This window comes from Janthinobacterium silvisoli (assembly GCF_014200725.1).
Lineage (GTDB): Bacteria > Pseudomonadota > Gammaproteobacteria > Burkholderiales > Burkholderiaceae_D > Janthinobacterium.
Map to the genome: position 1 here is coordinate 628,613 of NZ_JACHCL010000002.1, position 115,343 is coordinate 743,955.

The following is a 115,343-nucleotide window of genomic DNA, read 5'->3' on the forward strand; positions in this document are numbered from 1 at the left end:
GGCTGAAAAAAGTCCTGGCCACGAGAAAAAAATCACGCTGGTCGATCGCGACTTCAATCCGCTGATACACGAAAAGGCCAGCCTGTCGACTGAACTGACATGCAGCAACCGGGATTTACCGCTGGCGCTCAAATACGGCCAGCCACAAGGAGATCTGCAGCCTTGCAGCGGCGGCAACCCATTGCGCCTGTTACGCCGCCCCAGCCCACCGCGCCGTTTCGCACAAGGTTTTGGGCTGCACTGGCGTCTGATTTCCCATTTGACACTCAACCACCATGCGCTGACGCAAGAAGGATTACCCGCCTTGCGCGAGATGCTGACGCTGTATGACCTGGCGCAGTCGGCAACATCACAAAGGCTGATCAACGGTATCGCCGCGCTGACACATGTGCCGACCACAACCTGGCTACGCCACCGGCGCGGCACCTCACTAGTACATGGCGTCGAATTGCGCATGACGCTAGACGAAGAAGCCTTTGTTGGCAGCAGCATGCATTTGTTTGTCCAGGTGATCGATCACTTTCTTGGACTGTATGTGCAAATCAACAGTTTTATCGAGTTAATCGTGCTGTCACTGCAAAGCGGAGAGGAGTTGATCCGATGCAAGCCAAGAAGCGGACTGCAGAATCTGGTGTGATCCAGCACCTGCTCGCCGAACCATACCGCTATCAGTTTGTACAAGCGGTGCATATTGTGCTGCGCTGGCTACGCCAGCACGATGTGGCCCATGAACAAGCTTTTAGCCAGGTACTGCGTTTTGAAAACAGCTTGTCGCTGAATTTTCCAGCCAGTGAAATCGCATGTCTTTCCTATGAGGAAAATGGGCAGATCACCGTGACGCCAGCGTTCATCGGGCTTCTAGGCGTCAGCGGCAGCTTGCCCCTGCACCATTCAGCACGCATTGCAGCCTATCGGTATTTAACAAAGGATAGTGGCGTATCAGCCTTCCTCGGTATCTTTTCGCATCGCATGGTGGCGCTGTTCTGCCAGGCCTGGGGCAAATACCGTCTGGAAGATGCGCTCGATACGCACGCCAGGGATGATCAGCTGCCATTGCTGATGGCGCTGGCCGGTGTCCAACGCCATTCCCTGCCGGTGAGCAGTGTACATGGCGCCGTAAGCCAGGACGTGGCGGCCTGGTATGCAGGACTGCTGCGCAGCCGCCCCGTCTCCGCGCAGGCAGTTGCGCGCGTGCTGGCCGAATACTACGGGGTAGCAGTCGAACTGGAACAATTTGTTGGAGGCTGGGACACTCTGCCAGCAAACCGGCGCAGCCTGCTGGGCAGCAAAAATTTCACCCTGGCGCGTGGCGCCACCTTGGGCGTGCGCCTGTGGCGCCATGACATGCGGGTACGGCTCAACATCGGCCCCTTAAGCCCTGACGAGTTGCAACGTTTCCTGCCGCGCGGCGCTGGTGCTACCGCACTGGCAAAAAAGCTGGCCCTGTTTGGCCTGCCTGATTTGCAATATGAAGTGCGGCTGGAGCTGAGTTCCCCCTGCATCACCGCCATGGTCTTGCATCCCCGCCCGTCGGAGCGATGCCGGCTGGGATGGACTACTTTCTTGCCGGACGCGCAAGGCCAGGTACGCAACGCCTGCGTGCGCTATCTGCTGCAGCGCACTTGCACATCACCTAGCTGAAAACGAGGAAACCATGAAACATCAGGGACGCGGCGTGATCCGGCTCGGCGACCAGACCGATCACGGCGGCAAAGTCACCAGCGCATCGTCTGGCACGACCGTGATGGGACTGACGGCGGCACTGTCAGATGACATGACCTTTTGCCCCAAATGCAAAGGCAGCTTTGCCATCAAGCCTGACGGTGCCGGCGCAAAACATATGGGCAAGCCATACGCCTACGATGGCGACGCCACCGCTTGCGGTGCTCGTCTGAAAACATCGCTGTAAGGGAGGCTGGCAATGACTGTCACCACGCTCGAAGCGCTATCCGTACTCAATTTCGCTACACAAGAGCAGCGTTTGCTGCGGCTGGACTTTCCGCACGATGATGGCCCCGACGGCACCATCCTGCTGGTCAATTCACTCACGGCCATGGAGGAAGTATCGCGCGATTTTCGCTTCGAGGCCGAGCTGCTGTCCGACGATGCGCATGTCGCGCTCAAGGCCATGATGGGACGCATGGTCACCATCTCCCTGGTGCGTGATGATGGAACGCTGCGCTACTTTAACGGTTATGTGGGCGAATTCAGTCTGCTGCGCGCCGACGGCGGTTTTGCCTGGTACCGTATGGTGCTGCAACCCTGGCTCGCCTTTGCAAGGCTACGCCAGGACAATGTTTCGTTCCATGGCCAGAGCGTGATGCAACTGACCGAAACGACTTTTGCACACTACCAACAGCGCGACTGGAAAACCGCCATCTATGACGATGACCCGCAAATCAGCTGCGCCAACCAGCACAACGAAACCGACTACAACCATCTGCACCGGCGCTGGGAGGCGCTGGGCCTGTATTACTGGTACGAACACCGTGCCGACGGCCACACCCTTTGGCTGGCAGACAACAGCACCCTGGCAGACGTGATTGAGACAGCGTCAGGCGACGGCGCCATCCACTTTCACTCCGAATCGGGTTCCATGGAAGACGATGGACTGAAACAATGGCAGGCAGTGCGGCGGCTGGGGTCCGGGCAGTTGACACTGGCCAGTTTCGACTACAAAAATCCGCAGCCACGCCTTGCCACCGGCCATAGCCTGAACCGCCAGGGCGACGTGTTTGGCCACGAATGGTATGAAAACACGGGCGCCTATGGCTACAGCAACAGGGATGAAGGCGAGTCGCTGGCGCAGCGCCGCATGGAAGAAAGCGACCACCTGCGCCAATACTTCGAGGCGGACGGAAATCACCGCGGTATCCAGGCCGGACGCTGCTTCCGGCTCGACGGGCATTTCAGTGCCGAGGAAAAACGCTATCAAGCGGGACAGGAACGCCCGGACAATATTGCCGAACGCGAGTATCTGATACTGTCAGCCGAACATATCGCCAGCAACAATTACCAGGCTGGCCACAAAGCGGCATCGCATTACGCCAACACCTTGCGCTGCGTACGCAAGGATATACGCTGGCGCCCTGGCCGCCATTACAACAGTGCGCCGTGCATCGTCGCTGGCGTACAGACGGCGCTGGTAGTCGGGCCGGCAGGCGAGGAAATCCACACTGACGCACTGGGACGTATCCGCTTGCAATTTCACTGGGACCGGCTCGGTGAATTCGACGAGCGCAGCTCACCGTGGATACGGGTCATGATGCCGATGGCCGGCCCGCAAATGGGCCATGTCGCCCTGCCCCGCGTCGGCCAGGAAGTGGTCGTGCAATTCCAGGACGGCAATATCGACCACCCCATCGTCATCGGCGTAGTCTATAACAGCAGCAATATGCCGCCATGGCAATTGCCGCAGCAACGCGCCTTGTCCGGCGTACGCAGCCGCGAACTCGGCGCCCGCAGCGCCAATCACCTGGTACTCGACGATACCAGGGCGTCCATCCAGGCACAGCTGCGCAGCGAGCACCAGGATAGCCGTCTCTCATTGGGCAACATCACGCGCATCGACGACAACGCCGGCCGCAAGGAGGCGCGTGGTGCAGGTTTTGAATTGGCCAGCAATGCCTGGGGTGTGCTGCGCGCCGCCAAGGGCATGCTGATCACGACGGAAACACAGGCCGACACCATCAAACAACTAGCGGAAACCCTGGCGCGGCTGGCGCAGGCGCGTCAGTTACAAGAAGGGCTGGCCGCCATGGCCGTGAGCGCGGGCGCCCAGGATAGCGCCGAACAGCAAGGCAGCGTCGCTGAAGCGATCAAGCATCAGAACGCCGCCATCAAAGGCAGCGGCAAGGAGTTTCCGGAATTGTCCGAGCCTCACCTGGTACTGGCCAGCCCGGCCGGGATCGAACTGAGCACGGCGCAATCAGTGCACCTGGCCGCCAGCGAACATATAGCGCTCAGCAGCGGCAAGAGCATCTCGCTTGCCAGCGGCGACAGCGTCTTTGCCAGCATTGCCAGGACCTTCAGCCTGTTCGTGCACAAGGCTGGCATGAAACTGATCGCCGCCAGCGGCAAAGTCAGTATCGAAGCACACAGCGACGAAGTGGAAGTGATTGCCAAAAAAGTCTTATCGCTCATCAGTGAAGCGGACTGGGTCAACATCAAAGGCAAGAAAGGCGTACGCCTGCACGGCGCCAGCCACATGCTGGAAATCAGCGACAAAGTGCAATTCTTCACCTCATCGCCCGTGCTCTTCAACGGCAACCTGGAAACCCTGGCGCCGAAAAGCGTGTCGCAGGAATTTAATGAGCGGCCACATAGCAGTTTTGACCAAGCCGTTCGCCTGCTACAAGTAGACGGCACTCCTGCAGCGGATATTGCTTTTGAACTGATACGTGAGGATGGCAACACGATCAGCGAAAAAAGTACGACTGCCGGTCTGACACCGATACAAAAAGGGGACGGAATGGACAGCTACACGATTCGTTATAAAGGAGAGTTGCCATGAAAGATGACGATAAAGACTTGAATGAGCACGACAACCATGAAGGGGAATTCCGGCAAACTGTTGGGGGCTGGGCCGAATATACCGTCAATTTAACGGAAATCTCCGATACGGCCCGACACGACGTCACCATTCCACCAGGAAAATTAATTCCGATCATCTTCCTACCGGGCGTGATGGGTAGCAATTTGCGCATGAGCAAGATAAGTCAAGACGAATTAAAAAGGCCAGATAACAGATCATGGAGACCTGACGATATGGTCGACAAATCCGGGAAGTTCAATGTCGCGACAGGAAATGGCTTAGGTGGCTGGTTTAGCAACGCCTCACCAAAAGAGCGTCAATTAATATTTAATCCAAATGAAACAGAAGTTGAATACTATCAATATACGAGCAACAATAATAAATTTTTCCCTGGTGGTGATGTCAGCAAATATTCAAATACGCGACATGACAATATTCCCCATAATTTTCCGGGAGTGGAACCGCTAATATGTATTAGCAAAAAGAAAAATGCAATCGTTGATGCAAAAAAAAGATCCAACTCGACAGAACGGTTTGTTCCTCCAGAAATCCGTGAAACACCGGCGCATATTGCTCGATGGCGTGGGTGGAGTGAAGTTTTATTCGCGGGAGCATATGGAGATATGCTCATAAAAACAGAGTTCTTCATGAATAACATAGTAAAAAAAGGAAAAGTTCTTCCCCACTGGACATATGATAAATCTGACGATGACTATTACAGAAATTCATACAATGAACAGCCTTACCCCGATGTCGCCAGGCTAATCATTAAGAATCCTAAAGATTTTGGTGCCTCGTCAGGAGAGCCAATAAATGATGATGAAATGAAAAAAATTTCCCGGTGCTGGTATCCGGTTCACGCAATGGGCTACAACTTCGTACAGAGCAATGCCGTTTCAGCAAAAATCATCGCGGAACGCATACGCGGACTAGTAAAAGGATATCAAAAGTGTGGATTCAAATGTGATGAGGTGATTATCGTCACGCACAGCATGGGAGGACTTGTCGCTCGCGCACTCATCCATCCTGACTATGGAAATATGCTGGACGACAAAGACGTAAAAATATTGGGCATCTACCACAACGTCATGCCAACCATCGGCGCCGCCAGTGCCTATAAACGTATGCGTTTCGGTTTTCAAGAAAAAAGCGGTCCCATAAACACGCTAGCGGCAGAAGTGCTTGGTATTGATGGCAAACATGCCACCGCGATTCTGGCCAATGCTCCGGCTCCGCTGGAGATGATGCCGGGGGTGGCATATGGACAAGAATGGTTGAAGGTTGTCGATGCAAAGGATCAAGTACTGTGGAGTTGGCCACGCGGTAAAGAAACAGCACTGGACAGTATCTATTTACAACCAGCCCATGCCTGGTGGCGTTTGATTAACCCAGAATGGGTGAATCCAGGAAACGTATCAAAGGAAAAAGGTGGGGGCTTTGAAAATGTTAAAAAAAGATTACAAAAAGCAACGTTCTTCCTCAGATCAATAGAAAAAACTTTTCACCCAAACACATACGCAAGTTATTGTGGTTCAAAAGAACATCTTAGCTATGGTGAAATTACATTTAAAGTCACTGAAGGTCTTTTCAGTACTTTCTCAAATTTGTTAAAAAAAACAGATATACCCTCACCTGAAAAATGGAAATTACTTAGCGATGATGCCAAAGGAATTATTTCAGTTCAGGCTGGAACAAAAATATTGAAATTAGAACTACAAGCTGCCAGTGCTCCTGGAGATGAGACCGTTCCTTCAACCCGTTCTGCTCAGCATATTATTGGGAAACTTTTTTTTCATGGCGATAAAAAAGGAAGCGGATATGAACATCAAAACAGTTACGCTGACCCGAAAGTTCTATCATCAATGCTATATTCGATTGTGCAAATTGCAAAAACAGCAAAATGGATATAGAAACACAAAACCATATAAATCAATATTTCACATTTTAATATTTATTATTTTTGCAATTATATTGCAATCATGCAATAAACATTACGAGTATACGGAGAATGCCGTGCCAAAACCAGTAAAAATGAGTAACAAATTGGAAATTTTATTTTCAAAAACGAAATTATTATGCTTTGGCCGTTATTCCTTAAATGTACCAGAAGAAACCCAACTAATTATTGGGAGCTCCACAATTGATACCATAAAAGGCAACAATGAAACAATAAAAAGGCAAATTCAAAGAGATATTGAAAAAATAAAATTCGAGGACAATACGGCTGACATAATATATAATGGAAAAGGACCCATTGAAGATAGTTGGCAATTTCGCTACTACGATAGTGATGCCGCCAAAGAGTATAAACTTCTCTTCTTCCGAACTTTTATCAACAAGGGAGATTTTATATTTATAGTAGGTGATGCCCTTCGCGATGGAGAGAACGAGGCCATGACTGCCGCCAGACAGCTCTTTATAGCCAACAATCTCCGCTTGCGCGACCCGCAAGAGGTTCCCATCGAGCCAGGTTTATGCTTCGAACATGGCTTCATGAAAGAAAACTTATACCGCGATCAGGAAATAGACAACGCAGGTCTTTATTTGCCCAGCATGCCCGACGTGACTTTTTCCATCAGTTCAAACAAAGATGCCTATGGCGATTATCCACCGGCCCGGTTTGAGACAGAAATGCGCGAAGAGTTATCTTTGCTCAAGCGCATACAGGGTGCAAAAGACATACAAGGCAGTAGCTATCCCAAACGCACCCTGCTGCGCGAAGGCAAGCGCGATGTGCAGCATTGGCATGGCGAAGAATCGCTGATACGCCGCACCGACGGCGTGCATGATTTTGAGTGGGTACTGGTGGGCACGCCACGCGATATCGCCAATCCCTCCGCTTTGGAAGTCAAGATGTACACCAAGGTTGAACACAATACAGTCGGCGCCGCCCAGGCTGCATCGCTCAGCGATGACGAGGCGGTAGCCTTGTGGGACAAGCTGCTATCCGGCCTGAAATTCCGCGTCAAGGTGCCGGGCGCGCCACCGGGTTCCTACTACATCGATCCGGACAAACCAGCACCGGCCCTGTGAGAGCGTTTCTCCCGTTATCTCTTGGCCAACATCAGCCAGCTGCGTTAGCATGGCCTTTTACTTGAAATAAAACGATGACCATCAGTTTGCGTCCCGCCCTTGTTTCTGACATCGATACCTTGTGGGCCTTGCGCACGGAGGCTGTGCGCCTAGGTTGCGCCACGCACTATGCGCCGGAACAGATAACTGTATGGACGGCATCGCCCGTGCCGGCTGCGTATGAAACCATGCTGGCCGAGGGTGGCGGCATCGTGGCGATGCTTGATGATGCGCTTGTGGGCTATGCGATGCTGGACCTGGCCAAACACGAGGTCGATGCGGTGTTTGTCGATCCGGCCCGCGCGGGATTGGGCATCGGCAAGCGCTTGCTGGCGGCGTTGGAGTTGTTGGCACGAGCGCGCGGCATTGCTCGCCTGCACTTGTCTGCGTCGCTCAATGCCCTGCCGTTTTACGCGGCGGCCGGCTTTACGGCCTTGCGCGAGGAAGCGTATGCGCACCCCAGCGGCATCAGCCTGGCCAGCGTAGCGATGGAAAAGGTGCTGGCAGCGGCCTGAGTCGTCAATCTTCCGTAGCAGCAGCTTCGGACTCGGCCAGGCATTGCTGCAGCTTCCCGATCAGGGCACGCACTTCGTCGTCGCCCAAGTCCAGCGGGTCGCCCTGCGCACCCACGGCGATCAGGCAGATGGCCGAGCCGTCGTACCAGGCGTCGAGGCGCTCTTGATTATTCATAAAGTCTGACTTCATCTCTCAGGTCGGCAAGCAGGTCGGCTGGCGCCGCGATGCTGGCGCTACCATGCGGCACGGGAAACACGGAAGCCAGCTGGTCATTGCTCGCCATGCCAGGCAACCACTTGTTCAAGAAATCGTCGAGCGCGATGGCGCACGGCTGGAAATGCTCCCAATCGCCGGTGGCGCACGCTTGCGCAAACGCGGCTTCCGGCCAGAACGGGATGGAGACCTTGCCGCCCGCTTCCGCCGTGGCCCAGCCCGCATCGTACAAGCCCCACACTTCTTGCGTATCGGCTACCTTGCGCACGCAATAGGCGTAGCGTTGCTGCACCGGCAACTGCGTGACTTGCCGGATTTTTTCAGGATGCATGGTCGCCCCCTGCCTTCATTTGCAGCGTACGCCAGCCTTCCAGCGCAACGGGACGCAGGTCGTGCAGCAAGATGGCGCGCAAGGTGAGAAAATCTGCCCTGGCATCGAACGCAGCGGATGATTCCCGGTCGATGTCGGCGATGATGGTGTGCGTGGTTTGCATGGTTTGCGACATATAGATCAATCCGCCTCCCACACAACGACGGCCGGCCGCGCGCCGCCTGTCTTGAAGAAAGCGATGCAGGCTTGCTGGCCTTGTTCCACATCAACGCACCAGGCTTCCGGATACTCGTCCACCTGGCCATTGGACAGCAGGTAGCTGCAAGCGCCGTCCGCCTCCTCATCGCCCAGTGTATGAAAACTCAGCTCGTCCTGTCCCGACAGATACATCAGCCAGGCATTGGCGCCATTGCGCAGCAGGCACAGGGCCGGACCTTGTTCTGGATCGATCGCCCTGGTCAGCCACAGTTCACATTGCGCCAGGGAGCGCGCCTGTTTCAGCGCCAGCTGCAAATCGGCAAGAGTGGCCACGGCATGCGGCGTGCCGTGCAGATTGAGTTCCATCGTCATGCCTTGCCACCACTCAAGTCAGCCGTCGCCAGCGCCGTACTCAGATACAGCTTGCCGCTGAGGTCCTTCAGTAGGCTGCTCTGGCGCAAGCGGTCCATCACGGGGCCTTTGACTTCGGCCAGGTTCAGGCTGATGCCGCGCTGGGCCAGGGTTTTATTGAGTTCGCCCAGTCCCAGCAAGGCCGTGCTGTCGATCTGGTTCACGGCGGACAGCACCAGCACCAGGTGGCGCGCCGTCGGGTGGCTGGACAATTCCTCTTCGATGCGCTCCGTCACGGCTTCGATATTGCCGAAAAACAGGCCGGCGTCTATGCGCAGCAGTAACAGATCGGGCAAGGTGTGCGCTTCGTAGCGTTCCACATTGCGGAAATGTTCGCTGTTCGGAATGCGGCCCAGCACGGCGATATGCGGGCGGCTGGCGCGCCAGATCAGGGTGCCCATCGACAGCAATACGCCGATCACCACGCCTGCCTCCACGCCCAGCACCAGCACGCCAGCCGTGGTGGCCAGCAGCGCCAGCGCATCACTGCGGTCATAGCGCCAGGCCAGTTTCAAGGTGCCCCAGTCCAGCAAACCGGCCACGGCAAAGATAATGGTGGCAGCCAGCACAGGTAACGGCATCAGGGCCAGCCAGCCGGTGGGCGCCACCAGCGCCAGCGCCAGCAAGCTGGCCGTGATGATGCTGGCCAGCGGCGTATTCGCGCCGGCCTGGAAATTGACGGCCGAACGCGAAATGGAACCCGTGACAGGGAAACCACCCGATAGCGCACTGGCCACATTGGCTGCGCCCAGACCCAGCAGTTCGCGGTTGGTCTGCAGCTTTTCGCCGCGTTTTTGCGCCAGCGTCTGCGCGGCGGACATGCTCATCAGGAAGACGATGAAGGCGATCAGCAAGGCTGGCGACAACAAGGTGCGCCAATGGGCGCCAGACGTGGCCAGGTTGAGCGACGGCAAGCCGTTCGGCACATGGCCCGTGGTTTGCACACCCATGTGGTCCAGACCGCAATAGCGCACCAGCACGATGCCGGCGATGACCAGCAGCATCGGCGCCAGGCGCGCGCCCACGTCGGACGCCGCCGCGCCCAGGCCGCAGCGGCGCAATACTGCCGACATATAGCGTTTTGCCAGCCACAGGAAAACCAGGCTGCACAGGCCCAGCACCATGCTGGGCAGATGCCAGTGGGGTACGGTAGCACCCAGCAAGGGCGTGAGCTGACCCCAGATAATCAGGATGGCGGCCCCATTGCTGAAACCGCTGATCACGGGGCGCGACAAGAAGCTGGCCATGAAGCCCAGCCGCAGCACGCCGCACAGCAGCAGCACCAAGCCACTGATGAAGGCCAGTTGCGCGGCCAGCACCACATGCAGGGAAGAACCGGGATCGGCCAGCGGCGCCAGTGCGGCGGCCGTCATCAGGGAAACGATGGCCATCGGGCCCACCGATTGCGTCATGCTGCTGCCAAACACGGCATACAGCACGGGCGGCAAGATACTGGCATAAATGCCAACTACGGGCGGCAAGCCTGCCACCAGCGCGTAAGCCATGCCTTGCGGCACCATCATCATGGCCACCACGATACCGGCGGTGATATCCCCCGCCAACAGAGGACGCCGGTATTGCCTGAGCCAGAGCAGCATGATGTGATCCCAAAATCTGAAAACCGAAGCCTATCATGCGCCGCGTCCGGCTGACAGGGTAATCAGCTTGCCAGCAACTGCGTTCGTACAGCTTCCATGATTTCTTCCGAAAAGGCGGCGTCATCAGTCGAGCGGGCCAGCACCATGGCGCCCACCAGCGCTGAAAAGGTGGTGATCGCTAACCGGCGTTTTTCTTCAGCCGTACCTTCCGGCATCAGCCCTGCCAGCAAGTCAAACTGCTGGCGCGTGGTGGCCGTAAAGGCTGGCCGCGCGCTGGGCGAGCTGCGCGCCACATCGACGCCCATGGTGGGCGCCGGGCAAGCCACGCCGGGAGTGTCGCGCGATTGCGTGCTCAGGTAATGGTTGACCAGCTTGGGCAAGGCTTGTTGCGGGTCTTGCTCGATTCTAACTTTCCAGCTTTCCAGGGATTTCTTCAAGGCAAGCTCGCACGCCTCGACCATCAAGTCTTCCTTGGAGGCGAAATGGCCATAGAAGCCGCCATGCGTGAGACCCGCATTTTTCATCAGATCGGCCACGCCGATGCCGTCATAACCCTTTTCGCGGAATAACTTCGCCGCCACCTCAACGATGCGCTCGCGGTTCAGCGCCGCCTGTTCCCTGCTCACTTTCATGACTGCCTCCTGCAATAATGTCACTCATCATATATCTTTTTGGCCGATCTTTCCACTCTGTTAGCAGGCGCACCGTAGGCAGCCTGCCCCGCCGCGATACTGGCTCTACGCATGAAAGGAGGCCAGCATGAGTGAAAATAAATCCATCGGCAATCTGCAGCGCGGCAACCCGCAAGAGGATGGGCACACGGATAAGCGAGCTGTGCAGACCAACGCGCGCAGGCAACCCGGCACACCGCTCCCGGCACAACAGCTGGACAAGCCAGGGATAGAGGCGCAGATGTCCTTGAAACCGCGCTTCCTGGCTCCCGATTACAGTGGCAGCGGCAAGCTGGCCGGCATGGTGGCCATCGTCACGGGCGGCGATTCAGGCATAGGCCGCGCCGTGGCCGTGCTGTATGCGCGCGAAGGCGCCGACGTGGCCATCGTTTACCTCAATGAGCACGAGGACGCCAATGAAACCAAGCGCTATGTGGAAGCGGAAGGCCAAAGCTGCCTGCTGATCCCCGGCGACGTGCGCGAGCAGCGTTTTTGCGAGGAGGCAGTCAGCCAGGTGATGTCCCAGTTCAACCATATCGACGTGCTGGTGAATAACGCCGCCTTCCAGGAGCACGCGACGTCCTTGCTGGACTTGAGCGAGGAACGCTTCGACCTGACCATGAAAACCAATGTGTATGGCTACTTTCATATGGCCAAGGCTGTGCTGCCCCATTTGCAGCGGGGCGCATCCATCATCAACACGGGTTCCGTGACGGGCTTGAAAGGCTCGAAAAACTTGCTCGACTATTCCACCACCAAGGGCGCCATCCACGCGTTTACCATGGCCCTGTCCGCCAACCTGCTGGAAAAGGGCATACGCGTGAACGCCATCGCGCCCGGCCCTGTCTGGACGCCACTCAACCCGGCCGACAAACCGCCCGAGGAAATCCGTACCTTCGGCCAGGACACCAACATGCACCGCCCGGCCCAGCCCGAAGAATTGTCGCCCGCCTATGTTTTCCTGGCCTCGCCCGCCTGTTCCAGCTATATCACGGGCATCGTGCTGCCTGTCACCGGCAGCGTAGGGGAATAGGTCATGGCGCGTGCATTGTGGAAAGGCGCGATCAGCTTTGGCCTGGTGCACATCCCGGTCGAACTGATTTCTGCCAGTCTCGACCATGAACTGGAACTGTCCATGCTGGACAAGCGCGACTTTGCGCCCGTCGGCTACAAGCGCTACAACAAGCAGACGGGCAAGGAAGTGGCGTGGGATAACATCATCAAGGGTTATGAATACAAGACCGATGAATACGTGGTGCTGTCCGATGAAGACTTGAAACGGGCCAATGTAAAAGCCACGCAGACCATCGATATCCTCACTTTTGTCGATGCCAGCGAAGTGCCGCTGACCTTTTACGAGCACCCGTATTATCTGCTGCCCGCCAAGGGCGGTGAAAAAGTCTATGCGCTGCTGCGCGAAACCCTGCGCAAGGCGGGCAAGGTAGGCGTGGCGTCCATGGTCATGCGTACCAAGCAGCACCTGTGTGCGCTGGTCTGTATAGGCGACGCCATCGTACTCAATACCTTGCGCTATGCCGATGAAATTCGCGCCACCGATGATCTGGATTTGCCCGGCAGCACATTAAAAGCGGCGGGCATTTCCGACAAGGAATTGAAAATGGCCCTGTCGCTGGTGGAAGGCATGAGCGAAACCTGGCAGCCCGGGCAATACCACGACAGCTACCGTGAAGATGTGCTGGCGCTGGTGAAAAAGAAAATCAAGGCCAAACAGACCAAGACCATCACGGCGCCGGAAGCGGACAACGAGGAGCCAGCGCCAGCGAGCAATGTGGTCGACCTGGTGGCCCTGCTGCAGCAAAGCCTGGGCAAGAATGCGGCGGCCCCGGCAAGCAAGGCCAAGGCTGCGCCCAAACCTGCTGCGCGCAAGACAGCCACGTCCCGGCGCAAGTCCGCCTGATGAATCAGGCTGCGCTCTCTTCCGCGATCAAGGCATGATGGACGCCTACGGCCGCCATCACGCCATCGCCCATGGCAAAGGTGATATTGGCCATGGCGCGCGCCGCGTCGCCGGCCGCGTACACACCGGGCACGGAACTCATTTTCATGGCATCGGTCTGCAGCACCGGCCCCATCATGCCTTCCTCGAAAACGCAGCCCAGCTGCGCCGCCAGCGCACTGGCCTGTTCTATCGGTGCGGCCAGGAATAGCGCACGCAAGGGCAGCAGACGGCCATCGGCCAGGCGCACACCGTCGATGGCAGGTGTTGTGCCTTCAATCGCCGTCACGGCCACGGTTTCTATTTTCACCTTGCGCCGTGCCAGCAATTGCCGGGCTTCATCGTCGAGTGGCGGCATGCCTGCCGTAAACAGGGTCACGTCGCCCCAGTCGGCGATCAGGCTGGCCTGGTGCACGGAGGCAGGTAACCTGCCCAGTACGCCGATGGCCTGGCCACCTGCCCCGCCGCCGATTTCATAACCATGGCAATACGGGCAATGCAAGACCGTCTGGCCCCAGCGCTCGGCCACGCCCGGCAATTCGGGCAACACATCGCGCACACCGGTGGCCAGCAGCAAGCGCCGGCCCTGCGCCTGGCGGCCATCGTCCAGGGTGACCGCGAAAGCAATCTTCGCCGACGGCAAGGGTTGCGCCTGGCTCACCTTGCCCTGCCATAAAGTGACATTCGGGTAGCTGGCCAGTTGCGCCCGCGCGTCGCTCAGGATGGCGCTGCCAGGGCGGCCATCCTGCGCCAGCACACCGTGCGCGTGTGCCGCAAAGCGGTTGCGTGGCGCACCAAAGTCGATCAGCAGCACAGCACGCCGCGTGCGCGCCAGTTGCAAGGCAGCAGACAGTCCGGCAAAGCTGCCGCCGATAACGATCAAGTCAAACATGGTGGATTCCTTCGACAGGTTTTCATGTAACTATTGTAGTTACATATTTGAGTTAACGCAAATTCTTTGCATTAAGCCACCTCCACCAGCACCCATCACGCCAGATAATCAAGCCAGGTAGCCGCCATCGATGGTCAAGGCTGCGCCATTGATGAAGGCCGCTTGCGGGCCAGCCAAAAAGGCCACCAGACTGGCGATTTCGCTGTCCTGGCCCATGCGGCCTACGGGTATCATGGTGCGTAAAAACGCTTTGGTGGCTTCATCGCTGACAATTTCCGTCTCGGTCGGGCCCGGTTGCACCGTATTGGCCGTGATGCCACGCGGCCCCAGGTCGCGCGCCATGCCGCGCATCAAACCGGCCACGGCCGACTTCGTCATGCTGTACAGGGCGGCGCCTTCGAAACCGGCCCGGTCCCCATTTACGCTGCCAATCGTGATCACGCGCCCGCCCTGCCCCATATGCTGGGCAGCCGCCTGCGAAGCGACGAACACGCCGCGCACATTGACGCCGACGATGCGGTCAAAGTCGGCCACGCTGGCGTCCGCGCCGCGTATCAGAATGCCTGCATTGTTGACGAGGATATCGATGCGGCCATGCTCAGCGGCGCAGGTGGCGATGGCGGCGCTCAAGGCTAGCGCATCGGCGTTATCAGCTTGCACGGCTTGTGCAATGCCGCCAGCAGCGGCCACTTCCGCCACCAGCGCCAGCGCCCGTGCTTGCGAGGCGGCATACGTAAACACCACGACGGCGCCATCGGCCGCCAGGCGGCGCACGATGGCGGCGCCGATACCGCGCGAACCACCGGTAACAAAAGCAATTCTTCTATCCAAAGACATGATGCAAAACCTTTCCAGACCAATCAGTCCAAAATACTTCAAAAAAAAGCACCGGATTGCCGGTGCATCGTAAAACACTAGCGCAGCGCGCGCAGGGCCAGGCTGGCGATACCGCGCAAGGTGGCTTCGGGTGCGCCGCTGCGGGCCGCCAATTTAATCCCCGACAAGGTGGCACGCAGGTATTGCGACGCCATTACGATATCGGTGTCAAGACCAATGATCCCAGCCTCTTTTGCCTGGTCCAGGCTGCGCTCAAGCGCCGCCCCCAAAGTCGTACCGGCCCGCTCCGTCAGCGCCGTGACCTCCGGGTCGGTACGACCAAATTCGCAAATGGCGCTGATGCCCAGGCAACGGGGATTCGGATCGGCCAGCGCCTGGACCACCGCTGCGTCGAGCAAGCTCTCCAGCGCCACGGCCGGCGACGCAGCACCGGATAGCGCGCGCAGCAAGCCGCCCACGTTATCGCTCGTATAACGCTGCAGCGCTTCCAGATACAGCTGGCGCTTGTCGCCGAAAGTGTCATACAGACTTTGGCGGCTGATGCCCATGCCTTCAAGCAAGACGCCCGTCGACGAGCCTTCATAGCCATGTTCTGAAAAAATGCCGATGGCTTGCTGCAAAGCCTGCTCGCGTTCAAATTGTTTTGGTCGTCCCATGCCCGCAGTGTAGCATTCTGGACCAATCTATCAAATACTTTATTGAGCAAACCCCAGCTTTTTCATGGCCTGGGCAAGACCCCTGGCGCTGCGCGCATAGCCATCCCAGGGTGTATTGCCCACGTCGAGGCGGCTGTGTACATTGCTGACATTCCAGGCGTCGCCCGCCTTCAATTTGTCCAGCTCTTCCCACGCCAGCGGCACGGAAATGCCCAGCCCCGAACGCGTGCGTGCCGACCAGGCGCACACGGTGGTGGCGCCCCGTCCATTGCGCAGATAATCGATATAAATCTTGCCGACCCGGTTCGCCGGTCCGCTCTTGAGCACGAAACGTTGCGGTATCAACTCTGCCATATGGGCCACGATGGCTTGCGAAAACGCCTTCACCGTATCCCAGTCATACTGGGGGCGGATAGGCACCACCACATGCAAACCCTTGCCGCCGCTGGTTTTCAGCCAGGCGGGCAGTCCCAGTTCCGCCAGGAAGGCGCGCAGCAGCACGGCCGCTTCCTGGATGGCGGGCCAGGCTACGCCCTTACCAGGGTCCAGGTCGAATACCAGCCGGTTGGGCGTATGGTAGGCACTGGCCAAGGCGTTTTGCGTATGGAATTCCACTACATTCCATTGCGCCGCCGACAACAACCCTTGCGCCGTCGCCACTTCCAGCATGGGCGGGTGCTCCGGGTCCAAGGCCTTCGATAATTGTTTGACACCCGGCATTTTCGATGTATCCACATGCTTCTGGAAAAACAGTTCGCCACCCACGCCGGACGGGGCGCGCACCAGCGACACGGGCCGCCCCCGCAAATGCACCAGCATCAGCTTGCTGACCAGCGCGTAATAACGCACCAGGTCGATCTTGGTGATCCCGCTTTCCTGGTCGATCACGCGCTCCGCATGGCTGACCTTGAAGCTGGCTGGCAAGATGCTTTTCATAAGCGATGGCACGGTCTTCTCCTGTTCGATTTTTCCTGCCCGCTCGCGCACGACAGCCTTGGCCTGCTTGTCGCTGCGCAAACCATGGAAAACGGCATGGCGCACGGCGCCACCGCTGGTCCACTGCGCAAAAGCCACTTCCGCCACCAGCTTGGGCTGGACCCACAGGGGCTGGCGCACGCCGCCCGCCTTGCTGGCAAACGGACTGGTCTCAATACGCAAGTCGTCCAGCTGGCGTCGCAGCGCCAGCAGACTCTGCTGGTCAAAACCGCTACCCACATTGCCCGCATAGTGCAAGCTGCCTGCCTCATCGTAGACACCCAGCAACAGCGAACCGATACCCTCGCGCGCACCCTGCGGCTCGGTATAACCGCCAATCACGAATTCCTGGCGCTGACCACACTTGAGCTTGATCCAGTCGCTGGAACGCCGCATGACATACGGTGAGCCGCGCCGTTTCCCGATCACGCCTTCCAGCCCCAGCTTGCAGGCGGCCGCGACTATCTTCTGCGGCGCCGCGTCCAGCTCGGCGCTGAAACGCACCAGCGGCGATGCGGGCAAGCTGGCCAGCAACTGTTCCAGCAGCGCGCGCCGCGCCTCGACTGGCTGGCCACGCAGATCGTGGCCATCGAAATACGGCACATCGAACAGGTAATACACGATCTGGCTGGTGGCTTCCTGGTCGAAGGCCAGTTGCAAGGCGCCAAAATCTGGGTGACCCTGCTTATCGTTGACGACGATCTCGCCGTCATACCAGCCAGGCGGCAAGCCTATCTCCTGCAGCGCTTGCTGCAACCTGGGCAGTTTATGCGTCCAATCCTTGCCATTGCGGGTGATCAATGCGACGTGTTTTCCATCGCAGCGGGCCAGGATGCGGTAACCGTCGAATTTCAGCTCGAATATCCATTGCTGAGCGTCCACAGGCGGAGCATCGGCCAGGGTCGCCAGCTGGGGCGACAGCTGTTCCGGCAAAGCTGCCCTGGGCGGCGCTGGCGGAGCGGCGTGATCCGCCTGCATGGGCATGGGCATGGGCTTGCCCTTGACGCTGTCGGGCAGCTCATCGACCACGGAAAACTCGCTGGCCGGCCGCGCAAAGCCATCTTTTTCCTTGATCAGCAGCCAGGCCGGCTGCTTTTCGCCTTTGCTCTTCATGCGCACCAGCACCCAGTTGCCCTGCAGTTTGTGGCCAAACAAGGTGAATTTCAGGTTGCCATCGGCCAGCGCCTTGGCGGGGTCGGGCGTGGCTGGCTGCGGCTGCCAGCTTCCCTGGTCCCAGATAATGACCTTGCCCGCGCCATACTGTTTGGCCGGGATCGTGCCTTCAAAGCTTGAGTACGCAATCGGGTGATCTTCCACCTGCACCGCCATGCGCTTGTCTTTCGTGTCGTAGCTGGGGCCTTTGGGCACGGCCCAGCTTTTCATCGTGCCATCGACTTCCAGCCGAAAATCGTAGTGCAGGCGGCTGGCCCAGTGTTTCTGGACCACGAAGGTGAGCACCTCGCCCGCCACCTCGTCACCCCCAGCCGGCTCGGGCGTGACGGCAAAGTTGCGCTTGGCCTGGTAGGTTTTCAGGGCAGCCTTCATGGCAGGCTCATGTAGTGAGAATGAGGCCCAGTGTAGGCTGCACCGGCAGCATGCGCGGTACGCCAGCTAACAGAGCGGGAGCACGGACAGAGGGGCAAGCACTGCCCGGCAAAAAATAATCAAAACTAAATGTAAATATTTGTGATTTGCTGTCAACCCAACGGCATCGGGCCACGTTTTGGACTCAGTGACAGGGGAAAAATCTCCTGAACTACAACCCACTTCTTGAGGAACTGCATCATGAAAAAAAGCATTTTCAACGTTACTGCTACTCTGATCGCCGGCTTGTTCGCTACCGCAGCCTTTGCTCAAACTCCAGCTACGGTCGATGCGGCCAAGGCAGATGCAAAACACACGAAAGAAGTGGCAAAAGCAAATGCAAAAGAAACCAAGACTGTCGCCAAAGCCGACGCTAAAGAAGCAGCCGCTACCGCCGACGCCAAGGCCGACTTAGCGAGCGCCAAGGCTGACGCTGCCGCCACCAAGGCCAAAGCCCATCACAAGGCTAAAAAAGCCAAAGCCAAAGCTGAAGCAACGCCAGCCGCTCCAGCCAAATAATCGGCTTGTAGAGCATTGAGCACCATCAAAAAGACAGCTTCGGTTGTCTTTTTGTTTTTCCGCGTCTATTCGGCGCTGGAAAAATGCACGTTGACCTTGTCGTGCCTGAGAAAAATACACCAGTGTGTAAGCGAATGTAATCGCCGTCAACGCCATGCTGTCGGGCCGCGTTTTCTGCTCAGTGACACGGCAAACATGCCGACACAAACAGAAACACCAGACAAACCACCACTGAGGACTGCACCATGAAAAAAGTATTAGCTACCCTGATCGCCGGCCTGTTCGCTACCGCTGCTTTTGCTCAAACGCCTGCAGCTCCTGCTACACCTGCATCGGCTCCTGCCGCAGCTTCAGCGCCAGCAGCATCGGCTGCCGCAAAATCGGAAGCAGCTGCCCCGAAAGCCAAAAAACATCACAAGGCCAAGAAAACCAAAGCCGCTGAAAAAGCAGCATCGGCCAGCGTTGAAGCAGCACCAGCGAAATAAGCAGTCAAGCAATTACGTAAAACAACACACTGTATATCTCATTACCGAGGACTGAAAAATGAAGAAACTTATCGCTACCCTGATCGCCAGCCTGTTCGCTACCGCTGCCTTTGCTCAAACGCCTGCCGCGCCAGCCTCTCCGGCAGCAGCATCGGCCACCGCCTCGGCGCCAGCCAAAGCAGATGCCAAAGTCGTTAAAAAGCATCACAAGGCACACAAGGCCAACAAGCTGAAAGCCGATGAAACGAAAGCGGCCGATGCGACCCCGGCAACGCCAGCACCAGCGAAGTAAGCAGTAAGTAGTGCGTAGCACATAGTAGTAGCAAGCAATACCCTGCAACGTCAGCAATACTAGCAAGACTAAAAGACAGCTTCGGCTGTCTTTTTGCATTTTCAGTCACAAAAAAACAGCGCAACGCCGGTGCAGGCTGCATGTAAATCGAGGTAAAAATCGCGGCAATAACGCTTCCTGGTCACAGAAATGTTTGCCTGAATACCCGGCCATCAAATACAATTGAGAACTATTCGCATTAGCGTTTTCATTTGCTTACCCTTCAGGAGTGTTTTAATGCCCGGCCGTCCCCCTTTCGCCTCCCCTTCCCTCGCTGCCTCCCTGACAACACCCGTACTGCGCCCACTGGCCCTGGCCATCTCGCTGGCGCTCGGCGCGGGTTTGGCCCATGCCGCCGATGCACTGCCTGATGCACCGGCCGGCAATGGCGATGACGCCGTCATGCAAACCATCACGGTCACGGGCAAGAATGACGACGAAGCGTACACGGCGCGCAAGAGCGCTTCGGCCAGCAAACTCGATCTGTCCTTGCGCGAAACACCGCAATCGGTGTCGGTCGTCACGCGCGCGCAGATGGATGACTTCAAGCTCGATAACGCCAGCAAGGTGCTGGCGCAAACCACGGGCGTGACGGTGGAAGCGGTGGAAACGGACCGCAGCTATTACACGGCGCGCGGCTACGACATCACCAATTTCCAGTATGACGGCGTGGGCATCCCCTTCGTCTTCGGCAATGTGATGGGCGACCTCGATACGGCCGTGTTTGAGCGCGTCGATGTGGTGCGTGGCGCGAATGGCTTGATTTCCTCGACCGGCAATCCATCGGCCACCATCAACTTCGTGCGCAAGCGCCCCGTCGCCGGCCTGGCCGCCTCAGCCGCTGTCACCGTGGGTTCCTGGGATACGCGCCGCTTCGACGCCGATGTTTCGACGCCGCTCAGCGCGGACGGCAAGGTGGCGGCGCGCTTCGTCGTCGTCCACCAGGAAGGCAATTCCTACCTGGACCGCTACTCGCCGCAAAAGGATGTCGTGTATGGCATCGTGGAAGCGAAGCTGACGCCGGACACCACGCTTACCGTCGGCAACACCTACCAAAAGAACCAGGAACGGGGCGGCATGTGGGGCGCCCTGCCCCTGTCCTACACGGATGGCACGCCAACCAATTACCCGATTTCCACCTCCACCTCGGCCAACTGGTCGCGCTGGAATATCAAGACCAATAATACCTTCGCCGAACTGGTTCACCAGTTTAACGACGACTGGAGCCTGAAGTCGACGCTGACGTACACGCGCGCCACCTCGGATTCCAAGCTGCTGTATGTGTATGGCACGCCAGACCGGGCCACCGGCGACGGCTTGTTCAGCTATCCATCGGCCTATAACTCGAACAATGGCCAGGCACTGGTCGATATTTCCGCGAATGGCAAATTCATGCTGGGCGGGCGCAAGCACGACATCACGCTGGGACTGGGCTGGTCGAAATCGACCTTGAGCGATACCTCGTATTATGGCCGCGGCATCGGCACCCCGCTGCCGAACGGGACGGCCTTTGACGGTTCCTATCCCGAACCGGTTTTCGACGCCTCGACCGACGGCAGTTCCTACACCGACAAGCGCAAGAACGCCTTCGTGGCGGCCCGCTTCAACCTGGCCGACAATACCAAGCTGCTGGCCGGCTTCAATACCGTCAAGGCAGACAGCACCGGCACCGCCTACGGCGTCAGCCAGGCCAAGTCGCAAAGCGATACCACGCCGTACGCGGGCCTGGTCTACGACATCAACCGCAATGTATCGGCCTACGGCAGCTATACGGGCATCTTCAACCCGCAAAGCAGCATCGATGCGCGCGGCCAGACTTTGGCCGCCGCTACCGGCAAGAGCCTGGAAGCGGGCCTGAAAAGCGAGTGGTTCGATGGCAAGCTGAACCTGTCGGGGGCAGTGTTCAAGACGCGCCAGGACAATGCAGCCGAAGCGGCAGGCACCACGGCCGACTTCAAGACTTTCTACAAGGGCGTCAACTCCGAATCGAAAGGTCTGGAGTTCGATGTGGCCGGCGAACTGGCCAGGGGCTGGCAGGCGAACGCCGGCTACTCGCAGCTGCGCATCACGGGCGACGACGGCCAGGATGCCCGCACCTTTATCCCGCGCAAGCAGTTCCACCTGGCCACCACCTACCGCGTGGCTGGCTTGCCAGCACTGAAAGTGGGCGCCAGCCTGACCTGGCAAGACGCTATCTACAACAAGGTCAGCGACACCATCACCCTGCGCCAGGGTTCCTATGCGCAACTGGGCCTGCTGGCCAGCTATGACATCAGCCGCAATGTCAGCCTGTCGCTGAACCTGAACAACGTGACGGACAACAAGCACTTGACCAGTTTGTACTGGACCCAGGCGCTGTATGCGCCCGGCCGCAATGGCAGCGCGACCCTGAGCTGGAAATACTAAGGAAGCCTGATGCGTTTGCGCCCTGCCCTGGTTCTGCTGCACCGCTGGTTCGGACTGGCGGCGGCCGTGTTCCTGTTTGTCTCCGGCCTGACGGGCGCCGTCATTTCGTGGGACCACGAACTCGACGCCTGGCTCAACCCGCAGCTGTTCCATGCACAAAGTGAAACGGGAGCAGCGCAATCGGGCCTGGCGCTGGCGCAGCAGCTGGAAACCCACAACCCGCGCCTGCGCGTCAACTACCTGCTGACGACACTGGAACCGGGGCACACGGCGTTGATGTCGGTCGAAGGCAGGGTCAATCCTGCCACCGGCAAGCCCTATGAACTCGCTTACAACCAGGTGGCGCTGGACCCCGTCAGCGGCAAAATACAAGGCACGCGCGAGTGGGGCGCCGTGTCGCTGACGCGTGAAAACCTGCTGCCCTTCCTGTACAAGCTGCACTACACCATGCATATCCCCGATGGCTGGGGCATAGAACTGGGCCTGTGGTTCATGGGTATCATCGGCATGGTGTGGTTTGTCGACTGCTTTATTGCCATCTACCTGTCCTTCCCACACTGGCGCAGCTGGCGTAAATCACTGGCTTTCCGCTGGCGCCAGGGCAGCCATAAGCTGAACTTTGACCTGCACCGCTCGGGCGGCGTGTGGGTCTGGCTGCTATTGCTGATACTGGCGCTGACATCGGTATCGATGAATCTGCAAACCCAGGTGATGCGCCCGCTGGTGGCGAAGTTTTCCACCCTCAGCCCGAACGCCTTCGACAGCCGTACACCGCGCCTGCCCGCGCAGCAAGGCGAACCTCGGATCACGCGCGAGCAGGCGGTGGCGCTTGCAAAAGCCGAGGCGGCAAAACGGGGCTGGCTGCTACCGGCCGGCGGCGTGTTTTATTCCTCCGCCTACGGCTTGTACGGCGTGGGCTTTTTCGAGGCCGACAATGACCATGGCGACGGTGGCCTGGGCAATGCGTGGCTGTATTTCGACAGCAGCGACGGCAGCCCTGCCGGTGGCGTGATCCCCGGCACGGGCAGCGCCGGCGACATCTTCCTGCAGGCGCAATTCCCGCTGCATTCAGGCCGTATCATGGGGCTGGCGGGACGCATTTTGATTTCCGCCATGGGCCTGGTGGTGGCGATGCTGAGCGCCACGGGCTTGATCATCTGGGTACGCAAGCGGCGCGCGCGCTTCATGCAAACTTCAGGCAAGCGGCGATTTATATAAAGACAAGACGGGGAAATTGGGCGACACTCTCCATCCGATTATCATGATGGATAGCCGCCCATGCCACGCCTTGCCTCTACCTTGCTATTGATGTTACCGCTGTTTGGCCCCTGCGCCGTCCTGGCGCAGTCAGCCTCCCCCCTCTCCACCGTTTTGCAAACCTACGAAAACGACCTGCACGGCGACTTGTCCGCCGTGGTCGTGCTGCGTGACGGCGCGCTGGTCGCCGAACACTATTACAACGGCGAGACAGCCGACACCTTGCACGATATACGTTCGGCGGGCAAAAGCATCACCGCCCTGCTGGTGGGCGCCGCCGTGGCGCGTGGCCAGTTGCAAACAAGCGGCACAGTAGGCCAGTACTGGCCTGAAGTCGCCGGCAGCCCGGCCGGCAAGGTGGCGCTGGACGATGTGCTGACCATGCGTTCCGGCCTGGCAGCGTTTGACGAAGACGCCAATTCCCCAGGCAATGAAGACAAACTCGATGAAGCAGCCGACCCTACCAAATTCGTGCGCGGCGTGCCATCGAACGTCACGCCCGGCAGCGTCTACCGCTATAACTCGCTGACCGCCTATATCGCGGGACGCGTGGTGGAAAGCGCCAGTGGCGCCGACCTGGAAACCTTTGCGGCCAAAAACCTGTTCACGCCGCTAGGCATCGCGCGCTGGAGCTGGGGCCGCGATAGTGCGGGCCATCCCAAAGGCCAGGGCAACCTGTCCCTGCGTGCGCGTGACACGGCGAAGATAGGCCAGATGGTGCTCGATGAGGGTCGTTTTGAGGGCCGCAGGGTGATCGAGGCCAGCTGGATCAAGGCGGCACTCGCTCCGCGCGTGGCGACCGGCGAGGCAGACCGCTACGCCGATCACTATGGCTATTTCTGGTATGCGAAGACACAGGAAATCGCCGGTGAAAAGATCCCCGTCTTTTTCGCTTCCGGTAATGGCGGCAACAAGATCTATGTGATTCCCACGCGCCGCATGGTGGTCAGCATCGCGTCCAGCGCTTATGGCAAGGGCTATGGCCAGCGCCGCTCGGAAGATATTCTGAAGGCGCTGCTGCAGGCAGAAAAAGCCCGCTAGGCCAGGAAAAAAACACGTAGATGTAAGCGTTTGTAATTGCCGTCAACGCAGTGCTGGCGGGGCGCGTTTTCTGCTCAGTGACACGGCAAACATGCCGACACAAACAGAAACACCAGACAAACCACCACTGAGGACTGCACCATGAAAAAAGTAATAGCTACCCTGATCGCCGGCCTGTTCGCTACCGCTGCTTTTGCTCAAACGCCTGCAGCTCCTGCAGCAGCAACGCCAGCAGCCTCGGCACCGGCAAAAACCGAAGCTGCCAAGCCTGAAGCTAAGACCAAAGTGCACCACACAGCGAAAAAAGCCAAAGCCAAGGCAGCTGAAAAGAAAGCTGAAGGCACGACTCCGGCAAGCGCCGCTGCTGCGCCAGCGCCAGCAGCAGCCAAGTAATCGAAACACGCATCACCTGATTGTTCACCATTAGCTTAGACATAGAGGCCTCACCATGAAAAAAATCATCGCCAGCTTGATCGCTACCCTGTTCGCTACCGCCGCTTTCGCTCAAACGCCAGCCGCACCGGCAGCGCCAGCAGCACCTGCCGCCTCGGCAGCAGCAACGGCGCCAGCCGCTAAAGCTGAAACGCCAGCACCAGCAGCCAAGGCTGCGCACAAAAAGCACCACAAGGCGAAGAAAGCCAAGCCAGCCGATACGGCCGCTCCAGCAGCACCGGCAGAACCAGCAACGCCAGCCAAGTAATCAGGCTGCAGCACTCAAAAAGACAGGGTTAGCCCTGTCTTTTTTTTCGTCCGCAGTTTCGCCAACTTACTTTGGCATCAGCACCGTGTCGATCACATTGATCACGCCATTCGACTGGTACACATCGTAGGTGCTGATGTTGGCGCTATTGCCGCTCTCATCCATCACCACGATGTTGTGCATGCCGTTCATGGCGAACATCAGCTTGCCGCCGCTGGCCGTGGCCAGGGTCGCTTTACCGTCATGCATCTTGATTTCATGGGCCAGGGCCTTGAAGTCGTATTTGCCGGGGACCACGTGGTACGTGAGGATTTTCGTTAGCGTGGCCTTGTTTTCCGGCTTGACCAGGGTCTCGACGGTGCCGGCCGGCAATTTGCCAAACGCCGCATTGGTAGGCGCAAACACCGTAAACGGTCCCTTGCCTTTCAGCGTATCGACCAGACCTGCCGCCTTGACGGCAGCGACCAGGGTGGTGTGGTCGGCCGAATTGACAGCGTTATCGACGATGTCCTTGCTTGGGTACATGCTTTGACCACCGACCATGGTGGTCATTTCGGCTGCGAAGCTGGCGCCGGTAACCAGCATGGAAGTGGCGAACAAGACTGCGGGAATAAAGGTGCGCATGATGATCTCCTGGTGACTGTATAAGAAGCCTGTGCGTGATTGCACAGTCATTTACGCGTCGGTGCAGGGATCGGATTCAGTTATTTTTGCTGCCTTAAAAGCAAACCCGCAAAAAAAATACGGCGCAGCGCAAATGCGCATACGCCGTACTCAATTGCCATTCAATCAATTCCCAAGGCGCGGGCCGGGGTGATCCAGCCCGCGCTGCCGGGATCAGTTGGCCGCGACTTGCTGCTCAGGCTCGCCCCAGCCACCGCCCAGGGCGCGGATCAGCGCCACGGTGGTGACGGCGCGGTTGCCGCGCAATTGCACGGCGTTGCGCTCGATGGTCGCCAGGTTGCGCTGCGCGTCCAGCAAGTCCAGGTAGCTGGAACGGCCGGCTGCATACAGTTTTTGCGCCAGGTCGGCGGAGCGGCGGGCCGATACCACGGCTTCATCGATCTGCTGCGTCTGGCCCGACAAGATGCGCAAGCCGGCCAGATTGTCTTCCACCTCGGCGAACGCTACCAGCACGCTCTGGCGATAAGTCGCTACCGACTCTTCCAGCTGCGCTTCGCTGCGCGTCACGGCAGCCTTGTTGCGGCCACCATCGATGATCGGCATCGACATCAGGGCGCCCAGCAGCCAGGAGCGGCTGCTCCACTTGAAGATATCCGCGACGGTGTCGCCTGTACCACCAGCAGCGGCATTCAGGGTCAGGGCCGGGAACATGGCGGACTTCGCTACACCGATACGCGCATTCGATGCTTCCATGGTGCGCTGTGCCGACGCGATGTCGGGACGGCGCTCCAGCAGCGACGATGGCAAGCCAGCCGGGATCACGGGCAGGAAAGCGCTGTCTTGCAGCGGGTTGACGGACGCCGTGAAACTGGCGGCCGGTTTGCCCAGCAAGACGGCCAGCGCATGCTCATTGGTGGTGCGCTGGCGCTGCAGGCCAATCGCTTCGGCGCGCGCCGTCGACAGCTCCGTGCGGGCACGGGCCAGATCGAACTCGCCAATGTCGCCCAGGTCGTAGCGGCGCTGGTTCACGTGCACGCTTTCTTCACGCAGGCGCACCGTCTGTTCCAGCGTCGCCAGTTCGGCATCCGTTTCACGCAGCATGAAATAGGTCTGCGCCACGTCTGCTTGCAAGGACAACAGCACCGAACGGTAAGTCGCTTCCACCGCCAGCGCATCGCTGCGCGCCGCGCTGACATTGGACGACACGCGGCCGAACAGGTCGACTTCGTAGCTGGCCGTCAGGTTGGCCTGGTACACATTGCCAGGCGCGACCGGCGTGCCTTCCGGCAGCGACAGCGACAGTGCGGAAGCGCGGTTGCGCTGCGCGCCCACGTTCACGCCCACTTGCGGGATGCGGTCTGCTTCGGCGATACCGGCAATCGCCCTCGCCTGCTTGACCCTGGCGGCGGCCACGGCCAGGTTGGCGTTGGCTTTGGTGGCTTCGCCTATCAGCTCGGTCAAGGCCGGGTCATTGAAAGCCAGCCACCATTCGCCGCGCGCCTGGCGTTCCGCCGGCACGCCCTGCTTCCAGCGCGTGCCATCGGCTGCCGTCTGTACGGCAGGCAGCGTCTGGTCTTCCTTGAACGCGGCCGGCGTGGCTATCTGCGGCTGCTTGAATTCAGGCGCCGCGCACGCGGCCAGCAGCACGGCTGCGGCCATGGCCGTCAGGGTCGTGCGCAAGCCAGTTGTCACCTTGGGTGCAGCCATCATGATATTGTTTTTCACGATACATCTCCTTCCAGATCCAGCACAGGCGCTGCAGGATGCTTGACCACTGCATCAGCCGGCTTTTTCTCAAAACGCTGCGCCAGAGTGCGCAGCAATACATAGAACACAGGCGTCAGGAACAGGCCGAAGAAGGTCACGCCCAGCATGCCGGCAAACACCGCCACACCCATCGCATGACGCATTTCCGAACCGGCGCCGTGCGAGAACACCAGGGGCACCACGCCCATGATGAAGGCGATCGACGTCATCAGGATAGGACGCAGACGCAGACGGCAAGCTTCCAGCGCCGCTTGCACGATGCTGCGGCCATGGTCTTCCAGTTCACGCGCAAACTCCACGATCAGAATCGCATTCTTCGACGCCAGCCCCACCAACACGAACAGGGCGATCTGCGTAAACACGTTGTTGTCGCCACCGGTCAGCTTGACGCCGAGCAGCGCGCAAAGGATCGACATCGGCACGATCAGGATCACGGCCAGCGGCAGGGTCCAGCTTTCGTATTGGGCAGCCAGCACCAGGAAGACCAGCAGCACGCACAGCGGGAACACATAGATCATGGTGTTACCAGACAGGATGTCCTGGTAGGTCAGCTCGGTCCATTCAAACGAAATCCCTTGCGGCAGCACTTCCTTGGCGATGCGCTCCAGCGCGGCTTGCGCCTGGCCACTCGATACACCCGCTGCGGCGCCACCGTTAAAGTCGGCTGCGGCGTAGGCGTTGTAGCGCTGTACGCGGTCCGGACCATAGGTGTCTTTCACGCGCATCAAGGAGGACAGAGGAATCATCTCGCCCTTGTCGCTACGGACCTTCAGCTGCGCGATATCCTGCGCATGCGAACGGAACGACGCATCGGCTTGCACACGTACCTGATAGGTGCGGCCAAACTGGTTGAAGTCATTCACGTACAGCGAACCGAGGTTGATCTGCAAGGTCTGGTAAATCGTTTGCAGCTGCACGCCCATCTGCTTGGCTTTTACGCGGTCGACATCGGCAAACAGCTGCGGCACGTTGATCTGGTAACCCGAGAACACACCTGCCAGTTCCGGCGTCTGGTAAGCCTTGGCGGCCAGCGCCTGCGTGGCGTTATACAGCGCGTCGTAACCGAGGTTGCCACGGTCTTCGATCATCATCTTGAAGCCGCCGATGGTACCCAGGCCGTTGACCGGTGGTGGCGGGAAGACCATGATGAAGGCGTCCTGAATACCGCCCAGGCGCTTGTTGATCTCGGCCGCGATGGCGCCACCCGACAATTCCTTGGTGGTGCGCTGGTCAAACGGTTTCAGGGTCGCAAACACGATGCCCGAGTTAGGCGCATTGGTGAAGTCGTTGATCGACAAGCCAGGGAAGGCAATCGTCGATTCAACGCCAGGCACCGACTTGATCACGTCGGACATGCGGCGCACCACATCTTCGGTGCGGTCCAGCGAGGCGGCGTCAGGCAATTGCGCGAAACCGACCAGATACTGCTTGTCCTGGCCTGGCACGAAGCCGGCCGGTACAGCCTTGAAGGTGAAGATGGCAGCCACCACCAGCAGTGCGTACACGCCCAGCGAAGCGCTCTTGCGGCCCAACACACCTTTGACGCCCGCTTCATAGCGGTGCGAAGCACGGCCGAAGAAACGGTTGAACCAGGCGAAGAAGCGGCCGAAGATCTTGTCCATCACGCGGGTCAGCGCATCTTTCGGTGCATCGTGCGGTTTCAACAGCGCGGCCGACAAGGCTGGCGCCAGGGTCAGCGAGCTGAAAGCGGAGATCACGGTCGAAATCGCGATGGTCAGCGCAAACTGGCGATAGAACTCGCCCGACAGACCGGGTACGAAGGCAATCGGCACGAACACGGCGCACAGCACCAGGGCGATGGCGATAATCGGACCACTCACCTCTTTCATGGCCTGGATGGTCGCGTCGCGCGGCGACAAGCCTTCTTCGATATTACGCTCGACGTTTTCCACCACCACGATGGCGTCATCGACCACGATACCGATCGCCAGCACCAGGCCGAACAGCGACAGGGTATTGATCGAGAAACCAAAGCCCAGCATCACGGCAAACGTGCCGACGATGGAAACCGGTACGGCCAGCAGCGGGATGATGGAGGCGCGCCAGGTTTGCAGGAAGATGATCACCACCAGCACCACCAGCGCGATCGCTTCGAGCAGGGTGTGGATCACGGCTTCAATCGAGGAACGCACGAACTGGGTCGGGTCGTACTCGATGCGGTATTCCACGCCTTGCGGGAAGTCTTTTTTCAGCTCGTCCATCTTGGCACGCACATCGCTGGACAATTGCAGCGCGTTGGCGTTAGGTGCTTCGAAAATACCCATGCCGACGGCTGGATTATTGTTCAGCAGCGAACGCAGCGAGTAGCTGTTGGCGCCCATTTCCACACGCGCCACATCGCGCAGGTGCGTGACGGCGCCATCGCCATTGGTACGCACGATGATGTCGCCAAACTGCTCAGGCGTTTGCAGACGGCCCTGGGTGTTGACGGTCAGCTGGAAGTCCGCATTTTTTGCTGGCGACGCGCCGATCACACCCGCGGCGACCTGCACGTTCTGCTCGCGGATGGCGTCGACGACATCATTGGCCGTCATGCCGCGCGCAGCGACTTTTTGCGGATCGAGCCAGATGCGCATGGCGTAGTCGCCAGCACCGAAGATCTGGATATCGCCCATGCCAGGCAAGCGCGCCAGCTGGTCCTTGACGTTCAGCACCGCGTAGTTACGCAGATACATATCGTCGTAGCGCTTGTTTGGCGAGACCAGATGCACCACCATGGTCAGGTTGGGCGAAGACTTGACGGTCGTCACGCCGATCTGGCGCACTTCTTCCGGCAGGCGTGGCAAGGCGCGCTGCACACGGTTCTGCACCTGCGTCTCGGCTTGCTCGACGTTGGTGCCGATCTTGAAGGTCACGGTCAGCATCATCGCGCCATCGGAGGTATTTTGCGAAGACATATAGAGCATGTTTTCGACACCGTTGATCTGCTCTTCGAGCGGTGCTGCCACCGTCTCGGCGATCACTTTCGGGTTTGCGCCCGGATACTGCGCGCGCACCACCACCGATGGCGGCACGACGTCAGGGTATTCGGAGATGGGCAAGCCGAAAATCGACAATAGCCCCGCTACGAATATGATGATCGACAAGACCGCCGCAAAAATCGGCTTGTCGATGAAAAAGCGTGAAAAATTCATGTTTTATTCCTTGGTAGTCGATGCGGCTTTCGCTGCAATCTTGGCGTCTTTTGCTGCAGGTTTCGCGGGTGCAGCCGGTGCGGTCGGATCAAAGTCCATCGCCACCAGTTGCGGCGTCACCGCTGCGCCTGGGCGCACGCGCTGCAAGCCGTTCACGACGATTTTCTCGCCAGCCTTCAAGCCTTCGCGCACCACGCGCAAGCCATCCGAATTCGGACCCAGCTTGACGGCGCGGTATTCGGCCTTGTTGTCGGCGCCGATCACGTAGACAAATTTGCGGCTTTGGTCGGTGCCCACGGCGCGGTCGCTGATCAGCAACGCCGTGCTTTGTGCTTTCGGGCCGTTGCCGCCATCGAGCTGGACGCGTGCAAACAGGCCAGGCACCAGTTCGCGGTCGGTATTGGCGAAGGTGGCACGCATGCGCACGCTGCCGGTAGCCGGATCGAGCCGGTTGTCGACGAATTCCAGCTTGCCTTCATGCGGGAAACCCGTTTCATTGGCCAGGCCAATTTTCACGGTGACGGGGGTGCCTTTTTGCGCCGTACCGGCCACGCGCAGATAGGTGTCTTCATCGCCGTCAAAGCTGGCGTAGATGCGGTCGGTCGACACCACGGAAGTGAGGATGGCGGAAGCATCGATCAGGTTGCCGACGGTGATTTCAGCCTTGCTGACGCGGCCGCTGATAGGCGACTCGACGCGGGTATAGGACAGATTCAGCTTGGCCGCGTCATACGAGGCTTGCGCCGCGCGGGCATCGGCTTCCAGCCCTTTCATATCGGCCGCTTTTTCATCGTATTCGCGCTGGGCGATGGCTTTTTCAGCCAGCAGCTTTTCAGAGCGCGTCAACTCCAGCTTGGCCAGGCCAGCCTTGGCGCGGGCCGAGGCGGCAGCGCCTTCGGTGCGTTCCACTTCCGCCTGGTAAGGGCGCGGGTCGATGACGAACAACACCTCGCCTTTTTTCACTTCGCTGCCTGGCTTGAAGTTCACGGATGTGATGAAGCCGTTGACGCGCGAGCGGATTTCCACGCGGTCGATCGCTTCCAGGCGGCCCGAGAATTCCTGGGTTTCGGTGATCTGTTTTTCCACCACGGCAGCGGTGGACACCGGCGGGCCGCCGGCTGCTGGCGCGTCGGGCACCTTGCTGTTCGCCGAATCGCAGCCAGCCAGGCTCACGGCAACCAGTCCGGCCAGCGCGAGCGATGCGGCCAGGGGCTTGAGCAGCGTCGAAAATTGTTGAACGTTTTTCATTTTATTTCCCTGTCTTATGAAAATTTCTAATGGTATGGGCGGCAGGAAGCAACCCAGCTAAAAAAGGTACTGTTGGTGCCATGGCGCCCGACGGCGCTCGATCAAAGGTAAACAGGCCGCCTGCAGCTTAAAAGCAGACGGGGACGACGAAGCTGGCTGTGCGAGTGCACAACGCAGGCAGAAAGGGAGTTACACCAAGAACTACACTACATAGTGTAACAACCAAAACTCAAAAAGTAAACTGCTTAGTGTAATTTTTTTGTGATGCCGCGAAGATCGGCGTCATGATGCGGGCTCTTGCCCCAATCCAGCAACAAAGCTGGCAATTTCGCCCAATACATGCACTCTGCACGCGCATTCATTGCGGGCGCCCACTTCATTGAGGGGTGCGGCGGGCATGCGCCGCACGGTAGTCTTGATGCCGCAAGCGATCAGCTTGCTGCCGTATTGTTCAGCCTCATCGCGTAATGGGTCATCTTCGCTGGACAGGATGAGCGCTGGCGGCAAGTTCTTCAGCCGGCTCGACTGCAGCGGCGACGCGTACGGATGGGCACGATCAGCGGCGTTCGGCAAGTAGCCACGGTAGGCGGCGGCGCATTTATCTGCTACCTCTACCAGTTCCGGGCAAGTCGGCAAGGTGCGCATCGAGCACGACGACAAGCCGGGGTCAAGCATGGGCATGATCAAGACCTGGCCAGCGAGCGGCGGGCCGCCACGGTCGCGCGACATCATGGCGCACACGGCAGCCAGGTTGGCGCCCGCCTCGATGCCGGACACCACCATCTGCTTGCCCGTCCAACCCAGCTTGGTCTTGTTCTTTTTCGCCCACAGCAGCACCGCATGCGCGTCTTCGACAGCGGCGGGAAACGGGCGCACCTTGGCCAGGGTGTAATTCGATGCCAGCACCACGTGGTCGGGGTTGCTCAACACCAGGCAGCGCAGGAAGTCGTCAGATTCGTCGAGGTCGCCATCGACAAAACCGCCGCCGTGGAAAAATACGATCAGGCTGGACTGCTTGGCGCCAGGCACACCGGCCGTATAGAGCCGCGCAGCGAGCGGCTCTTGCGCGCCCTGCACTTGTATATCGCGTATTTTCAACGCCTGTCCAGGCGCCAATTCGGCGACCAGCGCACTGACCTGGCTCATTGCGCCACCACCGGCTGCACTGCAGCATCGACCACAGTATCATTCAGGCACAGCAGCGCGGCGCGGCCGACTTCATGGGTCAGGGCGTTATAGCCGCTGGCTTCGGATTGCGCCGCCTGCGAGTACGCGTCCGTATATACCATCGCGGACAAGGCAAGCGCACTCAGCAATATTGCGAGCACTGCAAAGCTTCCATTTCGATGACCCATGATCTTTCTCCTGATGACTGTCTGCAGACACTTCTTTATGCTGCAGTACAACAACTATAGACTTGTTCTACAATCTGATAAAGAGTGCAATGACGAATTGATTGTTCAGAATCTCGAACAATAAGGAAGAAGATGAATAAACTGCAGGCAATGGAAGTATTCATACAGGTAGTCGATGCGGGCGGCTTTACGCGCGCTGCCGAAAACATGCAGTTACCCAAGGCCACCGTCTCGACCCTGATCCAGTCGCTCGAAGCGAGCTTGTCCGTGAAACTGCTGAACCGCACCACGCGCCACGTCAGCATTACCTCGGACGGCGCCGCCTATTACGAGCGCTGCGTGCGCATCCTGTCAGATGTGCGCGAAGCGGAAGAATCGCTGTCGCGCACGCGGCTGAGCCCCAGCGGACGCTTGCGCGTAGATGCGCCCACGGCTCTGGCCAGCGAATTGCTGATCCCTGCCCTGCCCGACTTTTTTGCGCGCTACCCCGACATCGTGCTGGAACTCGGTTGCAGCGACCGCCCGGTGGACTTGATCGAAGAAGGCGTCGATTGCGCCGTGCGCGGCGGCGAACTGGGCGACTTGAACCTGATCGCCCGGCGCGTCGGCCAGCTGCATTTCATGACTTGCGCCTCGCCAGCCTATCTGGCCCAGCATGGTACGCCCACGCACCCGAATGATCTGACGGCCCACCGCGGCGTGAATTTTTTCTCGGCCAAGACGGGCAAGACCTTCGAATGGGATTTTACGCGCGACGGCGAACGTATCCAGATTGCCATGAACAGCCATATCGCGCTGAACGATTCGAACGCCTACACGGCGGCGGGACTGGCAGGGCTTGGCGTGATCCAGATGACCCACTTCATGCTGGAACCCCTGAAGCAGCAAGGCAGGATGATCGAATTGCTGGAAGACTGGCATTCGGACCCGCTACCCATCCACGTGATCTATCCACCGAACCGCCACCTGTCCGCCAAGGTGCGCGTGTTCGTCGAATGGGTCGCCGACATGTTTTCCACCCACCCGGCCACGCAGCTCAAGAACAAGCATGCACGGCCTGAACTCCCGGAGACACAGCCATGACCGCAGTTCCCGCAACACCGCACAAGATCGTCTTCCTCGACCGCGACAGCCTGATCGCCACCGTCCGCGCACCAGCATTTGCCCACGAATGGGCCGAATATCCGCACACCAAGGGCAGCGAACAGACGGTGGAACGTTTGCAAGACGCCACCATCGCCATCAGCAATAAAGTGCCGCTGCGCGCAGCCGAACTGGCGCAGTTACCGAAACTGAAAATGATCGCCGTGGCCGCCACCGGCACGGACATCATCGACCTGGCCGCCTGCCGCGAACGCGGCATTATCGTCGCCAACATCCGCGACTACGCGCGCGCCACCGTACCAGAACACACGATGGCGCTGATGCTGGCCTTGCGCCGCCAGTTAATCGCCTACCGGGCGGACGTGGAAGCGGGCCTGTGGCAGGCGTCCGAACGCTTCTGCCTGTTCGGCCACCCGATCCGCGACCTGGCCGGCAGCCGCCTGGGCTTGCTCGGTTACGGCGCGCTGGGCAAATCCGTGGCCCACCTGGCGCGCGCCTTCGGCATGGAAGTCGCCGTGCATAACCGTTCGCCCATCAACGAAGCCGATGTGCTGGAAGTGTCGAAAGAAGAATTGCTGGCCACTTCCGATATTCTCAGCCTGCACCTGCCACTGACCGACAAGACGCGCAACATCATCGGTGCGCTGGAGCTGGCCAGCATGAAGCCGACCGCCCTGCTGATCAACACGGCGCGCGGCGGCCTGGTCGATGAGGCAGCGCTGGCCCATGCCTTGCAAACCGGCGTGATCGCCGGCGCCGGCTTCGACGTCTTGAGCAAGGAGCCGCCGCCGCCCGATAACGTGCTGCTGAACCTGCGCCTGCCCAACTTTATCCTCACACCGCACACGGCCTGGGCCAGCGGCGAAGCCATGCAAAAACTGGCCGACCAGCTGATCGCCAACGTGGAAGCGTTTGCAAAAGGCACCCCGACGAATGTCGTGGGCTGAGCGCCGCCTATAATTTCTGGTTGCCCCGGTACCAATCGTTGCCGACCCGGCGCAAATCGGCCTGTTGCACCGAGCCGAGCGCACCCGACCCTGAACGGCTGGCATCGATATAGGTGATCTGGTCCATGCGCACCGTCAAGTCCTTGTTATAGACGGTGCTATGCAGCTTTACCGTACCGGCATTGTTATCGATGCTGACCAGCTTGCCCTGTTCGATGGTTGCGTTGATGGCGTTGCCATAATGGCCGTGCAGCATCAGATAAGTGCCGGGAGCGATACCGGCCAGTTCCTGGCGTATGCGCTCGGCCTGCGACAATGGCGCGCTGCTTTCGTGCTCTTCTTCCTCTTCCGTCGCGCCTGCCGCAAGTGCCTCGGCCCGGAATTGATCATATTTCTCGGGATCTTCCATACCCAGGTCTTCCAGCACCTGCCAGGCAATATCAACCTGATCCGAATATTGAACATAGGCAGGAATATTCAAGGCGCTACGCCATTTCTCATTTTTCGCCGCATAGTCCGCAAAGGTGTTGTGTTCAGCCATGATGTGTTCTCCAGTTCATCTGTTCATTAGCAAATGCCCCGCGCGGCCAACCATGCCAGCTTGCCTGGCGGGGAGCTTATCTATTGCAATCACTGTGGTATAAACCTTGCTCAGTTCAGGTATCCCGGCAATACCACCAAGTGCGGCACAATAGGGGACTATGGGAAGGTCGGCTAGCGCAGACAGGTCGCGCTGATGAAGGATTTGTTGGTCGTGCCTTGAAATGAAAACTACGCCTGATTTGAACGGTGCGCAAGCGCGCACCGCAAACAAATCAGCTTAAGCTTGCTGAAGCCGCCGCGCCTGCCAATCGCGCCGCAGCAAGCCATACAGGGCCGAGTCGCTGACCAGGCCACCGACAATCCAGCGCTCAGGCAAGAAACCTTCCTGCTTGAAACCCTGGCGCTCCAGGGCGCTGGCCGAGCCTTTGTTGAGCGGGTCGATATCGGCTTCCAGGCGGTTCAAATCGCGTTCGATGAAAGCAAATTCCAGCAATGCATCCAGCGCCTCTTGCATATAGCCTTTGCCCCAATGCTGGCGGCCCAGCACATAGCCGATCTCGGCGCGGCGGTTTTGCCGGTGCACGGAAAACAAGGTGCAATTGCCCAGGTATTCGCCGGTGGACGTCAGCTCGATGGCGAAGCGAAAAAATTCTTCCTTTTCAAACGCGGCGGCGTCTTCCGCGATCTTGGTAGCGGCGCGTTCGCGGTCCGTCCAGGGCGGTTCGCTGAAATAGCGCATGACTTCAGGGTCAGCATGGATGGCAAACAAGGCTGCTGCATCGGATGGCTGCGTCTTGCGCAGGGTCAAGCGGGCGGTGGTAATCGTCTTCGAATAAGCCATGCAATTCCTTTGGTATCAAATCGGCGACTCTTATTATTTCATTTTATTATAATGATGCGGCAAGTTTTTCCACCCATGTCTTTCAGGATACAAGCATGTCGTTTTTCAAGCGGGAGTATGAGGTCTATCTGCTGCTGGCCGGCCCCGATGCACCAGGCCTTTGGCAAGCGGAACAATGGAACCCGTTCGCCGCCAGCCTCGATCAATTGATGGTCCAGGCGCGTGGCAAGGCTGGTCTGCGCAGCCATCAATACAATCCGCAAGGCAAGCTGATTCCATTCGGCCGCCTGGGCTGGAATGCAGCATCGCACGCGAAGTGGACGCACACGCCGGCCACCACGCAGGCGCGCTTCATGAGCCTGGAAGTGTGGGCGCCGACCTGGACAAGCTGCGAAAAAGACGATCTGGCGCCCGACCTGTTTATCGCCCTGGCCAATGAAGCCTTGCTGGGATTGGTCGGCAAGGCAATGCAATTCGGGCAGCGCCTGCTGTGTGCCATCGCCACCGATCTGGGCTTAGCAGCCGCTGATGCGCTACGGCAAACGTTGACGCAACTGGGCGTGCAGCAGCAAGCACCGTGGTTTGCCCATACGCGCCGGCCGTGGGGCCGCGCCGCCTATGGTGGGTTTTCCTGCGCCATCCAGGATATGCTACTCAGTGGCCTGTTCCAGACGGGCGACCCGCACGGCCGGCCCCTCGATGCCGCGTCGTTCCGGGAGCCGTGGACACAGATCGATCTGGAAACAGCAGCCCGGCATTGACAAGCAGAGATGAGCATGGCATCGTTAGCCCATGCCATCCTCCTTGCCCCTCCTTGCATCGATTATTGCCACCATTAAACACCGGGTGGCTTAGCAGAGGAATGACATTGCAAAAGCCGCCTGCGGGGCGGCTTTGTTGCATCAGGCGTCGCGCAGGTTTTATCTCCAACAACAGAAACCAGCGAGCGACCATGCACTCCACTTCCAACCAGCCATTTTCCACACCAACACTGCACCTGGTGTGCGGCAAGATCGCCTCGGGCAAATCCACCTTGACCAGCCGCCTGGCTGCGGCGCCACAGACGGTGCGCATCAGCGAAGATACCTTGCTGGCCCAGCTTTATCCGGGCCAGATCAGCAGCCTGGCCGATTACGTGGCCCACGCAGCCCGCTTGCGGGCTGCCATGCAGCCGCTGTGCCTGCAGATGCTGCAAGCCGGCATTTCCGTGGTGCTCGATTTCCCGGCCAATACACTGGCCAGCCGCGTCTGGATGCGCGAGCTGGCTGAACAGAGCGGCATGCCGCATGTACTGCATTTTCTCGATGTGCCCGATGCAGTCTGCAAGGCGCGCTTGCGCCAGCGCAATGAAGATGGCAAGCATCCCTTCCAGACCAGCGAAGAACAATTCGACGCCATCACGCGCCACTTCGTGCCGCCGTCCGTCGAGGAAGGGTTTGTGATCGTGCGGCTGGACAGTTAAAACGTGCCCGGCAGCAGGATCTTTTTATCCACCTGCTGCAAATCGCGCAAGCCGCAAAAAGCCATCGTCAGGTCCAGCTCGTTACGGATAATGTCCAGGCATTTTGTGACGCCCTGCTCGCCCATGGCGCCCAGGCCGTACAGGAAAGGGCGGCCGATATACACGCCCTTGGCGCCCAGGGCCACGGCCTTGAGCACGTCCTGGCCCGAGCGGATGCCGCCATCCATATGCACTTCGATTTGCGAGCCGACGGCGTCGACGATGGCGGGCAAGGCTTCGATCGACGATTGCGCGCCGTCGAGCTGGCGCCCGCCATGATTGGAAACGATCAGCGCATCGGCGCCGCTGGCCACGGCCAGGCGCGCGTCTTCGGGGTCCATGATGCCCTTGATGATCAGTTTACCGCCCCAGCGCTGCTTGATCCATTCCACGTCGGCCCAGGACAGGCTCAAGTCGAACTGCTGCTGGGTCCAGGCCGACAGCGAAGACATATCGGACACCGAAGTGGCGTGGCCGACGATATTGCCGAAACCGCGCCGTTTAGTCGCCAGCATGCCCATTACCCAGCGCGGCTTGGTGGCCATATTAAGGATATTCGGGATCGTCAGTTTTGGCGGCGCCGACAAGCCGTTGCGTATATCCTTGTGGCGCTGGCCCAGCACCTGCAAGTCCAAGGTCAGCACCAGCGCGCTGCAGTTGGCCGCCTTGGCGCGGTCGATCAGGCGATTGATGAATTCGCGGTCCTTCATTACATACAGCTGGAACCAGAATGGTTTTGTGGTGTTCGCCGCCACGTCTTCGATCGAGCAGATGCTCATGGTCGACAAGGTGAACGGTACGCCGAAGCGTTCGGCCGCCCTGGCCGCCAGGATTTCACCATCGGCATGCTGCATGCCGGTCAAGCCCGTGGGCGACAAGGCCACCGGCATGGCCACCTGCTGGCCCACCATGGTCGTTGCCAGGCTGCGGTTTTCCAGGTTCACGGCTACCCGCTGGCGGAATTTGATTTTCGCGAAATCGCTATTGTTGGCGCGGTAGGTCGATTCTGTCCAGGAACCGGAATCGGCATAATCGTAAAACATGCGCGGCACCCGTTTTTGGGCCAATACACGCAAATCTTCGATGCAGGTGATCATATTCGTGCCCATGCTCATGCGTTTCCTCGGTCGATAACAAGTCAGGCCATGATCCTGCATTTGCTGGCAATTGTCTATCCGTCACCTGATTTACTCAAGCGTGACTGTGACAGGCATAAAAAAAGACAGGCGAACCTGTCTTTTTGTAGGCACAGCGCGCGCTTACTTGGCTGCTGGTGCTGGCGTTACCGGTGCGCTGGCAACCTTGGTGTCGGCGGCTTTCGCTTCGGTTTTCTTCACGCTTTTATGCGCTTTTTTCTTGGCAACCTTGGCTTCGGCGCTGGCGGCCGGGGTCGCTTCCTTGGCTTCAGTTTTCACGGCTTCCTTGCCTGGCTTGACCTGGGCTTTCATGGCCACGGGGGCGGAAGCTGCTGGGGTAGTGGCAGAAGCAGCTGGGGCTGGTGCTTGAGCGAATGCAGCGGAAGCGAACAGGCCGGCGATCAGGGTAGCGCTCAGTTTGGCAAAAACGTTTTTCATGGTGCAATCCTCAAGTTCAAGTAGTTGGTTTATCTGTCTGTGTGTGACGCGGTGTTTTGCGTGTCACTGAGCAAAAAACGCGGTGGCGGGCACGGGCGTTGACGGTCATTACAAACACTTACAATCACTGAACGATGAGGCTTGTTACCAGTCGCGCATTCCCAATATCTTCTCACCCAGCTCGCTCAGCTGCGCCTGCGGATACAGCCGCTTTTCCTGTTCCAGAGGGTCGCCCGGGAACGCATACCCTTGCGGCGCGCTGCGCTCGCGCCAGCTTTGCACGCGCCACTCGCGCAAACTCGGGTTATCTTGCTGGGCCGGCGTGAAGGAAATATATTGCGCCAGCCGCACCTGGTCGGTCGAGGTATTCGGACGGATGCCGTGCGCCAGCAAGCTGTTGAAGATCAATAGCTCACCTTTTTTCATGGCAATGAATTCCATTGGATACGGCACCGTTGCCAAATCAGGCTGCCACGGGTTGCGCTCCTTGGCAGCCTGCGCGCGCCAGGCGGCAAAGTGCTGAAACAGTTGCGGATAGCATTGAAAGCCGCCGCTCTCGGGTGTCGTATCGGACAAGGCCAGCACGCCTTGCACATTGACGGGCAGCGGATCGAGTGTCGTGTCCGCATCCCAGTGGATAAAACCGCCAAACTTGCGTTTGCCCTGGTTCGGCGTATTCAGGTTAGCGCGGTCTATCGTCACCCATAAATCTACACGGTCCCAGATATCGACAAAGGCGTCGTAGACACGCGGCGTCTGGCGGTTATCCCACAGCGTCTGGTTGTGGTAAGCCTCCACCATGCCGGAACCGTTGAGCTCCTTCATGGCGTGATCGCGCAATTGAGCGCGGTTCCAGCTGGCAGGATCGTGCTGGTCCAGTCCCTGGAATTGCCACAGAAAATCCGTGGTGCGCAGCACCTGTTCAGGCGTGACGGCATCCTTGACGATGACATAGCCATAGGTTTGCCAGTGCCGAAAATCGCTGTCGGACAACACGCGCAGCGGCAACTGCTTTTGCAGCTCGCGCAGCTGGGTTTGCTCCGTGTAGGCCACGGACGGATTACCGGGGCGCTGGTCGCCATACTTATATTGATCTTGCATCGCTGTCTCCTCTGTTGTGTGTGAGACAGATTGTGCGATGCCGGCAACCATCAAAAGACGCGCAAAGTCGCCAATACTGATACGATCCTGACTATCAATCTCTATAAAACGTCACGATGACACCGTTATTCGAGCAAGTCACGATACCGTCCGGCCATTCCTGGGGCTTGCTGTGGCGCGAACTGGAGACGATTCCCTTTATCTGGCATTACCACCCGCAGTTCGAGCTGACCCTGACGGTCAATGCGCGCGGCCAGCGCTATATCGGCGACCATCTCGGCGATTTCGAACCTGGCGACCTGGTGCTGGTGGGGCCGAACTTGCCGCATACCTGGTCGGCGCATGAGCGCCTCGATAGCGCGCAACCGATGCTGGCGGTGGTGGTGTGGTTTGCGCCCGAGTGGATTACGCAACTGGCGGCGTTTCCCGAGTTGCGAAGCTTGCGGCAACTGGCTGCGCGCGCCGGCCCTGCCTTGCATTTTTCGCCCGCAACCAGCGCCCGCTGCGCTGAACGGCTATTGCAGCTGCAAGTCTTGCCTGCGCCGCAGCGTTTGCCCTTGCTGCTCGATGTACTGCTGATGCTGGCTGAGGATGGCAAAGCGCAGGCACTGGCGTCGATGGCGCAAACAGCGATCAATATTGATAGCCAGCAAAAACGCATGGAAAAAGTGCTGGATCATATGCATACGCATTTCCGCGACGAGATTGCGCTGGAAATCCTGGCGCAGCAGGCTGCCCTGTCGCTGGGCGCCTTTCACCGCTTTTTCAAGCGCCATGCATCTTGTACGCCGGGCGCCTATCTGGCCCGGCTGCGCATAGGCCGCGCCTGCCAGCAATTGATCGAGAGTGAATTGAGCATAGCCGTGATCGCGCAGGAAGCCGGTTATCGCAACCTGGCGCATTTCAACCGCCAGTTCCTGGCGACCAAACGGGTGACACCACGGACATTTCGCCGGCAATATCGGCACGACTAGGAAATGAAGAAAAAAACGAAGAGAAAAACGAAAAAGGGGACCAGATTTTTCAATCTGATCCCCAATATTCTGGTGCGGCTGGCAGGAATTGAACCCACGACCCCTTGGTTCGTAGCCAAGTACTCTATCCAGCTGAGCTACAGCCGCAAAACCCTTACGACACTTCACCAGCCTGCATGAAGCTTGAAACTTGCATCAATCCTGGACGAATCCGGTGTTGACGATAATACTGGTGCGGCTGGCAGGAATTGAACCCACGACCCCTTGGTTCGTAGCCAAGTACTCTATCCAGCTGAGCTACAGCCGCAAAACACTTACAACGCTTCACCGACCTGCATGAAGTTTGAAACTTGCATCAATCCCGGGCGAATCCGGTCTTGATGATAATACTGGTGCGGCTGGCAGGAATTGAACCCACGACCCCTTGGTTCGTAGCCAAGTACTCTATCCAGCTGAGCTACAGCCGCAAAACTTTTACATCGCTACACACTACTACGTATAGCCAACTACTAAAACTACGCATTAAAACTTTTTACAACAAAACCAGAACATATCTGATTTTTAGAATTCTGGTGCGGCTGGCAGGAATTGAACCCACGACCCCTTGGTTCGTAGCCAAGTACTCTATCCAGCTGAGCTACAGCCGCGCAGGCAAACATTATAACGTATTCATTTCGCTTTGAAAAGTTCGATTTTTCAATCGCTTAGCTGGTTTTCACAGGGCATCGCCCTATAGTACCCCGCTACTTTTCAACACGAAAAAGCCTACGTCATTTTGCACACGATACTCTGCTTGCGCAGAGTACTTCCAGTGCATCGAGTAGTTGCTGTCTCGAAAGAAGCGGGATTATAGGCACTGCTTCCCACCGTGTCCAGTGCTATCTCTCATAGAGTGAAAACAAGCGCAAAAACAGCTTGCCTGCTTGGCGGCAATTATCCCCACAAACATGGCGGCAAGCGTGTGGTGGCCGCCAGGCGCTTGGGGCTACAATGTTTGCATCGTCAAGGCCAGGCATGGCCTGGCAAAAAACATGGCGGATTTCCATCATGACCAGACATACCATAGACATCAGCGGTCACAGGAGGCCAGATGGCCAAACATGAGCGCGAAGCAAGTCTGCCGCCCGCCTCGCCAGCGCTGAGCCTGCCGGATGAGCGCCTGGGGCATCTGCTCGAAGGCATCGCCGATGGCGTCTGCCTGCTGGACCGCGACTGGACCATACGCTACATCAATACGCACGGCGCCGACATACTGGCGCCGCAGCGCCCTGCCGGCAGCGTGCTGGCAGGCCAGTGCCTGTGGCTGGCCTGCTCCGACATGCCGGGCACTGAAATGGAAGTGCAGTACCGGCGCGCCATGGCGCAGCAGCAAAGCTGCAGCTTCGAATTGCTGTACCAGCCCCTGGGCCGCTGGCTGGAGGTACGCCTGTTTCCTTCCAGCGATGGCCTGAGTACGTATATCCAGGACATCAGCCAGCGCAAGGCGACGGAAGACAGCTTGCGCCAGAGCGAGGAAGATTTGCGCGCGCTGGCCAACTCCATCCCACAACTGGCCTGGATCGCCAGCTTCGATGGCACCATGGCCTGGTATAACCAGCGCTGGCACGATTACACCGGCACCACACCCGAGCAGATGGCTGGCGAAGGCTGGAGCACGGCTTACGAACCGCAGCGCCTGCCCGACATGCTGCAGGCATGGAAAGACGCCTTGAACAGCGGCACGCCATTCGAGATGGAATTCCCCATCCGCGGCAGCGATGGCCAGTACCGCTGGTTCCTGACGCGCGCCAATCCCGTGCGCGACCGGGGTGGCCAGCTGTTGCGCTGGTTTGGCACCAGCACCGATGTAGACCAGGTCAAGCGGGTGCAGGAAGCACTGCGCGATGAAACGCGGGTACTCGAACTGCTCAACAACACGGGCGCCACGCTGGCCGGCACGCTGGACCTGCCCGCCCTGCTGCAAGAAACGGTCGATGCGGCTACGCGTATCAGTGGCGCGCGCTTTGGCGCCTTCTATTACGGCACCAGCCGCGTGAAACAGCATCTGCACGACGGCGATGACGGCTCCGAACCGCTGCCTGCCGCGCGCGCCGTGAGCGGTATCAGCGCCGAACAGGCCAACACCATCGCCACCGACCTGCGCCAGGGCCCGGGCATGCGCCACAACGACTTGCTGGCCGCCCCCGAACAGCGCGCCGATGGCGCCCCCGCCTTGCGCAGCTGCCTGAGCCTGCCAGTGCGTTCGCGCTCGGGCCAGTTGCTGGGGCGCTTGCTGCTTGGCCATCCGCAAGCGGGCATGTTCAGCGCCCGCAGCGAACGCATCGTCGCCGCCATCGCGGCCCAGGCCGCCGTTGCGCTCGACAACACGCGCCTGTATGCAGCCGCGCACTGCGCCGCCGAAGAACGCAAGGTATTGCTCGACAGCGAACGCGAGGCGCGCGCCGAAGCAGAACGCACCAACCAGTTGAAAGACGAATTCCTGACCACCCTGTCACACGAGCTGCGCACGCCACTGTCCGCCATCCTGGGCTGGGCACAGGTGCTGCGGCGCGGCACGCGCGACCAGGCCGACCTGCACCGCGGCCTGCACAGCATCGAACGCAATGCGCGGGCGCAGGCGCAGCTGATCGAAGACTTGCTCGACATGAGCCGCATCACCTCCGACAAGGTGATGCTCGACATGCAAACCATCGTGCCGGCCACCGCGATCGCCTCAGCCATCGAAACCCTGCGCCCGGCCGCCGACGCCAAGCACATCACGCTCAATACTGTCATCGCACCCGATGCCGGCACCATCATCGGCGACCCTGGGCGGATGCAGCAAGTGATCTGGAATCTGCTGTCGAATGCGCTGAAATTCACGCCCCAGGGTGGCCAGGTGACGATCGCCGTGCGGCGCGACAGCAGCTATTTATCGATCACCGTGGCCGACAATGGCATGGGTATCGAGGCCGATTTCCTGCCCTATGTATTCGACCGCTTCCGCCAGGCCGATGCGTCAACCACGCGCAAGCATGGCGGACTGGGGCTGGGACTGGCGATCGTCAAGCACCTGGTCGAACAGCACGGCGGCACCGTCACGGCCAGCAGCGCCGGGCACATGCAGGGCGCCACCTTTACCGTGCGCCTGCCACTGAGCAGGCAGGCCGGCGCCGAACTGGCGCACAAGGATGGGCCCGCAGCCGAAACGAGCCCGTGCGACCTGTCCGGCATCAAAGTACTGCTGGTTGACGATGAAGCCGATGCGCGCGAGCTGACCGAACGTATACTGCGCGGCAGCCATGCCGAAGTCTGCAGTGCAGCCAACGCGGCGCAGGCACTGCAACTGATGAGCAGCGAACGGCCCGATGTGCTGGTGAGCGACATCGGCATGCCCGACATCGACGGCCTGGAATTGCTGGCGTTGATACGCGCACTGGGGCCAGCCCAGGGCGGCGCGCTGCCCGCACTGGCGTTGACTGCTTTTGCCCGCCCACAAGACCGCCAGCGCGCGCTCGAAGGCAGCTTCCAGGCCTATGCCTCGAAGCCACTCGACCCTTCCGCCTTGCTGGCGACGGTAGCGCAACTGGCGAAAACAGTGAAATTAGGCAAGTAAGATTGATGCAAAGAAATAAATATAACGAGTCAAAATGGCCACGAAGATGGGTTGCAGCTCCTACTTTCAGACGCGGCACTGTCCTACAAGCAACTTCCGCGAAGTTTGCTACACTAAAAAAAACACCGTTGTAGCTATACGGAAATGACGCGACATATCACGGTAATTGGCTGCAGTGGTGCGGCAGCCGCAGCGCAGCAGTACAGGCTCATCCGCTGCCGTGCGCCCTGTCTTGTTGCGAAAAGATACTATCAATCTGATATGCTGCCAGCCGAAATGACGCCGCGTCGCCAGCACTAATTTGATGCATTGACCTGAGACCACACATGCCCAGCCAAGATGAGATTTTGAAAGCCAAAATTTTGGTCGTCGACGACTCCCCCGACAATGTCGACCTGATGCTGGAAATCCTGCGCGATGCCGGCTATAGCAATGTGACGGCCACCATGCGGCCGGCCCAGGTATGTCCCTTGCACCAGGAACATTGCTACGACTTGATCCTGCTGGACCTGCAGATGCCCGAACTGAATGGCTTTGAAGTCATGAAAGGCTTGAAAGAGATCGAACACGGCGGCTATCTGCCCGTGCTGGCATTGACGGCGCAACCAAGTTTCAAGATTGCGGCGCTGGAAGCGGGCGCGCGCGACTTCATCAGCAAACCGTTCGACTTGATGGAAGTACACAAGCGCATCCACAATATGCTGGAAGTACGCTTGCTGTACAAGGAATTGGCCCAGTACAGCAAGCAGCAGCAGGAACTTGCCCTGCACGATCCACTGACGGGCCTGCCCAACCGCCGCCTGCTGGAAGACCGTATCGAACATACGCTGCAGCAATCGGCCCGCAACCGTGGCAAGTCTGCCGTCCTGTATCTGGACCTCGATGGCTTCAAGGCGATCAATGACCGCTATGGCCACGGCTATGGCGATGAAATATTGAAAATGGTCGGCGCACGCCTGGTAGGCGCCTCACGCAAGGAAGATACGGTGGCCCGTATCGGCGGCGACGAGTTCGTCATTGTGCTGGGCAACCTGGCCGGCAAGGGCGATGCGCGCGAACCAGCCGCCAAGCTGATCGAAGTCATTTCCGAACCGTATTTCATCAATGACCTGACCCTGCGCCTGTCGACCAGCATCGGCATCAGCATCTATCCTGACGACGCGGGCTCCGTCGAAGCTTTGCTCAGTTCGGCAGACACCGCCCTGTATGAGGCCAAGCGCGCCGGCAAGAACCGCTATTGCTGCACGCCCCATGAAATGATCGCCTCGCAAGCGAACAAGCAGAAGAGTGGCTTGGCCTCCATCGTCTGATCCAGCGATCAGCCAGCCGATAAAAACCGGGATACCGCGCAGCGGCTTCCCGGTTTTTTATCGATTGGAATAAAGCGTTTAGCTGCTTTTTTTAGCGGCCGTCACTTCATGCCTGCCTGCATGTTGATGATCGTCATGTGCATGGACTTTCTCAGGCGCCACTTCGATGCGCGTAATACCGGCATCGACAGAAATTGGATCGCTGGCGGGAAAGGTCATTTCAACGGCGTCATCGAGCAAGGCATCCTTGGCTTTTTCCTCGCCGCTCATGCCCTCCTCGTCCGCCAGGATGGCCAGCGCACTGGCCCATTTGACAAAGTTCAGGTTGGACAATTCGCGCACGGTGCTGACGCCAAATGCCTGTTGCAAGGCTTTCGCGTCTTTCGCGCTGACGCCGCGCAAGGCGCTGATGGGCGCGTTGACGATGTCGCGAAAACTTTTATCGGCATATTCCTGGTCAACGATGGTATCGATATTCATGGTGATTCCTTTCAGGTCGGTGGTGGGGCCGTGAGCGCATGGTTGCCACGGCAGGACAGCCCTACTATGGCAGCGACTGGCGCATAGGTATGTGCGCAGCCGTACGTAGAAACCGAGGCTTGCGATCCCCATCCGACAGGGATTAAATGATCCAAACACATTATAATTGCTCAAAAGACATATTTTTTCCATACATGCGCCTCAGGGCGAAATCCTCATGTATGATCCTCACCTTCCATCCTGTCGTATTCTTTTATTATTTACGGGGCGCCATGTCCGCACACACAGATCCGAACCAGGAAGCGCACAGGGCCGATGCGGAACGCGCCGCCGATCTCAGCGAATTGCTGGGACACATCAACACCAGCTGGGACAATGAACGGCGCGCCCTGTCGCGCCAGTTGCACGACAGCCTGGGATCGTCGCTGACGGCGCTGACCATGCATCTGTCGCTGCTGACGCAAAAGATGCCGCAGGAAGCACCGTTGCTGGACCGCGCAGCGACCATGAAACAATTGCTGTTGAATGTGATTGAAACCAATCGCCAGATGCAGATGAAGCTGTGGAACGACAAGCTGGAATTTTTGGGCGTGAATGTGGCGCTCAGCGAGCTGGCCGCGCAATTTGCCGAGCAGCACAAAATCACCGTGCGCTGCAGCCTGCCCGAAGATGAATTGATTTGCCCCCGCAACGTGGGCGTGGCCCTGCTGCGCACGCTGGAAGAAGCACTGGGCAATATCGCCGCGCATGCGCAGGCAAGCGAAGTCGACATCATCGTCGACGATGGCGACGATGGCCTGATGCTGACCATCAAGGATAACGGCATGGGCCTGCCGGCCAACAAACCCGTCGAAATGAGCAAACACGGCTTGCGTGCCGTGCGCGAGCGCGTGCATTACCTGGGCGGTAGCCTGACCTTGTCAGCCAATCCGCAAGGCGGAACCATTTTGCAGGCAGTCTTGCCGCGCATTTTGCCGAAAGAATAAATCAGACAAAGAGGACCACATGCACAGATACACCTCTATTTTGCTGGGAGCGCTAATGAGTGTGGGCAGTGTGCAGGCTGCCGAGAAAATCGTGCCGCCGCCCGATACGGTCGAGAAACTGGCCTGGCTGACGGGCTGCTGGCTGGTCGATGGCGCCGAACCGGGCACGGGAGAACAGTGGAGCACGGCAGCGGGCGGCACCATCCTGGGCGCGAGCCGTACCGTCAAGGGCGGCAAGACCACCGAGTTCGAATTCGTGCAGATCCGCATCACCGAACCAGGACAGCTGGCCTACATCGTGCAGCCATCGGGCAAGGCGCCCGTGATCTTCAACCTGTTGCGTCAGGACAAGCCCAGAGAATTCATTTTCGCCAACCTGGATAACGATTTCCCCAGCCGTATCATTTACCGCCACGACAGTGACCGCATCTTGCATGCCAGCATCACCGGCACCTTGAAAGGGAAATTCACCACCATCGATTTCCCGATGACGCGCACCCATTGCGACGCCGTGTCGAACGAACGCGCCAGATAAAAAAAAGGGGCGTTAATAACGCCCCCTCATGCCTACAGCCTGGCTCTGGCAAATGCTTAATGCAATTTGACCTGCGGGGTACTGCGCTTGATCAGGAAGCGCCCTATCGCCATCACGCCCGTGCGCACGCTGCCCAGCACCGCCTTGTGGTGCATCAGGTGCAAGCTCACATACATCATGCGCGCGATAAAACCTTCGACGAACCAGCTCAAGCCTTTGAGCGAGCCCATCAAGGTTCCCACCGAAGTGGTGCGGCCGAAGGACACCAGCGAGCCATAATCGAGATATTCATACGGCTTGGTTTGTGGCGGCTTGCCTTTCACCTGCAGCATGAAGGTCTTCAGCAGATAATCTGCCTGCTGATGCGCGGCCTGGGCGCGCGGCGGCACCAGCTTGCCATCGGCGCCGGCGCACGCGGCGCAATCGCCAAGCGCAAAGATATTCGCATGGCCCTGCACGTTGAGCATGCCCGTCACTTCCAGCTGGCCGGCGCGGTTGGTCGGCAAACCTAAGGTAGACAGGAATTCCGGCGCGCGGATGCCGGCCGCCCACACGCAGATATCGGCGGCATAGGTAGTGCCGCTGGCGATCGTGACCTTGTCCGCCTCGATCGACGTCACGCGCGTATCGGTCGCCACCGTGATGCCATGCTGGTTGAGCAGCTTCAGGGCTGCCCTGGAAACCCGCTCGGGCAGCGGCGCCAGGATGCGCGGCGCCCCTTCCAGCAGGGTGATGCGCACATCCTTGATGGCGTTCAGGTTCTGGAAGCCATAGGCCGCATACACGCCGCTCGCTTCGCGCAATTCGGCCGCCAGCTCCACGCCCGTGGCGCCGCCGCCAATGATGACGATGTCGACACCAGGATGACCGAGGTCGCCCTGGCGCTGTTCGGCCATGGCCAGCAGTTTCAGCAGGGTCAAACGGAAGCGCTCGGCATCTTCCGTGGCATTGAGGGAAATCGTGTTTTCCTTGGCACCGGGCACACCGAAGTAATTCGAGGTGCTGCCCACGGCCAGCACCAGCTGGTCGTAGCCGATATGGCGTTCCGGCAGCAGCTGCTCGTCCTTGTCGGTGGCGATGGCGCCGACCGTGATACGGTTCGCTGCCGCGTCGAGCGCAGTCAGGGGACCATACACATAGGTAAAGCCGTTATCGTGGGCCAGCATCTGGTAGGACAAGCCTTCCTGGTGAATGTCCAGGGTGCCCGCCGCCACTTCATGCAGCGACGGTTTCCAGATATGGTAAAGACGGCTGTCGACCAGGGTCACCTGGCCGGGGCCGAGTTTGCGGCTAAGTTTGCAGGCCAGCTCCAGGCCGCCTGCCCCACCGCCTACGATGAGTATTTTACTGTGCAAAGATCCTCCGTACGATTGCTATGATGAATTCTGTTACTGCCTGGTTTTTGCTTAATTCCTGCGGTCGCCGCCGCGGTCGCCGCCCCGGTCATTGCCCGGTCCACGGTCTCCCGGCCCACGGTCATTGCCAGGACGATTGCCCGGCCGGTCGCCCGGACGGTTGTCATGGCGGTCATCGGGCCGGTTGGGCCTGGCCTGTGGCGGAGGTGGCGGACGATAGCCCGGACGGCCATGGTAGCGGTCCGGATGCTGCTGGCGATAGCGCGGTATAAACTGGTCGGTATACCAACGGTCCTGAACAAAGTATACCTCTTGGTTACAGGCATTGTACACGCGGCAGTAGCGGGGCCAGTTTTGCGCGTAGCCGGGCGGCACGCGCAGGTAGATAGGACGGCCCGCATAGTGGCTGGGACGCTGGACGATCATCGGTTGCGGATAGATCAGTTCGGGCGCGGGATAGTCTCCCACATCGATACGGCCGAAAAAGCCGGGCTGGCCGATACTGAGCGATACACCTGTTTGCGCCTGGGCGCCGGCGGTGATCGCCAGCAAGGCAGCGGCAAGGGTCAGGGTTTTCATTGAGAACTCCTGTAGATGGCAGTGCGTCAATTGTAGTCCTTGTTTGAAAACAAGTCGGTACGCATGAACACTTAAGCACCATCCACAGGAAAAACTGCCAGATCAGGCCAAGCGGCGCACTCCTTGCCGGGCGACCGGCGCCGGACGGCGCAGCGGCGTGACGTTGCTGGCAGACGCTGCAGCGGGGCCGTCCTGCCGGGCGTGCAGGCGGAAGACGCCAACCAGGTCGCTCAAGGCATGGGCCTGATCCTGCAAGGATTCAGCGGCGGCGGCCGCTTCTTCCACCAGCGCCGCGTTTTGCTGCGTCACCTGATCCATCTGCACCACTGCCTGGTTGACCTGTTCGATGCCCGCGCTTTGCTCGGCACTGGCGGCCGTGATTTCCTGCATGATATCGGCCACCCGGCGCACGCTAGTGACGACTTCATCCATAGTCAGTCCCGCATCGTGCACCAGCCTGGCGCCGATTTCAACCTGCTCGACCGAATCGCCGATCAGGGTCTTGATTTCCCTGGCCGCACTGGCCGAGCGCTGCGCCAGGTTGCGCACTTCGGCCGCGACCACGGCAAAACCGCGCCCCTCCTCGCCTGCCCTGGCTGCTTCCACCGCCGCGTTCAAGGCCAGGATATTGGTCTGGAAGGCAATCCCGTCGATGACGCTGATGATGTCGACGATCTTGCGCGAGGAAGCGTTGATCGATTCCATGGTTTGCACCACTTGCCCCACCACCGCGCCACCCTTGCCCGCCACCTCGGAAGCGGCGCCGGCCAGTACATTGGCCTGGCGCGCATTGTCTGCATTCTGGCGCACGGTGGAGGTCAGCTCTTCCATCGACGAGGCGGTCTCTTCCAGCGAGCTGGCCTGCTCCTCGGTGCGGGACGACAGATCCAGGTTGCCCTGGGCGATTTCACCGGAGGCTGTATTGATGGTTTCCGTGCCGGCGCGCACCTGGCTGACGATGCCAACCAGCTTGTCGCGCATGCCTTTCATGGCATACAGCAAGCTGCTGCTGTCATGGCTGGCGGTGCGGATATCGACGGTCAGGTCGCCTTCGGCAATCGCGCCCGCAATTTTGACGGCGTAGTCCGGTTCGCCACCGAGCTGGCGCGTCAGGCTGCGCGTGATCAGCGCACCCAGCGCCAGGCCGGCCACCAGGCTGCCCAGCACCAGTGCGATCATGAAGCTGCGGCTGGCCTGGTAGACACTGCTCGCTTGCTCGGCGGCAAGCTTGGCCCGCTCTTCCTTTTGCTGCGACAAGGTATCGAGCACGCTGTCGAGTTCATTGGCATGCGCCCGCGTCTTGTTCAACAGCGCATCGAGCTCGGCGCTGTGCTGCGACAGCGGTTCAGCGGTGGCCAGCGCCAATGCCTCTTGCATGGTGCTGCGGTATTCGGCGTCGACGGTGGCAAAACGGGCAAACAATTCCCTGGCGGCCGGCGTGACAAACAACGGTTGCGCCTTGGCCAGATTGGCCTTGTTGATGTCGAGGTATTTGGTGATATCGGCCTGGCGCGTGCTGCGCTCTTCAGGGGTCGTGGCCAGCAAGAAATTGCTGCGCGCCCGGCCCACCTTGGTCAGCGCGATATTGGCTTCCTTGATATACGACAGCCCCAGCAACTCGTGGTGATACATTTCGCCGGCCATGGTATCGATCTTGCCCATATTGAAGATACCGATGCCCGCCACGATGGCGCCCAGCAGTGCGACACCAAAGAAAGCTGCGATCAAACGCGTGCCCACCTTCATCCGATTCAACATGATTCCTCCTCTTCTAGTCGTTCGATACACTGGCTATATGGCTAATCCATTGATTATAAAGAGGAAAAGAAAGAACAAATGCTCGGATTGTCACTAAGCAATAATTCCTTGATTTAAAGCAACATGCAAAACGGCTTGCCATGTTAGGCAAGCCGTTTGTTGCACTGCGGCATGATCCGCTATCTTAATGGTCCATCGGCCCAGCGGGTTTGCGCACCGTCATCTCGACGCCATGTTGACCAGGTGCGAGGTGTTTACCCACGCCCTGGCCCCGTACCGGTTCAGGCAAGGCGCCCGTCCATTCATAGGCCAGGGTGCCGGCTGGGTGCTTATACCAGCCCGGATCGCGGTAGTCGCCCGGTTTCTGGTCCTTGCGCACCTTCACCGTGGTAAACATGCCACCCATGCCGATGGCGCCAAACGGACCGTCGCCCGCCATCATCGGCAAGGTATTGTCCGGCACTGGCATTTGCATTTCGCCCATGTCGGCCATGCCCCGCTCGCCCATCACCATATAGCCGGGCACCAGCTGGTTGATCTTGGCGGCGATGCCCTTGTGATCGACGCCGATCATGGTCGGCACGTCATGGCCCATGGCGTTCATGGTGTGGTGCGACTTGTGGCAATGGAAAGCCCAGTCGCCCAGGTCGGTAGCCGTAAATTCCATGGCGCGCATTTGCCCCACCGCCACATCCACCGTCACCTCGGGCCAGCGCGATTCCGGCCGCGTCCAGCCGCCATCCGTGCCCGTCACCTCGAATTCATGGCCATGCATGTGGATAGGGTGATTCGTCATGGTCAGATTGCCCACGCGGATGCGTACCTTGTCGCCCTGGCGCACTACCATCGGGTCAATGCCGGGGAAGACGCGGCTATTGAAAGTGTACAGATTGAAATCCGTCATGGTCATGATCTTGGGCGTGTAGCTGCCCGGATCAATATCGTAGTTGCTGAGCAGGAAGACGAAATCGCGGTCCACCTTCATGAAGTTCGGATCTTTCGGGTGCGTGACCCAGAAACCCATCATGCCCATCGCCATCTGCGTCATTTCATCGGCATGCGGGTGGTACATAAAGGTGCCGGGGCGTTTAGCGATGAATTCATATACAAAAGTCTTGCCGGGCGCGATGCCGGGCTGGGTCACGCCCGTGACGCCATCCATGCCATTGGGCAAGCGCTGTCCATGCCAATGCACGCTGGTGTGTTCCGGCAATTTGTTTGTGACGAAAATACGCACGCGGTCGCCCTCCACCACTTCAATGGTCGGCCCCGGCGACTGGCCGTTATAGCCCCACAGATTGGCCACCATGCCGGGCGCCAGTTCGCGCACGACGGGTTCGGCCACCAGATGGAATTCCTTGACGTTGTTATTCATGCGCCAGGGCAAGGACCAGCCATTCAGGGTGACCACGGGATTAAACGGGCGGCCATTTGGCGGCGGTGGCGGGGTCTTGGTATCGGCCGTGCTCATGCTGACAGCTTCCGGCAGGGAGGCGGCACCCACCCTGCTGACGGCGGCAGCGCTGAGGGCGACGGCGCCTGCATTCATGAAGAAATTTCTACGTGTAATCATCATTATTCCTTGTTGGCATAGCCGCTGCCTGCGCCATTGATGGCAGCCTGCAGTTCGGTTTGGGCGATCCAGAAGTCGCGCTGGGCTTCGATGGCGCGGTTGACGCTCATCACCTGTTCGCGCGCATCGGCCAGCAGCTCGAATACGCTGGCCAGCATACCGTTGTAGCGCAGCAGCACTTCATGCGAAATCGTCTTGCGCAAAGGCACGACTTCATCGCGGTAATGGCGCGCCAGGTCGTAAGCCGTGCGGTAGCCTGAATACGCCTCGCGCACTTCCGAGCGGGCGCGGATGGCGGTGTCGGCCGTGCGGTGCAAGGACTGCTCATACAGCGCTTGCGCCTTGGCATTGCGGGCCGTGCCCCAGTCGAACAAGGGTAGTTCCAGCGCAACTTCATAACCGTTTTCGCGTGGCGCGCCATTGACGCTCTTGTTGGTGTAACCGGCGTCGAGCACGTTGACCAGGCTGGTCACTTTCGACAAGCCCAGCGCATCGGCCGTGGCGTGCACGTCTATCTTGCCCATCTGCACGTCCAGGCGCTGTTCCATCGCCTGCGCCTCGATATTGCCCGCCTCGGGCAGCTTGGCCGGCAAGTCCGGCAAGCGGTCTGGCAGGCTGAAGCTCGTCTGCGTGCCCCACAGCCCCAGCAAACGCGTCAGGCGCTCACGCGCCACGGTCGCCTGATGCTGCGCGCGCGCCAGTTCGCTGACGGCGTCTGCATAAAACACTTGCTGGCGCGCCTGGTCGAGCCGGCTCCAGTTGCCCACCTGCTGCATGCGGCCCGCCAGTTCGGCGCCCGCTTCGGCCGACACGCGCGCTTGCTGCATGAATTTTTCCGTTTGCACGGCCGCCACGGCAGTGAAGTAAGCGCGGCGCGTCTCGGCCGCCAGTTGCACGGCGCTGCTGGCCGCTTGCAGCTTGGCTTGCTCGAAGCGGCCTTTTTCTATCTTCACGCGCATCGGCATGGTCAGCAAACCAGCCAGGTCGAAACTGACGCTGCGGTCGATTTCATTGCCGTCACCTCCATGCACCCTGCCAAACGACAGGCCGGGATTGCGCAAGCGGCCCGCCTGCACCAGGTCGGCCTCGGAGGCGCCCAGTTCGGCCAAGGCGATTTTCAAGCTGCGATTGTTCAGCAAGGCAATCTGCACGGCGCTGTCAGCGCTCAGGGGCTGGGACAACAGTTGCGTCAATTGCGCATAGTCAGCCTCCCTGGCTAGCGTGGCCGGCTGGCCCACGCGGGCCGAGGCCAGCGCCGACACATCCTGCAAGCCGCCATCCTGGCTGAAACTGGCACACCCGCTCAACAACAAGGCCAGTGCCAGGGCGCTCATTTTTGGATAAGCCATGTCAATGCCCCTCGTGCTGGTGTTCAGCTGGCTTGGCTGGCGCCATGCCATCCATCTTCATGGGCGCCATCTTGTCCATTTTCATATGGTCCATTTTCATGTGATCCATCTTGCCCATGCCAGCCATATGGCCCATATGACCGCCGGCATCGCCGACGGTCTTGTTTGCGGCCACCCACACTGCATCGGGCGTTTTGTCGGATTCGTCAAAGGCAAGGTAGCCATCGACAGCGGAACGGAATTTGGTGGCAGGAACGGATGCTTGTCCATCCTGCGGCTGGGGCGTGTTGGAAGAGGCACTAGGCGATGCGGCAGCCAGCAGCGGCCAGGCGACGAGCGCCAGGCAGATCAATTGCTTCATATATTTCCTGATGATAGAGGGTCGCGCACGGGGCGCGGTATAGCGAGCGATAGTAAAGCTGAAGGCGCAGCCAGGCAGCGCCGCCAGGTTCACGAGCGGTCAGGCGGAGCGGACCAGTCTCGGGGGACGTTCCAGTCCGGAAGGGATATGCCCGCTGAACAGCAGGCTGCCTGCCAGCGGTACCGGGGCGCCGGACAGGCTCAAGGGCTGCAGCGCCAGCATGGCGGGCGGCGCCGTGGCGCCGGCCGTGCAAGCGCCGTGGTTGCTGCAATCGTGACCGTGGTGCATGCCCATATCCGCTTTGGCAGCAGCCGGTTCGGCCATATCGTGGCAATGAGAAACCTGCGCCGTGGCGACCGGGGCCACCACCGCGTCCTCCACGCAACAGGCGTGCATGGACGACGCAAACCCTTGCAGGGGTAGCGCGGCGATCAGCAGCCAGAGCAGGAAACGGAAAAAAACGCGGTGCATGGGGTCAGATGTTCTCTAAAAAAACTTCATCAACGACATCACTATAAACCTTCCCATGCAAGGAAGGTCAAGCATTATCGATCAGCAAATGTTCGTGTGCATTCGCCACGCCCACGCAGTTGCGGCCCTTCTTCTTGGCTTCATACAGCGCTTCATCGGCGGCGTGCAGGATGGCGGCGGCGTCCACGGCCTCTTGCGCCGAGGCGACTACACCGAGTGATACAGTGACGGCGCCGGCGCCCGGAATATCAGCTTCGGCCACCCGCGCACGCAGGCGCTCGGCCACGCGCACGGCAGCATCCAGGCTTGCGTCGGGCAACAGCATCAGGAATTCATCGCCGCCATTGCGGCACAGCACGTCGGCATCGCGCGAACAGGCCCGCATCAACTGGGCCAGGCGCAAGATGACTTCATCGCCAACGGCATGGCCGCGCTGGTCGTTGACTTGCTTGAAATGGTCGATATCGATAGCCACCACCGAGAATGGCCGCGCCTGCGCCTGCCACGCTTCCAGCGCCGCCGCCATGCCGCGCCGGTTGGACAAGCCTGTCAGCGGGTCCGTCTGCACGTCGAACTTCAGCTTGCCTATCTTGCGCTGCAATAGCGACAAGCCCAGCAGCAAGGCTTTCTTGATCTGCGACGCTTCCAGATACCAGGCGCGGATGGCGCCGATATGCTCGGCCGTGCCATGCCGGTCCATGCGGCTGGCGCTTTCCGCCAATTGCCCCAAAGGCCGTGAAATCAGCCTGGCCAGCCACCAGATGAATGGCAGGCTCAGCAAGGCGATCGGCAAAGAATGCCACACGGTATCGACCATCAACTGGTTCAGCGGCGCCAGGGTCATCGCCGTGGGCCGCTGGGCCACGATGCCCCATCCCGTCGACGGCATCACGGCGTAGCCGGCCAGCATGTCGACACCAACACTGTTGACCATGCGCGCACTGCCCGCCTCGCCCCGCGCAATGATCGCGTCTATCATGGTATTGGCGCCGACCTGGTCGCCCAGCCGTTCAGGGTCCGGGTGATACAGCAGGCGCCGGCTCTGGTCGACCACATATAAATAGGAGCCGTCGCGGTAATAGTGATGGCCGAGCATGCTGAACAGGATGCTCTTTTGCTTCAGATAAATACTGCCGCCCACATAACCGAGATAACGGCCGCCCTTGTCGATGATGGGGTGCGAGATAAAGACCACCAGATTGCCCGCCGTGGAGACATATGGTTCGCTGATGAGAGGGCGGCGCTCTTGCAGCGCATGTCTGGCACCCGGCGAATCGAGCTGACGGTTTTTCAAGCCCAGGGTTTCCGGCGACACGCCCAGTACCTTGCCCTGGGCATTGACGATCAGTACGGAATTAAAACTGTTGGTTTGCAGGCGCAAGCGTTGCGCCTCATCGGCCAGCATATCGCCATCCGCCATATGCCCGGGCAAGCGGTCGGCACTGTAGGCCAGTTGCTGGCGGGCCGACTGCAGGAAATCCTCGGCCGTGCTGGCCAGCTTGCTCGCATAGGCGTGGTTGGATTCCAGTGTGGTGTTGATCAGCAGCTGGCGCTGCACCTTGTAGCTGGCATAGAAAGTATTGACCAGGGAAATCAAGGCGCTGGCAAAAGCGACCAGTACGATCAAACGGCGCAAGTTCATGCGCAGAACAGGTTTAGTCCACATGGAGTCGGCAACAATGCGCACAATTGCGCGTAGCAAAAGTGCACATTATACGAGTAGCTCAGTGGACAGAAGCTGTAAAAAAACAAATACACGCCATATAGGACTATTTTCAGGTAGCAACGATAGCGTTGCTACCCAGGCACCCCCTACTCAGATCAGGCGTGGATCGCGTGCTTTTTCACCCAGTCCACATAGTGCTGCATCCAGCCCTGGAAAAAGCCCAGGCTGGCCGCACCGATGGCGCCGTGCTCGTCGAACAAGCCCTCTTTAGCCTGGATAAACATTTCCGGCTGGGCAAGCAACGGCAAGTCCAGGTAAGCGAGCACGTTGCGCAAATGCTGCTGCGCAAGGGCCGTGCCGATGGCGCCCACGGACACGCCCAGCACGGCGCCCGGCTTGCCCGCCCATACGCTCTGGCCATACGGGCGCGAGGCGTGGTCGATGGCGTTTTTCAGCACGCCAGGAATCGAGCGGTTGTATTCGGGGGTAATGAAAAGTACGGCTTGCGAATCGGCGATATCGGTCTTCAAACGCCGCACCTGCTCGGCCTGGGCGCCGTCATCATCCTGGTTGTACAGAGGTAAGTCGCCGATTTCGATGTGCTTGAACGAGAATTCAGGCGGCGCCAGCTTGATGATGGCCTCGGCCAGTTTGCGGTTGAAGGAATCCTTGCGCAGGCTGCCAACAATGATTGCCACTTGGTATTGACTCATGGGAACTCCTGATATGGTTGAAAAAAAGCCCTGGAGCAGAACATCACGCCAGGGCCATCTTGCCACAAAATTCAGGAATTTCTCACGCTAGTGCGCCGCCCCTGCCAGGCCTTGCGCCAAGCCTTGATATTCGCGGTAATAGCGCCCACCCAGGTTGGTCAGCACTTCATAACCGATGGTGTTGGCCCTGGCCGCCACGGCATCGACCGTATGTTCGGCGCAAATCAGGTCCACCAGGCTGCCGGGCGCCAGCCGTTCCGGCGCAATTGCGCTGACGTCGAGCGTGATCGAATCCATCGAGATATTGCCGATTTGCGGCACCTTGACGCCATCGACGATGGCCAGGCCCTGGTTGCTCATGCTGCGCAGCCAGCCATCGGCATAACCGACGGACACCGTCGCCACCTGGCGCGGTTCACTGGCCGTGTAGCGGCGGCTGTAACCTACATGGTCGCCGGCGGCAATCGTGCGCGTCTGCAATACCTTGCCTTGCAAGCGCACTACCGGACGCAGCGGGTTAGGTGCATCGGCGTGCGGCGCAATGCCGTACAGGGCCGCGCCGGGACGCACCAGGTCGAAGTGATATTCAGGAGACAAGAATACGCCCGAGGAATTGGCCAGGCTGGCGCGGTATTGCGGCAGGCGCGTGCGGATGGCCGTGAAGCGGGCCAGCTGCTCGGCATTCATGGGGTGGTCGCGCTCATCGGCACACGCCAGATGGCTCATGATGTAGCGCACATTGATACCGTCGAGAAAATGCGCGTCGGCCAGCCAGCCATCGACTTCCTGCGGCGACAAGCCCATGCGCGACATGCCGCTATCGACTTGCACGATGGCGTCCAGCGGCTTGCCGAGCAGCCTGGCGTGGGCGCGCCAGCCAGCCACCTGCTGCGTGCTGTTGAGCACCGGGATCAAGCCATGGGCCGTAAACTCGCCTTCCGTGCCGACCGGTGGGCCGTGCAGCACGAAAATGTCGGCATCGATCGCCACATGCGGGCGCAGGCTGATGCCCTCTTCCAGGTGGGCCACGAAAAAGTGGCGGCATCCCTCTTCATACAGGGCCGCGCCCACTTGCGCGGCGCCCAGGCCATACGCGTCGGACTTCACCACGGCCGAGCAGACGGCCGGGCGGGCAGTTTCACGCAATAAACGGTAGTTGGCGCGCACGGCGCCCAGGTCGACCGTCAGGATGGCGCCGCTACGTTCTTTCGGAGGCATGACCATCTCACGCACCTGCGTATTGCAGCTTGCCAGCGCGCTGCAGGCCAGCATAGCGGCTGACGGACAAATCGTCGGCCAGGATGGCCGGCTTTTTCGACGACATCAAGTCCGACAGCAATTGCGCCGAACCGCAAGACATGGTCCAGCCCAGGGTGCCATGGCCCGTGTTCAGGAACAGGTTGCGCAGCGGCGTGCGGCCGACAATCGGCGTGCCGTCCGGCGTCATCGGACGCAGGCCCGTCCAGAACGTGGCTTCAGCCGTATTGCCGCCACCGGGGAACAGGTCATTGACGACCATTTCCAGGGTTTCGCGGCGGCGCGGGTTCAGCCGCAGGTTGTAGCCGGCGATCTCGGCCATGCCACCCGCGCGGATGCGGTCGTCAAAACGGGTAACGGCGATCTTGTAGGTTTCATCGAGGATGGTCGAGGTGGGCGCCTTGCTGCCATCGACGATAGGCACCGTGATCGAATAACCTTTCAGCGGATACACGGGAATGTCGAGCAGCGGCTGCATGAAGCCGGTCGAATACGAACCCAGCGCCACCACGTAGGAATCGGCCTTGACCACTTCCGCACCGCACTGCACGCCAGCGATGGTATCGCCTTCCGTCAGCAAGGCGTCGATCGCCACGCCGTAACGGAATGTCACGCCCAAGGCCACGGCCATTTCAGCCAGACGGGTGGTAAACAACTGGCAGTCGCCGGTTTCATCGTTGGGCAAACGCAAGCCGCCAAACAATTTATCCTTGACCGCTTCCAGCGCAGGTTCGGCGCGCGACAATTGATCGCGCTGCAAGACTTCGAACGGTACGCCCGCGTCTTTCAGCACTTCGATATCCTTGGCGGCATCGTTGTATTGTTTTTCAGTGCGGAACAATTGCATCGTGCCTTGCTGGCGGCCTTCATAGGTGATGCCCGCTTCGGCGCGCAAGACTTTAAAGCAGTCGCGGCTGTACTCGGCCAGGCGCACCATGCGTTCCTTGTTGACGGCATACGCTTCCGGCGTGCAGTTGCGCAGCATTTGCCACATCCATTTCAGCTGCGACATGCTGCCGTCGAGCGAGATCGACAGCGGCGCGTGGCGCTGCATCATCCACTTCACGGCCTTCAGGGGAATGCCGGGCGCGGCCCATGGCGAGGCGTAGCCGGGGGAAATCTGACCCGCATTGGCGAAGCTGGTTTCCAGTGCCGGACCGGGCTGGCGGTCGATCACGGTCACTTCATGTCCCGCCTTGGCCAGATAGTAGGCACTGGTGACGCCGATGACGCCGCTACCCAGAATCACGATACGCATAATTTCCTCAATTAAATTTAGGGCACATTGCCAGATTTACCGCTATCATATTGGGAATGACCCAGCATTTGTTCACGTATAAATCGAGAAATTCAGCAATAAATCATGAGAATTCTTAAAGAATCGGCGCGGGGACTCGATAAGCTGGACCGTCACATCCTGCGCATCCTGCAACAGGATGGCCGTGTGTCGATGAAAGAACTCGGTGAACAGGTGGGATTGTCGATCACGCCCTGCATCGAACGAGTCAAGCGCATGGAGCGCGACGGCGTCATTACCGGCTATCACGCCAAGGTCAATCCCGCTGCGCTGGGCGCCAAACTGCTGGTGTTTGTCGAGATTACCCTCAATCAAAAATCGGCGTCAGCCTTCGAACAATTCCGCCGCGAAGTGCTGCAGATACCCGAAGTGCAGGAATGCCATCTGGTGTCGGGCGACTTCGATTACCTGATCAAGGCGCGCATCCACGAAATGGCCGAGTACCGCAAATTGCTGGGCGACATGCTGCTGCAGCTGCCCGGCGCCGCGCAATCGAAAAGCTATGTGGTGATGGAAGAGATCAAGGAAACCCTGGCGCTCTCCACCGAGGTACTGCAAAACCGCTAAAAGTACTGGTATCCAGTACCAGCGGCATCATTATTTGCACCTTTGTATAATCATGTAGCCTGTTCAAGAAAACACCAGCACACTGCAGTCCTGACATCACGCACCTCCCCCCCAGATTGGAAGCCGTGATGCACATTGGGAGCATGCAATGAATACAATCATGAAACTGGCGTTTTGCTGCCTCGCGGGCCTGGCCGTTGCCATGTGTACCGCCAGCGAATACAAAGTCAACCGCGCCCCGGCCAATGGCGCCATCTACCAGAACATTACCGTCGGCAAGACCACCCGCGTCGACCTCGACGCCGCCCTGGGCAACGCCACCGTCGTCAGCTTCGATCCCGGCTATGAAGTCTGGGTCTACAAGAATCAGTTGCAAGCGCCGGCCGTCAGCCGTTTCATTCCCTTGCTGGAACCGAAAGGCACGCGCGAAGTGGCCGTCATGTTCGACCAGGCCGGGGTCGTGAAAAAATACCGGATACACGAGCCACGGCAATAACGACACATCAAGATCACCAGTCACCCCGCTCAGCCTGATGGCATGCCATCGGGCTGAGTCCTTTTCAGCGCCGCCTTTTTCACAGGCCGGTGCACCATGGCGCAAGACACCACGCCCGCCACCAGCAAGCTCATCGCAGCGCACTCGGCAGCCGTCGGCCAGCGCTGCTCCCAAATATAGCCATATAACAGGGCAAACAGGAATTCAAATACAATCATTTGCCCCATCATCGCCAGCGGCAAGACGCGGCTGGCGTAATTCCACAAGCCATTGCCCACCACCGAGCACAAGATGGCCACGCCGCTGACCACGCCGACAAACACCAGCCACTGCGAACTACTGCGCCCGGAAGTCGCCACGCCCAGCGCCGGCATCACCAGCAATAGCGCACCAGCGCCCGTGACCAGTCCCGTCAGCAAATTCCACTCCTGCGCCGACACGCCGCGCAGCCGGCCCAGCCATCGGCTATTGCTGACGGCATATATCGTCCAAGACAGCAGCGCCGCGATCGCACACAGCAAGCCGGTCAGCGAGGCGTGACCCGGATGCGAGAGCGACTGCCAGCTGATGCACAGCAAGCCGCCCGCGCTCAAGAGCAGCGAAGGAATCAGGCGCCGCAGCGGCACGGCGTGCTGGTCGCGGCTGCCAACCAGCGTGACCACCACTGGCAGCAAACCGATCACCATCGAGGTTAGCGCCACGCCGCCCGTTTGCACGGCGCTGGCCAGCAAGATGTAATACACGATATTACCCGTCAGGCTGAGCCAGACCAGCGCGCGCCAATCTTGCCACGTCAGGGTGCGCAGCAAACGCTTCCATGCGGGTGCGATCAGCATGGCGGCAATCAAGCCATACGCCAGGTAGCGCCCAGCCGCCAGTTCCAGAGGGTGAAACGCGGGGATCAAGGCCGGGGCCAGGAATACCAGCCCCCACAGCGCCCCTGCGGCTATGCCGGCGGCCATCCCAGAACGGGTCTTGTTCACTTCCATACACAATCTCCTGAAAAGAAGACAGTGTGGCGGCAGTGAACCGCTAATTATTGACGCGCTCTACTGCACTTTTGACCTGCTCTCGCGACGTTGCCGCCGATACGCGGAAGGCGTCACATCAATGCTGTCGCGCATGGCGCGCGTCAATGCACTCTGGTCGGAAAAACCGGCTGCCAGTGCAATCTGCGCAATCGTGGTCTTGCTGGACGCCAATAGCTCGCAAGCACGGCTGAGGCGCTGCTGCAACAGCCAGGCATGGGGGGTAGTCTGTAATTCCGAACGGAACAAGGCGTGCAAACGGCTCACGCTCAAACAGGCGCAACGGGCCATGGTGTCCGTCGACCACGGCTGGCCCGGATCGCTTTGCACGCGCACCAGCAGCGCACTCAGGCGCGACATGGGCTGCGGTACATCGAGCACCAGCGTATCGAGCAGCAACGGTGTCCAGCCCCGGGCCAGGGCTGGCGTCAGCATCTGCTGCTGCGCCATCAGCCCCATGTATTCAATCAGTTTTCGCGCCCCCTGGCCGAGCGACATATACGGTTTATCCAGCAGCCGCTGCCAGTTGCCAGAAGTCACGCTCGCTTCCGCCACGTCGACGATGATGGAACTATTGGCCACCTGGCTATGCTGCGCATGCCAGGCGCCGGAAGCGATCACCACGCCCTGCTGCGTATCGACCCGCCCTGTCCTGCCCTCTATTTCCAGCAGCAACTGCCCATGCATGGGCAATACCAGCTGCACATAATCGTGCCGGTTCGGCGCACGCAGCTCCGCATAACTGCGCAGGCTGAGGTCGATGAGGGTGTTTGAGGGGCTGGACATGGCATGGCCGTGTGGTCCGGGAAGGGTTTATTTTAGCAGTTCAGCCTGTTGCCGGAACAGCTTGCGGTAAGCCGACGGCGATGTCTGCAGGCTGGCCCGGAAATGCTGGCGCAGCGACAATGCCGTGCCGAAGCCGGCTTCTTGCGCCACGACATCGATCGAAGCTTCGCTTTTCTCCAGCATGCCTTGTGCATGGGCCAGGCGCTGGTTCAGCAGCCATTGCTTGAAGGAGGTCCCCGTGGCCTGGCGGAAATGCCGGGTGAAGTTACGCCGGCTCATGGCGGCCCGCTCGGCCAGCGCATCGATGTTGTGGTCCATGCCCAGGTTGGCCGTCACGCAGGCCAGCACGTCGGCAAAGCGGCCGTCACTGCCGGACACGGGCAGCGGCCGCTCGATGAATTGCGCCTGCCCGCCCTGGCGATGGGGCGCCACCAGCAAGCGCCGCGCCACCCGGTTGGCCACCTCGGCGCCGGCCAGCTGGCGCAGCAGAAACAAACAGCAATCGAGGCCCGCCGCCACGCCGGCCGAGGTCAGCACGCCGCCATCGTCGACATACAGCACTTCGCGGTCGACTTTGACTTTGGGATAACGGGCCGACAGCACGTCCGCCATGCTCCAGTGCGTGGCGGCGCTCTTGCCATCCAGCAATCCGGCCTGCGCCAGCGGAAACGCGCCCAGGCACAGGCCCACCATACGGGCGCCGCGCACCTTGGCATTGCGCAAGGCGTCGAGCAAAGGCCCTGATGCATCGCGGCCGTCGTCATGCCAGGCCGGCATGATGACGATATCGGCGCCGTCCAGGCCATCGAGCCCGAACTCGGGCGTAATGGCAAAGCCGGCTGCCGTGGAGAGGGGCACAGGATCGGCGGCGCAGACGCGCACGTGGAACTGGGGCAGGCCAGGCTCGTTCATCAGGCGGCCAAACACCAGGCAAGGCACGGACAGGTGAAACGGCGTCATGCCATCAAAGGCGATCACGGCCACGGTCAGGGGAATGTTTATATTCAGCATGGCCCGATTCTATCTCATAATGGCCTTCAGGCCACTCGCCGGCTACAGCGCACCGTCTCACAATGTAGGTATCAACTTTTAAACCGGACTTTTCAAGGAGAACTCCATGTCCCCAGCTCCACGCCGCGCCCTGCTCGTCATCGATGTGCAAAATGAATACTTTACGGGCAATCTGCCGATCGCATTTCCGTCGGTGGATATATCATTGCCGAATATCACCAAGGCGATGGATGCCGCCCGCGCCGCCGGCATACCTGTGATCGTGGTCCAGCACGACGCGCCAGAAAACTCGCCCGTGTTTGCCAAGGGCAGCGACAACTGGCAATTGCACCCGGCCGTCGCCAGCTTCGCCGCGGACCACCGCATCAACAAGAGCATGAGCAACTCTTTTGTAGGCACCGACCTGGCCGCGTGGCTGGCCCGGCACGCCATCGATACGCTGGCCATCGTCGGCTACATGACGCACAACTGCAACGCAACGGCTATTTTCCACGCCGCCCAAAACGGCTTGCAAGTGGAAACGCTCGGCGATGCAAGCGGCTCGCTGCCCTACGCCAATGCAGCGGGCCAGGCCAGCGCCGAGGAAATCCACCGCGTCTTCAGCACGGTGTTCCATTCCAATTTCGCCCCCGTGATCAGCACACAAGAGTGGATTGCGGCCGTGCAGCAAGGCAAGCCTTTGGAAAGGGACAATATTTACCTGTCGAACCAGCGTGCCCGAAAAGCACAGGTATGATGTTGCAATTCCCTGTTTCCCGATAAAAGATGCACAAACTCACACTGCTGGCCTTGGCCGCTGCCGGCACTTTTCTGCTGGCCACCGGCGCCCTGATTGCCACGGGTTTGCACGATCAGGTGGCGCAAGCCGACATGATCGTCGTACCCGGCAACACCATCGCACCGGATGGCACACCCAGCCCCCGCCTGCAGGCGCGGCTAGACGTTGCCTTGAAGCAGTTCAGGGCACAGCGTTCGCCGCGCCTGTTTGTCAGCGGCGGTACGGGCAAGGAAGGTTTTGATGAGGCCGCTTCCATGGCCAACTACCTGCGCAAGCAGGGTGTGCCGGATAGCGCCATCATCGAGGATAACCAGGGCTGGACCACGGAAGCCACCGCCCGCAACGCGGCCGCCTATTTGCGCGAGCATGGCTTGAAAACGGCCATGGTGGCGACCCAGTATTTCCATGTGCCGCGCTTCCGGCTAGCGCTGGAGCGCGCCGGCATCGCCGTCAGCGGCAATGTGCATGCGCCCTACTTCGAACTGCGCGACCTGTACTCGATACCGCGTGAAACGGTGGGTTACGCCGTGTATTACGCGAGGCCTTAACTCCCGGCGCTCCAGTCGCGCGAGCGATCGACGGCGCGCTGCCACTTATGCAGCCGCGCCAAGCGTTCATCGGCGCCCATGGCTGGCTCAAAGCACCTCGCCACCTGCCATTGGGCGGCGATTTCTTGCTCGGACTGCCAGAAACCCACGGCCAGGCCGGCCAGGTAGGCGGCGCCCAGCGCCGTCGTTTCCGTCACCACGGGGCGCACCACGGGCACATTTAAGATGTCGGCCTGGAATTGCATCAGCATGTCGTTGCGCGCTGCGCCGCCATCGACGCGCAATTCGCTCAGCGCAATGCCGGCGTCATCCTGCATGGCCGACAGCACGTCCACGTTTTGATACGCCACGCCCTCCAGCGCGGCGCGCGCGATATGCGCCTTGCCCGTGCCGCGCGTGATGCCGATCAGGGTACCGCGCGCATACGGATCCCAGTATGGCGCGCCCAGGCCGGCAAACGCGGGCACGAACACCAGGCCGCCGGAATCGGGCACGCTGGTGGCCAGCGCTTCCACTTCGGACGAGTCGCGGATGATGCCCAGACCGTCGCGCATCCATTGCACGGCCGCACCGGCGATAAAGGCGCTGCCTTCCAGCAGATAGTCGGTGCTATTCCGCGCTGCGCCCAGGCTCCAGCCCACCGTCGTCAGCAGCCGGTTTTTCGATGGCAGCGGCTGCTTGCCCACGTTCATCAGCATGAAACAGCCCGTGCCATAGGTGTTTTTCGCCATGCCTGGCTGCAAGCAAGCCTGGCCAAAGGTGGCCGCCTGCTGGTCACCGGCGATGCCGGCAATCGGCACGGGCACACCGAAGAGCGCCGCATGCGTGTGCGCGGCCAGACCACTCGACGGCACGATAGCGGGCAGCAGCGAGGCGGGAATGTCGAGCAGCGCCAGCAAGTCCGTATCCCATTGCCGGGTGTGGATATTGAACAGCATGGTGCGCGAAGCATTGCTGGTGTCCGTGATGTGTGCACCACTCAGCTTGTAGATCAGCCAGGTATCGATGGTGCCGAAAGCCAGTTCACCGCGTTCGGCACGCGCGCGCGCGCCTGGCACGTTATCGAGCAGCCATTTCAGCTTGGTGGCGGAAAAATAGGCGTCCAATACCAGACCCGTCTTTTGCTGTATCCATTGCGCCTTGCCCTGCTCGGCCAGTTGCTCGCAGAACGCCGCATTGCGCCGGTCTTGCCAGACGATCGCGTTGGCGATCGGCTCGCCGGTGGCCCGGTCCCACAGCACGGTGGTTTCGCGCTGGTTGGTCACGCCGATGGCGGCGATGTCGCCGGCCGCCAGACCGCTGTCGCGCATCACCTGCTGCAGCACCGCCAGTTGCGAGGCCCAGATTTCATTGGCATCGTGCTCCACCCAGCCCGGCTGAGGGAATAGTTGGCGAAATTCCTGCTGCGCGCTGGCGTGGGGACGGCCAGCATGGTCGAACAGGATGGCGCGCGAACTGGTGGTGCCCTGGTCCAGGGCAAGTATGTATTGAGTCATGGTACTTATAAAGTCTTAGATTGGATGGTCTTGCAACCAGGTTTCCAGCCTGGCGGCCGCATCAGACGGCAGATGCAGGCCCAGCTTGGAGCGCCGCCACAGTATATCCTCGGCGCTCACGGCCCATTCATGGCGCCGCAAATAATTGACTTCGGCCGCATACAGGCTGACGGCAATTTCCTCGCCCATGCCAGCCACATTGCTGCGGCCAGCCAGCAGCACGTGGACGCGGGTGCCGTAAGCGCGTGCATAACGGGCCACCAGCGCAGGCGGCAGCCAGCCATATTGCTGCTGCAGCGCCAGCACGAACTGGCCAAATTCGCGCACGGAACGGTTGTCCGGCACGCTGCCAAACAGGTCGCCGCCGGGCAGGCAGGCGTTTTTCGTCCAGGCGCCGTGGGTATTGCCCAAGAGCGGCGCCAGCAAGTCCAGCGCTTCTTCGGCCAGCTTGCGAAAGGTGGTGATCTTGCCACCGAAAATACTGAGCAGCGGCGGGCCATCAGCTTCCAGCTCGAAGCGGTAATCGCGCGTGACGGCTTTCGCATCTTGCTTGCTACCTGCCGCCGCCTCTTCCACCAGCGGACGCAGGCCCGCATAGGTCCAGACCACGTCGGCAGGCAGGATGGGCTGGCTGAAATACTCGCTGGACAAGGCGCACAAATAGGCAATTTCCGTGGCATCGATTTCCACCCTGGCACTGTCGCCGTGGTAATCGAGATCGGTGGTGCCGATCAGGGTAAAGTCGTGTTCGTACGGAATCGCAAACACGATGCGGCCGTCGTGGTGCTGGAAGATATACGCATGGTCATGCGCATACAGGCGCTTGACGACAATATGGCTGCCCTTGATCAGGCGCACATGCTGGCTGTGCTTGCCGGGCGCCGCCTGCTGCAGGAAGTCCGAAGTCCAGGGGCCGGCCGCATTGACCACGGCGCGCGCCCGTACGGTCACTTGCGTGCCATCGCTATGCTGCAAGGCCGCCAGCCAATGCTCGCCTTGCCGCGACAAGGCCGTGCAGCGCATGCGTGTATGGATGCGCGCACCCTTTTCTTTGGCATCGAGGGCGTTGAGCACCACCAGCCGCGCATCGTCGACCCAGCCATCGGAATACACGAAACCGCGCCTGAACTCCCGCTTCAGGGGCTGGCCCGCCACATGGCGGCGCAGGTCGATACCGTGCGAAGCGGGCAGCAATTCGCGTCTGGCCAAGCGGTCGTACAGGAACAGGCCGGCCCGTATCAGCCAGGCCGGGCGTTGCCCTGGCGCATGGGGCATCACAAAAGACAAGGGCCACATGATGTGGGGCGCCGAGCGCAGCAGCACTTCGCGCTCGGCCAGCGCCTTGCGCACCAGGCCAAATTCATAATATTCCAGATAGCGCAAACCACCGTGTATCAGCTTGGTGGACGCGGACGAGGTATGCGCAGCCAGGTCATGCTGTTCGCATAGCAGCACTGACAGGCCACGTCCGGCCGCATCGCGCGCAATGCCGGCGCCGTTGATGCCGCCGCCCACGATCAGCAGGTCGTAATCGCCATGGATTGAAGCTGATATCGAAGCTGAAGCGTCGTACGGTATTGCGGCCATCGGGACTCCGTGATTGCCTGCGCCGGCAGAAAGAAGAAGGTTACGCCAGAATATGGACACTGAGCAACACATGCTCGCACAGTCACTGGTAACCATCTATTTGTTTTTATGCCTTTCAAGTGGTCAATCGCGGCCTGATGAGGCGAGGCCCCATGCGGCCGCTGTCAGAAAGTTCAATCAAAGGTTGATCGATGCACCAAAATGGTGTTACCATAGATACAACATGAATTATTTTTTTAATCTTGCTATCTGGCAATACAGTTACATAAAAGACATTGTGTTAATTGTGTCTTAAGAGATTCGTATTAAACCTTGTAATTCTTGTCAAATATGTGAGAAATAATTCGCAATAATGACTGTTCCCCAACAAACCACTCGACAGCAAAAGCGCGAAGGCCCCAACCCCGCCGGTTGCGCCGCCTAGTGAAGGAAAGAAAATGAGCCATAATTTTGAAGCGGCTGCTACGCCGCCTGTTCCCCCACCCAATACGGCCCCTGTCAGCGAACTGGAAGCGCACCTGGGATACTGGCTGCGCTTTGTTTCCAACCATGTGTCGCACAGCTTCCAGAAAAAAGCCGAAGCCAATGGCGTTACCGTATCCGAATGGGTAGTTCTGCGGGAAATGTTCCGTTTGGGCTGCACCTCGCCTACTGTGCTGGCGCAAGTAGCCGGCATGAGCAAGGGCGCCGTATCCAAGCTGATCGACCGCCTGGAAAGCAAGGGCATGGTCAGCAAGTCCATCTTGCTGGCCGACCGCCGCCAGCACTCCATCGAACTGACCAGCGAAGGTGAAGCGCTGGTGCCGCTGCTGGCCGACATGGCAGACCAGAACGATGAGGAATTCTTTGGCAAGCTGCCGCAGCAATTACGCGAAGACTTGCTGGAAGCGATGAAGGAAGTGGCGCGCACGCATCAGTTGAAGAGCGCGCCCCTGAATTAACAGCGGAGTCGCCCTAAAAACGGAACAGCCGCGCCGGCGTATCGCACAACACTACCCGGCGCTGCGCCAGGTCCGGCAGCCAGCGTTCCATCAACTTGAACTCGGCGTCGTAATGCGCGGTTTTCTCGAACAGCGTGTGCGGCCAGTCGCTGCCCCACATCAGCCGCTCCGGACCAAATTCACGCAGCAGCAATGGCATCGCGGCCAGCGCCGTTTCCTCGCCGCGGCCGGCAGGACCATTGCGGTAGGCGCCGGACAGCTTGACCCAGACGCGCCGCGTCTGCGCTTGCGACAGCAGATAGCGAAAACCGGGATCATTGACGCCCAGCATGGCGCTGGGGCGGCCAAAATGGTCCACCACCACCTTCACCCCAGCGGCCAGCAAGGGCGCCAGCAGCGGCTGTAATTCCTGCGCGATCTGGTGCACCTCGACTTGCCAATCGCGCAACCTTACCTGCTCCAGCAATTCTGGCCAGCCAGGACTGGCAAAGTCGGGCACCGGCAAGCCGACCAGGTTCAAACGGATACCGACCACGCCTGCTTCCTGCAAGACATCCAGTTCCTGCGTCGATACCCCGGGCGCTACCACGGCGATGCCGCGCAAGCGCTGCGGATGGGCGCGCAATACGCTCAGTAAATAGCGATTGTCGAGACCTAGAAAACTGGGCTGTACCAGCACGCCGTGCGACATGCCGTGGGCGTCCAGCAAGCCCAGGTAGGTTTCCGGCGCCGCATCATAACCGGCCGGTGCGCGGCGCGGGTCCGGCATCGGCAGGCTGTGCAGGAATACGTGGGCATGGCAATCGATAGCGGTCATGGCAGTCATTTTTGGTGTTGTCGCGCATCCGGCCAGGGGCGCAAGCGCCATCCCTGCAGCCGAAGACATCAAGGTAAAAGTAAAATCGCGGCGCGTCGTCATGGTTTGCCTGCGCCCTGGAAAACCGGCAGGCCATCGGGCGTGCCATCGAGCTTCTTGCCCATGGTTTCAGGCAGCAGCAAGACGGTGACCACCACCAGGCCATAGGCGATGGCGGCGTCGATGCCGATCGCCTCGCCTAGCGGCATGGAGCGGCTCATGTAGCCGACCAGCAGCGGGAAGCCGGCCGAGGCGATGCGGCCGAAGTTGTAGCAAAAACCCACACCGGCGCCCCGTATCGCGGCTGGATACAGTTCATTGAACAGCGCTCCCAGGCTGGCCGGAATGCCGGCAGCAAAGAAACCCAGCGGAAAACCAAGAAACAGCATGGCCGTATTGCCCATCGGGATTAGCAGATACACCAGCACGGTAACCGTCGAGCAGATGGCAAACAAGGCCACGTTGCGGCGCCGGCCTATGCGGTCGAGCAATTGCGCGCTGGCGATGCAGCCCAGCCAGAATGCAACGATAATCACCGCCAGGTAGCCGCCCGTGTCCAGCACCGACAGATGGCGCTCGGTGCCCAGATAGGTCGGCAGCCAGGTCATCAGCGCGTAATAGCCGCCGTGGGCGCCCATGCCCAGCAAACTGCCGATCACGGTGGTTTTCAGCAGCGCCGGTGAAAAGATGCCGACCAAGGCTACCTTGTCTTTCGATGGAGCAATCACAGCCTTGGCCGGTTCGGGTATCGAGCGCCGTACATATACCACCAGCAGCGCAGGCAGCAGGCCCAGCATGAACATGGCGCGCCAGGCCAGGTCGGGTGACAGCCAGGAAAACAATATCGTGTACAGAATCACGGCGGCGGCCCAGCCCACCGCCCACGCACTTTGCACGGTGCCCATGGCCTTGCCGCGATGCTCGCTGCGCACCGATTCGGCCATCAGCACCGCGCCAGCGGCCCACTCGCCGCCAAAACCGAAACCCTGCAGGGCTTTCAACACGATCAATTGCGGGAAAGTTTGCGCAAACGAACATAAAAACGTGAACAGGGAAAACCACACGATGGTCAGTTGCAAGGTGCGCACGCGGCCCAGGCGGTCGGAAACGGCGCCGATGACCCAGCCGCCCAGCGCAGACGAGACCAGCGTCGCGGCGCTGATCAGGCCGGCCTGCCCCTTGTCCAGGCCAAAGGCGGCGATCAGCGCGGGAATGGCGAGGGTGAAAATTTGTACATCGAGCGCATCGAGCGCCCAGCCGCTGAAGCAGGCCCAGAACGTCTTGCGTTCCAGCGCGGATACCTGCCGATACCAGTTAAACATTGTGTCTCCTCAATTGCATGCTGCGGAATGGCCTGTCTGTTTTTTATTAAATCATCTAAACATATATATGTTTGAATGAATGGTAGACCGGGAAATCGGCTTTGTCAATCCACTTCGGCCACCGCCGCAGGATGGACTGGCGGCCGATATCCAGATACAGTGCTGAGCATTGATCCTCTCTTCCCGTCCAGCCCATGATGAAACACACCGTTCCCGCCCACGATGACCGCCTGCCCCTGTACCAGCGTCTGCGCGACGACATGCTGGCCAGGATTGCTGGCGGCGAGTGGCAAACGGGCGTGGCGATTCCTACTGAAATTGAATTGACCAAGCTGTATGGCGTGGCGATCGGCACGGTGCGCAAGGCGGTCGAAACCCTGGTGGCAGACGGCATGCTGGAACGCAACCAGGGCCGCGGCACTTTCATCCGCCGGCCCAGTTTCGACAGTTCCCTGTTCCGCTTTTTCCGCCATCAAGTCAGGCAAGGCCAGCCTGTCGTGCCGCAAAGCCGCATCCTGGAACGCAGCTTGACGCCGCCGCCAGCCGCCGTGGCAGCTGCACTGGGATTGACAAAGAAAACGCAAACCTTGCGCCTTGAGCGGCTGCGCCTGGTCGATGGCAAACCGGTGCTGCTGGAAGAAATCTGGTTGCCGCACGCACCGTTTGCTGCGCTGATGAAGGTCGAGCCAGAAGATTTTCCCGACTTGCTGTATCCGTTTTATGAAGAGCGCTGCGGCAAGGTGATCGCCTCGGCCCAGGAAACGCTGACGGTGGCTTCGGCCAACGAGGACGAGGCCAGTTTACTGGAAATCCAGGCTGGCCAGCCGGTGGTGATGATCGAACGCCTGGCGCTCGGTTACGACCGGCAACCGCTGGAATGGCGCCGCTCGCGGGGGCCGGCCGATGGTTTCCGCTATCAGGTAGAGATACGCTGACTAGCGCGCCAGCCGGCGCCGCAACAAGGCGACTGCTTCGTCGAGCGACAACAGGCCCGTGTCGAGCGACAAGGCCGGTGTCAGCGGCGCTTCGTAGGGCGCGGAAACACCCGTAAACTGAGGCAGCTCACCGGTGCGCGCCCGCGCATACAAGCCCTTGGGATCGCGCGCCTCGCACACTTCCACCGGCGTGCTGACATGGACCTCGATAAATTGCGCCGCGCCGATGATCTCGCCAGCCATGCTACGGTCTTCACGGTAAGGCGAAATCAGCGCGGCGATTACCAGCACGCCCGCCTGGTTCATCAGCCGCGCCACTTCAGCCGTGCGGCGGATATTTTCACGCCGGTCGCCAGGCGCAAAACCCAGGTCGCGGTTCAAGCCTTGTCGCAACACATCTCCATCGAGCACAAATACGGAGAGACCCGCCGCACGCAATTGCTGTTCCAGCGCCTGAGCAATGCTGGTCTTGCCTGCGCCGCTCAAGCCGGTCAGCCAAAGCGTGGGCGGCGGCGTGATGGCGAATGTCGGCTGTGGCATGGTGTGTCCCTGTTTAATGAGTAGATTGCAATATAGCAAAGCACCGCAGAAAAACCTATCCCCGCTGCTGATCTGTCCATCTGTTTGCGCCAGATCATATTGCATCGCCATACCGGCAAACGACAGGGACTGCCGGGGAACCCCAGCATTGCGGTTCTGTCCAATCAGTATTGACATGAAAACAGCGGGAGGTCGGCATGTGCCGGCAGCACGCAAAGTGGATGGCTTGCGCCATGTGTATCGGCTTGCTCGTGCTGGCCTGGAGCAATAGTGCCGCAGCCCAGGCCAACACCAGCGTGGACAAGAGCGAAGTAAAAGAGCATAGCGAACTCGAGGCCACCTTGTATGCTCCCTTCCGTGCTGCGGCTGGCAACAGGCGCACACAGGGGCGCAGCTTCCGGCTCAGCCTGACGTATCCGGGTAGCGGGGAAGCGCACCGCATAGTCTGGCGGGTGATACTGGCCAGTTCCTCCCCGCCAGGTGTGGTGTTGCAGCAATGGTCGGGACAGGCGATGGTAGGCGCCAGCACGCTGGACATCGGCTTGCGCTGGGATGGTTGCGCACGCTCACCTCTGCACAAGCCTTGCACGCCAGCAGCCGATGGCTTGTATGCGTTGCGCCTGACTGCCATCGCCAGGCAGGGGCAAGACAATGAAGAGCTAGTCGAGCAGCAATGGCAAATCGCCGTCGACCGCGGTGGTGGCAGCGGCGGTGGCAGCGGTGCCGCTACACGACCGCGTGCACCGGCCTTCGGCATGAACGCTCCGGTGGAAGCGCCGGCCTACCGCGTGGTGTATGCCAACCTGCATAGCCAGACTAGCCACAGCGATGGCGGCGCGGCACTGACTCGCTGCCATGGCGCGCAGGAACCGCAAACAGGCCTCTTCGGCCCGCTGTACGCATATGCCTATGCACAGCAGCATGGCCTGGACGTGCTGATGGCGTCGGAGCACAACCATATGTATGACGGCTCGGATGGCACGAATGGCGCGGCCGATGCTGCCACCGCCAGGGCTTTGTACCAGGCTGGGCTGACAGACGCGACCGCCTACACGGCGATCCATCCGGGATTCCTGGCTTTGTACGGCATGGAATGGGGTGTCATCAACCAGGGTGGCCACCTGAATATTTTTAATAGCGACCTGCTGCTGGGCTGGGAAAGAAATGCACGCGGCGAATTGCTGGCCGACGTGGAAACGCCGAAAAGCGGTTACGCGGGCCTGTATGCGCTGATGCGCGAACGGGGCTGGATCGGCCAGTTCAACCATCCGGCGTATGCAGGGCAATTCATGGTCGATGGCCAGCCGCTGGGCTACAACGCTGACGGCGATACCGTCATGGTGCTGTGCGAAGTGATGAACACGTCCGCCTTTTCCAATAACGACAGCGAAACGGAAACAAGGCGCAGCAACTATGAAGCGGCATGCAACCGGGCCCTGGAAGCCGGTTATCACGTGGCGTTCAGCAGCAACCAGGATAACCACTGCGCCAACTGGGGCGCCGCCTATGGCAACCGCACGGCCGTGCTGGTGTCAGCCGACGCACCGCTCTCGCGCGACAGCCTGCTCGAAGCGCTACGCGCACGGCGTGTGTTTGCCACCATGGACAAGCACGCCCGCCTGATGTTGACGGCCAATGGCCGCATGATGGGCGAGCGCTTCGACAATCACGGCCCATTGCTGCTGGCCACCAGTTTCAGCAATGACGCCGGTCGCCAAGCCGCGGCCATCACCTTGTTTCACGGCGTGCCAGGGCGCAATGGCACGGTCACGCCCTTGTCCGACCGGGCCAGCATCAGCATCACCCCTTCGCCCGGCCCCCATTTTTATTATGCCCGCCTGACCCAGGACGATGGCAACATCATCTGGTCTGCCCCTATCTGGGTGATGCAGGCGCAAAAGATGCCCTCGTCGCCTGAAGCACTTGCCGCAGATTCTACGGCAAGTGCCCACCCAGGCAAATAATATTGGCAAAGCAGGATTTTTCATGATTGCTACCTCTCCGGTACTGGTTCCTCGAAGCAATTCATGGCAACATGGTTGCGCCGTTTTGCTTGTGAAAACGCCACCACCAGAACCCTCGAGGAAAAAACGCAATGTCTTTATATCGCAAACTGGCCGGCAGCATGCTGCTGGGCCTGGCTACAGCGGGCATCGCCCACGCACAATCCCCCACCCCGGCGGCCGCCCCCGTCAACGATCCTGCCATCAGCGACCCCGCCGGCACTGATCCTTATCTATGGCTGGAAGACGTGCTCGGTGAAAAGTCACTGGCCTGGGTCAAGCAGCACAATGCCGTCAGCGTCAAGGAGCTGGAAGGCCAGCCCGGTTTCCCTGCCTTGCAGGCGCGCCTGAAAACCATTCTCAATTCCAAGGAACGCATTCCTTACGTCAGCAAGAACGGCGAGTATTACTACAATTTCTGGCGCGACGCCCAGCATGTGCGCGGCATCTGGCGCCGCACCACCCTGGCGCAATTCCAGACACCGAACCCTGCCTGGGAAACCGTGATCGACCTCGACCAGCTGGCCGCCAGCGAAAATGAAAACTGGATCTGGGCCGGCGCCTCTTGCCTGTATCCAAAAGGCGAACGCTGTCTGATCTCGCTGTCGCGCGGCGGCGGCGACGCCAGCGTGGTGCGCGAATACGACGTGGCCAAGCGCGCCTTCGTCGAGGGCGGCTTCAGCTTGCCCGAAGCCAAGGGCAGCGCCAGCTGGATCGATCAGGACACGCTGTTCGTCTCCACCGATTTCGGCCCAGGCTCGATGACCAGCTCGGGCTATCCGCGCATCATCAAGCAATGGCAGCGCGGCACGCCTTTGGCACAGGCGCAAACTCTGTACGAAGCCAAGCCTGAAGATATGAGCGCAGGCGCCTACAAGGATTTCACGCCCGGCCATGAACACCAGTTCATCGAACGGCAAATCGATTTCTATAGCGGCGAAATGTTCCTGCGCGATGGTGCGAGCCTGAAAAAAGTACCGAAACCGGACGACGCCACCGCGTTTACCGTGCGCGACCAGTTGCTGATCACCTTGCGCTCGGCCTGGACCGTCAATGGCAAGACCTATCCGCAAGGCGCCTTGCTGGCCACCGATTTCGCCAGCTTCATGCAAGGCAAACAAGACCTGGAAGTACTGTACGCGCCGACGGCCACCTCGTCGCTGGACAATGTCACGGCCACCAAATCGGCGATCCTGATCACGGAACTGGACAAGGTCAAGAACCGCATCACGGAACTGCGCCACGTCAACGGTAAATGGCAACGCCGCGCCGTCGATGCACCGAAGCTGGGGACACTGGCCGTCAGTGCGCTCGACCACGTCGATTCGGACCAGTATTTCCTCACGGTTACCGATTTCCTCAACCCGACCACCTTGTACCTGGGCACGGCGAACAACGACCAGCGCACGAAGATCAAGTCGCTGCCCGCCTACTTCGACGCCAGCCCGTACAAGGTCGAGCAATTCGAATCGACCTCGAAAGACGGTACCAAAGTGCCCTACTTCCTCATCATGAACAAGAAGACGAAGTTTGACGGCAGCAACCCGACCGTGCTGTATGGCTATGGCGGCTTTGAAGTATCGCTGAAGCCGAACTACAGCGGCATCATCGGCGAAGCCTGGCTGAACAAGGGCGGCGTGTATGCGCTGGCCAATATCCGTGGCGGCGGCGAATTCGGCCCGCGCTGGCACCAGGCGGCACTGAAGGAAAACCGCCAGCACGCCTATGACGATTTCATTTCGGTGGCGCAGGATTTGATTACGCGCAAAGTATCAAGCCCGCGCCACCTGGGCATCATGGGCGGCAGCAATGGCGGCCTGCTGACGGGCGCCGTGCTGGTGCAGCGGCCTGACTTGTTCAACGCCGTCGTCAGCCAGGTGCCGCTGCTCGACATGCGCCGCTACAACAAGCTGCTGGCCGGCGCATCGTGGATGGGCGAGTATGGCGACCCGGACGTACCGGAACAATGGGCTTACATCAGCAAATATTCGCCGTACCAGAATGTGTCCATGGATAAAAAATATCCACGCACCCTGTTTACCACCTCCACGCGCGACGACCGGGTCCACCCTGGCCATGCGCGCAAGATGGTAGCGAAAATGGAAGCCCAAGGCCACGACGTGCTGTACTGGGAAAACACGGAAGGCGGCCATGCCGGCGCCGCCAATAATGACCAGCAAGCACTGATGTGGGCGCTGACCTACACCTTCCTGCTGGAACAGCTGCGTTGATCCATCTCCCACTGCAAGACTGACACTCTCCCCTGTCCGGCGCACTGACGCCGGGCAGGGTAAACCAGGCGCCGCACAAAAAGCTGTGCCTGGTTTGCCCTATGTAAAATATTTATATTTAAATAACAAATAACCGGGAATATGCATGAACCAACAATTGCTGCAGGAAGTACAACGTCAAAATCGTTTATTAAAAGGCATGCTGGGCGTGGCCGGCATCGGCCTGGTGGCCTTGCTCACGATGGCTGCCAAGAAAGATGACCGCGCCACCTTTTCCGAAATCAATGTCGAGCGCATCAATGTGCTGAACGCCGACGGCGGCCAGGCCATCGTGATCGCCAACCGCGAACGCTTGCCACAGGAATTCAAGGTCGATGGCAAGACCATGAAGAGCAACCGTGGCGAGAAACCAGGCATGATTTTCTACAATGGCAGGGGCGACGAAGTGGGCGGCCTGATCTTCGATGGCAAGCTCGATGACAAGGGCAAGCCAGCCTCCGGCATGCATTTCTCGATGGACCGCTTTGGCGGCGACCAGCAAGTATCGCTGAGCCATATAGAAAACAATGGCAGCATGGAAACGGGCCTGAAAGTATACGACCGTGGCATGGTCAGCGACTATGCACCGCTGCAGGAAGCCATGGACAAGGCGCCGCCAGGGCCGGAAAAAGATGCGCTGCGACAAAAGTGGAAAGAAGCGGGCGGCGCCCAGACCAGCCGCGTCTTCGTCGGCCGCACGCGCGGCAAATCGTCCGCCGTGATCCTGGCTGATGCTCAGGGACGTCCGAAAATCATGATGCTGGTGTCGCCCGACGGCAAGCCCGCCCTGAACTTCCTCGATGACCAGGGCAATGTGACGCAAAGCTTCCCGCAAGAGCCAGCGGCGAAGTAAGACTCTCCGCCTGAGCCTGAACGCCCCGAAAAACCGCTTATTTGATTTGAGCGCTGGGGCGTGCGGCCATTCGGTCGCGGAAAGCTTGCAAATGTTGCAATCCCTCTGCACCCGGCCGGTATTTCATCAATCCCCGCGCAAACTCCAGCGCACAAAACGCCGTGATGTCGGCGATCGTGAAACGCTCGCCGGCGATGTATGGCTGGCGCGCCAGCAACTGGTCCAGCCAGGCCGCCGTCTCGCGCATCTTCGTCCCCTGCGCCGCGCCGAAATCGGGAAACTGCGGGTTTTCCAGCGCCACCAGGGCCGGATGACTGTGGCGCACGCAGTTGGCGATGCCCATGAACAGGTGCAGCTCCACCCGGCGGTCGGCCATTTCGATAAAGGCGCGCTCTTCAAATCCTTCGCCCATCAAATTCGGTGCCGGCTGCACACCTTCCAGATAGGTGCAGATGGCGCGCGTCTCGGCCAGTACGCGGCCGTCCGGCAATTCCAATGCCGGCACGCGGGCCATGGGGTTTTTCGCCAGGAAGGCAGCTTCGCGGTGCTGGCCCGCCATCAGATCGAGCGGCACTTCTTCAATGCCGGTAATGCCTTTTTCAGCGATAAACATGGTCACGCGGCGGGGATTCGGGGTGCGGGGGCTGGTGTAGAGTTTCATGTCTCGTTATGTCTCGTTATCAATAATAAAATTTGTTATTTACCCAGCATCATAGCAGCCTGGCAAGACGCCTAAGGCGCGTTGACTTTGCCCCGTTTACAGCTTAGATTGCTTGGCGGAAGCGCTGACATCGTGTGCCAGCGCCTCTTCACAATAATCCACAATAATCGACGCAGGCGGCCCACGAAGCCATTATGCGTTTTACCCATGACCAACAGGCACTCCATGTATCGCAATCTTTCCCGCAGCCGCATCGCCGCAGCCGTCCTGGCGCTGACGGCGCTGTCAGGCACCAGCTACGCCGCCAACAACAGCCCTGCAAATCAGGCAGACACCATCAATGCCACCACCACGCAATTGCCGCGCGGCGTCACGCCGCAGCACTATGCGCTGTCGCTGACACCGAACGCGCAGGCAGCCACTTTCGCCGCGCGCGCCGTGATCACCATCGACGTGGCCACGCCTACCAGCACGATCACGCTCAATGCGCTGGAACTGGCGTTCCAGCATGCCGATATCGCAGGTGCTGGCGGCAAAAAACAAACGGCCAGCAAGATCGATGTCGATGCAGCCACGCAGACGGCCACCTTCCATTTCGCCCGTCCGCTGGCCAAAGGGCAATACAAGCTGGCGCTGGACTACAGCGGCAAGATCGGCACCCAGGCCACCGGCCTGTTTTCGCTCGACTACGATACACCGGCAGGCCACCAGCGCGCACTGTACACGCAGTTCGAGAACTCGGATGCGCGCAGCGTGATTCCGTCGTGGGATGAACCGAACTACAAAGCCACTTTCGCGCTCGACGTGACAGTACCGAGCAGCCAGATGGCAGTCGGCAATATGCCTGTGGCAACCAGCAAGGACCTGGGCAACGGCAGCAAGCGCGTGAGCTTCGCCGTCACGCCGCGCATGTCGACCTATCTGCTGTTCTTCGGCGTGGGCGACTTCGAACGCTCGACAAAGATGGCCGATGGCACGGAAATTGGCGTGATTACGCAGAAAGGTTCGCTGGCGCAAGGCAGTTTCGCGCTCGACGAATCGGCCAGGACCTTGCGCGAATACAACGATTATTTTGGCGTGCGCTATCCGCTGCCCAAGCTGGACAATATCGCCGCGCCGGGCCGCAGCCAGTTCTTTGCGGCGATGGAAAACTGGGGCGCCGTGTTTACGTTTGAAAACAGCCTGCTGTTCAATCCGGCCATATCGACCCAGGCCGACAAGGAAAATATCTATTCCACCCTGGCCCATGAAATGGCGCACCAGTGGTTTGGCGACCTGGTGACCATGCGCTGGTGGGACGACCTGTGGCTGAACGAAGGTTTTGCCTCGTGGATGGAAAGCCGCACCACCGCGAAACTGCACCCGGAATGGAATACGGCGCTGTCGGCCGTGGGCGTGCGCGAAGCGGCCATGGGCCTCGATGCGCTGGCCACCACGCATCCGGTGGTGCAGCGTATTGCCACCGTGGAGCAGGCCAGCCAGGCTTTCGACACCATCACCTATCAAAAAGGCGAATCGGTGATCCGCATGCTGGAAGCCTATGTGGGCCCCGACACCTGGCGCGCAGCCGTGCGCAACTATATGCGCAAGCACGCTTACAGCAACACGGTGTCCGACGACCTGTGGCGCGAAGTCGATGCCGCCGCCGGCAAGCCGGTCAGTGCTATCGCGCATGACTTTACCCTGCAGCCAGGCGTGCCCCTGATCAATGTGAGCGAAACCACCTGCTCTGCGGGCAACACCACCGTCACCTTGCGCCAGGATGAATTTACCAAGGACCGCGACAACAAAAAAGCCTTGTCGTGGCGCGTGCCCGTGATCGCGCAAATCGTCGGCAACGCGCAGCAAACGCGCGCGCTGGTAGAAAACGGCAAAGCCACCTTGACCGTGCCAGGCTGCGGCCCGCTACTGGTCAATGCCGGCCAGACCGGCTACTACCGCACCGTCTACACGCCGCAAAACGCGGCGGCCCTGGCGGCCAGCTTTGCCGGCCTGGGCTCCATCGATCAATTGGGCCTGCTGTCGGACAGCCTGTCGCTGGGCCTGGCCGGCCGCCAGGATCCCGCCCAGTTCCTCGACCTGGTCAAGGCCACGCCTTTGAGCGCCGATCCGCAAGTGTGGGGCAAGGTGGCCGGATCGCTGGCAAACCTGCATGAGCAATATACCGCCAGCAGCGGCCAGCAGCGTTTTGACGCCTGGGCGATTGCGCGCCTGGCGCCGGTACTGGCCCAGACGGGCTGGCAGGCGCGCGATGGCGAAGCGGCCACGGTGGCTACCTTGCGCAGCCAGCTGATCTCAACCCTGAGCGAGCTGGGCGACCGCAGCGTCATCGCCGAAGCGCAGCGCCGCTACGCAGCACGCGCCCAAGACCCACAAGCGCTGCCGGCAGCACTGCGCCGCACCATCCTGGCCGTCGTGGCCCAGCACGCGGACGCCGCCACCTGGGACCAGCTGCACGCCGATGCCCAGGCCGAGAAAACGCCGCTGATCCGCAGCCAGCTGTATGACTTGCTGGCCTCGACCAAAGACCAGACCCTGGCCAGCCGCGCACTGGACCTGGCACTGACTGATGAACCGGGCGTCACCAACAGCCCGGCCATGATCAGCCGCGTGTCGCGCGCCCATCCGGAACTGGCTTTCGATTTTGCGCTGGCCCACCTGGAGCAAGTCAACGCCCGCATCGACGCCAGCTCGCGCAGCCGCTACTTCCCGCGCCTGGCTGCCGCATCAAGCCAGCCGGCGATGATCGCCAAGCTCGAAGCCTATGCCCAGGCGCATCTGGCGCCGACCGCGCGTGGCGATGCCGACACCTCGGTGGCCGGCATCCGCTACCGCATCTCTGTGCGCGAACAGCGTTTGCCTGCCATCGATGCATGGCTGGCAAAGCAAGCTGGCTAAGAGCGAACAACAGGCTGCCTGCGGCGCTCATCGTCGCGCTGCAAATAGCCTTGCATGAAACACAAAAACAGCCCTTTACGGGCTGTTTTTATGTGTGTTTGCCGCATCATTTTACGAAACTTTTACACATCCACATTCTCTTTTTCTGATTTTTTTATACTCGAATCGCTAAGCTTGGTCTGTATTCCAGCGCGTATCTGAACAGGCATGGAAATGCCTGGCCGGGCTTCGGCATGCCTGGCAATCGCAGCAAGAACGCCGCTGAAAACGCAGCTAAAAAAATCGGTATTCAACATAAAAGGGAAGTAACTGTATGGCTAAGATCAACTCTGTGGCTAAGATCAACACTGTCCGCCACCAGCTGGCATTGGCATGTGCCAGTATCGGATTGCTCGCAATGACTGCAGCGCATCCTGCGTTTGCGCAAGAGGTCGCCGCCAGCGCGCCGGCAGCAACCGGCGGTGCGGCGGCCGGCAGCCCCCCAGGATCGGAAAACCAGTCCTTTGCCGACAGGTTTGTGAATACCTACAAGGACTACCTGAACTGGAATGGCGATCCTGCGGACTCCGCTCCCACATGGCGCAAGGGCTATCAGCCGCCGCCTGAGTCGTCGCCACCGATGCCGTTTACGGGCTGGCCGCTGGGCGGCTCCGAAACCATCGGCTACGACAATACCTATTACGGCGCCTTGATGGATGCCATTTATAGCGGCCCGAATGGCCAGGCCTGGAAAGACAGCCGGGTCACCGTGTATGGCTGGATTAATCCCGGCATGAACCGCAGCTCTTCGCATACGCCCTACAACACACAGAACGGCACCGGTGGTAATTTCCCGGCCGCCTATTCCTACTCGCCCAATACCGTGCAGATGGACCAGGTCGCCCTGTATGTCGAACGCACGCCAGACGTGGTGCAGACCGATCATTTCGACTGGGGCTTCCGCCTGGCCGGCGTGTGGGGTGCTGACGCCAAATACACTTTCTCGCGCGGCTTGTGGAGCAATCAGTATACGAATTCGAATGGCAAGGTTGCCAAGAATGGCTATGACATTCCGATGGCCTATCTGGAAGGCTATTTCCCGGGCGTTGCTGACGGCATGGTGGTGCGTGTCGGCCGTTATATCTCAATCCCCGATATCGAAGCCCAGCTTGCGCCAAATAACTACACCTACAGTCACTCGCTGCTGTACACCTATGATCCGTATACGCAGGAAGGTGCAGTCGCCACCATCAAGCTCAACAAGAACTGGACACTCCAGGGCGAAATCTCGGGCGGCAACGACGTGGCGCTCTGGTACCACCCGAAAGTGCCTGCCACGTATATCAATGGCGCCGGCAACACGGTGGCCAATCCGAATGCGGGCCAGAAAATCGGCGCGCAACTGACGCCGGCCGTCTGCGTGAACTGGACCTCGGACTCGGGCAATGACGCCCTGTATCCTTGCCTGAACGGCGGCACCGGTATTTCCAACAAGGGCAATTACGGCTGGAACAATGTGCAGCATGAAGTGCTGACCTGGTATCACAAGTTCAATGACAAATGGCATATGTCTACCGAGGGCTGGTATATGTATGAGAAAAATACGCCGAACATGCAAAACGCCGATGGCCAGGGTTTGTGGAACTCGTATTTTGCCGGCACCAATTCGGTCGGCGGTCCATTCGGCGCGATGGGCGGCAGCGGTTGCGGTCCTAACGATGGCGTCACTTGCACCTCCAAGGAATGGGCATTCGTGAACTACATCGTGTATCAGCCGACAGCGCGCGATTTCATCACCTTGCGCTCCGAAATGCTGGACGACGTGAATGGCCAGCGCACGGGCTTCCCGACCAAGTACACGGAATTCCTGCTGGGCTGGAACCACTGGATCGGCAAGGCGATCACGATTCGTCCCGAGATCCGCTATGAACACGCCGGCCTGGCGGCCTACAACAACCCATGCCCGGTAGCCGGCACGGCAGGCTGCGGTTCGACCGTTACCTCGGGTTCGAAACACCAGTTCATGTTCGCCATGGATGCAGTGATCCACTTCTAATCTGACTGTCAAACTTGCTTGCTGCACGCTGGCGCATGGTTCCCGGACCCTGCGCCAGCAATGCCGAACGGCATGCACGCCCTTCCCTTCCTGAACCTGTAGAGCCTGTTGAAATGAAAAACCTCATCACCACCACCCTGATCGCAGCAAGCTGCATGGCCAGCGCCAGCCTGGCATTGGCGCAGCAGCAAGACGCCCCATCGAAGCCAGCCAAACAGCAGGCACTGCCACTCGACCATGGGCCGCACGCCCAAGTCACGCCGTGGGTGAATCAACAAAAACGGCAACACGCAGCCGCTGCAGAAAAGGCGAAACCGGCGCCACAGGATAAAAGTTAAAAAGATGCCCACGGTAGCTTTTTTTTGGGAATCTGAAGCGCTAAAAATGTAGCCGAGTCTGCTGATAAGCCGGTATCCTGTCGGTTACTTCCGGTTGCTTTTTTGCGCCTGTATTGCCTGGCAACTTGAGTCCTTGATTACATTGTCAACCTGGGTAGATCATGTTTAGAAATAAGAAATACGTGGCAATCGGCGCCACGGCTGGCTGCGCGCTGCTTGCCGCCATCGCCGTATCCGCGCGCAAGATGGAAAATGATGTTACCAAAAGTCCATCATCGCTATCAGAAAAGGCGGCGCCCGCCAAAGATGCGCAGAATAGTGTCACCCTGACCGAGGTGCAGTCGAAACAGATCAGCATCGTCACCGCCCAGCCGGGTAGCTTCACGCCAGAGAGCGATGCAGTGGGCTATATTGATTTCAACCAGGACCGCACCGTGCCCGTGTTTGCGCCCTATCAGGGACGGGTGCGGCAAGTTTTTGCGAAAGCCGGCGACGATGTCAAAAAAGGGCAGGCGCTGTTCTCCATCGATAGCCCTGATCTGCTGCAGGCAGAATCGAACCTGGTCTCCACCGCTGGCTTGCTGGCCTTGAACAGCCGCGTGCTGGAACGGGCAAAAAAAATGCTGGAGGTCCAGGTCAGCGCGCAGAAGGATGTCGAGCAAGCCATGTCGGACCAGCAGACGGCCGATGGCAATTACCGCGCCGCGCGCGATGCCGTGCGCATCTTCGGCAAGTCCGATACGCAGATCGACCAGATTGTCGCCAGCCGCAAGATCGATGGCGAGCTGACCGTGACCAGTCCGCTGACGGGCCGCGTGACGGCGCGTAATGCCAGCGCCGGCCTGCTGCTGCAGCCAGGCACAGCGCCAGCGCCGTTTACCGTGGCCGATCTGTCCACCATGTGGATGGTGGCCAACGTCTCTGAATACGATTTGCCGCAGCTCAAAGTGGGACAGCAGGCAGAGGTCACGGTGATGGCGTATCCCGGACAGACCTTCAGGGGTGAAATCACCAATATTGCGGTCGCGGTCGACCCGGTTACCCACCGCGCCGCCGTGCGTTCCGACATCAAGGATGCACAGCACCAGCTGCATCCGCAGATGCTGGCCACCTATGCCATTCATACCGGCAGCGCGCAGCAATCGATGGCGCTGCCCGCCAATAGCGTGGTGCGCGAAGGCGACGGAAGCATGACGGTGCTCGTCACGAAGGATGGCCGCACCTTTAGCCGCCGTCTGGTCAAGCTGGGGTTGCAACAGCATGGCGCGGTACAGATCACCGACGGCCTTGCCGCCGGTGAAAAAGTCGCTGGCGACGGCGCCCTGTTCATCAGCAATATGCTGGCCCTGCAAGCGCGCTAACGCCCTCCCCTGCGCCGGCCGCCAGCTGGCCACTCCCCTCCCGTAGAAAGAAAGGCACATCGTGCTTAGAAGTCTCATCACGTTCGCATTGTCGCGCCGGCCCATCGTGCTGCTGGCCTTGCTGGTGTTTATTATCGCCGGCTTGATTGCGTATTCGAAACTCAATATTGAAGCCTATCCCAATCCGGCGCCCGTGATCCTGGAAATTACAGCGCAAGCGCCTGGCTTGTCCGCGGAAGAGATGGAACGCTCCTACACGCGGGCGATGGAAGTGGGCCTGGCCACCACGCCCGGCGTCGACAATATCCGCTCGACCTCGTTTTATGGCTTGTCGTTCGTGCGTGTGACCTTCAAATACGGTGTCGACTATTATTTTGCGTCGACCCAGGCAGCCCTGAACCTGCAGCAGAATGTCAGCCTGCCTAACGGCGTGCAGCCGCAAATCCAGGCTTCAAGCCTGGTCGGCGAAGTGCTGCGCTATCAATTGACCGGGCCGCCGCACACGGGCTTGACGAATTTGCGCACCTTGCAGGACTGGGTCGTCACGCGCCGTTTGATGACCGTGCCAGGCGTGATGCAAGTGGTCACCTGGGGCGGCACCACCAAGGAATATGAGGTCGAGGCCGACCTGCATAAACTCGAGGGCTACGGCGTGACCCTGCCTCAACTCATCAGCGCCGTGGGCAACGCCAACACCAACGTGGGCGGGCGCACCGTCAATATCGGGCAACAGTCCGTCAATATCCGTGGCGTGGGCCTGATCAAGGATACGACCGACATCGGCAACATCGTGCTGTCGCAATCGAACGGCGTGCCGGTGCTGGTGAAGGACGTGGCCAAGGTCACGATAGGCGCCGCGCCGCGCTTGGGCAAGGCTGGGCGCGACGATCAGGATGACGTGGTGACCGGCATCGTGGTAATGAACCGCACCTTGCAAACCAATGAAGTGTTGGCACGCATCAAGACCGAAGTGGACAAGATCAACGCGGACGGCAGCCTGCCGCCAGGCGTGAAGATGGAACCCTTCTATGACCGCTCGACCCTGGTCAATGTCACCACGCATACAGTGCTGCACAACCTGATCTTCGGTTGCCTGCTGGTGTTTTTCATCCAGTGGATATTCCTCGGCGACTTGCGCAGCGCCATCATCGTCAGCGCGAATATTCCGATTGCCTTGTTCTTCAGCATCATGATCCTGGTCATGCTGGGCGACTCGGCCAATCTGTTGTCGCTGGGGGCGGTCGATTTCGGCATCATTGTCGATTCGGCGGTGATCCTGGTGGAAAATATCTTCCGCAATTTCCAGAAAACCCAGTCTGAACAGCAAGACCTGATGGAAGAGCAAAACTTCGGCTTGCTGCAAGCCTGGTCCTTCCGTTTGCGCCTGCTGTATATCAGCGCCATCCAGGTGGACCGCGCCGTGCTGTTTTCCTCGGCCATCACGGTAGCTGCCTTCATCCCCTTGTTCACCATGCAAGGGGTCGAAGGGCAAATCTTCAGCCCGATGGCGCGCACCTATGCCTACGCCTTGCTTGGTGCCCTGTTCGCCACGTTCACGGTGACGCCAGTACTGGCTTTTTTCCTGCTGCCAAAGCACGTTGAAGAAACAGAAACCATCGTGGTGCGGGCCATCCGCCGCGTGTACACGCCGGTATTGGCCTGGGCGCTGGCCAAGCGCAAGACCACGGTTGCCATCGGCCTGGGCTTCCTCTTGATCGCCGGACTGATGCTGCCACGCATCGGCACGGAATTTTTGCCCGCGCTGGAAGAAGGCAATCTGTGGATACGCGCCACCATGCCAACCACCGCCTCGCTGGAAGCGGGCATGGATAAGGTCAACCGCATGCGCCGCATCCTGAAAGCACATCCTGAAGTCATCACGGCGGTCTCGCAGCATGGCCGGCCCGACGACGGCAGCGATGCGTCCGGCTTTTACAACGTGGAATTGTTCGTGCCGCTCAAGCCCTTCGACGAATGGCGCAAGGGCTACACCAAGGACATGCTGGTCAAGGATGTGCAGGATCAGTTTGCGGCCGAATTCCCCGGCGTGGAATTCAATTTCTCGCAATACATCCAGGACAATATTGAAGAAGGCTTGTCCGGCGTCAAAGGCGCCAATTCCGTGAAGATCATCGGCCCCGACCTGCCTACCCTGGAAAAACTCTCCGGCCAGGTCATGCATGAGATGAAGCAGGTCAAGGGCGTGGAAGACCTGGGCGTGTTCCGCGTGCTGGGACAGCCGAACTTCAATATCACGATCGACCGTGCCAAGGCGGCGCGCTATGGCTTGAATACGGGCGATATCAATGCGGTGGTGCAAGCAGCTGCGGGCGGTACGCAGGCGACCACGGTGCTCGAAGGCGACCGCCAGTTTGCCCTGACGGTAAGGCTGGCGCCGCAATACCGCTCCGACCTGGACAGTATCAGCAACATCAAGGTCGGCTACACCACCACGGGCGGCGCCACGGCCTATATTCCCCTGCGCGAACTGGCCACGATCACGCTCGACACGGGCGCCTCGTATATCTTCCATGAGAAGAATGAGCGTTTCATTCCCGTGAAATTCAGCGTACGCGGCCGCGACCTGGGCAGCACGGTGGAAGAAGCACAAGCGCGCATCGCGGCCAAAGTCGCCTTGCCGAACGGCTACCGCATCATCTGGGCCGGTGAATTCGAGGAATTGCAGCAAGCCAAGCAGCGCATGGAAGTCGTGCTGCCGATCGCCCTGCTGGCCATCCTGGTGTTGCTGTACACGCTGTTCAATTCCTTCCGCGACAGCCTGCTGACCCTGGCCGCAATTCCGTTCTCGATCGCGGGCGGCATCGTCGCGCTGTACTTCTCGGGCTTGCCCTTGAGCGTATCGGCGGCAATCGGCTTCGTCTCGCTGTTCGGCGTATCGGTGATGAATGGCATCCTGGTGATCAGTTATTTCAATCACCTTATCGTCGAAGGCAAGACGCCGCTCGAAGCCATGCGCAATGCGGCAGAGCAGCGCATGCGCCCCATGCTGATGACTGCCTTGTCCGCTTGCATCGGCCTGCTGCCGGCCGCCCTGTCAACTGGCATCGGCAGCCAGGTGCAAAGGCCGCTGGCGATTGTGGTGGTGGGCGGCATGCTGCTGGGGCCCGTGATGCTGCTGATCGTGGCGCCTGCGCTGCAAGTGATGGTACTGGGATGGTCGCGCAAGCAGCCAGAAAAAAAGGAAGCCTGATATGAAGACACAGAAACCAAGCGATCAGCATCGCTATCGGAACAGCGCCGCGTTGCTGCTGGCGGCGCTCGCCTGCAGCGGCTGCGCTGTTGGCCCCGATTTCCAGCGCCCGCAAGCGCCTGCCGTGAACAGCTATACGCGCGCGCCCTTGCCGGCAACGATGACCTCGGCAGCGGTGAAAGTGGACCGCCAGTGGTGGACGGCGTTCGGCTCGCCCGCATTGAATGACCTGGTGGAACAGGCCTTCAGGCACAATCCCGGCATCGACAGTGCGCGGGCCGCATTGCGCCAGGCGCAGGAAAGCACTGCCGCGCAATGGGGCAGTTATTTCCCGACGATTCAGGCTGGCTATGCGCCCAGCCGCCAGAAAAACGCCGTCGGCACGATTTCGCCCACCTTGACATCGGGCCAGCCCCTGTACACCTTGCATACGGCGCAGTTGTCCATCAGCTACGCGCCCGATGTATTTGGCCTGAACCGGCGCACGGTGGAATCGCTGGCGGCGCAGGAAGAAACCCAGCGCTTCCAGCTGCAGGCCGCTTATCTGACCCTGGCCTCGAACGTGGTGGCCGCTGCCATCCAGCAAGCAGCACTGGGCGCACAGATCCATGCCACCGAAGGCGTGATTGCGGCAGCGGCCAAATCGCTGGCCGCCTTGCGCCATCAGGCCGGGCTGGGATTTGCCTCGGAACTGGACGTCGCCACCCAGGAAGCGGCATTGGCACAGGCACAGCAATCCCTGCCGCCGCTGTCCAGGCAACTGGAACAGACGCGCAATTTGCTGGCCGTGCTGACGGGCAGCTTCCCGGCCCAGGGCGGCATCGACGATATTGCGCTCGATGCCTTGCAGTTGCCAGCCCCCCTGCCACTCAGCCTGCCTTCGCAGCTGGTGCAGCAAAGGCCCGACGTGCGCGCCGCAGAAGCGCAGATGCATGCGGCCAGCGCCGAGGTCGGCGTGGCGACGGCCAACCGCTTGCCGCAAATTTCAATTTCGGCCCTGTACGGCGGCAGCGCCACGCAATTTAGCAAGATGTTTTCCAACGACAACAAGTTTTGGGGACTCACCGGCAATATTACCCAGACCGTGTTTGACTTCGGCACCTTGCAGCATCGCCAACGCGCCGCCGATGCCGCGCTGGAGCAGGCGAACGCCCAGTACCGCAGCGTGGTACTGGCTGCCTTCCAGAACGTGGCCGACACCCTGTACGCGCTCGACGCCGACGCCAGGACGCTCTCGGCGGCAGAGGCCACCGAAACGGCGACCAGGAAAACGCTGGACTTGACGCAAAAGCAACTTGACCTGGGTTTTGTGAACGCCCTGGTCTTGCTGAACGCCGAGCAAGCTTACCAGCAAGCCAAGGTGGCGCGCATACAAGCCATCGCCATGCGCTACACGGATACGGCCGCCATGTACCAGGCGCTGGGCGGCGGCTGGGAGGAATAGCGGGGAAAATCGGACAAAAAAAAACCGGCTTCGCCTTGTGCGGTAGCCGGTTGAAACGCTGTATCAGAGCGCAGGGATAAAGCAGGGTGATCAAGAAGTACACAATTCGTGCCGGTCAATGTGGTGTCCGGCAACCTTGGGAACGGGTATTCCGTCTTCCATGTGTCCACTATGCCAGTCCAAGCTTATTAAAGGCTTAGGACTTCATTAAAGTACCCTGATTTTCCCTCTTCGCATGTTTGGTGCCGATGGTTGAGCTCACCGGCTAAGCTGTTGAGTCATGTCCCACATCCTAGCGCTCCCGGAACGTAGTGATCTGCGCAAGACATGCTGTGTGCCAACAAAAGCATCATACCAGCCTCATATGACGGCCTTATGACCTGGCTTAAGGTTTGTCAGTGGCCAGGGGGACGCTCTTAATGCCCGTCAATTCAATCTCCACCCGCCGGTTCGGCTGCAAACAGGCGATCAGTGCCGCGCGCGGCGCCACCTTGTCGCAGGCGGCCACCGGTACCGACTTACCCTTGCCATAGGCGCTGATGACGTTGGTGATACCCTGCTCGCGCAGGAATTGTTTCACCGCCAGCGCGCGCTTTTCGGACAGAGCCTGGTTATAGGCATCCGAACCGAGCCGGTCCGTATGGCCGGTGACGGACAAGGTATCGATCTGTACATAACCCTGTTTCAGGTGTGCCGCCAGTTCCCGGATCTTCGCCGCGCCCTGCGGCAGCAGATCGTTAGGCCCCGCTTTGTCGAACGGAAACAAGGCGTCCATGTCCAGGGTGATGCGCTCATGCTCTATGCGTGGCGGTGGCGGCACTGGCTCCGGCGGTGGCGTGGGCCGGTCTACCGGGCAGGCGGCGGCAGCGGACTGGGCCGCCGCTTGCGCATCTTCAGCCAGTTGCACATAGGGATTGGCATGACGCCAACCCTGTTGCTTGTATTCATTGCCGGCATGCACCAGCTCCACTTCCCCGCACGCCACCTTTTGCGCCGCACAGGCAAAGCCGGTCGACTGATGCAACTGGGCAAAGTCGCGCCACAAGTCTTCGCGCAAGCGCGTGGCGCCATTCACCAGTGGCGTGTCGTCGCCGGGATTAGGGCGACTGCCGCTTTCCAGCGCGGCAACAATTTTTGCCGATTCCTGCAAGGCTTGCAGTGGGAAGTCCGAACGGTCGTTGCGCGTATATTCATGGTAGGACACGTCCAGCCAGCATTGTGCCTTGGACAGATAATAGTCACCCACCCGCACCCCGCCATCGTTGAGCTTTTTGATGCGCTCCTGCAGCAGCCGGTAGGCTTGCTGGTCGCCAGACACGGCCTGGTCGGAAATGCGCGCTTCGGGCAAGGCCAGCGGTCCCGCTGGTGCAGCAGCGGGGGTTACCGCCTGGGCCAGACCCACAGTCAGCAGACTGGCCATCGATATCAATGTCAATTTTTGAGTGAATTTCATGGTCGATACTTTCCGCATGGTGAGGTTCATGGCCGGGCCAGGGTGCGATTGATGGCAGGATCCTTGCCTTTGAAGAGCTTTTCATCGAACTTGAAGCGCAGGCGCAAATAAGGGCCGCGCGCCGTGTAGTCGGCACCCGTCAGGTCGCGGTCGGAAAAACCGGACCAGTTATGGCCAGCCGACAACCATAGGTTTTGCGCCAGCAGATAACCCACTTCCAGGCCATTGGCCCATTGTCGGCTGCCGCCCTGCGGGCTGCCCATCACGGCCGTCAGCACGCCAATGTCCCAGTTCTTGCTGATGTCGTACACGGTGCGGCCCGAAAACAGCCATGCCGTGTATTTTTCCTGGCCTGCCGGCAAATTCTTGTCGTTATTGTGCTTGGCAGCCACCCGGCCCGTGAACCACCATGGACGACTAGGGTGGTAATCGAGGTGAGTGGAAACGATATGCGCACGATAATTGTCGCCATCGATCTGCGACTTGTCGCGCACCGTCTTGTACTCGTAGCGTGCCAGGCCATTAAAACGGTTATCGTCCACCGGACGCCAGGCAAAACCCAGCTGCGCACGGTCTTGCAGCACATTGCCGATCGGCGCGCCGCTGGCGTCGTCGTTATTGCGTGTGTACAGCAGGTAGTTGCGGGCCAGGAAAGTCCAGTCGCGGCTCATCTTGCGCGCCCAGGCGATGGTATTGAGCCATTGGTCCTGGCTCTGGTCACCCGGCGCGATCTGGCTGTCGAACAGGCGCCGGTATTCCAGCTTGACGGAAGCGCGCCACAGCGGGTTGGCTGAGTAATCGAGCCCCGCCGCCACTGCCACCGCTTGCTGCTGCTGGCCGTTGATGACTTTCAAGTATTCAACATTGGTGCTGGCCGCCAGCCCTTCGCTGAGATTCCAGGTATTGCGCAAGCCGGAAGCGAGCTGCAGATCGCGCTGATTGCTGAGACTGTAATCGAGCGCGTCGCGCATGCGGTATTCGCCAAACACCGTGCCGCCCGGCATGTAGCCGGTATCCACGCCGGCGATAAAGCTGGTGCTGCGGTCGGCCGGATTCAAGGAATAGGCGGACGCCAGGCCGGTCTGGTTTTCATAGCGGCCATACAGGCGGCTGCGCTCGGCCAGCTGGTATTGCGCCCCCAAGGCATAGCGGTGCTGGTCGGTGTCGGAGACGCTTTTTTCCACTTCGCCGTTCAGGGTCCAGCGGTCGGTCGCCTTGTATTGCGTGCCCAGCCGCACTGTGGTGGCGTCCAGCGGGGCGCTGGTGCCGCCGCCCAGACCGGGATTAATCGGCGCAAAAGTGGTGATGCTGCTGCCCGTGACCGGATCGATGGCCGTGTTGGCCGTGCCATTGCCAAAGAAGCCCCCGGTAGGATTCAAGCCCGTGCCCAGCGGCGCCGTGTTCGGTGCGATGCCGGCCGTCGATGGCAAGCCGCCGCTTTCCTTGATGTGCTGCACGGACACGTCGAGCAGCCAGCGCTCGCTGGCGTTCCAGGCCACGCCGAGCCGTGCCGCATCGCGGTGGGCCTCGGTGCTGCGCTCGTCGCTGCGGATCGCTTCGCCATACACGGTGACGGCCGGGTTGATTTTGTAGCCGGCCTTCAAGCCCGTCTCGCCGCGCCCGCCCGTGATGCCGGCCGCCGTGTTGTTGAAGTCTGTATCGGAACGGCTCCAGTAGGCGCGCGCCTCCAGATTGTCATCCTTGTGCTGCAATTCCACCCTGGCCGCATTGCCGCTGACGTCATCGCGCATTTCTCCCGCCTGGCCCGAAGGCGTGGTGTAGATGCCGCCGCCCGCATTGTAGGTAGTCGAGGTGGTGCGCGCCGCTTCGACCACCAGCAAGGTATTGTCGCCCAGGCGCAGGCCGGCGTTGACGCTATGCAATTTATACGGCGACAGCGGGTTCTTGTCTTCCACGATGGCGCCGCCCAAGGAGACCATCTTGTTCAGCTGCACCTGGCCATCGGCGCCCACGGTCCAGAATTTCTCGCCGCCCTGGTCCACCTCGTAGCTGATGCGTATCGATTGCGGATTGCCGGTCGCCGTCAGCGCGGGGATCGCCTGCTTGAACAGGATGCGCCCGCTGAACGGCTCGAAGCTGTAATCCTCGAAGCGCTGCAGCTGCGTCACTTGCAGGATATCGCCATTCTGATTCTTGTCGCGCACTACGATCTCGATTTTTTCCGAGTTCTCGATACCATTGTTATTGCGCACGGCGAACGGCCCCGAAGTGCCATTGGCGCGGTATTCCTCGACCACCTGTTTTAAACTATCGTTAATGGCAAACACATTGGCGACGACGCCGTCTTTTTCGTAGTGGCCACGTCCGCCCGTGGCCGTGCGGTTGTACTGGCCCAGCTTGCGCTGCTGCAAGGTCGCCACGCTGCCGCCGCCCGTCATCTGGCTGAAACCATCGCCCGTGGCAAAGTCGCCATACAGCACATAGCTTTTTTCCTTGTCGATGCGCACGTACAGGCGGTCGCTGGAACGGGCGTCGAAATTGCGGATGGAACTGTCGCCATACACGGGGTAAAACTCTTCCGGATTGACGTCGCGCAAGAGGCGCGAGCGCGTATCCTTGTCCGAATCATAGGCGGCCGTCAACAAGGCGTCGCCGCGTATCGTGCCTTTCAAGAACATGGCCGCGCGCCCCGCCACGTTGGCCTTGCCATTATTGAAGCTGCGGCTCCAGCGGTCGATATCCCTTTCAAAACCGTCGTTGAAGCGCGACGGCGAAATCGAGCTGCTCGACAGGCTGCGCTTGCTGATCACGCCGTCAATCAAGCCGACAGCCAGCATGTCGCGCAATTCGGGCAAGAAACTGATCACCCCCTGCGCCGCCACGGCGCCGGCCGACACGCGCAGCAGCACATCCTGCGGCGTATCGGGGGCGATCAGGCTGAAACTCGCCTCGCCATCGTCCACCTTCAACTGGGTGCCCGGCGTGACCTTGTCGGCATCGCGGCGTTCAGGGCCTAGCTCGTCGGTACGGGCGCCGGCCAGCAAGATACGCCCGCCGCTCGCCTCTATCGTTAGCAAGGCCGGCCCCTTCAAGGGCTGGCCCTGCTCATCGAACAGGGTGACCCGCACCGTGACGGCGCTCTGGCCATCAGCCGCCACGTCGCTTTGATCGGTGTCGACGGCGATGCGGGCGATGCCGCGGTTGATGCTGTAGTCCACCGCGCCGATGCGGTCGTTAAACAAGGTCGGCGGCGCCACGCTGGGGCCGGCCACGCTGTCCGGCAAGGGCATTTGCCCATGGCTGACAGCCGGCAGCATCAGCAGCGCCAGCACCATGGCCAGCCGCTTGCGTACGGGAAGATGGTTCTTCATAGGCGACTTTTCATGAAATTGTGCATGAAGTGGGGCATAAAGCATGGCCAGGGTGAGCTTATTGAACATGATGGCCTCCCGCTGCCGGCGAAGTGGCTGGAACGGCGGCCGGCAAAGGCTGGCTGCTGAAACTCTGTCCAGGCCCTCCCCTCTTCTCCTTTTCCACACCGCGCGTCTCGCCCTGGGCGCGGCGCAGCTTGACTTGCTCCAGCACCGGCGCCGAGCAAGAACCTTCGATGAAGTCGGCACGCATCAGCTCGCCATTCTTGGTATCGAGGAACAGGCTGTGCGCATCGCCCAGGTTGCGGTTCGACGCTTCCATCATGCGGCTGCCGCGCGGCAAGGTCGAACCATCGACCTTGATCACATGGCTGTTCGGCGTAATGCCGCAATAGCTGTACTTGCCTTCCACGTCAGTGGTGAAGTTGGTGCCATCCTCCATGTACAGGCGCACGCCCGGGATGCCCAGTTCCTCGGCATCCTGCACGTGGTTGTGATTGCAGTCGACAAACACCTTGCCGGCGATACAGGCATCGGTGGTGAATACGCCGCCCGTCACTTTCACCCTGGCCCGCGCCTCGTTCGACGGCGGCCCATTGGTGCTAGTCGCCTGGGCCCGGTTGATGCCGTCGCCCTGCAGCGCGCCCACGCCTACCCGCAGGCGGTAGCGGAAGGTGATACTGGCGTTCGGCGCCAACGATTCAAGCGTGAACGACAGTTGCGGACCAGGTTTGCCGCCCGGATCGGCCTGCACCACATTGTTGCGCGTGGTCGTGCCGTCGATGTAGCGGAAACCGGCCGGCAGCTTGTCGAGCACGCTGACGCCAAACGCCGTGGCCACGCCCGTGTTCTTCACCTCGATGGTGTACTGCAAGCTGTCACCAAGCTCGGCCGTGGTCTTGTTGGCGATCTTGCTGACCAACAGCATCGGCTTGTCCTGGGTATTGAACACCACCGGCGTAAAGCTGGACGGCGTGGCGCCTGGCGTGGCCGGCAAGACGGCGGAATTGGCCGAACTGCCCTGCGCCAGCGCACCGGTCGGCGCCACCGGGGTTGCTGCTCCACCGGCCCCCGCAATATAGCTGTGGCCGATATTGAAGCCGCCAGTCCCTGTGCTTTGCGAAGTGCTGGCATACACCTGGTTCAGCTGCGGCACGGCCGGAATCGCCGCCACGCTGCCAAAGTCCACCACCACCGTGAAGGCGATGCTGCAGCTTTCCTGCGGCAACAAATCACCCTTGCCGCTGAGCAAACCAAACACCGTCACGCCGTTAAAGTCCGGGTTGGCGATACAGGCCGTAGCGCCGGCAGGCTGTGGCGTCACCAGCAAGCTACCGGGCTTGAGAGCAACACTGGCGGCCGCCGGGAAGGCTGCCTTCAGGTTTTCCGTCACCTGCACCATGGTCGAGGCCGGCGCACCGGCCGGATAGCGGTTGGCCGCCTGCACCACATACGCGATCTCGAACTTGCTGGCATCGGTCTGCTGCTGCGACGACACCGACTTGATCACGTCCACCACCTGCGCCTGCAGCGCCACCGGTGTCGGCGTATCTTCGCCCGTGAACGGCACGCCGCCCACGGTTTCCGAGGCATTGCCGTTACTGTTGGGGTCCACCTTGGCGACCATGGCCGCCACTTCAGCCGCCGTCGCTACCGTCCCCACATAGGCACCGGCGTTGTTCGATGCGTCGAACACGGCGTTGCCAGGCGGCGGGGTATAGACGGGATTGGGAGCATTGGCTGCCACTGCGCGCGCCGCAAACGTGCGTGCCAGGCTGATGGAACCACCGGCATTGGCGGTAGCGCCGCTGACGGAGCTGGCAAACACGCTATTGTTATATTGCGGCAACGGCGTACCCTGCACGGTCACTTGCACCGTGAAGGTAATCACCGTCAGCTCACCTTCGGCCAGCGCCGCGTCGCCGGTCAGCAAACGCAAGTCGCTGCCGTTGCAAGCGCCATTGAAAGCTGGGTTGACCGGCAATTGCTTGCTGCCGGCAATCGCAGGCGCCGCCGGCGGCGTCACGATGCTGCAAGTGGCCGGTTCGGGGAAGGTGGCGGGCAGGCTGTCGAGCGCCTGCACATTGGCCGTCGTACCCTTGCCCACGTTCTTGACCACCACCGTATAAGGCACGTTGTACACCTGTGCCGACAGCTGCGTTACCTTGCCGACGGCCAGCGAAGCGCCGATGGCAGGCACGGCCACGTCGGTGACAGCCGTGCAATCGCTGGCCTGGGCGCAACGCGGTGCATCGGGGCCGGACGGCACCACCGTGTTGTTCAGCGAACCACCACTGCTGACGATAGCACTGACGGTGACGGCCGCCACCGCATTCGGCGCCAGGCCGGCCGGCACCGTGCAAACGAGTTTGTTGCCCACCAGCGCCGCACAGGTGGCCGGCGCCACCGGAGTGACCGTGATATTGCCCAGGTTAGCCGGCAAATCATCGCTCAAGGTGATAGGCGACGTGGTCGCACCACTGCCGTTGTTGGCGGCGGTCATCGTCCAGCTGACCGTATCACCTACCGTTGCCGTGGCTTTATCGGCCACTTTTTTCACCAGTACGCTAGGGCTGCTGACGGTGGTGCTGGTCTGGCAATCGGCCGGCTGCAGACACTGCGGCGCATCGGGACCGGATGGCACGACACCATTCACCGCCACGCCCGCTTGCGTCACCTTGGCCGTGACCACGATGCTGGCCAGACCGCCATTGCCGTTCAAGCCGGCCGCAACGCTGCAATTGAGCACATTGCCAGTGACCGAGCTGCAAGTGGCGCCCGTGGCATTGACGGTGATGCTGGCCAGGTTGGCCGGCAAGGTATCGACCAGCGCAATCGCCGCGCGGGTCGCGCCGCTGCCCGTATTGGTGGCCGTGATGGTCCAGCTCAAGGTATCGCCCAGATTCGCTGCAGTTTGGCTGGCCACTTTCTTGATCGCTACTTTCGGCCCCGTCAGCACCACATTCGACTGGCAATCGCTGGCCTGGGCGCAGGCTGCATGGTCGGGACCGCCAGGTACCACGCGGTTCGACAAGCTGCCTTCCGCGCTGCCACTGGCCGTGATGCGGATGCTGCGCGTGCCATTCACGGCCGCCAACTGGCCGGCGGCAATGCTGCAAGTCTGCACGCTGCTGGCCAGCCAGCTGGACAATGGCGGACAAGTCACGCCAGCGTCCGCCACCACGTTCGATACCGTGAGATTGGCCGGCAAGATATCGGCCAGTGTCACCACGCCCTGGTTGGCTGCACCGCCGCTGTTGACGGCCGTGATGGTCCAGACGATGCTGTCGCCCAGCTTGCCCGTCGCCACGCTGGCCGTCTTCGTCACGCGGATCACTGCGCCCGGCATGGTAACGATAGCCGTATTGGGCAAGTCGTTCTGCACCTCGGTGGAACTGGTGGCAATGTTGCTGACGATGGTAGAAATATTGCTGGCGGGCTGGATATACGCCAGGGTGAAACTGTGCGTTTCACTGGCCGCCAGGCTGGCCGGCAAGCCCGTCACGGTGAGCATGCCGCTGGCCGGATTGTAGCTGCCGGCCGCGCCACTCAGGGTCACGCCCACCAGGCCCGGCGCCAGGGTCAGGCTGTAGGTGACGTTGTCCGCCGTGCCTGGACCCACGTTGCTGAAGCTGACCGTGCCCGAGATCTGGACACCTGCCGTGGTGCTGCCAGGGAAACCGTTCAGGCTAGTGGTCACGTCAACCAGCAGCCGCGCTACGGTGCTAGTGGTCTGGCAATCGCCAGCCTGCAGGCAAACAGCGTTATCGGTGCCACTCGGCAAGACGCTATTTTGCAGGGTACCCGCCGCCGTCGCCGTGGCGCTGACGACCACTTGCGCCACAGCACCGGGCGCCAGGCCAGGCGTCACGCTGCAACTGAGGATGCTGCCCGCCACCGGCAAACAGCTGGCCAGTTGGGTGGACAATACTTGCACATTGCTCACGCCAGCCGGCAAGTTGTCCGTCAAGCCTATCGACGCCCTGGTGGGAGCGGTGCCGTTGTTGCTGGCCGTAATCGTCCAGGTCACCGTATCGCCCACGTTCAGGCTGGTTTTATCGACGCTCTTGCGCACGGCCACATTCGGCGCGGACAAGGTCGTCGTGGCCTGGCAGACACTGGCCTGTTCGCAAGCAGGATTATCCGTGCCTCCCGGCATCACCCGGTTCGACAGCGCCCCGGCCGCCGTGCCACGGCCAGTGATGCGCACGCTACGGCTGCCGTTGACGGCCGCCAGTTGGCCGACGGCCACGCTGCAGCTTTGTACGCTGCCGGCCGTCCAGTTGGCCAGCGCCGGGCAAATCACGCCGGCATCGGGCGTCACGCTGAGCACGGTGATATTGGCTGGCAATACATCGCCCAGTGTCACCACGCCCTGGTTGGCCAGGTTGCCCGTATTGCTGGCGGTAATCGTCCAGCTCAGGGTATCGCCGACGGCCGCCGTGGCCTTGTCGACCGTCTTGGTGACGCGGACCAAGGGGCCGGGCAAGCTGGTGGTGGCCGTCTTCGGCAAGCCCACAGGCACGGCCGGCGAGGTGGTGGAAATCACGCTGGTGATGCGCGAATTGTTGCTGGCCGGCTGCACGTAGAACAGGCGGAAACTGGTGCTCTGGCCGCTGACCAGGGTCGATGGCAAACCGCTCAGCACATACATGCCGGTGCTGCTGTTATACACGCCGCTCACGCCAGGCGCGCCGCTGATCGCGCTCAGCGCAACACCGGCCAAGCCTTTTTCCAGCTGCAAGCTGTACGTGACATTCTGGGCCACACCAGCGCCTTCATTGCTGAAGGTCACCACGCCGCTGATATTCTCGCCCGCATTGCTGCTCGGCGGAAAGCCGTTCAAGGTAGTGGTCACATCCACCAGCAAGGCCGACACCACCGTATTGGTGCTGCAATCGCCCGCTTGCAGGCAGACCGGATTGTCCGGCCCGGCCGGCACCAGGGTATTGTTCAGGCTACCGGCCAAGGTGGCTGTGGCGCTCAGCCTGACGCTGGCGCTGGCACCCGCAGCCAGGCCGGCCGGCACGCTGCATGTGACGACATTGCCCACCGGCACGGCGCAAGTGGCCGGCGCAGTCGGCGCCAGCAAGATATTGCTCACGCCCGCAGGCAAGGTGTCGGTCAGGGTAACGACGCCGGTGCTGGCGCCGCTGCCGCTGTTGCGCACGCTCAAAGTCCAGGTCAGCGTGTCACCGACACTGGCGGCCTGCTTGTCCACGCTCTTCGCTACATTCAGGTTGGGGCTGCTGACAGTGCTGCTGGTGCTGCAATCGCTGGCCTGCAGACAAACCGGGTTGTCCGGACCGCTGACAGTCACGCTGTTAGCAAGCGAGCCGGCCACCGTGGCGCGTGCGCTGATCTGCACGCTGGCGGAGGCGCCGGCATTCAGGCCAGCCGGCACGCTGCAGCTGAGCACATTGCCGGCGACTGGTGCGCAAGTGGTCGGTGCGGCGGGCGTGACGACGATATTGGCCAAACCAGCCGGCAAGCTATCGGTCACGGTAGCGACTGCCGTGCTGGCGCCGGTGCCGTTATTGGCCAGGGTCACCGTCCAGGCCAGGGTGTCGCCGATATTGAGCGCCGCCTTGTCGACGGTTTTTCTCAAAGCCAGCACGGGGCTGGTGATATTGGTAGTGCTGAGACAAGCGCTGGCCTGGATACAGGCTGGATTGTCAGGTCCGCTGGGCACGACCTGATTCGCCAGGCTGCCGCCCGCGCTGGCATGGCCAGTCAGTACAACTTTGCGCAGGCCATTGTTGGCAGCCAGTTGGCCGGCGGCAATGCTGCAGCTTTGGCTGCTGTTGGCCAGCCAGCTGGCCAGCGGTGGACAGATGACGCCGCTATCGGGCGTGACGCTGGTGACGATGATGTTAGGAGGCAATATATCCTTCAGGGTAACGACACCCTGGTTGGCCAGGCTGCCGGTATTGCTGGCGGTAATCGTCCAGCTAATGTCTTCGCCCACATTCGCTACGCTCTTATTGGCCGTCTTGCCCACGCGCACGATGGAACCCGGTGTGGTGACCGTGGCCATGTTCGGCTGGTCGTTCGGCACTTCGGTCGAGCTGGTGGCGATGCGGCTGGTGATGGTCGACAGATTGTTCGCTGGCTGGGTATAGCGCAGCTGGAAGCTGAGACCCTGCCCCGCCGTCAACGTCACGGGCAAGCCAACGAAACTCACCAGGCCGGTCGCGGCATCGTAGCTGCCGGACACACCGCTCACGCTGACACCGGCCAGGCCAGGCGTCAGTTGCAAACTATACGTCAGGCCTTCGGCGGCGCCAGGGCCAATATTGCTGTAACTCACCGTGCCCGTGATCGTATCGCCCGCATTGCTGCTGCCGGGGAAACCATTGAGCGTGGTCGTCACGTCCACCAGCAATTTCACTGCCGTGCTGCTGGTGCTGCAATCAGCCACCTGGCTGCAGACCGGGTTGTCAGGGCCGGAAGGCAGCACCGTGTTGACATAGGCACCGGCTGCCGTGGCCACGCCCTTGACGACGATATTGAGCGAGGCGCCCGCCGCGAAACCGGCCGGCACCGTGCAGACCAGCTGGCTGCCAGCCGGTGCGCCGCAGGTGGCCGGCGCTGCCGGCAGCACCTGGCTCAGGGTCAGGTTGGCTGGCAAGCCATCGGTCAGGGTGACCACGCCCGCCGTGGGACCCGTGCCATTGTTGGCAACAGCAATCGTCCAGGTCAGCGCATCGCCGACATTGATATTGCTCTTGTCGACGCTCTTGCGCACCGTCACTTGTGGACTCAATAGCGTGGTGGTGCTCTGGCAGGAAGACACTTGCGCGCAAGCCGGATTATCGGGTCCGCTCGGCAATACCTTGTTGCCCAGGCTACCGGCCAGGGTACCGCGCGCTGCAATCGTGATGCTGCGGCTGCCGTTCGGCGTCAATTGTCCGGGGGCGATGGTACAGGCCTGGGTGCTGTTGGCTTGCCAGCTGGCCAGCGGAGGACAGCTGACGCCGGCGCCTGGCGTCACCGCCGTGACAGCCACATTGGCGGGCAAAATGTCGGTCAGGGTCACTACGCCCTGGTTGGCCAGGCTGCCCGTATTGACAGCCGTGATGGTCCACGTCACCGTATCGCCCACGTTGGCCACCTGCTTGTCGGCCAGTTTGGTGACGCGGATGATGGGGCCAGGCACCGACACGGTGGCCGTGTTCGGCAAGTCATTCGCCACTTCCTGCGAGGTAGTGGCGATGGTCGACGTCACCAGCGACAGATTGTTGGCCGGCTGCGTATAGCTGATCGTAAAGCTGGTGCTCTGGCCGCTGGCCAGGCTGCCTGGCAAGCCCGTCAGGGTCAGCACGCCAGTGCCACTGTTGTAAGTTCCGCTTGCGCCCGCCACCGTCACGCCGGACAGGCCGGCCGTCAGCTTCAGGCTGTACGTCACGCCATCGGCTGCACCGGGCCCCACGTTGGCATAGCTGACGACGCCGGAAATGAGGTCGCCGGGCTGGGTATTGGGTGGGAAGTTATTCAGGGTGGTGGTCACGTCCACCAGCAGCTTGACCACCGTGGTGGAGGTGCCGCAGTCTGCAGGCTGCGCGCAGATCGGGTTGTCTGGGCCGGATGGCAGCACGCTGTTGACAGCGGCGCCGGCCAGGGTGGCCGTGGCTTTCACCACCACCTTGGCCGAGGCGCCAGGGGCCAGGCCTGCCGGCACGCTGCAAGTGAGGGTGGAACCGGCAATCGCTGCGCAGGTAGTGGGGGCTTGCGGCGTGACCTGGATATTCGCCAGGCCGGCCGGCAGGCTATCGGCCAGGCTGACGATACCGGTGGTCGGGCCCGTGCCGCCATTGCTGGCCGTCAAGGTCCAGGTGATGGCATCGCCCACATTGACGCTCGCCCTGTCGGCGGTTTTCTTCACTGTCACGCTGGGGCTGGTGACATTGGTGCTGGTCTGGCAATCGGCCGGCGTGGCGCAGACGGGGTTGTCGGGACCGGACGGGAGCAGGCTATTGGCCACCGTACCGGCCGCGTTGGCGACTGCCTTGACGACGATGCTGGCCACGCCACCGCCACCGGCCAGCCCGGCCGGCACGCTGCAGGTGAGCGTGTTGCCGGTGACGGCGGCGCATGTGGCTGGCGCCACGGGCAGGATTTGCAGCGCACTGACATTCACGGGCAAGGTATCGGTCAGGGTGATGACGCCCGTGGTGGCGCCCGTGCCGCTGTTGACCGCTTTCAGGGTCCAGCTGATGGTGTCGCCCAGGTTGGCAGAACTCTTGTCGGCGGTTTTCGTCACCGCGACGCTGGGGCTGGTCACAGTGCTGCTGGTGGCGCAATCGGCGGGGGCAAGGCACAGCGGGCCGTCCGGGCCGGAAGGCACGACGCTATTGGCAAACGTACCCGCGACGGCAGGACGCGCCGTGACATTGACGCTGGCCGCCGCGCCACCGGCCAGGCCGGCCGGTACCGTACACGTGAGGATATTGCCGGCAACGGCCGCGCAAGTGGCGGGCGCTGCCGGTGTCACCACCAGGCCCGTCAAATTGGCCGGCAAGGTATCGACCAGCACCACCGGCGCGGTGGTCGCGCCGCTGCCGCTGTTGCTGACCGTCAAGGTCCAGCTCAGGCTGCCGCCGAGATTGATGCTGCTCTTGTCGACCGTCTTGGTCACCGCTACTTTCGGGCTGGTCACGGTCGAGCTGGTCTGACAATCGCTGGCTTGCAGGCAGACCGGACTGTCGGGTCCGGATGGCAGCACGCTATTGGCAAACGTGCCGGCAATCGTCGGCTGCGCCGTCACCGTCACGCTGGCCGCCGCACCACCGGCCAGGCCGGCCGGCACGGTACACGTGAGGATATTGCCCACCACGGGAGCGCAAGTGGCAGGCGCAGCAGGCGTAACAACCAGGCCCGTCAGGTTGGCCGGCAAGGTATCGGACAGCACCACCGGCGCGGTAGTGGCGCCGTTACCGCTGTTGCTGACCGTCAGGGTCCAGTTCAGGCTGCTACCGATGTTGATGCTGGTCCTGTCAACCGTCTTGCTCACTGCGACTTTCGGGCTGGTGACAGTCGAACTCGTCTGGCAATCGCCGGCTTGCAGACAAGCCGGATTGTCTGCGCCCGACGGCACCACGCTATTGGCAAACGTGCCGGCAATGGCCGGCTGCGCCGTCACGGTCACGCTGGCCGTAGCGCCACCTCCAGCCAGGCCGGCTGGCACGGTACACGTGAGGATATTGCCAACGGGTACCGCGCAGACGGCGGGTGCTACCGGGGTCACTACCAGGCCCGTCAAATTGGCTGGCAAGGTATCGACCAGTACCACCGGCGCCGTGGTCAGGCCATTGCCGGTGTTGCTCACCGTCAGGGTCCAGCTCAAGGTGCCGCCGAGATTGACGCTGCTCTTGTCGACCGTCTTGCTGACCGCCACTTTCGGGCTGGTGACGATGGAACTCGTCTGGCAATCACTCGCTTGCAGGCAGACCGGGCTATCGGGGCCGGACGGCACCAGGTTGTTGGCCACCGTGCCGGCTATCGTCGGCCGCGCCGTCACGCTGACGCTGGCGCTCGCACCGGCAGCCAGGCCAGCGGGCACCGTGCAAGTGACGACGTTACCCACAGGTACGGCGCAGATGGTGGGCGCCACCGGCACCACCACCAGGTCGGCCAGGCCGGCTGGCAAGGTATCGGTCAGGATGATGGGCGACTTGGTGGCGCCATTGCCGGTATTGCTGGCCGTCAGGGTCCAGCTCAGGGTGCCGCCGATATTCAGGCTGTTTTTGTCGACGGTCTTGCTGACCGCCACTTTCGGGCTGGTGACGGTCGTGGTGGTCTGGCAATCGGCAGCCGCGGAGCAGGCAGGACTATCGGGGCCGGACGGCAGCACGCGGTTGGCCACGTTGGCGCCCTGCGTGGAATGGCCGGTAATGGTTACGCTGAGCACGCCAGTGACGGCTGGCAGCTGGCCGGCGGGAATGGTGCAGGACTGCGTGCTCGACGTCTGCCAGCTGGCCAGCGGCGGACACGTCACGCCCGGCTGTGCTGTCACGGACGTGACGACCAGATTGGCCGGCAGGATATCGGCCAGGGTTACCACGCCCTGGTTGGCCACACCGCCGGTGTTGCGGGCCGTGATGGTCCAGGTGATGTCGTCGCCCACATTGGCCGTGGTCTTGTTGACGCTCTTGCTGACGCGGATATTCGGACCCGGCACCGTCACCATGGCGCTGTTCGGCAAATCATTCGCCACTTCCACCGAAGTGGTGGCGATGGTGCTGTTGACCATTGAAACGTTGGTGGCTGGCTGCGTGTATCGCAACGTAAAACTGAGGCTTTGCCCCGCCGCCAGGTTCACTGGCAAACCGGACAGCACGATAAAACCGGTGACCGCGTTGTAGGCCCCGCTCACCCCAGTCACGCTCACATTGGCCAGGCCGGCCGGCAACTTCAGCGTATAGGTTACGCCCTCGGCCGTGCCCGGGCCCAGATTGGTATAGGTGACGGTGCCGCTGATGGCGTCGCCCGCATTCGTTACGCTGGGAAAACCATTGAGTGTGGTGGTCACATCGACCAGTGGCTTTTGCACGGTGGTGGTGGTCTGGCAATCGCCCGGCAGCAGGCAGACCGCACCGTTGCCGCCGGAAGGCAGCACGCTATTGATGAAACTGCCATTGAGCGTGACCACAGCGGACACTTTCACCTGGGCTGCGGCGCCCTGCGCCAGCCCGGCCGGTACGCTACAAGTGAGGACATTGCCAACCAGGGCCGAGCAGGTGGTCGGCGCCGTGGGCGTGACGACGATGCTGCTCAAGTTGCCAGGCAAGCTGTCCGTCAGGATCACCGCGGCCGTGGTTGCCCCCGTGCCGCCATTGCTGGCGGCCAGGGTCCATGTCAGGGTATCGCCCACATAGGCACTGGCCTTGTCGACGGTTTTCTTCACGCTCACGAGGGGGCTGACGACACCCAGCGATTTGGTGTCGACGTTATTGGCCGGGGTCGGGTCCAGTGTGGCCGAAGCCGCCGTGGTGGTGATCGACAAATTGCCGCTGGCAGGCAGATTGAAGGTCGAACTGCAATTGATGCGCGAATTGACGGTAAACGGCACGGCAGCTGCGCTGCAGGTGGCCGTGGCGCCCGCTGGCAAGCCGCTCATCACGCACGTCGGCGCGACGGCGGGATCGGGACCGTTATTGGTGCAGACGCCGGTGACGGTGATGCTCTGGCCAGCATTGTAGGGGCCGGCTGGAATTGTCGTGACGGCTTGCATGTCCGCCTGCAGGCGGCGGTTGCTGATGGTGCACGTCACGGGCGCATCGGGCATCGTCAAGCTGCCCGACACGGTTGCGCCGGTGGCGACAACGGCGGCCGTATCGGTGCGCGCGCAACTGTAACTGCTCTGGTACTGGGCCAGACTGGTACCCACGCCCGCTGTTTCCGCCAGGCTCACCGACGTGCCGGACAGTACCGTGGCGGTAGCAGTCGCGCCATTGCCAGCTGCAGTGCCCAGCGTGCCATTCGCATTCATGATGAACAGGCCGGGGTCGGCCGCTGGCGTGAGCGCCTTGAGCACCGTCAGGATATTGGTCTTCGCCGTGGCGGTAGTCGTGCTGCTGTTATTGCTCAGGTCAGTATCCGTTTCGTTGGGCGACACGACCACGCTGGCCGTGTTGGCGATGCTGGCGACATTGCCTGGCGTGGCGGTGATGCTGATGGTCAGGTAGGCGCCACTGGTGGGAGCGGTGGTGGCCGTATTGGCGGGTAAGCTGCCGACCGTAAAATTGATGGTATTGCTGCCCGAACCCGAGCTGGTGCTGCCGCAGGAGGCGCCGCCGCTGGCGGCGCATGTCCAGCTGACATTGCTCAAGCTGGCGGGCAGCACATCGGAAAAGGTCGCGCCCGTGCCGTTGGCCGGCCCCCGGTTCCACACTTTCACGGTATAGCTCAAAGGCGTGCCGACGACAAACTGGGCTGGCCCCACCTTGTTGACGGCCAGGTCAGCCTTGCTATTGGTGCAACTGGTATACGAACTGGCCAGACTGGGGTCGCGCAACTGCGCAGCGGGAATGATTTCCGTGACGCCGTCAGGACGCGTCCAGCGCATGTGCATGTAATTGATGCCGCCCACGTTATTCCACAGCACACGGGCCAGATAACAGCCACCCGGCGTAGCGCTATTGAAATTTCCGGACAGATTCTGGAAGTCCGTTTCATTCGCGGAATAATCGGACACACTGCCCACCGGCACGTTATAGGCGGCGCCGCGGTAATTGGTGGAGTATTGCGTGGAAAAATCCACTTTGACATCATCGTCATGCGCCACGCTGAATTGGTAATTACCGGCCTGCGGAAAGACCACCAGCGAGTACATCACGCGGCCCTGTATCCAGTTGCGGCAGGCAGTGAGCGTGCTCTGGCTATCCGTATTGCATAACTGCGCGCCATCGCCGGTGCCGGCGTTGCTCCAATTCATCTGCGGCGAGCTGCCCGTACGCGCGGCGTTGAGCGCAGGATTCGCATCGAGCGCCAGCAGGCTGGCCACCCGCGCGCTAGTGCCCGCGTTAAAACTATTGTCATAATTTGGCGTAGGTGGATTGGCCGGCACGCGTGAAGTACCCCGGTAATCGGACCACAGCACTTGCGCGCCCGCTGGCGCAGCGGCGCCCAGCAGCATGCCTGCAAGCAGCAATACAGGCGCATGGCGCCGGCGGTTCAGGGACAAGGCGGCAATGGCCGTACGCAAGCACGAGGCAACTGAAGTAAGGCGCTGGCGGCTGCGAAGATCAACCGCTCCGTGGAAGAATGTTGTCATATTTTCCGCTATGAAATGCTGCACTGTGATTAACAGACATGCATATCAACCTGTCATCTTGTGACATGACGATATGAACACTTAACAGTTCAAGCGTACGACAATTGAGTTCGGCTTCTTTTGTGCAACACGACTTTAATCATTCGTTGATATTTCACAACAAATTCATTGAATTATCATGTAAATAACTATGCTATTTTATTTTTTAGCTATACTGGCCGATCCGAAAGTACACAAAAGATAATACTTTAATAATTAATTAAAACTATCGAAAGAATAGTTTTATGTCCATTAAAAAAATTAAAATGTGAATTATCACCAACTAATACAAATAAAATTCATCTACGGTCTTTTTATTCACACTCCGAATTATTCAGGTTCGCATCGCCTCATTGACTGAGTTGCCGATTCTTTCGCCACGCCCTGCCGGGCCAATTGCAGAAACGTTTTCCTCACATTCCAGGCACGGGCAATGCTGGCTGAAACAACGCCGTATCGTTTACTATCGGGCCATTGCGCAACGCGCCTTCGCCCTCTGCCTTACGCTACGCCAGGAGTTTTATCGATGTCCACTGTTCTCCGTTACGTCCTGCCCGCCTGCATCTGCGCCCTGCTTGCCGCCTGCACTGCGCTCACACCGCCACCCGCATTGACTCCGCCGGCCCCGGCCGCCGCCTTGCCGGCGCCGCCATGGCACGCGCAAGGCGCACGCGTGCTGCAGATCGTCCCACAGCAATCCTTGCTGACCATTACCGTGCGCCGCAGCGGTCCGCTGGCGCGCCTGGGGCATGACCATGTGATTGCCAGCCATACCTTGCAAGGCACGGTGGCGCCCGCGCTGGGGCGGACCGAGTTCCAGTTCCGTCTCGATGAATTAAGCGTGGATGAAGAGGGATTGCGGCAAGCGGCCGGGCTGACGACGACGCCGTCAGCCGACGCGATTGCCGGCACGCGCCACAATATGCTGGTGCGGGTGCTGGACGCCGAACGCTATCCTGTGGTGCATATCGCCGCGCGGCGCGAGGCCGGCAGCAAGGTGCTGCAGGCCGATATCACCCTGCATGGCGTGACGCGCACGGTGCCGGTGCCCACCGAGATCGTCGAGGCCGCCGATGGCAGCAAGCTGGAAGCGAGCGGCAAGGTGCTGTTGAAGCAAAGCGATTTTGGCATTACGCCGTTTGCCATACTGGGCGGCGCGATGGCCGTGCAAGACCAAATGGAACTGGCTTTCCGCATCACGGCCACCGCCGAAGAAAAACTCAGCGTGCCAGGATCAGGCGCAAGCCCAGCCCGATGAAGATGGTGCCGGCCACGCGGTCCAGCCATAGGCCGGCGCCCGGATGGCGGTTAACCCACAGGCCGATGGCGCCGGAAAAGTAACCCAGCAACCCAAACAGCAGACAAGCCTGAGCCGTAAACACCAGGCCCAGCTGTGCCGTCTGCCAGGCTACGCTGCCGTGACCGGCAATCACGAACTGCGGCAGGAACGACAGGAAAAACAGCACGACTTTCGGATTGATACTGTTGGCGAACAATCCCTTGGCAAACAAACGCAGCAGCGACTCATCGGGCAAGGCGTTGCTGCCATCGACACGCGCACCGCCCCGGCTGCGCAAGGCGCCAAAACCCAGCCACAGCAGATACAGCCCGCCCGCCACTTTCAGCGCGGTAAAGGCAATCGGCGATGCGGCCAGCAGGGCCGACACGCCCAAGGTCGCCAGCAAGGTGTGCGTGAGGCAGCCCAGCGCGCAGCCCAGGCCGAATGCCATGCCCTGGCGCCTGCCACGCGACATGCCCACGCCCAGCACCATCAGGTTATCGGGACCGGGACTGGCGGTAATCATCAGGGCCACGCCCAGGAAAGCTAGTAATTGTTCGGGACTCAGCATGGTGCGCGCTCGAAAATAAAAAGCGCCATGATACTGGATGCGCAGGGCCCAAGGTGACGCAAGGCTGGGAAAATGCATTTATGACATTCATTTGTGTGTGGCACACACTTGTCGATTAAAATGGCGTATCTACTGCATAGGGCTTGCCGCTTGCATACCGAGCGCCATTACCGACCTGACCGATGCCAGCCCAACTATCCTCACTCCAGCATGACAGGCCTGCCCTTTTCCGGCAGGCGAGGTGGCTGACGATATGGCTGGCGATGGCATTGTGCTCGATTGTATTGCTATGCCTGCCAGGCTTGGCACGCGCACAAGGTGTGCCACAGCCCTTTCCATTGACGGTACAGGGGATCCATCATCTCGGCGATGGCGGCCAGCTGTTTTATGCCGACGACACGCCTCCGGCAGGCGAAACCAGCACGCCGCCAACCACGGCAGCCTTGCCGGCCTGGCTGGCCAGCTTGCGGCCGGCAAAGGAAGTCAATCTGTTCGGCGGCGCTTACTGGCTGTATGCGCAAGTGCGCAACGACAGCGGCGAACAGCACTGGGTGATCGACCCGAACGACACCCTGATCGACCAGGTGGCGATCCACATCTACGAACCCGACGAACCCGGAGTACCGCTGACCTTGCTGTCAGGCTACCAGCAGCAGCACGACTATTTGCTCCACTATGGCAAGAACGTGCTGCTGGAACCGGGCGAAACCTACCGCGTGCTGATCCGCTTTTCCAGTCCCTACTATGCGCGCGCGCCCCTGTTCGCCGTGACGCCACAAGAGACTTACCGCAAGCTGGTCGGCCGCGAAAACTTCCTGATGGAGGCCTCGTTCGGCGCCCTGCTGGCGCTGGGCCTGTTCAATTTCTTCATCTTTTCCATCACCCGGGAAAAAGCCTCGTTCTACTACGCGCTCTACGTGCTGACCTATGGCGTGGCCTGGGCCATGACCTTCCACGTCTTCGCCGACCTGTTCGACTGGCGCATGCTGAAGCTGCACTACGTGCCCTTCTTCCTGCTACCCGTCTTGAGCACCCTGTTCTATACACACTTCCTGCGCCTGGATGAATATTCGCCACGCCTGGCCCGCATCAGCAAAATCAATCTGATACTGCCGCTGCTGCTCTTGCCCAGCTGCTTTTTCGCGCTGCAATACGCACATGCGCTGGCCACCATTGCCATTACCATCTGGATGGTGCTGGCGCTGACCTGCGGCATCGTCGTCTGGCGGCGCGGTTACCAGCCGGCGCGCTTCTTCGTGCTGGCCTTCATCTCCTTGATACTGCCCGGCTTTATCATCCTGCCGGCCAACCTGGGCCTGATTCCAGCCATAGTCAGCAATGCCCAGCTGCTGACCCTGCTGGGCGGCACCCTCGACGGCCTGCTGCTGGCCTTTGCGCTGGCCGACCAGATCCGCGTACTGCGCAGCAATCTGGAGCAGCGGGTGCAGGAGCGTACCCAGGCACTCACCCTGAGCAATGAAGCGCTGCTGGCGGCCAAGGAACACGCGGAAGTGGTCAGCCGCCACCGCATCGATTTTCTATCAGCCATGAGCCACGACATCCGCACGCCGCTCGCTGGCGTGATCGGCATGCTCAAATTCGCCCTGCGCGACCAGTCAGTTCGCGGCCGTACGCAGGAATACCTGCGCATCGGCCTGCACAATGGCGTATCGCTGCTGACCATCCTGAACGACATCCTCGATTTTTCCAAGATCGACGCGGGCAAGCTGACCCTGGAAACGGTGGACTTCGACTTGCTGGCGCTGATCGGCGACGCGGCCGGCATCGTGCAGGGCCAGGCCGACGCCAAGAGCCTGCTGCTGCGCCGCGAACTGGCGCTGGACCTGCCCCGCTATGTGCGCGCCGATCCCACGCGCTTGCGCCAGATCCTGATCAACCTGCTGGGCAATGCGATCAAGTTTACGGCCAATGGCGAAGTGCTGCTGGAAGTGCGGCGTTGCCGCGGCGGCCAGCGCGGGCAGATCCACGATATCGAATTCGTCATCAGCGACACGGGCGCCGGCATCGATTCCGACACCCTGCCCCGCTTGTTCCAGAAATTCGAGCAGGCCGACCATTCCACCACGCGCCGCTATGGTGGCACGGGACTGGGCCTGGCGATCTGCAAGGAGCTGGTCGAACTGATGCAAGGTACGATAGGCGTGGAAAGCCGGGTCGGCATCGGCTCGCGCTTCCATTTCAGCCTGCCGCTGGCCGAAGGCATTGCGCCGCCGCCGGACGCCCGCCAGACTCTGCACCACGCGCGCCATGCCTGCCGCCTGCAAATCCTGTGCGCGGAAGATGTGCGCACCAACCAGATCATCATCGGCACGCTGTTGGAAGGCATGGGCCACGATGTGACCGTGGTGGAAAATGGCATCGAAGCGCTGCGCGCGCTGGCCAGCCACCGCTACGACTGCGTGCTGATGGATGGCCGCATGCCGCTGATGGACGGCGAGCAGGCCACGCGTTTGATACGTGCCGGCGGCAGCGACGATTATCGTGTTGCGGACGCCCAGGTTCCCATCATTGCGCTGACGGCCAACGCCAGCGAACATGACCGCCAGCGCTACCTCGATGCGGGCATGGACGACTTCCTCAGCAAACCGGTCGATGAAACGCTGCTGTTCCAGAAAATCGATGCGGTGATCGACCTGCTGCTGGCGCGCGGCCATGCGCTGCCGCCAGCTGTGCCAGCGCCACCATCCGAGCCGGCGCTGGAAGACGATGCGCTGGCGCGCCAGTTTGGCCTGGCTGACACAGAAGACGGCGCTGCCGCCAGCGACGGGCTACCGCCTGATCCGCTGACCCAGCCCGTGCACATCCTGCCGCTGGCCGGCCTGTCGCCGCAGCATTTGCAGCGCATCGCGCAGGCCTTTTTAGATGAAGCCCCGCGCCGCTTCGACCTGGCGCGCCATGCCGTCCGTGACGGCAATGCCAGCGCGGCAGCGGCCGCCTTCCATGCTTTGAAAGGCAGCGCCGGCTACCTGAGCCATCCGACCCTGCACAGCCTGTGCCACCAGATGGAAAACCTGGCCTCGGACGGGCAGCTCGACGAGGTGGAAGAACGGCTGCCGCAAGTGCAGGCGGCGCTCGATGAAGCGCGCCGCGATTTGGGCCAGCAAGACGTCTAGACGAAGGCTCAACGTTGAACGTTCAATCAAGGTAAAAACCCTTCGCCGCGCACCCATTCCAGGAACAATTGCGGCCACACGGCAGGCTCGCTGCCAGGTTTGCCCACCCCCCAGCCATGGCCACCCTGCTGGAACATATGCAGTTTGACGGGCACGCCTGCCTTGCGCAGGGCGTCGTGCATCAGCCGGCTATTTTCAGGTGGCGAGATCGGATCATCCTCGGCTTGCGCCAGGAAGGTCGGCGGCATGCGGGACGTCACCTGCAACTCCACCGACATGGCGTCGCGCTCGGCCCGCGTGGGGTGGGAACCCAGCAGTTCCTTCTTCGCATGCGTGGTGTCATAGGGCTTTTGCATGGTCAGCACGGGGTATAGCAGCACGGCGAAGTCAGGCCGCGCCGATACCGCATCGCTGCTGTCTACCGGCGCATACAAGAGCGCCGCCGGCCGGGCCGCCGTCATGCCCGCCAGGTGGCCACCGGCAGAAAAGCCCAGTATGCCGATGCGGGCAGGGTCGATATGCCACTCGCTGGCGTGCGCGCGGATCAGCCGCATGGCGCGCTGGCCATCCTGGAACGGCGCCGTCACGCCGCCGCCTTCTTGCGGCAGCCGGTACACCAGCTCGAACGCGCTGATGCCTTGCGACTGCAGCCAGGCCGCCGCCGGCCCGCTTTCCTTGCCCTCTTCGATATGCGCATAACCGCCGCCGCTGATCAAGAGCACAGCCGTCCCGTTGGGTTGCGCGGCGCGGTGCACGATCAGATACGGCTGGGCCACCTGGGTGATCGAGCCTTTGCCGGTTTCACGCTGGGGCCCGGGCGCCGCACCGCCCGGAGGCGAGCCTGGCCACAAGGGAATGGTGGCCGTTTGCTGCGCGGCGGCGCTGCCCAGGGCGGTGGCAAACAGAACAAACAGGGATAGACTTTTCATGCGCGCTCCAAAAAGACCAGGGACAGGGAAGCGCCATCATAACAAGCAGGCGCCAGGGAATATGTCAGCAAACTGTAACGTGCAGATGAAAAGTGCGCACCCTGCCAGCAGGCCACGCACCCGGTTTGCTCAGCGCTCAAAAATCCTTCTCGCCCTGGATCACGGCTGGATACCCCGTCATCGCGCGCGAGGTCTGCATGCCCGCCATCACGGCCGCTTCCACGCAGCCCGCGTTCAAGCCCGTTTTGATCCAGTCGCCCGTGAGGAACAGGTTGGCAAAGCCCGATTGCTCGGTCGCCAGCCGGTATTGCGTGCTGCCCACCACCGACATCACGTAGCGCTCGGATGGGTCGACGTTGGCGCGCCAGTACTGGCTGTCGAAGCGCGCCGGGCCGCTACCTTCTTTGGCGTCGATCAGCCATTGCCAGGGGAAGGCAACTTCCCGCGCTTCCGGCCACAAGGCAGCGATCTGCGTACTTAACTGGTGCAAGGCGCCCTGCTTCGCCCTTTCCGCGCAGCGGGCGGGGAAATCCGTGTCCGTCACGGGCGGATAGCTATCGATGGGAAACGCGCTGCAAAAATAAGACACGTTCTTCGGCTCCCGGCCCACCGGCCAGTCTTCGTGCGCCAGCAACTGGTCCATCGGCGCCCAGGTATCGTACG

91 protein-coding genes and 4 tRNA genes (2 of these 95 running past the window's edge) are annotated in these 115,343 nt (G+C 60.5%); 43 read left to right on the forward strand and 52 right to left on the reverse strand.

Annotated elements, in window-relative coordinates; translation table 11 throughout:
• The 7 genes from tssF to HDE75_RS13055 form a co-directional block, all read left to right on the forward strand.
• Positions 1-637 carry the final stretch of a type VI secretion system baseplate subunit TssF gene (gene tssF / locus HDE75_RS13025; RefSeq protein WP_183677264.1) on the forward strand. 1,169 nt of this gene lie to the left of the window's left edge, so only the last 637 of its 1,806 coding nucleotides appear in the window; its start codon lies off the left edge, out of view; it ends in the stop codon at positions 635-637.
• Positions 601-1,641 (forward strand): type VI secretion system baseplate subunit TssG, encoded by a 1,041-nt coding sequence (gene tssG, locus HDE75_RS13030; RefSeq protein WP_183677263.1) that lies wholly within the window; start codon positions 601-603, stop codon positions 1,639-1,641. Before tssF ends, tssG begins: the two co-directional genes overlap by 37 nt.
• 13 nt (positions 1,642-1,654) lie before the next feature.
• Positions 1,655-1,909, forward strand: coding sequence for a PAAR domain-containing protein (locus HDE75_RS13035; RefSeq protein ID WP_183677262.1), 255 nt, complete (start codon positions 1,655-1,657; stop codon positions 1,907-1,909).
• Positions 1,910-1,921: 12 nt separating this feature from the next.
• Complete coding sequence (locus tag HDE75_RS13040) at positions 1,922-4,513, forward strand: type VI secretion system Vgr family protein (protein WP_183677261.1); 2,592 nt, start codon at positions 1,922-1,924, stop codon at positions 4,511-4,513.
• Positions 4,510-6,444 carry an esterase/lipase family protein gene (locus HDE75_RS13045; RefSeq protein ID WP_183677260.1) on the forward strand — a complete coding sequence of 645 codons (1,935 nt, stop codon included), beginning with the start codon at positions 4,510-4,512 and terminating at the stop codon, positions 6,442-6,444. Before HDE75_RS13040 ends, HDE75_RS13045 begins: the two co-directional genes overlap by 4 nt.
• A 103-nt stretch (positions 6,445-6,547) precedes the next feature.
• Positions 6,548-7,567: a T6SS immunity protein Tli4 family protein gene (locus tag HDE75_RS13050; protein ID WP_183677259.1), complete on the forward strand. Its 1,020-nt coding sequence runs from the start codon at positions 6,548-6,550 to the stop codon at positions 7,565-7,567.
• Positions 7,568-7,641: 74 nt separating this feature from the next.
• A complete protein-coding gene (locus HDE75_RS13055) occupies positions 7,642-8,121 on the forward strand; it encodes a GNAT family N-acetyltransferase (protein WP_183677258.1) in 480 nt (159 codons plus the stop codon).
• Between the two features lie 4 nt (positions 8,122-8,125).
• Here the strand turns inward: HDE75_RS13055 and HDE75_RS13060 are convergent, their stop codons facing one another.
• The 6 genes from HDE75_RS13060 to HDE75_RS13085 all read right to left on the reverse strand — a co-directional run bounded on the left by HDE75_RS13060 (position 8,126) and on the right by HDE75_RS13085 (position 11,505).
• Positions 8,126-8,296 carry a hypothetical protein gene (locus HDE75_RS13060; protein WP_183677257.1) on the reverse strand — a complete coding sequence of 57 codons (171 nt, stop codon included), beginning with the start codon at positions 8,294-8,296 and terminating at the stop codon, positions 8,126-8,128.
• Positions 8,289-8,666, reverse strand: coding sequence for a DUF2750 domain-containing protein (locus HDE75_RS13065; protein WP_183677256.1), 378 nt, complete (start codon positions 8,664-8,666; stop codon positions 8,289-8,291). Before HDE75_RS13065 ends, HDE75_RS13060 begins: the two co-directional genes overlap by 8 nt.
• Positions 8,656-8,841 (reverse strand): hypothetical protein, encoded by a 186-nt coding sequence (locus tag HDE75_RS13070; RefSeq protein WP_183677255.1) that lies wholly within the window; start codon positions 8,839-8,841, stop codon positions 8,656-8,658. Before HDE75_RS13070 ends, HDE75_RS13065 begins: the two co-directional genes overlap by 11 nt.
• A gap of 5 nt (positions 8,842-8,846) precedes the next feature.
• On the reverse strand, positions 8,847-9,230 hold the full coding sequence (locus tag HDE75_RS13075; RefSeq protein WP_183677254.1) for an Imm1 family immunity protein: 384 nt from the start codon (positions 9,228-9,230) through the stop codon (positions 8,847-8,849).
• 2 nt (positions 9,231-9,232) lie between these two features.
• Complete coding sequence (locus HDE75_RS13080; protein ID WP_183677253.1) at positions 9,233-10,873, reverse strand: SulP family inorganic anion transporter; 1,641 nt, start codon at positions 10,871-10,873, stop codon at positions 9,233-9,235.
• 62 nt (positions 10,874-10,935) lie between these two features.
• Complete coding sequence (locus HDE75_RS13085; protein WP_183677252.1) at positions 10,936-11,505, reverse strand: TetR/AcrR family transcriptional regulator; 570 nt, start codon at positions 11,503-11,505, stop codon at positions 10,936-10,938.
• Between the two features lie 127 nt (positions 11,506-11,632).
• Between HDE75_RS13085 and HDE75_RS13090 the strand changes: the two genes are divergently transcribed.
• On the forward strand, positions 11,633-12,577 hold the full coding sequence (locus HDE75_RS13090) for an SDR family oxidoreductase (RefSeq protein WP_183677251.1): 945 nt from the start codon (positions 11,633-11,635) through the stop codon (positions 12,575-12,577).
• A 3-nt stretch (positions 12,578-12,580) separates the two neighbouring features.
• A complete protein-coding gene (gene ku / locus HDE75_RS13095) occupies positions 12,581-13,462 on the forward strand; it encodes a non-homologous end joining protein Ku (RefSeq protein ID WP_183677250.1) in 882 nt (293 codons plus the stop codon).
• A gap of 4 nt (positions 13,463-13,466) precedes the next feature.
• Here ku and HDE75_RS13100 read toward each other — a convergent pair whose 3' ends face one another.
• The 4 genes from HDE75_RS13100 to ligD all read right to left on the reverse strand — a co-directional run bounded on the left by HDE75_RS13100 (position 13,467) and on the right by ligD (position 18,406).
• Positions 13,467-14,393: an NAD(P)/FAD-dependent oxidoreductase gene (locus HDE75_RS13100; protein ID WP_183677249.1), complete on the reverse strand. Its 927-nt coding sequence runs from the start codon at positions 14,391-14,393 to the stop codon at positions 13,467-13,469.
• Positions 14,394-14,501: 108 nt separating this feature from the next.
• Positions 14,502-15,230, reverse strand: a complete 729-nt coding sequence (locus HDE75_RS13105; protein ID WP_183677248.1) for an SDR family oxidoreductase — start codon at positions 15,228-15,230, stop codon at positions 14,502-14,504.
• A 77-nt stretch (positions 15,231-15,307) separates the two neighbouring features.
• Positions 15,308-15,886 (reverse strand): TetR/AcrR family transcriptional regulator, encoded by a 579-nt coding sequence (locus HDE75_RS13110; protein WP_183677247.1) that lies wholly within the window; start codon positions 15,884-15,886, stop codon positions 15,308-15,310.
• Positions 15,887-15,925: 39 nt separating this feature from the next.
• Positions 15,926-18,406, reverse strand: coding sequence for a DNA ligase D (gene ligD, locus HDE75_RS13115; RefSeq protein WP_183677246.1), 2,481 nt, complete (start codon positions 18,404-18,406; stop codon positions 15,926-15,928).
• 240 nt (positions 18,407-18,646) lie between these two features.
• On the opposite strand from ligD, the gene HDE75_RS13120 reads away from it, so the two are divergent.
• The 8 genes from HDE75_RS13120 (at position 18,647) to HDE75_RS13155 (ending at position 25,184) form a co-directional block, all read left to right on the forward strand.
• Positions 18,647-18,964: a hypothetical protein gene (locus HDE75_RS13120; RefSeq protein WP_183677245.1), complete on the forward strand. Its 318-nt coding sequence runs from the start codon at positions 18,647-18,649 to the stop codon at positions 18,962-18,964.
• Between the two features lie 245 nt (positions 18,965-19,209).
• Positions 19,210-19,449 carry a hypothetical protein gene (locus HDE75_RS13125; protein ID WP_183677244.1) on the forward strand — a complete coding sequence of 80 codons (240 nt, stop codon included), beginning with the start codon at positions 19,210-19,212 and terminating at the stop codon, positions 19,447-19,449.
• A gap of 58 nt (positions 19,450-19,507) precedes the next feature.
• A complete protein-coding gene (locus HDE75_RS13130) occupies positions 19,508-19,741 on the forward strand; it encodes a hypothetical protein (protein ID WP_183677243.1) in 234 nt (77 codons plus the stop codon).
• A 276-nt stretch (positions 19,742-20,017) separates the two neighbouring features.
• Positions 20,018-22,186, forward strand: a complete 2,169-nt coding sequence (locus tag HDE75_RS13135) for a TonB-dependent siderophore receptor (RefSeq protein WP_183677242.1) — start codon at positions 20,018-20,020, stop codon at positions 22,184-22,186.
• A gap of 15 nt (positions 22,187-22,201) precedes the next feature.
• Positions 22,202-23,404: a PepSY-associated TM helix domain-containing protein gene (locus tag HDE75_RS13140; RefSeq protein ID WP_183678057.1), complete on the forward strand. Its 1,203-nt coding sequence runs from the start codon at positions 22,202-22,204 to the stop codon at positions 23,402-23,404.
• A gap of 60 nt (positions 23,405-23,464) precedes the next feature.
• Complete coding sequence (locus HDE75_RS13145; protein WP_221291856.1) at positions 23,465-24,484, forward strand: serine hydrolase domain-containing protein; 1,020 nt, start codon at positions 23,465-23,467, stop codon at positions 24,482-24,484.
• Positions 24,485-24,625: 141 nt separating this feature from the next.
• Positions 24,626-24,877, forward strand: a complete 252-nt coding sequence (locus HDE75_RS13150) for a hypothetical protein (RefSeq protein WP_183677241.1) — start codon at positions 24,626-24,628, stop codon at positions 24,875-24,877.
• A 55-nt stretch (positions 24,878-24,932) separates the two neighbouring features.
• The gene (locus HDE75_RS13155) at positions 24,933-25,184 is read left to right on the forward strand and encodes a hypothetical protein (protein ID WP_183678172.1); all 252 of its coding nucleotides are present in this window, start codon (positions 24,933-24,935) and stop codon (positions 25,182-25,184) included.
• 66 nt (positions 25,185-25,250) lie between these two features.
• On the opposite strand, the gene HDE75_RS13160 is transcribed toward HDE75_RS13155, so the two are convergent.
• The 6 genes from HDE75_RS13160 to HDE75_RS13185 form a co-directional block, all read right to left on the reverse strand.
• Positions 25,251-25,769 carry a fasciclin domain-containing protein gene (locus HDE75_RS13160; protein WP_260174138.1) on the reverse strand — a complete coding sequence of 173 codons (519 nt, stop codon included), beginning with the start codon at positions 25,767-25,769 and terminating at the stop codon, positions 25,251-25,253.
• Between the two features lie 252 nt (positions 25,770-26,021).
• A complete protein-coding gene (locus HDE75_RS13165; RefSeq protein WP_409254916.1) occupies positions 26,022-27,518 on the reverse strand; it encodes an efflux transporter outer membrane subunit in 1,497 nt (498 codons plus the stop codon).
• An 11-nt stretch (positions 27,519-27,529) separates the two neighbouring features.
• Positions 27,530-30,730, reverse strand: coding sequence for an efflux RND transporter permease subunit (locus HDE75_RS13170; protein WP_183677239.1), 3,201 nt, complete (start codon positions 30,728-30,730; stop codon positions 27,530-27,532).
• A gap of 3 nt (positions 30,731-30,733) precedes the next feature.
• Entirely contained in the window at positions 30,734-31,978 is a 1,245-nt protein-coding gene (locus tag HDE75_RS13175) for an efflux RND transporter periplasmic adaptor subunit (protein WP_183677238.1), read from the reverse strand.
• A 282-nt stretch (positions 31,979-32,260) separates the two neighbouring features.
• Positions 32,261-33,124 (reverse strand): alpha/beta hydrolase, encoded by an 864-nt coding sequence (locus HDE75_RS13180; protein WP_183677237.1) that lies wholly within the window; start codon positions 33,122-33,124, stop codon positions 32,261-32,263.
• A complete protein-coding gene (locus HDE75_RS13185; RefSeq protein WP_183677236.1) occupies positions 33,121-33,306 on the reverse strand; it encodes a hypothetical protein in 186 nt (61 codons plus the stop codon). The genes HDE75_RS13180 and HDE75_RS13185 overlap by 4 nt, the downstream gene beginning before the upstream one ends.
• A 159-nt stretch (positions 33,307-33,465) precedes the next feature.
• Here HDE75_RS13185 and HDE75_RS13190 point away from each other — a divergent pair, with 159 nt between their 5' ends.
• Entirely contained in the window at positions 33,466-34,416 is a 951-nt protein-coding gene (locus HDE75_RS13190; protein WP_183677235.1) for a LysR family transcriptional regulator, read from the forward strand.
• Positions 34,413-35,384 (forward strand): D-2-hydroxyacid dehydrogenase, encoded by a 972-nt coding sequence (locus tag HDE75_RS13195; protein WP_183677234.1) that lies wholly within the window; start codon positions 34,413-34,415, stop codon positions 35,382-35,384. Before HDE75_RS13190 ends, HDE75_RS13195 begins: the two co-directional genes overlap by 4 nt.
• Positions 35,385-35,391: 7 nt before the next feature.
• Here the strand turns inward: HDE75_RS13195 and HDE75_RS13200 are convergent, their stop codons facing one another.
• Together HDE75_RS13200 and HDE75_RS13205 are read right to left on the reverse strand one after the other, a co-directional pair.
• Positions 35,392-35,925: a hypothetical protein gene (locus HDE75_RS13200; protein ID WP_183677233.1), complete on the reverse strand. Its 534-nt coding sequence runs from the start codon at positions 35,923-35,925 to the stop codon at positions 35,392-35,394.
• Positions 35,926-36,204: 279 nt separating this feature from the next.
• Positions 36,205-36,768 carry a GNAT family N-acetyltransferase gene (locus tag HDE75_RS13205; protein ID WP_183677232.1) on the reverse strand — a complete coding sequence of 188 codons (564 nt, stop codon included), beginning with the start codon at positions 36,766-36,768 and terminating at the stop codon, positions 36,205-36,207.
• A 95-nt stretch (positions 36,769-36,863) separates the two neighbouring features.
• On the opposite strand from HDE75_RS13205, the gene HDE75_RS13210 reads away from it, so the two are divergent.
• Positions 36,864-37,529, forward strand: a complete 666-nt coding sequence (locus HDE75_RS13210; RefSeq protein ID WP_183677231.1) for a hypothetical protein — start codon at positions 36,864-36,866, stop codon at positions 37,527-37,529.
• A 191-nt stretch (positions 37,530-37,720) separates the two neighbouring features.
• Entirely contained in the window at positions 37,721-38,230 is a 510-nt protein-coding gene (locus HDE75_RS13215) for a P-loop nucleotide/nucleoside kinase family protein (protein ID WP_183677230.1), read from the forward strand.
• Here HDE75_RS13215 and HDE75_RS13220 read toward each other — a convergent pair.
• From HDE75_RS13220 to HDE75_RS13230, 3 genes are all read right to left on the reverse strand, one after another.
• A complete protein-coding gene (locus HDE75_RS13220; protein ID WP_311735111.1) occupies positions 38,227-39,384 on the reverse strand; it encodes an alpha-hydroxy acid oxidase in 1,158 nt (385 codons plus the stop codon). The genes HDE75_RS13215 and HDE75_RS13220 overlap by 4 nt on opposite strands.
• 144 nt (positions 39,385-39,528) lie before the next feature.
• Positions 39,529-39,843, reverse strand: coding sequence for a hypothetical protein (locus HDE75_RS13225; protein ID WP_183677229.1), 315 nt, complete (start codon positions 39,841-39,843; stop codon positions 39,529-39,531).
• Positions 39,844-39,987: 144 nt separating this feature from the next.
• Positions 39,988-40,944: a phytanoyl-CoA dioxygenase family protein gene (locus HDE75_RS13230; protein ID WP_183677228.1), complete on the reverse strand. Its 957-nt coding sequence runs from the start codon at positions 40,942-40,944 to the stop codon at positions 39,988-39,990.
• Positions 40,945-41,060: 116 nt separating this feature from the next.
• Here HDE75_RS13230 and HDE75_RS13235 point away from each other — a divergent pair, with 116 nt between their 5' ends.
• Positions 41,061-41,918, forward strand: a complete 858-nt coding sequence (locus HDE75_RS13235) for a helix-turn-helix domain-containing protein (RefSeq protein ID WP_183677227.1) — start codon at positions 41,061-41,063, stop codon at positions 41,916-41,918.
• Between the two features lie 70 nt (positions 41,919-41,988).
• Here the strand turns inward: HDE75_RS13235 and HDE75_RS13240 are convergent.
• The 4 genes from HDE75_RS13240 to HDE75_RS13255 all read right to left on the reverse strand — a co-directional run bounded on the left by HDE75_RS13240 (position 41,989) and on the right by HDE75_RS13255 (position 42,565).
• A tRNA-Arg gene (locus tag HDE75_RS13240) sits at positions 41,989-42,065 on the reverse strand.
• A gap of 83 nt (positions 42,066-42,148) precedes the next feature.
• A tRNA-Arg gene (locus tag HDE75_RS13245) sits at positions 42,149-42,225 on the reverse strand.
• An 83-nt stretch (positions 42,226-42,308) separates the two neighbouring features.
• Positions 42,309-42,385, reverse strand: a tRNA-Arg gene (locus tag HDE75_RS13250).
• Between the two features lie 103 nt (positions 42,386-42,488).
• A tRNA-Arg gene (locus tag HDE75_RS13255) sits at positions 42,489-42,565 on the reverse strand.
• Between the two features lie 443 nt (positions 42,566-43,008).
• On the opposite strand from HDE75_RS13255, the gene HDE75_RS13260 reads away from it, so the two are divergent.
• The gene (locus HDE75_RS13260; protein ID WP_183677226.1) at positions 43,009-45,513 is read left to right on the forward strand and encodes a hybrid sensor histidine kinase/response regulator; all 2,505 of its coding nucleotides are present in this window, start codon (positions 43,009-43,011) and stop codon (positions 45,511-45,513) included.
• A 326-nt stretch (positions 45,514-45,839) separates the two neighbouring features.
• Positions 45,840-46,823: a GGDEF domain-containing response regulator gene (locus HDE75_RS13265; RefSeq protein WP_183677225.1), complete on the forward strand. Its 984-nt coding sequence runs from the start codon at positions 45,840-45,842 to the stop codon at positions 46,821-46,823.
• Positions 46,824-46,901: 78 nt separating this feature from the next.
• Here HDE75_RS13265 and HDE75_RS13270 read toward each other — a convergent pair whose 3' ends face one another.
• Positions 46,902-47,303: a hypothetical protein gene (locus tag HDE75_RS13270; protein WP_183677224.1), complete on the reverse strand. Its 402-nt coding sequence runs from the start codon at positions 47,301-47,303 to the stop codon at positions 46,902-46,904.
• A gap of 272 nt (positions 47,304-47,575) precedes the next feature.
• Between HDE75_RS13270 and HDE75_RS13275 the strand changes: the two genes are divergently transcribed.
• Together HDE75_RS13275 and HDE75_RS13280 are read left to right on the forward strand one after the other, a co-directional pair.
• Positions 47,576-48,289, forward strand: a complete 714-nt coding sequence (locus HDE75_RS13275; protein WP_183677223.1) for a sensor histidine kinase — start codon at positions 47,576-47,578, stop codon at positions 48,287-48,289.
• Between the two features lie 55 nt (positions 48,290-48,344).
• A complete protein-coding gene (locus tag HDE75_RS13280; protein ID WP_183677222.1) occupies positions 48,345-48,824 on the forward strand; it encodes a DUF6265 family protein in 480 nt (159 codons plus the stop codon).
• 56 nt (positions 48,825-48,880) lie between these two features.
• Here the strand turns inward: HDE75_RS13280 and HDE75_RS13285 are convergent, their stop codons facing one another.
• From HDE75_RS13285 to HDE75_RS13335, 11 genes are all read right to left on the reverse strand, one after another.
• Positions 48,881-50,179, reverse strand: a complete 1,299-nt coding sequence (locus HDE75_RS13285) for an NAD(P)/FAD-dependent oxidoreductase (RefSeq protein WP_183677221.1) — start codon at positions 50,177-50,179, stop codon at positions 48,881-48,883.
• 51 nt (positions 50,180-50,230) lie between these two features.
• On the reverse strand, positions 50,231-50,758 hold the full coding sequence (locus tag HDE75_RS13290; RefSeq protein ID WP_183677220.1) for a hypothetical protein: 528 nt from the start codon (positions 50,756-50,758) through the stop codon (positions 50,231-50,233).
• A 102-nt stretch (positions 50,759-50,860) separates the two neighbouring features.
• Positions 50,861-52,516, reverse strand: a complete 1,656-nt coding sequence (locus HDE75_RS26975; protein ID WP_183677219.1) for a methyl-accepting chemotaxis protein — start codon at positions 52,514-52,516, stop codon at positions 50,861-50,863.
• Between the two features lie 184 nt (positions 52,517-52,700).
• Positions 52,701-54,089, reverse strand: coding sequence for a multicopper oxidase family protein (locus HDE75_RS13300; RefSeq protein WP_183677218.1), 1,389 nt, complete (start codon positions 54,087-54,089; stop codon positions 52,701-52,703).
• A gap of 2 nt (positions 54,090-54,091) precedes the next feature.
• A complete protein-coding gene (locus tag HDE75_RS13305) occupies positions 54,092-55,438 on the reverse strand; it encodes a TolC family protein (protein WP_183677217.1) in 1,347 nt (448 codons plus the stop codon).
• A gap of 1 nt (position 55,439) precedes the next feature.
• Entirely contained in the window at positions 55,440-55,799 is a 360-nt protein-coding gene (locus HDE75_RS13310; RefSeq protein ID WP_183677216.1) for a hypothetical protein, read from the reverse strand.
• Positions 55,800-55,898: 99 nt separating this feature from the next.
• The gene (locus HDE75_RS13315; RefSeq protein WP_183677215.1) at positions 55,899-56,270 is read right to left on the reverse strand and encodes a hypothetical protein; all 372 of its coding nucleotides are present in this window, start codon (positions 56,268-56,270) and stop codon (positions 55,899-55,901) included.
• Between the two features lie 67 nt (positions 56,271-56,337).
• Positions 56,338-57,936, reverse strand: a complete 1,599-nt coding sequence (locus tag HDE75_RS13320) for a sensor domain-containing diguanylate cyclase (protein WP_183677214.1) — start codon at positions 57,934-57,936, stop codon at positions 56,338-56,340.
• A 155-nt stretch (positions 57,937-58,091) separates the two neighbouring features.
• A complete protein-coding gene (locus tag HDE75_RS13325) occupies positions 58,092-58,649 on the reverse strand; it encodes an NADPH-dependent FMN reductase (RefSeq protein ID WP_183677213.1) in 558 nt (185 codons plus the stop codon).
• Positions 58,650-58,736: 87 nt separating this feature from the next.
• Positions 58,737-59,867: an alanine racemase gene (gene alr / locus HDE75_RS13330; protein WP_260174028.1), complete on the reverse strand. Its 1,131-nt coding sequence runs from the start codon at positions 59,865-59,867 to the stop codon at positions 58,737-58,739.
• Positions 59,868-59,874: 7 nt separating this feature from the next.
• Complete coding sequence (locus HDE75_RS13335) at positions 59,875-61,164, reverse strand: D-amino acid dehydrogenase (protein WP_183677211.1); 1,290 nt, start codon at positions 61,162-61,164, stop codon at positions 59,875-59,877.
• A gap of 105 nt (positions 61,165-61,269) precedes the next feature.
• Here HDE75_RS13335 and HDE75_RS13340 point away from each other — a divergent pair, with 105 nt between their 5' ends.
• Positions 61,270-61,770 (forward strand): Lrp/AsnC ligand binding domain-containing protein, encoded by a 501-nt coding sequence (locus HDE75_RS13340; RefSeq protein WP_183677210.1) that lies wholly within the window; start codon positions 61,270-61,272, stop codon positions 61,768-61,770.
• A gap of 148 nt (positions 61,771-61,918) precedes the next feature.
• On the forward strand, positions 61,919-62,266 hold the full coding sequence (locus HDE75_RS13345) for a hypothetical protein (protein WP_183677209.1): 348 nt from the start codon (positions 61,919-61,921) through the stop codon (positions 62,264-62,266).
• Between the two features lie 29 nt (positions 62,267-62,295).
• Here the strand turns inward: HDE75_RS13345 and HDE75_RS13350 are convergent, their stop codons facing one another.
• From HDE75_RS13350 to HDE75_RS13360, 3 genes are read right to left on the reverse strand one after another with little or no spacing between them, the layout of a single operon-like run.
• Positions 62,296-63,255, reverse strand: coding sequence for a DMT family transporter (locus HDE75_RS13350; protein ID WP_183677208.1), 960 nt, complete (start codon positions 63,253-63,255; stop codon positions 62,296-62,298).
• Between the two features lie 60 nt (positions 63,256-63,315).
• The gene (locus HDE75_RS13355) at positions 63,316-64,080 is read right to left on the reverse strand and encodes a helix-turn-helix domain-containing protein (protein WP_183677207.1); all 765 of its coding nucleotides are present in this window, start codon (positions 64,078-64,080) and stop codon (positions 63,316-63,318) included.
• A gap of 27 nt (positions 64,081-64,107) precedes the next feature.
• On the reverse strand, positions 64,108-65,070 hold the full coding sequence (locus HDE75_RS13360) for a GlxA family transcriptional regulator (protein WP_409254917.1): 963 nt from the start codon (positions 65,068-65,070) through the stop codon (positions 64,108-64,110).
• Positions 65,071-65,197: 127 nt separating this feature from the next.
• Here HDE75_RS13360 and HDE75_RS13365 point away from each other — a divergent pair, with 127 nt between their 5' ends.
• Both HDE75_RS13365 and HDE75_RS13370 read left to right on the forward strand, forming a co-directional pair.
• Complete coding sequence (locus HDE75_RS13365; protein ID WP_183677205.1) at positions 65,198-65,827, forward strand: cysteine hydrolase family protein; 630 nt, start codon at positions 65,198-65,200, stop codon at positions 65,825-65,827.
• A 29-nt stretch (positions 65,828-65,856) separates the two neighbouring features.
• On the forward strand, positions 65,857-66,417 hold the full coding sequence (locus HDE75_RS13370) for a YdcF family protein (protein ID WP_260174029.1): 561 nt from the start codon (positions 65,857-65,859) through the stop codon (positions 66,415-66,417).
• On the opposite strand, the gene glpK is transcribed toward HDE75_RS13370, so the two are convergent.
• Positions 66,414-67,913, reverse strand: coding sequence for a glycerol kinase GlpK (glpK, locus tag HDE75_RS13375; RefSeq protein ID WP_183677204.1), 1,500 nt, complete (start codon positions 67,911-67,913; stop codon positions 66,414-66,416). The genes HDE75_RS13370 and glpK overlap by 4 nt on opposite strands.
• Before the next feature lie 15 nt (positions 67,914-67,928).
• Positions 67,929-69,500, reverse strand: a complete 1,572-nt coding sequence (gene glpD / locus HDE75_RS13380; protein ID WP_183677203.1) for a glycerol-3-phosphate dehydrogenase — start codon at positions 69,498-69,500, stop codon at positions 67,929-67,931.
• A gap of 437 nt (positions 69,501-69,937) precedes the next feature.
• Between glpD and HDE75_RS13385 the strand changes: the two genes are divergently transcribed.
• On the forward strand, positions 69,938-70,441 hold the full coding sequence (locus HDE75_RS13385) for a MarR family winged helix-turn-helix transcriptional regulator (RefSeq protein WP_183677202.1): 504 nt from the start codon (positions 69,938-69,940) through the stop codon (positions 70,439-70,441).
• A 13-nt stretch (positions 70,442-70,454) separates the two neighbouring features.
• Here HDE75_RS13385 and HDE75_RS13390 read toward each other — a convergent pair whose 3' ends face one another.
• Both HDE75_RS13390 and HDE75_RS13395 read right to left on the reverse strand, forming a co-directional pair.
• On the reverse strand, positions 70,455-71,360 hold the full coding sequence (locus tag HDE75_RS13390) for an amidohydrolase family protein (protein WP_183677201.1): 906 nt from the start codon (positions 71,358-71,360) through the stop codon (positions 70,455-70,457).
• Positions 71,357-72,619, reverse strand: a complete 1,263-nt coding sequence (locus tag HDE75_RS13395; RefSeq protein ID WP_183677200.1) for an MFS transporter — start codon at positions 72,617-72,619, stop codon at positions 71,357-71,359. The genes HDE75_RS13390 and HDE75_RS13395 overlap by 4 nt, the downstream gene beginning before the upstream one ends.
• A 197-nt stretch (positions 72,620-72,816) precedes the next feature.
• Between HDE75_RS13395 and HDE75_RS13400 the strand changes: the two genes are divergently transcribed.
• A complete protein-coding gene (locus HDE75_RS13400) occupies positions 72,817-73,554 on the forward strand; it encodes a GntR family transcriptional regulator (protein ID WP_183677199.1) in 738 nt (245 codons plus the stop codon).
• Here the strand turns inward: HDE75_RS13400 and cysC are convergent, their stop codons facing one another.
• Positions 73,555-74,094: an adenylyl-sulfate kinase gene (gene cysC, locus HDE75_RS13405; RefSeq protein ID WP_260174030.1), complete on the reverse strand. Its 540-nt coding sequence runs from the start codon at positions 74,092-74,094 to the stop codon at positions 73,555-73,557.
• Between the two features lie 197 nt (positions 74,095-74,291).
• On the opposite strand from cysC, the gene HDE75_RS13410 reads away from it, so the two are divergent.
• The 3 genes from HDE75_RS13410 (at position 74,292) to HDE75_RS13420 (ending at position 79,220) form a co-directional block, all read left to right on the forward strand.
• Positions 74,292-76,058 (forward strand): CehA/McbA family metallohydrolase, encoded by a 1,767-nt coding sequence (locus HDE75_RS13410; protein ID WP_260174031.1) that lies wholly within the window; start codon positions 74,292-74,294, stop codon positions 76,056-76,058.
• Between the two features lie 131 nt (positions 76,059-76,189).
• A complete protein-coding gene (locus HDE75_RS13415) occupies positions 76,190-78,328 on the forward strand; it encodes a prolyl oligopeptidase family serine peptidase (RefSeq protein WP_183677198.1) in 2,139 nt (712 codons plus the stop codon).
• A gap of 145 nt (positions 78,329-78,473) precedes the next feature.
• On the forward strand, positions 78,474-79,220 hold the full coding sequence (locus HDE75_RS13420; RefSeq protein ID WP_183677197.1) for a hypothetical protein: 747 nt from the start codon (positions 78,474-78,476) through the stop codon (positions 79,218-79,220).
• A 37-nt stretch (positions 79,221-79,257) separates the two neighbouring features.
• On the opposite strand, the gene HDE75_RS13425 is transcribed toward HDE75_RS13420, so the two are convergent.
• Positions 79,258-79,881: a glutathione S-transferase family protein gene (locus HDE75_RS13425; protein ID WP_183677196.1), complete on the reverse strand. Its 624-nt coding sequence runs from the start codon at positions 79,879-79,881 to the stop codon at positions 79,258-79,260.
• A 225-nt stretch (positions 79,882-80,106) separates the two neighbouring features.
• Here HDE75_RS13425 and HDE75_RS13430 point away from each other — a divergent pair, with 225 nt between their 5' ends.
• The 6 genes from HDE75_RS13430 (at position 80,107) to HDE75_RS13455 (ending at position 91,168) form a co-directional block, all read left to right on the forward strand.
• On the forward strand, positions 80,107-82,779 hold the full coding sequence (locus HDE75_RS13430) for a M1 family metallopeptidase (RefSeq protein ID WP_183677195.1): 2,673 nt from the start codon (positions 80,107-80,109) through the stop codon (positions 82,777-82,779).
• A gap of 397 nt (positions 82,780-83,176) precedes the next feature.
• Positions 83,177-84,814, forward strand: coding sequence for an outer membrane beta-barrel protein (locus HDE75_RS13435; protein WP_183677194.1), 1,638 nt, complete (start codon positions 83,177-83,179; stop codon positions 84,812-84,814).
• A gap of 113 nt (positions 84,815-84,927) precedes the next feature.
• Positions 84,928-85,152, forward strand: a complete 225-nt coding sequence (locus HDE75_RS13440; protein WP_183677193.1) for a hypothetical protein — start codon at positions 84,928-84,930, stop codon at positions 85,150-85,152.
• Between the two features lie 161 nt (positions 85,153-85,313).
• The gene (locus HDE75_RS13445; protein WP_260174032.1) at positions 85,314-86,513 is read left to right on the forward strand and encodes an efflux RND transporter periplasmic adaptor subunit; all 1,200 of its coding nucleotides are present in this window, start codon (positions 85,314-85,316) and stop codon (positions 86,511-86,513) included.
• Positions 86,514-86,574: 61 nt separating this feature from the next.
• Positions 86,575-89,724 (forward strand): efflux RND transporter permease subunit, encoded by a 3,150-nt coding sequence (locus tag HDE75_RS13450; protein ID WP_183677192.1) that lies wholly within the window; start codon positions 86,575-86,577, stop codon positions 89,722-89,724.
• A gap of 1 nt (position 89,725) precedes the next feature.
• Complete coding sequence (locus HDE75_RS13455) at positions 89,726-91,168, forward strand: efflux transporter outer membrane subunit (RefSeq protein ID WP_183677191.1); 1,443 nt, start codon at positions 89,726-89,728, stop codon at positions 91,166-91,168.
• A gap of 385 nt (positions 91,169-91,553) precedes the next feature.
• Here the strand turns inward: HDE75_RS13455 and HDE75_RS26980 are convergent, their stop codons facing one another.
• Genes HDE75_RS26980 through HDE75_RS13470 form a run of 3 tightly spaced genes read right to left on the reverse strand, consistent with a single transcriptional unit; the run spans position 91,554 to position 108,659 of the window.
• A complete protein-coding gene (locus HDE75_RS26980; protein WP_311735112.1) occupies positions 91,554-92,621 on the reverse strand; it encodes an OmpA family protein in 1,068 nt (355 codons plus the stop codon).
• A gap of 26 nt (positions 92,622-92,647) precedes the next feature.
• The gene (locus HDE75_RS13465; protein WP_183677190.1) at positions 92,648-95,953 is read right to left on the reverse strand and encodes an Ig-like domain-containing protein; all 3,306 of its coding nucleotides are present in this window, start codon (positions 95,951-95,953) and stop codon (positions 92,648-92,650) included.
• Between the two features lie 58 nt (positions 95,954-96,011).
• Entirely contained in the window at positions 96,012-108,659 is a 12,648-nt protein-coding gene (locus HDE75_RS13470; protein ID WP_183677189.1) for a DUF11 domain-containing protein, read from the reverse strand.
• Positions 108,660-109,293: 634 nt separating this feature from the next.
• Between HDE75_RS13470 and HDE75_RS13475 the strand changes: the two genes are divergently transcribed.
• Positions 109,294-110,025, forward strand: coding sequence for a YceI family protein (locus HDE75_RS13475; protein WP_183677188.1), 732 nt, complete (start codon positions 109,294-109,296; stop codon positions 110,023-110,025).
• On the opposite strand, the gene HDE75_RS13480 is transcribed toward HDE75_RS13475, so the two are convergent.
• Complete coding sequence (locus HDE75_RS13480; RefSeq protein WP_183677187.1) at positions 109,988-110,617, reverse strand: LysE family translocator; 630 nt, start codon at positions 110,615-110,617, stop codon at positions 109,988-109,990. The two genes, HDE75_RS13475 and HDE75_RS13480, sit on opposite strands and share 38 nt — an antisense overlap.
• Positions 110,618-110,880: 263 nt before the next feature.
• Between HDE75_RS13480 and HDE75_RS13485 the strand changes: the two genes are divergently transcribed.
• Positions 110,881-113,751, forward strand: coding sequence for a hybrid sensor histidine kinase/response regulator (locus tag HDE75_RS13485; RefSeq protein WP_183677186.1), 2,871 nt, complete (start codon positions 110,881-110,883; stop codon positions 113,749-113,751).
• 26 nt (positions 113,752-113,777) lie between these two features.
• On the opposite strand, the gene HDE75_RS13490 is transcribed toward HDE75_RS13485, so the two are convergent.
• Positions 113,778-114,680 carry an alpha/beta hydrolase gene (locus HDE75_RS13490; protein WP_183677185.1) on the reverse strand — a complete coding sequence of 301 codons (903 nt, stop codon included), beginning with the start codon at positions 114,678-114,680 and terminating at the stop codon, positions 113,778-113,780.
• Between the two features lie 136 nt (positions 114,681-114,816).
• Positions 114,817-115,343, reverse strand: partial view of an NAD(P)-binding protein gene (locus tag HDE75_RS13495; RefSeq protein ID WP_183677184.1) — the end only. 2,590 nt of this gene lie beyond the right edge of the window; the window shows 527 of its 3,117 coding nt (coding positions 2,591-3,117); its start codon lies beyond the right edge, outside the window; it ends in the stop codon at positions 114,817-114,819.

Excerpts from the sequence above, each read along its gene's own strand:
- HDE75_RS13385 (WP_183677202.1), top strand. The coding sequence starts at position 69,938 with ATGAGCCATAATTTTGAAGCGGCTGCTACGCCGCCTGTTCCCCCACCC.
- HDE75_RS13335 (WP_183677211.1), bottom strand. The coding sequence starts at position 61,164 with ATGCGTATCGTGATTCTGGGTAGCGGCGTCATCGGCGTCACCAGTGCC.
- tssG (WP_183677263.1), top strand. The coding sequence starts at position 601 with ATGCAAGCCAAGAAGCGGACTGCAGAATCTGGTGTGATCCAGCACCTG.
- HDE75_RS13480 (WP_183677187.1), bottom strand. The coding sequence starts at position 110,617 with ATGCTGAGTCCCGAACAATTACTAGCTTTCCTGGGCGTGGCCCTGATG.
- HDE75_RS13210 (WP_183677231.1), top strand. The coding sequence starts at position 36,864 with ATGTCGTTTTTCAAGCGGGAGTATGAGGTCTATCTGCTGCTGGCCGGC.
- HDE75_RS13195 (WP_183677234.1), top strand. The coding sequence starts at position 34,413 with ATGACCGCAGTTCCCGCAACACCGCACAAGATCGTCTTCCTCGACCGC.
- HDE75_RS13225 (WP_183677229.1), bottom strand. The coding sequence starts at position 39,843 with ATGAAAAACGTTTTTGCCAAACTGAGCGCTACCCTGATCGCCGGCCTG.
- HDE75_RS13300 (WP_183677218.1), bottom strand. The coding sequence starts at position 54,089 with ATGATTACACGTAGAAATTTCTTCATGAATGCAGGCGCCGTCGCCCTC.
- HDE75_RS13290 (WP_183677220.1), bottom strand. The coding sequence starts at position 50,758 with ATGAAAACCCTGACCCTTGCCGCTGCCTTGCTGGCGATCACCGCCGGC.
- HDE75_RS13200 (WP_183677233.1), bottom strand. The coding sequence starts at position 35,925 with ATGGCTGAACACAACACCTTTGCGGACTATGCGGCGAAAAATGAGAAA.
- HDE75_RS13100 (WP_183677249.1), bottom strand. The coding sequence starts at position 14,393 with ATGTTTGACTTGATCGTTATCGGCGGCAGCTTTGCCGGACTGTCTGCT.
- HDE75_RS13270 (WP_183677224.1), bottom strand. The coding sequence starts at position 47,303 with ATGAATATCGATACCATCGTTGACCAGGAATATGCCGATAAAAGTTTT.
- HDE75_RS13485 (WP_183677186.1), top strand. The coding sequence starts at position 110,881 with ATGGCATTGTGCTCGATTGTATTGCTATGCCTGCCAGGCTTGGCACGC.
- HDE75_RS13415 (WP_183677198.1), top strand. The coding sequence starts at position 76,190 with ATGTCTTTATATCGCAAACTGGCCGGCAGCATGCTGCTGGGCCTGGCT.
- cysC (WP_260174030.1), bottom strand. The coding sequence starts at position 74,094 with ATGCCACAGCCGACATTCGCCATCACGCCGCCGCCCACGCTTTGGCTG.
- HDE75_RS13190 (WP_183677235.1), top strand. The coding sequence starts at position 33,466 with ATGAATAAACTGCAGGCAATGGAAGTATTCATACAGGTAGTCGATGCG.
- HDE75_RS13490 (WP_183677185.1), bottom strand. The coding sequence starts at position 114,680 with ATGAAAAGTCTATCCCTGTTTGTTCTGTTTGCCACCGCCCTGGGCAGC.
- HDE75_RS13035 (WP_183677262.1), top strand. The coding sequence starts at position 1,655 with ATGAAACATCAGGGACGCGGCGTGATCCGGCTCGGCGACCAGACCGAT.
- HDE75_RS13320 (WP_183677214.1), bottom strand. The coding sequence starts at position 57,936 with ATGTGGACTAAACCTGTTCTGCGCATGAACTTGCGCCGTTTGATCGTA.
- HDE75_RS13085 (WP_183677252.1), bottom strand. The coding sequence starts at position 11,505 with ATGAAAGTGAGCAGGGAACAGGCGGCGCTGAACCGCGAGCGCATCGTT.
- ligD (WP_183677246.1), bottom strand. The coding sequence starts at position 18,406 with ATGAAGGCTGCCCTGAAAACCTACCAGGCCAAGCGCAACTTTGCCGTC.
- ku (WP_183677250.1), top strand. The coding sequence starts at position 12,581 with ATGGCGCGTGCATTGTGGAAAGGCGCGATCAGCTTTGGCCTGGTGCAC.
- HDE75_RS13120 (WP_183677245.1), top strand. The coding sequence starts at position 18,647 with ATGAAAAAAAGCATTTTCAACGTTACTGCTACTCTGATCGCCGGCTTG.
- HDE75_RS13160 (WP_260174138.1), bottom strand. The coding sequence starts at position 25,769 with ATGCTGGTTACCGGCGCCAGCTTCGCAGCCGAAATGACCACCATGGTC.
- HDE75_RS13435 (WP_183677194.1), top strand. The coding sequence starts at position 83,177 with ATGACTGCAGCGCATCCTGCGTTTGCGCAAGAGGTCGCCGCCAGCGCG.
- HDE75_RS13265 (WP_183677225.1), top strand. The coding sequence starts at position 45,840 with ATGCCCAGCCAAGATGAGATTTTGAAAGCCAAAATTTTGGTCGTCGAC.
- HDE75_RS13420 (WP_183677197.1), top strand. The coding sequence starts at position 78,474 with ATGAACCAACAATTGCTGCAGGAAGTACAACGTCAAAATCGTTTATTA.
- HDE75_RS13220 (WP_311735111.1), bottom strand. The coding sequence starts at position 39,384 with ATGAGCATGGGCACGAATATGATCACCTGCATCGAAGATTTGCGTGTA.
- HDE75_RS13105 (WP_183677248.1), bottom strand. The coding sequence starts at position 15,230 with ATGTCTTTGGATAGAAGAATTGCTTTTGTTACCGGTGGTTCGCGCGGT.
- HDE75_RS13280 (WP_183677222.1), top strand. The coding sequence starts at position 48,345 with ATGAGTGTGGGCAGTGTGCAGGCTGCCGAGAAAATCGTGCCGCCGCCC.
- HDE75_RS13175 (WP_183677238.1), bottom strand. The coding sequence starts at position 31,978 with ATGAAAAACGTTCAACAATTTTCGACGCTGCTCAAGCCCCTGGCCGCA.
- HDE75_RS13065 (WP_183677256.1), bottom strand. The coding sequence starts at position 8,666 with ATGCATCCTGAAAAAATCCGGCAAGTCACGCAGTTGCCGGTGCAGCAA.
- HDE75_RS13060 (WP_183677257.1), bottom strand. The coding sequence starts at position 8,296 with ATGAATAATCAAGAGCGCCTCGACGCCTGGTACGACGGCTCGGCCATC.
- HDE75_RS13345 (WP_183677209.1), top strand. The coding sequence starts at position 61,919 with ATGAATACAATCATGAAACTGGCGTTTTGCTGCCTCGCGGGCCTGGCC.
- HDE75_RS13430 (WP_183677195.1), top strand. The coding sequence starts at position 80,107 with ATGTATCGCAATCTTTCCCGCAGCCGCATCGCCGCAGCCGTCCTGGCG.
- HDE75_RS13465 (WP_183677190.1), bottom strand. The coding sequence starts at position 95,953 with ATGAAGAACCATCTTCCCGTACGCAAGCGGCTGGCCATGGTGCTGGCG.
- HDE75_RS13455 (WP_183677191.1), top strand. The coding sequence starts at position 89,726 with ATGAAGACACAGAAACCAAGCGATCAGCATCGCTATCGGAACAGCGCC.
- HDE75_RS13180 (WP_183677237.1), bottom strand. The coding sequence starts at position 33,124 with ATGAGCCAGGTCAGTGCGCTGGTCGCCGAATTGGCGCCTGGACAGGCG.
- HDE75_RS13440 (WP_183677193.1), top strand. The coding sequence starts at position 84,928 with ATGAAAAACCTCATCACCACCACCCTGATCGCAGCAAGCTGCATGGCC.
- HDE75_RS13370 (WP_260174029.1), top strand. The coding sequence starts at position 65,857 with ATGCACAAACTCACACTGCTGGCCTTGGCCGCTGCCGGCACTTTTCTG.
- HDE75_RS13400 (WP_183677199.1), top strand. The coding sequence starts at position 72,817 with ATGAAACACACCGTTCCCGCCCACGATGACCGCCTGCCCCTGTACCAG.
- HDE75_RS13045 (WP_183677260.1), top strand. The coding sequence starts at position 4,510 with ATGAAAGATGACGATAAAGACTTGAATGAGCACGACAACCATGAAGGG.
- HDE75_RS13145 (WP_221291856.1), top strand. The coding sequence starts at position 23,465 with ATGCCACGCCTTGCCTCTACCTTGCTATTGATGTTACCGCTGTTTGGC.
- HDE75_RS13230 (WP_183677228.1), bottom strand. The coding sequence starts at position 40,944 with ATGCAAGATCAATATAAGTATGGCGACCAGCGCCCCGGTAATCCGTCC.
- HDE75_RS13090 (WP_183677251.1), top strand. The coding sequence starts at position 11,633 with ATGAGTGAAAATAAATCCATCGGCAATCTGCAGCGCGGCAACCCGCAA.
- HDE75_RS13130 (WP_183677243.1), top strand. The coding sequence starts at position 19,508 with ATGAAGAAACTTATCGCTACCCTGATCGCCAGCCTGTTCGCTACCGCT.
- glpK (WP_183677204.1), bottom strand. The coding sequence starts at position 67,913 with ATGACTCAATACATACTTGCCCTGGACCAGGGCACCACCAGTTCGCGC.
- HDE75_RS13155 (WP_183678172.1), top strand. The coding sequence starts at position 24,933 with ATGAAAAAAATCATCGCCAGCTTGATCGCTACCCTGTTCGCTACCGCC.
- HDE75_RS26980 (WP_311735112.1), bottom strand. The coding sequence starts at position 92,621 with ATGAAATTCACTCAAAAATTGACATTGATATCGATGGCCAGTCTGCTG.
- HDE75_RS13315 (WP_183677215.1), bottom strand. The coding sequence starts at position 56,270 with ATGCACCGCGTTTTTTTCCGTTTCCTGCTCTGGCTGCTGATCGCCGCG.
- HDE75_RS13305 (WP_183677217.1), bottom strand. The coding sequence starts at position 55,438 with ATGGCTTATCCAAAAATGAGCGCCCTGGCACTGGCCTTGTTGTTGAGC.
- HDE75_RS13355 (WP_183677207.1), bottom strand. The coding sequence starts at position 64,080 with ATGTCCAGCCCCTCAAACACCCTCATCGACCTCAGCCTGCGCAGTTAT.
- HDE75_RS13410 (WP_260174031.1), top strand. The coding sequence starts at position 74,292 with ATGTGCCGGCAGCACGCAAAGTGGATGGCTTGCGCCATGTGTATCGGC.
- HDE75_RS13055 (WP_183677258.1), top strand. The coding sequence starts at position 7,642 with ATGACCATCAGTTTGCGTCCCGCCCTTGTTTCTGACATCGATACCTTG.
- HDE75_RS26975 (WP_183677219.1), bottom strand. The coding sequence starts at position 52,516 with ATGTTGAATCGGATGAAGGTGGGCACGCGTTTGATCGCAGCTTTCTTT.
- HDE75_RS13390 (WP_183677201.1), bottom strand. The coding sequence starts at position 71,360 with ATGACGACGCGCCGCGATTTTACTTTTACCTTGATGTCTTCGGCTGCA.
- HDE75_RS13425 (WP_183677196.1), bottom strand. The coding sequence starts at position 79,881 with ATGAAACTCTACACCAGCCCCCGCACCCCGAATCCCCGCCGCGTGACC.
- HDE75_RS13365 (WP_183677205.1), top strand. The coding sequence starts at position 65,198 with ATGTCCCCAGCTCCACGCCGCGCCCTGCTCGTCATCGATGTGCAAAAT.
- HDE75_RS13215 (WP_183677230.1), top strand. The coding sequence starts at position 37,721 with ATGCACTCCACTTCCAACCAGCCATTTTCCACACCAACACTGCACCTG.
- HDE75_RS13260 (WP_183677226.1), top strand. The coding sequence starts at position 43,009 with ATGGCCAAACATGAGCGCGAAGCAAGTCTGCCGCCCGCCTCGCCAGCG.
- HDE75_RS13070 (WP_183677255.1), bottom strand. The coding sequence starts at position 8,841 with ATGTCGCAAACCATGCAAACCACGCACACCATCATCGCCGACATCGAC.
- HDE75_RS13235 (WP_183677227.1), top strand. The coding sequence starts at position 41,061 with ATGACACCGTTATTCGAGCAAGTCACGATACCGTCCGGCCATTCCTGG.
- HDE75_RS13040 (WP_183677261.1), top strand. The coding sequence starts at position 1,922 with ATGACTGTCACCACGCTCGAAGCGCTATCCGTACTCAATTTCGCTACA.
- HDE75_RS13205 (WP_183677232.1), bottom strand. The coding sequence starts at position 36,768 with ATGGCTTATTCGAAGACGATTACCACCGCCCGCTTGACCCTGCGCAAG.
- HDE75_RS13170 (WP_183677239.1), bottom strand. The coding sequence starts at position 30,730 with ATGAATTTTTCACGCTTTTTCATCGACAAGCCGATTTTTGCGGCGGTC.
- HDE75_RS13165 (WP_409254916.1), bottom strand. The coding sequence starts at position 27,518 with ATGATGGCTGCACCCAAGGTGACAACTGGCTTGCGCACGACCCTGACG.
- HDE75_RS13110 (WP_183677247.1), bottom strand. The coding sequence starts at position 15,886 with ATGGGACGACCAAAACAATTTGAACGCGAGCAGGCTTTGCAGCAAGCC.
- HDE75_RS13310 (WP_183677216.1), bottom strand. The coding sequence starts at position 55,799 with ATGAAGCAATTGATCTGCCTGGCGCTCGTCGCCTGGCCGCTGCTGGCT.
- HDE75_RS13135 (WP_183677242.1), top strand. The coding sequence starts at position 20,018 with ATGCCCGGCCGTCCCCCTTTCGCCTCCCCTTCCCTCGCTGCCTCCCTG.
- HDE75_RS13075 (WP_183677254.1), bottom strand. The coding sequence starts at position 9,230 with ATGGAACTCAATCTGCACGGCACGCCGCATGCCGTGGCCACTCTTGCC.
- HDE75_RS13445 (WP_260174032.1), top strand. The coding sequence starts at position 85,314 with ATGTTTAGAAATAAGAAATACGTGGCAATCGGCGCCACGGCTGGCTGC.
- HDE75_RS13150 (WP_183677241.1), top strand. The coding sequence starts at position 24,626 with ATGAAAAAAGTAATAGCTACCCTGATCGCCGGCCTGTTCGCTACCGCT.
- HDE75_RS13125 (WP_183677244.1), top strand. The coding sequence starts at position 19,210 with ATGAAAAAAGTATTAGCTACCCTGATCGCCGGCCTGTTCGCTACCGCT.
- HDE75_RS13340 (WP_183677210.1), top strand. The coding sequence starts at position 61,270 with ATGAGAATTCTTAAAGAATCGGCGCGGGGACTCGATAAGCTGGACCGT.
- HDE75_RS13275 (WP_183677223.1), top strand. The coding sequence starts at position 47,576 with ATGTCCGCACACACAGATCCGAACCAGGAAGCGCACAGGGCCGATGCG.
- HDE75_RS13325 (WP_183677213.1), bottom strand. The coding sequence starts at position 58,649 with ATGAGTCAATACCAAGTGGCAATCATTGTTGGCAGCCTGCGCAAGGAT.
- glpD (WP_183677203.1), bottom strand. The coding sequence starts at position 69,500 with ATGGCCGCAATACCGTACGACGCTTCAGCTTCGATATCAGCTTCAATC.
- HDE75_RS13475 (WP_183677188.1), top strand. The coding sequence starts at position 109,294 with ATGTCCACTGTTCTCCGTTACGTCCTGCCCGCCTGCATCTGCGCCCTG.
- HDE75_RS13080 (WP_183677253.1), bottom strand. The coding sequence starts at position 10,873 with ATGCTGCTCTGGCTCAGGCAATACCGGCGTCCTCTGTTGGCGGGGGAT.
- HDE75_RS13395 (WP_183677200.1), bottom strand. The coding sequence starts at position 72,619 with ATGTTTAACTGGTATCGGCAGGTATCCGCGCTGGAACGCAAGACGTTC.
- alr (WP_260174028.1), bottom strand. The coding sequence starts at position 59,867 with ATGCCTCCGAAAGAACGTAGCGGCGCCATCCTGACGGTCGACCTGGGC.
- HDE75_RS13350 (WP_183677208.1), bottom strand. The coding sequence starts at position 63,255 with ATGGAAGTGAACAAGACCCGTTCTGGGATGGCCGCCGGCATAGCCGCA.